This window comes from Edwardsiella piscicida, assembly GCF_021733145.1.
GTDB lineage: Bacteria > Pseudomonadota > Gammaproteobacteria > Enterobacterales > Enterobacteriaceae > Edwardsiella > Edwardsiella piscicida.
Map to the genome: position 1 here is coordinate 3,500,791 of NZ_CP090968.1, position 115,343 is coordinate 3,616,133.

Sequence of the window (115,343 nt, forward strand, 5' to 3'; positions counted from 1 at the left end):
GCCCGGCGCCGTCGATGGCCGCTGCCTCGATCAGCGAGCGCGGCACCGACTGTAATGCAGCCAGAAAAAACAGAAAGTTATAACTCACCTGCTTCCATACTGAGGCCAGCACCACCAGAAACATCGCCTGTCCGCTGTAGCGGGCGTGGTTCCAGTCATAGCCGATGCTCGCCAACGCATGGCTGATAAGCCCCATGCCAGGGCTGAACAAAAACATCCACAGCACCGCCGCAATGGTCGGGGCGACGGCGTAGGGCAGGATAAACAGGGTCTGGTAAATGCGGCGGCCGCGCAGGACCTGATTCACCAGTGCGGCAAAAAACAGCGAAATAACCAGGCCGCTGACGGTCACCAGCGCGCTAAACCACAGGGTGGTGCGCAGCGACGCCAGGTAGTAGGGGTCATCCAGCAGCTGGACAAAGTTCGCCAGCCCAACAAAGCGGCTGGACAGACCAAAGGGGTCCACCTGCTGCAGGGAGTACCACAGCGCCTCACCGGCGGGCCACAGAAAAAAGATCGCGGTGATCGCCAGCTGGGGCGCCATTAACGCATAGGGCAGCCAGCTGCGGCCATAAACGGGGATCGGGGAGTTCATCTTGCTTCAACCTACCTCATGCCATGACGCCGCACTCGGCGACGCCATGGCCAACGCACCATGGAACTAACGGGTACTCTGCTCAAAACGCGCCAGCAGCCGATCGCCGCGCATCACGGCGTTATCCAGCGCCTGCTGGGCACTCTGCTTGCCGGTCCAGACCCCCTCTAGCTCCTCGTCTACCACGGTGCGGATCTGCGGCATGTTGCCCAGACGTACGCCTTTAGTAAACGGTAGCGGCGCTTTATTCAGCATCTGGCGCGTCGCCGTATCGGCGCCGGGATTGCGATCGTAGAATCCCTGCTGTCGCGTCAGCTCATAGGCAGCGGTCGTCACCGGCAGATAGCCGGTCTTTTGATGCCACTCCGCCGCATTCTCCGGGCGGGTGAGAAAGCGGAGAAACTCGGCGACGCCGCGGTAAGTCTGCGGGCTCTTACCGTTCATGACCCACAGGCTGGCGCCACCGATAATGGCATTCTGCGGCGCGCTGCCGATACGCTCATCGTAGGGCATAAAGGCGACGCCATAGTCAAACTTGGCGTACTGGCGAATATTGGCCAGCGAACCGGAAGAGGCGGTGACCATCGCGCAGTCACCGTTATAGAATTTGGCGGTCGGCTCATCCTTACGCCCGAAGTAGCTAAAATCTCCCTGCTTCAGCATATCTGCCAGGCGCTGAATATGGGCCACCTGCGTCGGCTGGTTAAAGGTCAGGCGCGCGGACGGACCGCCGAAGCCGTTATTCTCCGAAGCAAAGGGCAGGCCGTTCCAGGCGCTGAAGTTTTCCAACTGCACCCAGCCCTGCCAACCGGTGGCATAGCCACAGCGCATGCCGCTCTGGCGCAGCGTGGCGGCGTACTGCGCCAGCTGTTGCCAGGTCTGCGGCGGCGCCTGCGGATCCAGCCCCGCCTTTCTGAAGGCCTCTTTATTGTAGTAGAGCACCGGCGTCGAGCTGTTGAACGGCTGAGACAGCAGATGCCCATTGTCGCCATCGGCATAGTACCCGGCGACCGTCGGCACAAACTGCCCTTCATCAAAGGCGATCCCTGCCTCCTGAAAAACCTGGTAAACCGGCTTCACCGCCTGACGCGCCTGCATCATCGTCGCCGTTCCGACCTCATACACCTGCAGGATCGCCGGTGCCTTACCGCTGCGGAAGGCCGCGATGCCGGCCGCCATGCTCTGCTCGTAGTCGCCCTTGTAGATCGGCACCACCCTGTAGTCACGCTGTGACTGGTTAAAGCGCGCCGCCAGGCTATCCACCTCTTTGCCCAGCTCGGCATCCATTGAATGCCAGAACGGGATCTCGGTGACCGCCCATCCCGGGCCGCTCAGCGTCAGGGTCATGGCCAGCGAGGCCAGCGTCAGTGTTACCTTGTTAACCATTCCATCTCTCCGTGGTGAAACGCTCATAGGCGCGCAACTAATTGAGTGATAAACAACATATTGCTTGCGCTGCGTACCATGCCACGTGCGTATGACAGAAAAATAACCGCGGGATGAAATAAAAATGACGTGACCGTGACACCCGGCGCCGCGCCGAGAGCGATCATCAGAACGAGAGGTCGCGCAGCGGGAGAGAGGGTGACGGCGGCATCACGCGCGCCCCCCTGCGCCCGCGCCGGGAATGCCGTACAATGAGCGGCACGCCGCCTGTGCTCCCCCATCACCTAATGGAAGGCCCATGAAACTTACCATTGAACGTCTGCATACCCTCAACGCCGCCGATCTGGGCGATCTGCAAAAAATCTGGCCGCAGCAAACGCCGCAGATGTGGCAGCGCGGGCTGGACAGCGGCGACGCGCTGTTTGTCGCCCGCTTTAACGATCGCCTGCTGGCCGCCGTGAAGGTGACGCAGGATAACGGTATCGCGACCCTGCGCGATCTGATGGTTCGCCAGGTCACCCGTCGGCGCGGCGTTGGCCTGTACCTGGTAGAGGATACGCTGCGCCAGCTGCCGAACATTCACGCCTGGCAGCTGCCGCTTGGCGATATTCCGCCAGCGCAGCACGCCGTCATGGACGGCTTTATGCGCGCCTGCGGCTTTAGCCGCCGGGCGGAGGGCTGGCGCCGTTAACCGCGCGCGGCGCGCCAAACCGCCGCAACGTTGCGGGCCGTAACGCGCAGATTATCGTGCGCCTGTGCCAGCGCCTCTTCCAGGGGGGAAACGCGGCACAGTACCGAAAAGACCGCGTCCAGCCCATGGGCATGCACCACGCCATAGTCGGGCGCCATCCCCCCGGCTAACGCGATGACCGGCACGCCGGCGGCCTTCGCCACCCGCGCTACGCCGATCGGCGTCTTGCCGTGTACGGTCTGGCTGTCGATACGCCCCTCGCCGGTGATCACCAGGCTGGCCCCCTGTACCGCCTGCGCCAGATCCAGCGCCTCGGTGACGATCTCAATACCGGGACGCAAACGAGCATTCAGCAGGCCGCACAGCGCTGCGCCCATGCCACCGGCCGCGCCGCTTCCCGCCACCGTCAGCACCGCGCGACCGCTGACCTGCTCCAGCAGCGTGCCATAGCGATGTAGGGCCGCATCCAGCCGGTGTACCTGCGCCGGCGTAGCCCCTTTCTGCGGGCCGAATACCGCCGATGCCCCCTGCGGGCCGCACAGCGGATTATCGACATCGCAGGCCACCAGAATATCGGTTTGCGCCAGACGGGCATCGACCCCCGTCAGATCGATCTGCGCCAGCTCACCCAGGGCGCCGCCGCCGTAGGCCAGCGCCCGCCCCTGCGCATCGCTGAGCCTGGCACCCAGCGCCTGCATCATCCCCGCGCCGCCGTCGTTGGTCGCACTGCCACCGATCCCCAGGATCAATCGGCGCGCGCCGCGATCGAGCGCCGCCAGGATCAGTTCGCCGGTACCATAAGAGGTGGTCACACAGGGATCGCGCTGCCCGGGCGGCACCAGATGTAAACCGGAGGCGGCCGCCATCTCGATCACCGCGGTTTCGCCGTCGCCCAGCCAGCCAAAAAAGGCCGCCACCGGCTGCCCAAGCGGGCCAGTCACCGTCTGCGCAATGCGCCGTCCACCGGTCGCCGCGACCATGGCATCGACGGTGCCCTCGCCGCCGTCCGCCATCGGCAACAGCAGGTAGTCGGCATCGGGATAGATCTCACGAAACCCCTGCTCAATCGCCTGTGCCACCTGCATCGCGCTCAGGCTCTCTTTAAACGAATCGGGGGCGATCACAACTTTCATACTCTGTCTTCTCCGTTAACCCGCCAGGTGGAATACGCCGAACATCAGCGTGGAAATCAGCGCGATCATCAGACCGACCGCAGTTTCATAAGGGATAAGCTTCAGGCGCTCATGCACCTGCATATTGACGCTGCCGCCGGTGGCATGAAAGAAGCTACCGTGCGGCATGTGATCAAACACGGTCGCACCGGCATGGATCATCGCCGCTCCGGCCAGCGCCGTGATCCCCATCTCCAGCAGGGTCGCGCTAAAGACGGCGGAAGCCACGGCGGTGCCCGCCGTCGTCGACGCTGTGGCCATCGACATCAGCGCACCGGAGACCGGCGCCAACAGATAAGAGGGCAAACCGGATGCCCCCAGACCGTCGATCAGCACCGTTTTCAATCCGGAGTTGGCGATGATCCCGGCCAGCGTACCGGTGCCCAGCAGCATGATCGCGACCGGCGCCATGCGCGACAGTCCGGAGACCATGTAGCGGTTGGCGTGACGCCACTGCCCCATGGCCAGCAGTCCGATCAGCCCCCCCAGCGGCAGGGCCAGCAGGGGGTCAATGGCGATGCCCGCGATGGGGCGCAGGGCCAGCAGCACAATGGCCACCAGCGGCGCGGTCAGCGCGGCCATGAAGCTGGGCTGACTGACGTGATCGGCGGCCACCAGTTCATGGGCCTGAACCTTACTGCCGTGCCCGCGCAGGCGCCGCGCCAGCAGGTAAGCCAGAGCCAGGCCGAACAGGCCGGGCACGATACCGGCCATCATCAGAGAGGTCAGCGGCACGTTGAACGCCTCCGCCGCGGCGATGGTATTGGGGTTGGGGGACATGACGTTTCCCGCCTTGCCGCCGCCGACCATCGCCAGCAGAATGGCCATTTTAGAGATGTCGGCTCGGTGAGCGATAGCCAGCGCAATCGGCGAAACGGTGATCACCGCCACATCGACAAAGACGCCGACGGCGGTCAGCAGCAGCGTGGCCACCGCCAGCGCCAGCAGCGCCCGTCCCTCGCCGACGCGGCGTACGATCGTCTCGGCGAGGGCGCTGGCGGCGCCGGACTCAATCAGTACCCCGGCCAGGATCCCCGCGCCGAGAATACGCAGCACTGCGCTGGTGATTCCCTGCGCCCCGCCGATCATCAGAGCGATGGTCTGCACCAGATCGGCCCCGCCGACCAATCCCCCGACCAACGCGCCGGCAATCATACCGTAGGCTGGCGGAACCTTGCGTAAAATCAAAACGATGGCAACGATTAGTGCGACAAGCGCCCCCGTTGCGGATACGGTCACCATAGAATGACTCCTCTTGTTATTTTTATCGGTATGGCCGCCGAGGGCGGCAAAGGGTACTCAGTGCTCTCCCGCCGGGCGGGATCGCATCGATGCCGAGCCATTATGAAAAATATGCGGGGAAAAGCTTGGGGGAAACGGACAGAAAACGCGCCGTGGGGCGGCGCTGTTTTTGTAGGAAACACCAAATTAGCCGTGGAGCTGCATACCGAGATAAAGCTGGATGATGCTCTGTAACTGATTGATATTTAAATTAGTAATATCAGATATCCGCTGCAGACGATAGCGCAGGGTATTGACGTGAATATGCAGCAGTTTTGAGGTTTGAGACAGCTCACAGTTCTGAGCAAAAAATGTCCTCAGGGTCCGACACAGCACCCCGCGACTATCCTGACGCTGTAGCCGCAGCCACGCCTGCCCCAGCTCATCCGCCTGCCAGCTGCCGGCCAGATGCTCCAGCAGCGTCGGCAGCACATGATCCTGATAATAAATCACCGTCCCGGCCAGGGCATGGCGACGCGCCAGCGCCTGAAGCGCCTGCGCGCTGCGGTAGGAACGACAGACGGCGCCGGCGCCGGAGAATGCTCCCCCGACATAGATATGCAGCGCGAAACGCGCCGCGATGCCGCGAGTCAGCTGGCGCACCGTCCGGCGCAGCGCCGGGCTCTCCACCGCGCCGTCGCCGCAGGGCAGCAGCATCACCAGCTGGCCAAAGCCCTGTACCCCGATCAGCGCCTCGCGGTACTGCGCCGTCAGGGCCTCCAGCAGAGCGCGCAGCGTCTCATGGTGGGCATCCTGCAGCGTAAACAGCAGCGCAATTCGCGGCTGAGCGACGTCAACGCCCAGATAGGCCGCCGTCGCCGCCAGCTGGACCTCATCGCGCTCGTCGGCGATCAGCTGCTGTACCAGGGTCTCGCGATAGCGTTTCTCCCACTGGCTCTGCTCCAGCAGCGCCGCCTGCTCCAGAATCAGCTCCGCCGCCATACGCACCAGCTCGCCATAGGCCCGCACCTCGCCCGGCGCACCGGAGATCCCCACCACGCCGACCAGACGGCGACGGAACGTGATTGGTAAATTGATCCCGGGGCGCACGCCGCGCAGCTGACGGGCCGCCGCCTCATCGATTTCGATAAGGCGATTTTCTGCCAGCGCCAGCACCGCCCCCTCATGACGCTGATGCAGGCGGGCCGTATCGCCAGAGGCGATGATCACCCCGTGGGCATCCATTACGTTGACCGAATGGCCGATAATCTCCATCGCCCGATGAACGATCTGTCGGGCCACGGCTTCGCTGAGATCGCTGCCGTCCATACATCCTCCATCCGTACGCCCGGCGCGGCGACGCCGACGTGCGGACACAAAAAAGGCGATGCCATCGCATCGCCCTTTATCCTGCCGTTACCGCGCTCAGGCTTCTATCGCCGCACGCAGCTTCTTCATGGCATTTTTTTCCAGCTGACGCACGCGCTCTGCGGAAACGCCATAGCGATCGGCCAACTCTTGCAGAGTGGCCTTATTGTCGCTGTCCAGCCAACGGGCGCGAATGATGTGCTGACTACGCTCGTCCAGCCCTTCCAGGGCGACGCTCAGCTTATCTGCGGCGTGGCTTTCCCAGTTGTCATCCTCGATCTCATTGGCAAAGTCGGAGGACTTATCCTGCAGGAACAGCACCGGCGCCGTCGGCGCGCCCTCCTGCTCGTCATCACCGGGCAGGTCGAACGCCATGTCCTGAGCGGCCATGCGCGACTCCATTTCCAGCACGTCTTTCTCGCTCACGCCCAGCTCTCGGGCTACCAGCTCGACCTCGTCCTGATTAAACCAGCCCAGACGCTGCTTGGTTTTACGCAGGTTAAAGAACAGCTTACGCTGAGCTTTCGTGGTCGCGACCTTAACGATACGCCAGTTGCGCAGCACATATTCATGGATCTCGGCTTTGATCCAGTGCACGGCAAAGGATACCAGGCGCACCCCCATCTCGGGGTTAAAGCGGCGCACGGCCTTCATCAGGCCGATATTACCTTCCTGGATCAGGTCTGCCTGCGGCAGTCCGTAGCCGGCGTAGTTACGGGCGACATGAACCACAAAGCGCAGGTGTGACAGGATCAGCTGTTTGGCGGCATCCAGGTCTCCCTTGTAATGCAGCCGTTCCCCCAGCGCCCGCTCTTCCTCTGCCGTCAGCATCGGATAGGCGTTGGCAGCCCGCACGTAGGCCTCCAGACTGCCCTGGGGAACCAAGGTTAAAGTTTGCATTTCTTTGGTCATCAAACCCTCTCAATACGATAACAGTCCGTGCACTACAGCTTCCGGCCGGGCAAAAGGGCCAAACAACGAAAGTTAGCACGATTCTGCATAATTTGACCGTGAGTCATCCCACAAGTTCACTATTATAGCGGATATTATTGCACAAATCTGCAACAGTGACTTCACAGAAGCATACGCCGCTTCGGCGCACCGAGGGAGGAATAAAACCATATCAGGCGGGAAACCAAGTTTGGGTCAGGCCGCTGGCTCTCCCCCCGTCTCGGACTCAACGGGGAGAGAGTATAGCATAAGGCGATATGACGTCGTGTTACTGCGGCGTAAAACGGCGTAAATGCTGAACAGTCGCCAGCCAGGCAGCGATCCAGCCGATCATGGTCGCGACCAGCAGCAGCAGCAGACACTCATCCCAGCTGAGACCGTGCAGGGTAAAGGTGGTGCCAAATACCGAGGCCACCCGCGCGACCGCGCTGTCCAGCTGCCAGACCATAGTCTGGGACAGGATCAGCGACAGCAGGGCGCCGCAGAACCCCAGCAGCGCGCCGCCGTTGAGAAACGGCCGCAGAATAAAGCCATCGGTCGCGCCGATAAGCTTCATCACATTGATGGTATCGCGGCGGCTAAAAATATTCAGACGGACGCTGTTGCCGATCACCAGGAATACGGCGACCACCATCAGCACCCCGATCATTCCGGCCACCTGGCCGACCAGCCCAGTCAGCGCCGCCAGGCGGGCAAACCAGCTGTCATCCATGCGCACCTCATCCACCCCTTTCACCGCCGCTACGCGATCGCGCAGGGTGTTCAGGGTTGCGCTGCTCTCAAAGCTCAGCTTCGGCGTAATGATCGCCACCGCCGGCAGAGGGTTCTCCTCCAGCATATCCAGCGCGCCGCCGAAGCCAGACCAGTTGCGGAACTCGCCCAGCGCCTCTTCACGCGACAGGTAGTTGACCTTGGCCACGCCGTCCTGCTGCTTGAGGGTCGCGATCACCTGACTGGCGGCGTCGTCATCCAGCGCCTTGTCCAGATACACCGTTAGCTGCGGCGTGGGATACCACTGGGTCGCGGCCTCACTGACGTTCTTATAGACCAGGTAGCACACGCTCGGCAGGGTCAGCGAGATCGCGATCACCATCACCGTCAGCAGCGTCGCCAGCGGCTGACGCAGCATATCTGCCAGGGTATTGACCCAGGCATAGCGCCACTGTTCACGCCAGCCGCCGCGCAGGGCCTTGCTCTTGTCCGGGCGGCGCGTCCGGGCATTGGGTTTATTGCTCATGCTGCACCCCTCCAGCCATGCGCCCCTGACTGAGCGTCAGGATACGGTAGCGACGCCGAGCGATCAGCGTCATATCATGGGTCGCCATCAACACCGTGACCCCGACGCGGTTAAACTCTTCAAACAGGCGCAGAATGCCTTCGGACAGCGCCTCATCCAGGTTACCGGTCGGCTCGTCAGCCAGCAGCACCGCCGGCTTGTTCACCACCGCGCGGGCAATCCCGACGCGCTGCTGCTCACCGCCGGACAGCTGGATGGGGAAGTTCTTCGCTTTATCCAGCAGGCCGACCTTGTCCAGCGCCGCCGACACCCGACGACGAATGTCTTCGCTGCTGGCGCCGGCGATGATCAGTGGCATCGCTACGTTGTCATACACGGTGCGATCGAGCAGGAGGTGATGATCCTGGAAGATCATCCCGATCTGGCGGCGTAAAAACGGCACTTCGCGGCTCTTCAACCGACTGATATCGTGACCGCCAAACCAGATATGCCCGGCGCTCGGGCGCTCAATACCGCAAATCAGCTTTAGCAGGGTACTCTTCCCCGCCCCGGAGTGGCCGGTCAAAAACGCCATTTCGCCCTGCCGCAGGTGAAAATCCACCCCCTGCAGGGCCTGACGCCCGCCCAGATACGCTTTACTGACCTGTTCGAAGCGAATCATCCGTTTTAATCCTCTCGGGCAAAAAGTGCCTCAATAAAATCATCAGCCTTAAAGGGACGCAAATCCTCAATGCCTTCCCCGACGCCGATATAGCGAATCGGGATACCAAACTGATCGGCGACGGAGAAGATCACCCCGCCCTTGGCGGTGCCGTCCAGCTTGGTCAGGGTAATACCGGTCAGCCCTACGGCCTCGTTGAACAGGCGTGCCTGGCTGACGGCGTTCTGTCCGGTGCTGGCGTCAATGGTCAGCATCACCTCGTGGGGCGCCTGCTCATCCAGTTTCTTCATCACCCGCACGATTTTCTTCAGCTCTTCCATCAGGTGCGATTTATTCTGCAGACGCCCGGCCGTATCGGCGATCAGAACGTCCACTTTACGCGCCTTCGCCGCCTGGATCGCGTCGAAAATCACCGAGGCCGAATCGGCGCCGGTGTGCTGGGCAATCACCGGAATATGGTTACGTTCGCCCCAGACCTGCAGCTGCTCCACCGCCGCCGCGCGGAAGGTGTCGCCCGCCGCCAGCATCACCGATTTCCCCTGCGCCTGGAACTGACGAGCCAGCTTGCCGATGGTGGTCGTTTTACCCACGCCGTTAACGCCAACCATTAAAATAACGAAGGGCTGATGCCCGCTGATATCCAGCGGCGCATCCACCTTCTGCAGGATTTCGCCCATCTCTTCTTTCAGCTTACCGTACAGCGCTTCGGCATCTTTCAGCTCTTTGCGGCTGGCGTGAGCGGTCAGCGAGTCGATGATCTTGCGCGTGGTCTCCACGCCGACGTCGGCCACGATAAGCTGCTCTTCCAGCTCATCGAACAGATCGTCATCGATTTTTTTGCCGCGGAATAGGCCAAAGAAGCCGGATCCCAGATTTTGACGCGTCTTGACCAGGCTACGCTTCAGGCGGGCAAAGAAGCCCTCCTTCACCGGCTTCTCCTGTTCACGCACGCTGACCGGCGCGGGCGATGCCTCTTCTTCCGCATCGATATCCTGCAGGTCGGCGGTCTCCTGCGAACGCGCGACCTCGGCCAGATCCACGATAGGCGCCGCCGGCGTCGCTACCGCCGTCTCCTCGGCGGGTTCCAGGGAGACATCCAGCGCCGCGGTCGCCATGGCGGCCGCGCGGGCGACGATGATCTCCTGCGCCATCTGCTCTGCCTGCTCTGCCTGCTCTGCCTGCTCTGCCTGCTCTGCCTGCTCTGCCTGCTCTGCCTGCTCTGCCTGCTCTGCCTGCTCTGCCTGCTCTGCCTGCTCTGCCTGCTCTGCCTGCTCTGCCTGCTCTGCCTGCTCTGCCTGCTCTGCCTGCTCTGCCTGCTCTGCCTGCTCTGCCTGCTCTGCCTGCTCTGCCTGCTCTGCCTGCTCTGCCTGCTCTGCCTGCTCTGCCTGCTCTGCCTGCTCTGCCTGCTCTGCCTGCTCTGCCTGCTCTGCCTGCTCTGCCTGCTCTGCCTGCTCTGCCTGCTCTGCCTGCTCTGCCTGCTCTGCCTGCTCTGCCTGCTCTGCCTGCTCTGCCTGCTCTGCCTGCTCTGCCTGCTCTGCCTGCTCTGCCTGCTCTGCCTGCTCTGCCTGCTCTGCCTGCTCTGCCTGCTCTGCCTGCTCTGCCTGCTCTGCCTGCTCTGCCTGCTCTGCCTGCTCTGCCTGCTCTGCAGCAAGCGTCGTCACGGCGGGCGCAATGTCAAGCGCCGGCGTTTCGACGGGGGCTATCTCTGCGCAAGGTTCGGGAACTGACGCGGGATCGGCGGCCGGCTCGGGCGCGTGCTCCTGCGACTGCGCCGGGGAGTGCTCTTGGGGCTGATCTTCCTGCTGTCGGCCAAATCCCAGCCAGGAGAAAAATCCACGTTTCTTATCTTTTGCCATCTTACGACTCTACTCCCGCCTCAAATCAAGGCTATAAGCGAACTCCCGCCGTTAGCTGGCGCGGGCAAAGCCGCGCGACGAGAGACATCAATTCGGTTTAAAAAATATCAAGGATTGAGTTTATCACTTAACCATCGCTCGCAACATGGATGTAACCGGGTTTCGGGTGGCATTTCAATCAATAAAGGATTAGGCTGTGTTTCGCCTGCGCCCAAGAGCGCCGCAGGCGGCATCTTTGGCCAGCGCGCCTAGCGAAAGCGGCGAAGCGGACCATTAAACAGTATGGCACGGCCTGCGCCGCGCACGCATCCGCTCTGCCGCCGGCTCCGATGGCGGGCGAGCCGTAGGACGGACATCCGTCTGACGCCGCTCACTGTTTCCCCAACGACACTAACAGATTACATGGCAAAAAAACCTCACGCACAACCCTGCGGCCAGATCCGCATCATCGCCGGACAGTGGCGCGGCCGCAAACTGCCGGTGCCGGACAGCCCGGGACTCCGCCCCACCACCGACCGGGTTCGGGAAACCCTGTTCAACTGGCTAGCGCCGATCCTGCACGATACCCAGTGTCTGGATGCCTTCGCCGGCAGCGGCGCCTTGGGGTTTGAGGCCGTCTCGCGCTACGCGGCGCGCGCGACCCTGCTGGAGTCCGATCGGCAGGTCGCGGCGGGACTGCGTAAAAACGCGGCCCTGCTCAACTGTCCCCAGATTGAGGTGATCCACACCGATACGCTGCGCTTTCTGGCGCAGCCGGGAACGCCGTATCAGGTGGTGTTTCTCGATCCCCCCTTCCGCCAGGGGCTGCTGAACGACACGCTGACGCTGCTGGAGCAGAACGGCTGGCTGGCGGCGGACGCCTGGATTTATGTCGAGAGTGAGGTCGACGGCCCTGCCCTGCCCATTCCAGCCAGCTGGGCGCTACAGCGTGAAAAGGTCGCCGGACAGGTCGCCTATCGGCTGTACCGACGCCAGGCGACGGCGCAACACGAGGGAGACAACCATGTGGATTAATATTGGCCGCCTGCTGATGCTGGGCGTGTGGGGATTCATGCTGGCCAACCTACTGCACGCGTTTCCGCGCCCGCTGAATATCTTCGTCAACGTGGCGATGGTCTTTATGGTGCTGATGCACGGCCTGCAGGTCACCATGCTGAAGAGCACCCTACCGCTGGAGCAGCGCAAGCTCGGCTTTTGGCTGGAGCTGCGCATCTTTCTGTTCGGCGTATTTGAGCTGCTCGCCTGGCAAAAGAAGCAGCCGCCGCGCCCGAAGAAATAAGGGCGGTGTCCCGAGACTCTGCGGGACACACGCCGGCGCGTCACTTAAGCCGCATCCGGGGAGAAAGCGACGAAACGGGTGCCCTGCACACGCAGCGTCCCCCGCATCCCAGGCGTCAGCGTCGCACAGTCACGCTCAGGCAGGGTAAAACGCCGCGGCTCCCCTCCCCCCAGCGGCGTAAACTGGAGCGAATAACGTACCGTTTCAGCGACGATCTCCTCCCGCTGGCGCGAACGCAGCGGCGACGGCAGCGCGCGCTTCTCCGTCAGCGTCGCCCGCAGGCTCTGCGGCGGCGCGGCATCGTTAGCGGCATGCTGGCGCCGCTGCTGAACAAAGCGCTGGGTCGCCAGCAACGCGATCGCGACCACCACGATGATAAAAAACAGCGGCGGGCGACTCATCAGGGCTTCTTCCCGTTAAACAGCGGAAATACCGCCACGTTATCCGCCAGATCGGAGATACGGGCGCTGCCGCGCTCGGTCACGGCGTCGATACGGATCACCGCCTGAATCGGGATGTAGCTGCGCGTCACCCCGGCGAACTCGCTTTTCAGCTTCTCTTCGCTCGGATCGACCAGCAGCGAGCCGTGGCTGTCAAAGACGAAATCCGCGATCTCAATAAAGCCAAACAGCGGACTCTGTATGATTTCCCGCACGTACAGCTGATAATTTTTTCCGTTATTCATGAACTGGATACGGTATAGCGGCTGACTGGACATGGTGCTGCGTCGACTCCTCCGTTAAGACATTTAACACGATCGCCCGACGGGCGCGCCCACAGCCTAACATAGGGACCCTCGCCTTTACATCGGCAGCGGGAAACCATTGTCGCTCCCGACGCCATCCCCTACACTCAGACCATGGACTCTTCGGCGCGCGGCGCCGATCCCCACACCCTGAGTAGGAGGCTGCATGAGTTGGGCATTTCTGGCGGTTCTATTTTCCGGCTGGCTGTACGTCGACGCCAGTTACCGTGGTCCGAGCTGGCAGCGCTGGCTATTTAAGCCCCTGACCCTGCTGCTGTTGCTGATGCTGGGCTGGAACGCGCCGCATCTGGGGCCCGGCGGCTATTTCATTCTGCTAGGCCTGCTGGCGACCCTGGCGGCGGATGCCCTGCTGCTGCTGCCGCGTGAACGGATGCTGTATGCCATCGGCGCGCTGTTTCTCTCCCAGCTGCTGTATACCATCAGCTTTGCCAGCGCCATGACCCTGGCTCTGTACTGGCCGCCGCTGCTGATCCTGCTGGCCATCGGCGTGGTGCTGCTGGCCATCATCTGGGGCCCCCTGGAGACCCTGCGCTGGCCCGTGGTCACCTATGTGGCGATGATGCTGGTGATGGTGTGGATCGCCGGGGCCCAGTACTTCGCCCGCGGTGACGATCAGGGATTTTCTCTGCTGCTCGGCGCCTGGCTGCTGCTGCTGGCCAACACCGTCTGGCTTATCGACCGCTTCCGCACCCACTTCCGCGCCGCCGGCGCGCTCATCGCCTTCGGCTACTTCGTCGGACACTTTCTGATCGTCCGCTCCCTGTATCTCTGACTCCGCCGCCGGCCCGCCTTGCGCGGGACCGGCGCTACCCCCGCCCGTACAAACGCCGGTTCATCTCTTCAATACGCCCGTGCAGTAGGCGATTCTGCAATGTCTTGCACCAGCTGGCGGAAAGCCCGGCGCAGGCCAGCAAGCGGCGGTACTCCGCTTCATCGAACGGCATGTGGAAAACAATGGCGATACACTGCGCCACGCTGATATCACCGTTGCGCGACACCAGCTCCAGCGGGCAGCGATCGCCGACGCGCCCCTCCGCCACGACCCGGTACAGCCAGCCGCAGCGGCCACTTTGCTGCATGTGCAGGGAGAGATCGCCTATCTCCATCATCTGATTCAGCTTGTAGCAGGGAGAACGCGGCTGAGTCACCTGAATCAGCGCCTCGCCCCAGCGATAAATATCGCCGATAAAGACCGACGCCTCATCCATCCCGAGAGTCGACAGGTTTTCACCGAAGACCGCGGCCTCAAAACGCTCCGCCTGCTGCGGATACGCCTGACGCCAGTAGTCATAGTGCTCGCACGGATAGTGGCACAGCGCCCGATCGGCGCCGCCGTGTATCCGCGACTCCGCCTGTTCATCCCCCGCTAGCCCCAGATGCAGCAGCGTCAGGGCATCGGTCATCTGACGTTTAACGATGGCGCTGCTTTTACCGCCGATAAAAGGTGCACAGCGACCAACGTAGACTTCGGGATAGCGCATGACGATAGCTCCAGATGAGGGGAAAAGGATTTGCCGCCCACCACTATAGCGGGCAACGGCAGCGGAGAAAACCGCCGCATGCGGCGGCACAGACGGGCGTAACTCACACGGCGAGCAGGCGCTGAGGATGGGTAAAAATCGTCCCCTTCCCGGGACGGCAGAACCCCACCAGCGTCAGGTTGCAGCGCTCAGCCACCTCAATGGCCAGGGTGGTGGCCGCGGAGACGGCGAACAGGATCTCCACCCCGCACATCGCCGCCTTCTGTACCATTTCATAGCTGGCGCGGCTGGATACCAGCGCCGCACCGGCCTGCCACCCGGGCTGGCGGGCACGCAGGCCCAGCAGCTTATCCAACGCCACATGACGCCCGACGTCCTCGCAGCCTCCCTGCAGCACCCCCTCGCCGTCAAGCCACGCGGCGGCGTGGGTACAGCCGGTCAGGTTACCGATCGTCTGCACCTCGCGCAGGCGCGCCAGCGCGCCGTCCAGCGTCGCCAGATCGAAACGCTGGCTAAACGGCAACGGCGCCAGCGGACGCAGCGCATCGCCAATCTGTTCAACCCCGCACACGCCGCACCCGGTGCGACCGGCCAGCGAGCGACGGCGCGCCTTCAGCGCCATAAAACAGCGACTGGAAAGCTCGATCTGAACCTCCAGCCCATGACAGGCCGTCTGAACCTCCATGCCGTAGATGTCCTGCGGCGAACGGATGATCCCCTCTGACAGGGAGAAACCCAGGGCAAACGCCTCTAGCTCTTTCGGCGACGCCATCATCACTACGTGGGAAATACCGTTATAGACCAGGGCGACCGGAACCTCGTTGGCGACCCAGTCAGGCCGCGGCTCGCTCGGTTCGGTGCGTGGCCAGACCGGAACGGTCGTCGCGCCGCACACGCGCTGCGGCAGTAGAGACGCTCTCTTATTCACGTGCTATTCCCATCAAATTGACCGGTAAGGGAAAAACCCATCGCCTCTCACCGGCCGCTATATCCATGACGATCAATTTTCACCGACATGACCGCCGCGTAGCGCAGTTCGACCGAAAGGGCAACTCAGTAATTTGAATCACATAACAAAAATGGAAAAAAGAAGCTAAAAACAGCGCATTTCCCTATCAAAAGGCACCCTGTTTTAAAACCTCTCATTAACATTTTAATATACTTTCATGGTACACTGCGAGTAGGGAAATAATACCCAAAAAAGCGACACGCAATAACAAACAATGAAAAGGAAACACACCGGCAGCATCGGGCCCGCCGGGGTATTTCAACAAACAATGTGGCTATTTGAGGAGCAATCCATGCAAGTCAGCAGAAGACAATTCTTCAGGATCTGCGCTGGCGGTATGGCAGGAACAACGGCAGCGGTGCTGGGCTTCGCCCCGTCGCTGGCTTTGGCGCAAACCCGGCAGTACAAGCTACTGCGCGCGAAAGAAACCCGTAACACCTGTACATACTGTTCCGTTGGCTGTGGGCTGTTGATGTACAGCCTGGGGGATGGTGCCAAAAACGCAAAGGAGAGTATTTTTCATATCGAAGGGGACCCGGATCATCCGGTAAACCGCGGCGCGCTGTGTCCGAAGGGCGCCGGTCTCATCGATTTTATCCACAGCGAATCCCGACTGCAGTACCCAGAATACCGCGCGCCGGGCTCCAACGTCTGGCAGCGCCTCAGCTGGGATGAGGCCTTTACCCGCATCGCCCGCCTGATCAAGCAGGACCGCGATGCCAACTTCATCGCCACCAACGCCCAGGGCGTCACCGTCAACCGCTGGCTGAGCACCGGGATGCTATGCGCCTCGGCGTCCAGCAACGAAACCGGCTATCTGACCCAAAAGTTTAGCCGGGCGCTGGGGATGCTGGCAGTCGATAACCAAGCACGTGTCTGACACGGACCAACGGTAGCAAGTCTTGCTCCAACATTTGGTCGCGGTGCCATGACCAACCACTGGGTCGACATCAAGAACGCTAACCTGATCGTGGTGATGGGCGGTAACGCCGCCGAGGCCCACCCGGTCGGTTTCCGCTGGGCGATGGAGGCCAAAATCCATAACAACGCCAAGCTGATCGTGATCGATCCACGCTTTACCCGCACCGCCGCGGTGGCCGATTTCTATACCCCGATCCGCTCGGGCACCGATATCGCCTTCCTCTCCGGTGTGCTGCTGTACCTGATCGATAACAACCAGATCAACGCCGAATATGTGAAGAACTACACCAACGCCAGCCTGCTGGTGCGGGAGGACTTTACCTTTGAAGATGGCCTGTTCAGCGGCTACGACGCGGACAAACGCCGTTACGATAAGCGCAGTTGGAACTACCAGTTGGACGATCAGGGCTTTGCCAAACGCGACGATACCCTGCAGGATCCGCGCTGCGTATGGAATCTGCTGCGAACCCACGTATCACGCTATACCCCAGAGGTGGTCGAAAACCTGTGCGGCACCCCGCGCGCCGACTTCCTGAAGGTCTGTGAATACATCGCGGAGACCAGCGCGCCGGATAAGACCACCTCTTTCCTGTACGCCCTGGGCTGGACCCAGCATACGGTCGGCGCCCAGAACATCCGCACCATGGCGATGATCCAGCTGCTGCTGGGCAACATGGGGATGGCCGGCGGCGGCGTCAACGCGCTGCGCGGCCACTCTAACATCCAGGGGCTGACGGATCTGGGGCTGCTGTCGACCAGTCTGCCGGGCTATATGAGCCTGCCGTCAGAGCAGCAGACCGACCTGGCCAGCTACCTGGCCGCCACCACCCCGAAACCGACCCTGCCCGGCCAGGTCAACTATTGGGGCAATACGCCCAAGTTCTTCGTTAGCCTAATGAAGTCCTTCTATGGCGATAAGGCGCAGGCGCAAAACAGCTGGGGATTTGACTGGCTGCCCAAGTGGGACAAAGGCTACGACGTCCTGCAGTACTTTGAGATGATGTCGCAGGGGAAGGTCAACGGCTATATCTGTCAGGGCTTTAACCCGGTCGCCTCGTTCCCGAACAAGAACAAGGTGGTCGACTGTCTGTCCAAGCTGAAGTTCCTGGTGACCATCGATCCGCTGAATACGGAAACCGCCTGCTTCTGGCAGAACCACGGCGAGCTGAACGCGGTCGATCCGACCACGATCCAGACCGAGGTCTTCCGCCTGCCCTCCACCTGCTTCGCCGAAGAGAACGGCTCCATCGTCAACTCCGGACGCTGGCTGCAGTGGCACTGGAAAGGCGCCGATGCGCCGGGGATCGCCCGTAACGACGGCGAGATCCTCTCCGGGATCTTCCTGCGTCTGCGCGAGATGTACGCCAAAGAGGGCGGCGCGCTGCCGGAGGCGGTGCTCAACATGTCCTGGGACTACCTGACGCCGGAAAACCCGCATCCGGAAGAGGTGGCCCGCGAGAACAATGGCCGGGCGTTGGCCGATCTGACCGATCCGGTCAGCGGCGCCGTGATCGTCAAGAAGGGACAGCAGCTCAGCTCCTTCGCTCAGCTGCGCGACGACGGCAGCACCGCCAGCGGCTGCTGGATCTTCGCCGGTAGCTGGACCGAAGAGGGCAACCAGATGGCGCGCCGCGACAACAGCGACCCCTCCGGCCTGGGCAATACCCTGGGCTGGGCCTGGGCCTGGCCGCTGAACCGCCGCATCCTGTATAACCGCGCGTCGGCGGATCCGTCAGGGAAACCCTGGGATCCCAAGCGCGAACTGCTGCACTGGGACGGCGCCAAGTGGGTCGGCATCGATATCCCGGACTACAGCAATGCCCCGCCCAACAGCGGCGTCGGGCCGTTCATCATGCAGCCAGAGGGAATGGGGCGCCTGTTCGCCATCGACAAGATGGCCGAAGGCCCGTTCCCGGAGCACTATGAGCCGTTCGAAACGCCGCTGGGCACCAACCCGCTGCACCCCAACGTGGTCTCCAACCCGGCGGCGCGCGTCTTTAAAGACGATCTGGCGCAGATGGGCAAGGCGGAGCAGTTCCCCTACGTCGGCACCACGTACCGTCTGACCGAACACTTCCACTACTGGACCAAGCATGCGCTGTTGAATGCGATCATCCAGCCGGAGCAGTTCGTCGAAATCGGTGAGCGGCTGGCCAACAGCAAGGGCATTGCCAACGGGGATACGGTGAAGGTCAGCTCCAACCGCGGCTATATCAAGGCCAAGGCGGTAGTGACCAAGCGCATCCGCACCCTGCAGGTCAACGGTAAGGCGGTCGATACCATCGGGATCCCGATCCACTGGGGTTACCTGGGCGTGGCGCGTCCCGGCTTCTTGGCCAACACGCTGACGCCGTTTGTCGGCGATGCCAATACGCAGACGCCGGAGTTCAAGGCGTTCCTGGTTAACGTGGAAAAGGTGTAACGGAGGCTAACCATGTCACTGCAATCCCAAGACATTATTAAGCGTTCGGCCACCAATTCCCTGACGCCGCCCCCCAACGGGCGCAATCACCAGGAGGAAGTGGCCAAGCTTATCGACGTAACCACCTGCGTCGGCTGTAAGGCCTGCCAGGTGGGCTGTTCAGAGTGGAACGATATCCGGGATGAGGTCGGACACTGCGTCGGGGTGTATGACAACCCCGCCGATCTGAGCGCCAAGTCCTGGACGGTGATGCGCTTCTCGGAGGTCGAAGAGAACGGCAAGCTGGAGTGGCTGATCCGTAAGGATGGCTGCATGCACTGCGCCGATCCGGGCTGCCTGAAGGCCTGCCCGTCGGCGGGCGCCATCATCCAGTACGCCAACGGTATCGTCGACTTTCAGTCCGAGCACTGCATCGGCTGCGGCTACTGCATCGCCGGCTGCCCGTTCAACGTGCCGCGCATGAACCCGGAAGACAAGCGGGTGTACAAGTGCACCCTGTGCGTCGACCGCGTCGCCGTCGGCCAGGAGCCGGCCTGCGTCAAAACCTGCCCGACCGGCGCCATCCACTTTGGCACCAAGGCGGCGATGAAGACGCTGGCGGCCGAGCGCATCAGCGAACTGCAGGGGCGCGGCTTTGCCGATGCCGGTCTGTACGATCCGCCGGGCGTCGGCGGCACCCACGTGATGTATGTGCTGCACCACGCCGACAGACCCGAGCTGTACCACGGGCTGCCGAAGGATCCGCATATCGATACCCCCATCACGCTGTGGAAGGATGTGCTCAAACCGGTCGCCTTTGCCGGTTTTATCGCTACCTTTATCGGGCTGCTGTACCACTACATCGCCGTCGGTCCCAATACGGAGGACGAAGACGATCACGACGATACGCCGCGGGGGAATGCTGGCGGGCAGGAGCATAGCCAGGCGCAAGGACATGCAGAGGAGAATCACCATGAGCAAAAATAATCTGATCCTGCGCACCCGGTTTATCGACCGGGCGTGTCACTGGACGGTGGTGATCTGCTTCTTCCTGGTCGCGCTATCCGGGATAGCGCTGTTCTTCCCCACGCTACAGTGGCTCACCGAAACCTTCGGGACACCGCAGATGGGGCGTATTCTGCACCCCTTCTTCGGCGTGCTGATCTTTGTTACCCTGCTGGTTATGTTCTTTCGCTTCGTCAGGCATAACCTGTTCGAACGCCAGGATATTCCCTGGTTTAAGGGGATCATTGAGGTGCTGAAGGGCAACGAGCACCTGGTGGCGCGCGTGGGTAAATATAACCCGGGGCAGAAAGCGATGTTCTGGAGCATCATGAGCCTGATCCTGGTGCTGCTGATCACCGGCATCATCATCTGGCGCCCCTACTTCGCCGATCGCTTTCCGATCCCGCTGGTGCGCTACTCGCTGCTGCTGCACGCCGTCGCCGCCATCGTGCTGATCCATGCCATCCTGATCCATATCTACATGGCGTTTTGGGTCAAAGGCTCGATCAAAGGGATGGTGGAAGGCAAGGTCAGCCGTCGCTGGGCCAGAAAACACCACCCGCGCTGGCTAGAGGAAGTGGAAGAAGAAGAAAAGGAGGCCCAGTCCGGTAAGAAGCCGAGCTGATCCCCCATTCTGTCGCGGACCCCTCCCGTCGCCCCCGGGGCGGCGGGAATCCGCGATGTATTCACAACACATCAGACGAAACCCTATGAGCATTCGAGTTCTTCCCCAGGAGCAGATCGACGCCGAACGCCGCTCAGGCGCGCTGGGCCCGATCGCTCCGCTGCTGCTGCCCAACCTGCAGCGACTGTACCGCCAGCGCGCAGAGCGTCTGCGCACGCTGGCAGACGAACACCCGCTGGCCGACTATCTGTGCTTTGCTGCCACGCTGGCCGACGCGCAGCAGCAGGCGCTGTTCGATAACCCGCTAACCCTGGATCTGGCGCCGGTCGTCGCCAACGCCGCCGCCAACGGCACCCCGCCGCTGGCGACGCAAACCTTCGCCCGGACGCCCCACTGGCAGCGGCTGCTGCTGGCCATCATCGCCGAGCTGCGTCCCCAGGCACCGGCGCACGTACTGCCGGTGCTGGAGGGATTGGAGAAGTGCGCCGCCGGTGAGCGCGAAGCGCTGGCCAGCGCCCTGCTGGCGGGCGATTACGCCGCCGTCGGCAGCGACAGGGCGCTGTTCCTGTGGGCCGCCCTCTCGCTTTACTGGGCCCAAATGGCCAGCCAGCTGCCCGGACGGGCGCAGGCGGAGTACGGCGAACAGCGCCACGTTTGCCCGGTGTGCGGCAGCATGCCGGTCAGCAGCGTCGTGCACATCGGCGGTAGCAACGGGCTGCGCTATCTGCACTGCAGTCTGTGCGAAAGCGAATGGCATATGGTGCGCGTGAAGTGCAGCAACTGCGAGGAGAGCCGCGATCTGAGCTATTGGTCGCTCGACAGCGAGCAGGCGGCGGTAAAAGCTGAAAGCTGCGGCGACTGCGGCAGCTATCTGAAAATCCTGTACCAGGAAAAAGACAGCGGCGTCGACGCCGTGGCCGACGATCTCGCCACGCTGCTGCTGGATGCCAAAATGGAAGAGGCGGGCTTCGCCCGCAGCAGTCTTAACCCCTTCCTGTTCCCCGGAGAGTAAGACTCAGCGCCGGGCGCAGCGCGCCCGGCCATCTCGATACCGCTTACAGGTACATCTTGCGCAGATAGTGCGGCACCGCATCGTCCGCGTTGCTGCCGATCACCTCCCTCTGCGGCAGCAGATCCTTCAGGCGCTGGTGCGCATCGGCCATGATGCACCCCTTGCCCGCCATGCTCAGCATCTCCATGTCATTCATGCCGTCGCCAAAGGCGATGCAGTCTTTCAGGCCATAGCCCAAACGGTGCGCCACAAACTCCAGCGCATGTCCCTTCGACACCCCGCCGGCCATCACCTCCAGACAGGTGGGCAGGGAGAAGCTGACGTTCACCCGATCGCCCCAGCGGGCATTGATCGCCTCCTCCAGCGGCAGCAGCCGATCGTGATCGGCGCAGGTGTAATAGACCTTACAGATGCCGTCCGTCGGCAGCATCGCCGGCTCAAACACATGGTAGTGAAACACCGACTCCTGGAAGAACGCCCGCTGGGCGGGGTCCTCTCTATTCATAAACCAGTCATCGTTGCGGTAAACGTTGGTCAGGATCTGCGGGTCATCGTGCACGATCGAGAAGAGATCGTGGGCGATATCGGGATCCACGTTGTGGCTGAAGATCGGCTCACCCAGCGGATCGTGCACCCGGGCACCGTTGGAGGTGATCATAAACGCCTTGATCCCCAGGCTGTCGCGCACCTGCGCGATATCGATATGGTGACGCCCGGTGGCGAAGACAAAGTGCACCCCTTTCTGGGTCAGCAGACGCAGGGTTTCTCGGGCAAAGGGTGTCAGGGTATGCGCGGGCGACAGCAGGGTGCCGTCCATATCCGAAGCTACGATATGATACATAGAGTACGTTCTAACCTCAGCAGGGGTTGGCGGCAATAGGTGCCGGCGATTCAGAAAATTGTTTAAAAAACCGCACGATAGCGGTTAGCGCTTCGGCACGCTGGCTGTCCCGTTCAAACAGGATCTCATGGCGTGCACCCTTGATAACCAGCGGCGCACCGCCCCAGGGGGCGTTGCCGGCGGCGGCGAGTGTCTGACAAAAACGCAGCTGTGACGCATTATCCACCACGCGATCCTCTGCGGCCTGCAGCAGCAGCAGCGGCGTGACAATCTCCGGCGCCACGCGCTGGATCCGTTCGGCGGCGGCCAGGCTTTCGGCGACCCACTGATAGGTCGGCCCGCCCACCTGCAGCTGTGGATAGTCAGAATAATAGCGCAAAAAACGACGATATCGCACCCGGCTGTGCGTGAGTTCGTTAACCATAAATGGCAGGGGACGCCAGTAGCCGGTGCCCAAGGCATAGCGGGTGCGGCGCGCGCGGCGGCGCGCGGCCCAGCTCAATATGCCATTCGCCAGCCAGCGCGGCAGCGGCAGGCGGATCCCGGTCATCGGCGCACACAGCGCCGCGGCGGTCAGCCCCGCGGGGCGGCGGGCCAGAAACAGAGCGCTGATCGCGCCGCCCATCGAGTGCGCCAGTAAGAAACGCTGCCGATAGGGGCGCGCCAGCAGCTCGCGCTGCCACAGCTGCTGCAGATCATCCACGTAGTCGTCAAAGCGCTCCACGTGGCCGCGGTGCGAGTCGGCCAGCATCCGCTCGGAGGTTCCCTGGCCGCGGTGGTCGATGATCACTACATCATAGCCACTCACAAACAGATCGTAGGCCAGCTCCGGATATTTCATATAGCTTTCAATGCGCCCCGGGGCGATCAGTATCGCGCGGGTGTGCCGCGCATCGCAAAAGGCCACGTAGCGGATCGCTACGCCGTCAACGCCGCAGAATTCGCCCTCTCGGCGCCGCTGCCAAAAATCCAGCAGCGGGCCGGTCGTAAACGCAGCAAAGCCACGCTCACGCGTCAGCCAGCCGTGGATCATGGAAGACATCGGTGTCATTGTCATGGTATCGCGCAGGAAAATAAGAGTAGCGCGGTGCGCCGTTACTGCGGGCTATTGTGGCATAAAAAGTGGCCTGCGGGGAGCTCTCCCCCTGCGGTGCGCGGCGCCGCGATTATTAGTCCCGCGCGCCGATCCCTCCGCTGCCATCGAATAAATTCACTTGCGCATCGCGGCACATCTTGTAAGTTTGAGGATTATCACACCGTTGCGCGTCGCGCCGGCGCGCGGCGGCCGATCCGCAACTCGTCACCATCCAAGGCAGGAGTGCATATGAAAAACGTTGGTTTTATCGGCTGGCGCGGCATGGTTGGCTCGGTGCTTATGCAACGCATGAGCGAAGAGCGCGACTTCGACGCTATCCGCCCGGTCTTTTTTTCAACCTCGCAGCACGGCCAGCCGGCGCCGACGTTCGGCGGCCACAGCGGCACGCTGCAGGATGCCTCCGATATCGACGCCCTCAAGGCGCTGGATATTATCATCACCTGTCAGGGCGGCGATTATACCCAGGCCATCTACCCGCGGCTGCGGGCGGCGGGCTGGCAGGGGTACTGGATCGATGCCGCCTCGGCGCTGCGGATGCAGGATGACGCCATCATTATCCTTGACCCGGTCAACCGCGCGGTGATCGATCGTGGCCTGGAGAGCGGAGTGAAAACCTTTGTCGGCGGCAACTGTACCGTCAGCCTGATGCTGATGTCCCTGGGCGGACTGTTCGCCGCCGATCTGGTGGAATGGGTCTCCGTCGCCACCTACCAGGCCGCCTCCGGCGGCGGCGCGCGCCATATGCGCGAGCTGCTGACCCAGATGGGGATGCTGCACGGCCAGGTCGCGCCGGCGCTGGAAAACCCGGCCAGCGCGATCCTGGATATCGAGCGCCGGGTCACCGATCTGATGCGCAGCGGCACGCTGCCGACGGATAACTTTGGCGTACCGCTGGCCGGCAGCCTGATCCCGTGGATCGATAAGGCGCTGGATAACGGTCAGAGCCGCGAGGAGTGGAAGGGGCAGGCCGAAACCAACAAGATCCTGGCGAGCGCTCAGGCGATTCCGATCGATGGTCTGTGCGTCCGGGTCGGCGCTCTGCGCTGCCATAGCCAGGCCTTTACCATCAAGCTGAAGCGCGATATCGCCATCCCAGAGGTGGAGCAGCTGCTGGCGCGCCATAACGAATGGGTGCGGGTGATCCCCAACGATCGCGAGCTGAGCATGCGTGAGCTGACGCCGGCCGCCGTCACCGGCACGCTGGCCACCCCGGTTGGCCGTCTGCGCAAGCTGAACATGGGGCCGCAGTATCTATCCGCCTTTACCGTGGGCGACCAGCTGCTGTGGGGCGCCGCCGAGCCGCTGCGCCGTATGCTGAGGCTGCTGCTCTAGTCCGCGCCCTGGTACGGCGCAGGCGCCGTCGACGGGGATAAGGCCTCCGTCGGCGGTGACCACGGCACGCACACCACCACCCGGGTCGAACGCTCCGGCACACAGTCGACCTGCACCCCATAGCGTTCGCCATAGCGCGCCTTGATCCGCCGATCGACCAGGTTCATTCCCAGCCCGTCGCCGCCCGGCGTCGGCCGATACAGCCCGGCGTTGTCCTCCACGCAAATAGAGACCCGCTCCCCCTCACGCCAGCTGCGGATCTCGACCCGTCCCACGCCGAACAGCTGCGCCGTACCGTGCTTAATCGCATTCTCAACGATCGGCTGCAGGGAGAACGCCGGCAGACGAACCTCCCGCAGCGCGGCGTCAGAGCACACCGCGACCACCAGATTCTCCGCGAAACGCGCCTTCTCGATCTCCAGGTAGGCGTTCACGTGCTCCAGCTCGTCCGCCAGCGTCACCTCATCGCCGTTGCGCTTGAGATTCTTGCGAAAGAACGTCGACAGCGACAGCACCAGGCGCCGCGCATGGTCCGGGTCTCGGCGGATCACCGCCGACAGGGTATTCAGGGCATTAAATAAGAAATGGGGATTCACCTGCGCGTGCAGCAGCTTAATCTGCGACTGGGCCAACAGCTGGGTTTGCTGCTCATACTTGCCCGCCAGGATCTGCGCCGACAGCAGGTGCGCAATCCCCTCCCCCAGCGTTCGGTTGATGCTGGAAAACAGGCGGTTCTTGGGCTCGTAGAGCTTGATCGTGCCCATGACCCGGTTATCCTCGCCGCGCAGCGGGATCACCAGCGACGACCCCAGCTTACAGTGCGGGGTGATGGAGCACTGGTAAGGCACCTCATTACCGTCGGCGTACACCACCTGGTTCTGCTCAATGGCCCGATGGGTGTGGTGCGAGGTGATCGGTGAGCCGACCAGATGGTGATCGGCCCCCATGCCGATAAAGGCCAGCAGGCGCTGGCGATCCGTCAGCGCCACCGCGCCGACGCCCAGCTCCTCATACAGGATCCGCGCCACCTTCATGCTGTTCTGGCGATCGAAGCCCTGACGCAGTATCCCCTCGGCGCGGGCGGCGATCTGCAGCGCCTTGGCGGAAAAGGCCGAGGTGTATTTGTCAAAGATGGCTCGCCGATCCAGCAGAATGCGCATAAACATCGCCGCGCCGACGGTATTAGTGATCATCATCGGCAGCGCGATATGCTCGACCAGCTCTTCGGCCTCCCAGAACGGGCGGGCGATCGCCAGGATAATCCCCATCTGCAGACACTCGGCCAACAAGGTGATCGCGCCGACCACCCAAGGCGTAAACAGCAGATCAAGGCGGTGGTGGCGCAGCATGTGGCGGTGCAGCATTCCCCCGACCAGCCCCTCGACCACGGTGGAGATCATGCAGGCCAGCGCCGTCATTCCCCCCATCGAATAGCGGTGCAGACCGCCGGTCAACCCCACCAGAAAGCCGACGCCCGGCCCGCCCAGCACCCCACCCAGCACCGCGCCGATGGCCCGGGTGTTGGCGATGGAGTCATCGATATGCAGGCCAAAGTAGGTCCCCATGATGCAGAACATCGAGAAGGTGAGGTAGCACACCAGCTTATGCGGCAGGCGAATAGTCACCTGCATCAGCGGAATAAACAGCGGCGTTTTACTCAGCAGATAGGCAATCACCAGATAGACACACATTTGCTGCAGCAGAGACAAAATTAAATCCATCTGGCTGACGCCCATACCCCCTCCTTCGCCACGATGCGTCGCCATTGTAGGCCGGTGCACGTTCCGCCGCTGCGCGGTCGTAGACAAAAAAAAAGCCAGCACCCGACGCTGGCTAAAAAATTGGAAGCAATGTGAGCAATGTCGTGCCTTCCCGGTGGAGGTGAAGCCACCACCCGAAAAACAAGTTAATGATAACCATTATCATGTAATGATGTAAAGCGCTTTTGTAAGAAAGTGCGAGCCGCGCAATACATCACGACCTATTGATACTTAATAAGTTTATCTATTTTCATCCCGATGGAAGGGTAGAAAGGATAACTTTGTTAACCATTGGTTTAACTCTGTACGGTTTACAGCTCTCGCGGGCAGAACTATAGTTAGCTCACTTTTTAGTTGGTGGAGATTCCCTCTTTGGACAGTCAGAGTCATCAGGACAACACGCACTTATCCTTGGCAAGCTGACCATCTTCACGATGTGCTGCTTGCCGAACCCAGGCGGGCAGCAACACTTCATCTCGAACTGCTGCATACCCTTAGTAATGACACGCGCGCTGCGCACCGCGCTCGCGTAAATGCGGACAGTTATCATGCTGTTTTATACCCAGGCACTGTTTCCTCCGGGCGAATAAGCTTCGCCGCGGCGCGCATTATGCCGTCGCTACCCTGAAACCCTGCGCATGACGGCGCAAGATGCGTCACGCCCAGCGTTTCCCTATGCCTCACACGTACAGACACCTTTTGCCGGGCGGCAGGGGTGTGCTTAAAAAACAGCACATGAGTAGCGCACCATGACTCAGATGATCGATCAAAACACCGCGGTTCTTAACGGCCGCCGGGAAAAACAGACAAAACGCCACGCGATTGCCGATGAAGCCCGCGTCAGCCTGGACGCCACCCTGGCCAACCTCTCCGCCAATACGCTGGGGCTGGAGGAGGACGACGCGCGCGAACGCCTGCAGCTGCACGGCCCTAACCAGGTCGCCCATGAAAAGGCGCCGCCGGCGCTGATTCAGTTCTTCATGGCGTTCAACAACCCCTTTATCTACGTACTGATCGCGCTGGCGCTGATCAGCTTCTTCACCGATTACTGGCTCCCACTGCGTCACGGTGAGCCAACCGATCTGACCGGGGTGATCATCATTCTGGTGATGGTCTCTCTCAGCGGGCTGCTGCGCTTCTGGCAGGAGTTTCGCACCAATAAGGCCGCCGAGGCGCTGAAGTCCATGGTCCGCACCACGGCAACCGTACTGCGGCGCGCCCACCCGTTTGCCCAGAGCGAATGCCACGAGATACCGATGCAGCAGCTGGTGCCGGGCGACATCATTCTGCTCTCCGCTGGCGATATGGTACCGGCCGACGTGAAGCTGATTGAGTCGCGCGACCTGTTTATCAGCCAGGCCGTGCTGACCGGCGAGTCCCTGCCGATCGAAAAATATGACGTGACCGCCAGCGTGCGTGAGAAGTCCAGCGACCCCTGCAGCGCCGAAGGCAGCCTGCTGGAGCTGGCCAACGTTTGCCTGATGGGCACCAACGTCTCCAGCGGGACGGCCCGGGCGGTCGTGGTCGCCACCGGTAACCGCACCTACTTCGGCTCGCTGGCCAAGTCCATCGTCGGCACCCGCTCGCAGACCGCGTTCGACCGCGGCGTCAACAGCGTCAGCTGGCTGCTGATCCGCTTTATGCTGGTCATGGTGCCGATCGTGCTGCTGATCAACGGCGTTACCAAAGGCGACTGGACCGATGCCGCGCTGTTCGCCCTGGCCGTCGCCGTCGGGCTGACGCCGGAGATGCTGCCGATGATCGTCAGCTCTAACCTGGCCAAAGGCGCCATCGCCATGTCGCGGCGTAAGGTGGTCGTGAAGCGCCTCAACGCCATCCAGAACTTTGGCGCCATGGATGTGCTGTGCACCGATAAGACCGGCACCCTGACCCAGGATCGCATTATTCTTGAGCACTATCTGGATACCCAGGGCGTCGAAAACCCTCGCGTTCTGCAGCTGGCCTGGCTGAACAGCTATCACCAGAGCGGCATGAAGAACCTGATGGACAAAGCGGTGATCCGCTGCGGCCAGGATAAACCGGCCATTGAGGCGATGGCTGGCTACAGCAAAATCGACGAGCTGCCGTTTGACTTCAGCCGGCGCCGCCTCTCTATCGTGGTCAGCGATGAGCAGCAACACCATACGCTGATCTGTAAGGGCGCCGTCGAAGAGATGCTGGCCATCGCCAGCCACATTGAAGAGCACGGCCAGGTACAGCCGCTGGATGAGGCGCGCCGCGCCGCGCTGCAGTCGCTGGCGGAGGGGTATAACCGCCAGGGATTCCGCGTGCTGATGCTCGGCACCCGCGATCTCGGCCACGATGGCTGCGCGTTTCCCCTGAGCATTGCCGACGAGCGCGACCTGACCCTGTGCGGCCTGCTGACCTTTCTGGATCCGCCGAAAGAGTCCGCCGCTACCGCCCTTGACGCGCTGCGCGAAAACGGCGTCGTGGTCAAAGTGCTGACCGGCGATAACCCGACCGTCACGGGCAAGATCTGCCAAGAGGTGGGGCTGACGCCGGGCGAGATCCTGCTGGGCAGCGATATCGACCGCATGGACGACCAACAGCTGGCGCAGGAAGCGGAGCAGCGTACCGTCTTCGCCAAGCTGAGCCCGCTGCAAAAATCCCGGGTACTCAAAGCGCTGCAGAATAATGGCCACACCGTCGGGTTTCTCGGCGATGGGATCAACGACGCCCCGGCGCTGCGCGACGCCGACGTCGGCATCTCCGTCGATACCGGAACGGATATCGCCAAAGAGTCGGCGGATATCATTCTGCTGGAGAAGGATCTGATGGTGCTGGAGCAGGGGGTGATCACCGGGCGTGAGACCTTCGGCAATATCATCAAGTACCTGAATATGACCGCCAGCTCTAACTTCGGCAACGTGTTCTCCGTGCTGGTCGCCAGCGCCTTTATCCCGTTTCTGCCGATGCTGGCCATTCAGCTGCTGCTGCAGAACCTGCTGTACGATCTGTCGCAGATGAGCCTGCCGTGGGACCGGATGGACAAGGAGTTTCTGCGTAAACCGCGTAAATGGGACGCCAAAAACATCGGCCGCTTCATGCTGTGGATCGGGCCGACCTCATCCCTGTTTGATATCGCCACCTACGCCCTGATGTGGTACGTGTTCTCCGCCAACAGCATTGCCCATGAGTCGCTGTTCCAGTCCGGCTGGTTTATCGAGGGACTGCTGTCGCAGACGCTGGTCGTGCATATGCTGCGCACCCAGAAGATCCCGTTCATTCAGAGCTGCGCCGCGCTGCCGGTGATGCTGACCACCGGGATCATCATCGCGCTCGGGATCTATATTCCCTTCTCACCGCTGGGACACTTTATCGGCCTGCAGCCGCTGCCGCTGGCCTACTTCCCGTGGCTGGTCGCCATCCTGCTGAGCTACTGCGTTCTGACGCAGCTGATGAAGCGTTTCTATATTCACCGCTTCGGTCAGTGGTTCTAACCCCCTGCGGCGCGCTGTCATATCACGCAGCGCGCCGCGTCGTTCGGGTAAAAATACGTCGGGATCGTGCTGATAAACAAGGAAATGCCATAGAAAAACCCATCACCTTATAAAATATTTTTAGCAGCATAATTCTTATAACTTTATGAAATACTAAGAGTAGTCTTAACTTCCCGCCCACTTTTGCCGCCGACAAATCAAAAAAACGTCATATTTTACTTTTCCCCACCCAGCCTTCTCGCCGATAATGCGCCGCGTTCATGTCCACAAACTGGCGTAACGCATATGCTACATCTCTTTGCAGGGCTAGATTTCCATACTGGCCTAATGTTAGTTCTCGCGCTGCTCTTTGTGCTGTTCTACGAAGCCATCAACGGCTTCCACGATACGGCCAACGCGGTCGCAACCGTGATTTACACCCGTGCCCTGCGCTCGCAGATCGCCGTGGTAATGTCCGGTATTTTTAACTTCCTCGGCGTCATGCTGGGCGGCCTGAGCGTGGCCTATGCCATCGTTCACCTGCTGCCGACCGACCTGCTGCTGAACGTGGGCTCCGCCCATGGACTGGCCATGATGTTCTCCCTGCTGCTGGCGGCGATCATCTGGAACCTGGGAACCTGGTATTTCGGCCTGCCGGCCTCCAGCTCCCACACCCTGATCGGGGCCATCATCGGCATCGCGCTGACCAACGCGCTCATGACCCATACCTCCGTGGTGGATGCGCTGAACATCCCGAAGATGATTGAGATCTTCCTCTCACTGATCATCTCGCCGATCGTCGGCCTGCTGCTGGCCGGACTGATCGTCTGGATGCTGCGCCGCTACTGGAGCGGAACCAAAAAACGTCGCCGTATTCATATGACGCCGGCCGAGCGTGAAAAGATCGATGGCAAACGCAAGCCGCCGTTCTGGACCCGTATCGCCCTGATCGTATCGGCTATTGGCGTCAGCTTTTCCCATGGTGCAAACGATGGACAGAAAGGGATCGGTCTGCTGATGCTGGTGCTGATCGGCGTCGCCCCGGCCGGTTTCGTGATGAACATGGACGCGACGGGGTACGATATTGCCCGCACGCGCGATGCCATTACCCACCTGGACCAGTACTATCGTCAGCATCAGGCTGAGCTGAGCCACGTCATCAGCGCGGAGCCGGAAGTCCCGGCCAGCGAAGATGTCAACGGCAGCAAGATCTTCCACTGCGACCCCGCCCGGGCCCAGGTCGCCATCGCCAGCGCGCAGAGTATGCTGACCGATCTGCAAAGCTACGATCAGCTGAGCGTCGATCAGCGCAGCCATATGCGCCGCCTGCTGATGTGCGTCGCCGACACGGCCGGTAAGGTAGCCAAGCTGCCGGAAACCAACGAAACCAATAAGCGCTTCCTGACCGATCTGCGCAAAGATCTGCTGGCAACGGTGGAATATGCTCCGATGTGGATCATCGTCGCCGTTGCCCTCGCCCTGTCGCTGGGCACCATGGTCGGCTGGCGTCGCGTCGCCACCACCATCGGCGAAAAGATCGGGAAGAAAGGGATGACCTACGCGCAGGGGGTCTCCGCGCAAATGACCGCCGCGGTCTCCATCGGCGTGGCCAGCTACACCGGGATGCCGGTCTCCACCACCCATGTACTCTCCTCTGCGGTCACCGGCACCATGCTGGTCGACGGCGGCGGCGTACAGGGCAAAACGGTGAAGAACATCCTGCTGGCCTGGGTGCTGACGCTGCCCATGGCGATCATCATCTCCAGCCTGCTGTACTGGCTGGCGCTCACCTTCGTGGTCTAACGGCCCGCTAAGCGATAAAAAAGCCCGCGAATGCGGGCTTTTTTTTGGCCGATAGGCGCTGGGCCGCGTGCGTCCCCCGCGCCTTACATCACGCCATGCAGCAGAATAACCCCAATGCACAGCGGCGCGGCGTAGCGCCAGGTAAAGCGCAGGGCGCGTCGCCAGTGCGTCGGCAGCGTCTCCGGCAGCAGCGCCTCCAGTCGTGACGACCAGCCAAACAGCAAACAGATCGCGATGGCGAACAGCGGCATCATCAGGTTAGAGGTCATAAAGTCCAGCCAATCGAACAGCGTACGCCCGCCCAGGGTGTAGTGAGCCAGCGGCCCAAACGAGAGGGTCACCGGGATCCCCGCCGTCATGATGCCGGCGCTGACCAGCAGGGTGGCGTTACGCCGCGACCACCCCCAGCGTCCACAGGCAAATGCCACGATATGCTCCAGCAGGGAGATCGACGAGGAGAGCGCCGCCAGCAGCAGCAGCACAAAGAACGCCAGCGCCCACAGGCTGCCAAACGGCAGATGGGAAAAGAACACCGGCATCGTCATAAAGGTCAGCCCCGGCCCGGCGCTGGGGTCCAGCCCGGCCGCGCTCAGCGCGGGAAAAATCATCAGCCCGGCCAACACGCACACCAGACAGGAGAGCGCCACCACCCACAGACTGGAGCGGGCCACGCCGCGGCTGTCCGGCAGATAGGCGCCGTAGGTGGTGTGGATCCCCAACCCCACCGACAGGGAGAAAAAGGCCAGACCCAGCGCATCCAGCACGCTTTTCCCGCTCAGATGGCTAAAGTCGGGCTGCAGGAACATCCGCAGGCCGGCGCTGGCGCCCGGCAGCGTCACGCCGATCGCGATCAGCGCCACCATGATCAGCAGCAGCAGCGGCATCATGACCTTCACCGCCTTCTCGACGCCGCGCTGTACGCCGCCCAGCACCACATAGCCGGTCAGCGCGGCAAACAGCAGGTGGGTCAATACCGGCCAATAGGGATCGCTGATGTAGCGGCTAAACAGCGCCTGGAGCGCGGAGGCATCGCCGCTCTGCAGGCGACCGGCGCCGGCCAGCAGCGTATAGCCGACGGTCCAGCCACCGACCACGCTGTAAAAACTGTAGATACACCCGCTGGTAACGATACCCAAGATGCCCACCCATCCCCAGCGGCGGCCGCACATCTGACTGAACGCCTTCACCACGCTCTGGCGGCTGTGGCTGCCCAGCAGCGTTTCTGCCATGAACACCGCCAGCCCCAGAGTAAAGCTAAACAGCAGAAACAGCAGCAGAAACGCGCCACCGCCGTTGGTGGCCGTCACATAGGGGAATTTCCAGATGGCGCCGATACCGATCGCCGATCCGGCGGCGGCCAGGATATGTCCCACCCGCGATGACCACTGGGGACCGCGGGCGGCCGTCTGGCCGCTGGCTAACATTTGACTCATAACATCGCTCCGGTTGAATTACGGGTCGCCGGAGTTCGTCTTGAGGGTATCTGCAACAAGGCCGCCATCCGGCGGCCTTGAAAGAATAAATGGTGTGCGCAGGCCGCCCTAGGTGCTAAGGAGAAGAAGTAGGTTTAGCAGGCGACGCTGGGTTGACATGGTCATCGAATCCATCATAAGAAGTTCGTCTCCACCCTATAACAATCCTGGGCGTTAGGCAACGCCCGTTTACCCTCAGTGCCAGAGCGTCAGCGCAATCAACGCGACCACCACCAGCCCGCACAGGGCGCTGGTCAGCATAAACTGACGGCGCAGACGCTCGCAGCGACGGATAAACTCCCCGTCATGGTGATCGTAGTAACGGCGCTCGTAGATATAGCGCACCAGGCGCAGCTGTTTGCTGGGCTGACCGTGGCTGGTAAAGAAACCGCCGCCGTCCACGTACTGGTACAGCAGCGGATCGCAGCCGCGCAGCACCACCAGCAGGGCGCGCAGGGAAGAGTAATAACGCAGCATGTTGACCACGCACACAATAAACAACGCCCAAAATAACGCGACGGTATTAATCATGGTTTCCCCTCCCGGCATCCTCACGGCGTAACCTCCCTGCCGTGGACGCCCTATCCAGACAGACAACGCCGGCGCAGCTGACTCGCCCCGGCCCACGGTGTTGTTATGAAGAGACGGCGAGCCCCGGCGTGCGGGGTCTCCAGTTCTTAGTGTAGGAAATCTGGCGGCAACCCGTACAGAGATCACAAAAATTATTTATATATCGCGTGGCGCGCCGGAGTTCTCTACGCTATAGGTTATAGATTTCATTATATATTCACGAAATCAGCCACAAAAATAGCACCATGGGTATGGGGATTCCGGGGATAAATCAACTTTTCCACGTAATAGGGAAACAGTGCTTGATTTACCCTGCGGCGATCCTTATAAAAAATGGGTTAATTATGTTACCTGGCGCGGTCCTGCAGTCACGGGGCGCCGTTTACAACTGACTCCGGTCACGGTCTTCTCTGGGATGGTCATACAAAAAACTACCCTGTGAGCCGCACGACACATCTCGCTGTCCGGACAGTGCTAACATACAGGCATCGCCAGCGCGCCCACCGGAGCGGACGAAACCTGTAATCACCGTTAATCGGCTTTAGGAAGGAGCTCTCTTATGGCTTATAAACACATCCTGGTTGCTGTAGACCTTTCCCCGGAAAGTAACATACTGGTTGAAAAAGCCGTGTCCATGGCACGCCCCTACGATGCCAAGGTTTCGCTGATCCACGTAGACGTCAACTATTCCGACCTGTATACCGGCCTGATCGACGTTAACCTGGGCGATATGCAAAAACGTATCTCCGATGAAACGCACCATGCGCTGACCGAACTGTCGCAAAACGCGGGCTATCCGATTACCGAAACCCTGAGCGGCAGCGGCGATCTCGGTCAGGTGCTGGTGGATGCCATCAAGAAATACGATATGGACTTAGTCCTGTGCGGCCACCATCAGGACTTCTGGAGCAAGCTGATGTCCTCCGCCCGCCAGCTGATTAATACCGTTCATATCGACATGCTGATCGTTCCGCTGAAGGATGAAGAGGACGACTAACGTCACGTCGCTCGTTCCACGCTTTCTTTACCACGCTGGCGCGTCTCTACGCGCCGGCGTTTTTTATTTTGGCCGCGGCGTATCTCCCGCCCCCATCAGGATAGTGTGATCCGCCACCACATTCGCGTCATTTCAAAACAATAAACTATAAAATAGCCGCACATACCGCATTTAATGCAGCTCATCTGCTTATAAAATGGCATTCTATTTCATGGTGTCGTGGCGTGACAGGCCACGCCGACCCTTTTCACGACATAACAATAATCCGAGATCAACCACAATGAACAACACCGCGCCCGGTTTACTCCACCAACCCAAGCCCTTCTTCATGATCTTCTTCGTTGAGCTGTGGGAGCGCTTCGGTTATTACGGCGTACAGGGCATTCTGGCCGTCTTTTTCGTCAAACAGCTGGGCTTCTCACAGGAGCAGGCCTTCATCACCTTCGGCGCCTTTGCCGCGCTGGTCTACGGCCTGATCTCTATCGGCGGCTACGTCGGCGACCATCTGCTGGGCACCAAGCGCACCATGGTGCTCGGCGCCATCGTGCTGGCGCTGGGCTACTTTATGACCGGCATGTCGCTGCTGAAGCCAGAGATGATCTTCATCGCCCTGGGTACCATCGCCGTCGGCAATGGCCTGTTCAAGGCGAACCCGGCGAGTCTGCTCTCCAAATGCTACCCGCCGAAGGATCCGCGCCTGGATGGCGCCTTCACCCTGTTTTACATGTCCATCAACATCGGCTCACTGCTCTCTCTCTCCCTGGCGCCGATCATCGCCGAACGCTTCGGCTATGCGGTGACCTATAACCTGTGCGGCCTGGGACTGATCATCGCCCTGCTGGTCTACTTCGCCTGCCGCGGCATGGTGCGCAGCATCGGCTCAGCGCCGGATCATCAGCCGCTGAACTATGGCAAGCTGCTGCTGGTACTGGCCGGGGCCGTCGTCATGATCTTCCTCTGCGCCTGGCTGATGCATAACGTCGGCGTCGCCAACATCGTGCTGATCGCGGTCTCCGCGGTGGTGCTGTATTTCTTCTTCCGCGAGGCGTTTAAGCAGGATAAAACCGGGCGTAATCGGATGTTCGTCGCGTTCATCCTGATGATCGAAGCCGTCCTGTTCTACATTCTCTATGCGCAGATGCCGACCTCGCTTAACTTCTTCGCCATCAATAACGTCCGCCACGAGCTGCTCGGCTTTGCCATTAACCCGGTCAGCTTCCAGGCGCTCAACCCGTTCTGGGTCGTGGTGGCCAGCCCGATTCTGGCCTCGATCTACACCCGTCTGGGCAGCCGCGGCCGTGACATGACCATGCCGACCAAGTTTACTCTGGGAATGCTGCTGTGCTCTCTGGGCTTTCTCACCGCCGCCGCCGCGGGCATGTGGTTTGCCGACGCCCAGGGGTTAACCTCGCCCTGGTTTGTGGTGCTGGTCTATCTGTTCCAGAGCCTCGGGGAGCTGATGATCAGCGCGCTGGGACTGGCGATGGTCGCCGCGCTGGTGCCGCAGTATCTGATGGGCTTTATTCTGGGGATGTGGTTCCTGACCCAGGCCGCCGCCTTCCTGCTCGGCGGCTACGTCGCGACCTTCACCGCGGTTCCGGCGGGGATCCACGATCCGCTGCAGACTCTGCCCATCTATACCGGCGTCTTCGGTAAGATCGGTATCGCCACGCTGATCGTCACGCTGGTGATGGCGGCGATGGTGCCCTGGCTTAACCGGATGATGAACACCCCGGCCGACGGCCAAAAAGCCTAATTATTCACTTCTCGACAACGCCCTGATAGCACAGGGCGTTGTTCTTTTTTTCTCCCGATAAAACTCCTTGCGCTGCCCGCGTGGCGCGATGCTATAGTCCCAGACAGCCTATTTTTTAGGCTGCCGACAGGCATCTGCGACACAACGAATGCAATCCTATAATAACAAGGAGTTTTTATGGCTCACCTCGCATCAGTCGATCAATTCATGCAGCACGTCCAGCTGCGCGATCCCCATCAGCCGGAGTTTGCACAGGCCGTCCGTGAAGTCATGACCACCCTGTGGCCCTTTCTGCAGCAGCACCCACACTACCGCGATAGCGCCCTGCTGGAGCGGCTGATCGAGCCGGAGCGAGTGATCCAATTTCGCGTCAGCTGGGTGGACGACCGTAACCAGGTGCAGGTAAATCGGGCCTGGCGCGTGCAGTTCAGCTCGGCCATTGGGCCATTCAAGGGCGGAATGCGCTTTCATCCCTCGGTCAATCTGTCGATCCTCAAGTTTCTCGGCTTTGAGCAGACCTTTAAAAATGCGCTCACCACGCTGCCGATGGGCGGGGGAAAAGGCGGCAGCGATTTTAATCCTAAAGGGAAAAGCGACGGTGAGATCATGCGCTTCTGCCAGGCGCTGATGACCGAGCTGTATCGCCATCTCGGCGCCGATACCGACGTGCCGGCGGGCGACATCGGCGTCGGCGGGCGTGAGGTCGGCTATATGGCGGGGATGATGAAAAAGCTCGCCAACAACACCGCCTGCGTGTTTACCGGCAAGGGGCTCTCCTTCGGCGGCAGCCTGATGCGCCCAGAGGCCACCGGCTATGGGCTGGTCTATTTTACCGATGCCATGCTCCGGCGCCACGCCATGGGGCTGGAGGGCATGCGCATCGCCGTTTCCGGCTCCGGTAACGTGGCGCAGTACGCCATCGAGAAGGCGATGGCGCTGGGGGCCAGGGTCGTTACCGCATCGGACTCCAACGGCTGCGTGGTCGATGAGGCGGGATTTACCCCGGAGAAGCTGGCCCGCCTGTGCGCGATAAAGGCGACGCCGGATGGCCGGATCGCCGATTACGCCCGCGAGTTTGGTCTGATCTATCAGGAGGGACGCCAGCCTTGGCACGTGCCGGTCGATATCGCGCTGCCCTGCGCCACCCAGAATGAGCTGGATGCCGACGCCGCACAGGCCCTGATCGCCAACGGCGTTCGCGCCGTGGCCGAAGGGGCCAACATGCCCACCACCATTGAAGCGACCGATCGGTTCTTAGCGGCCGGCGTCCTGTTTGCCCCCGGCAAGGCGGCCAACGCCGGCGGGGTCGCGACCTCGGGACTGGAAATGGCGCAGAACGCCGCGCGCCTCGGCTGGCGCGCAGAGGAGGTCGATCGCCGTCTGCAGCAGATCATGCTGGATATCCATCAGGCCTGCGTCGACCACAGCGGCGGTCAAAGCGGGCCGGTGCACTACGTGCGCGGCGCCAACATCGCGGGCTTCGTGAAGGTCGCCGACGCCATGCTGGCGCAGGGCGTGCTGTAGCCCATCATCCTACAGCGGCAGCGATAGGCGGAAACAGGCGCCCTGTCGCTGTCGCGCGATCAGGGCGATATCCCCGCCGTGCAGCTCCAGCATCCGTTTTACGATCAGCAGCCCCAGCCCGCCGGTGCCGTAACGCGTCCCGCTGGATGACAGCGGCCGCTGGAACAACGCGCTGCGCAGCCCATCGGGGACGCCGGGGCCGCTGTCGCACAGCTCGACCCACAGCCGCCGCTCCTCCTGCCATAGGCGCACGACGATGCGCCCCTCCTGCGGCGTATGGCGTATGGCGTTATCCAGCAGGTTGGTCAGTACCCGCTCCATCATATGGATATCCGCCGAGATCAGCGGTAAACCGGTCGCGACGTCGGCGCTCAGCGTCAGGCCGCGGGCCTCGGCCGCCAGCTCAAACTTCTGAAACACATCCTGCAGCAGCTCGCTAAAAGAGAAAGGCTCACGCTGCGGCTTCACCGCACCGTACTCCAGGCGCGCCAGCTCAAACAGCTGCTGCGCCAGACGCCCGACCTTCTGGCTTTGGGCCAGCGCCGTATCCAGGTAACGCCGTCGATCGGCGGCGCTCAGGGTATCCCGCTTCAGGCTCAGCGTCTCCAGATAGCCATGCAGCGACGTGAGGGGCGTGCGCAGATCGTGAGAGACGGTGGTGATAAACTCGCGCCGCTGGCGATCCTGATAGGCCAAACGCTGCCACTGCTCGGTGATCCGGCGCGCCATGCGGCCAAACGCCCGCTGCAGCTGGGCGACCTCATCCTCGCCACGGATCTGCTGCAGCGCGGTCAGCGTCGCCGGCTGCGCGGTCTCCAGCCCCTCGCGCTCCAGACGCCCCACCTGACGCGTCAGGGCGTGAACCGGGCGGGTGACCCAGCGGTAGACCAGCAGCCAGGCCAGCAGCCCACAGATCAGGATCAGGGCTATCGACCAGCCGGCCATGCGCCAGGCGGAGCCGAAGCGAACGTCGTCGCTCAGCCGGTTGTAGTTCTCTCCCAGCAGCACCACATACAGATAGCCGCGCGGATGGCCGTTCAGCGACAGCGGCGCGGCGCTAAACACCTTACGGGCATCCGGGCTGCGCGGGTCGTCGCCGTACAGCGGCAGCGGTTTTCCCGCCAGAAACGCCGCGATCGGCGCCAGACTGACCTGATGGCGCACGATGCGCCCCGGCGGCGCCGCATCGCCGATGATCCGCCCCTGCTCATCCAGCAGATAGACCTCCACGCTGGGATTCACCGCCATCAGCTGATCGAACAGGTTTTTTACCGACGCCGGATTCAGGCCGTCGGCCTGCAGCAGCGGGTTATGCTCGGCGATATGACGCGCCAGGTTCGCGGACAGGCGCTGGATCACCTGCTGGCTATACTGCGTATTACTGCGCAGCTGCAGCCAACCGGTTAGGGCGCTGCACACCAGCAGCAGCAGGGCAAACACCAGCGCCAGACGCTGCGACAGGCTCAGGCGGCTCATACCGCTCCCCCTGCGTCGGCGAACTTGTAGCCGGCGCCCCAGACGGTCAGGATCAGCGCCGGCTCGGCGGGATCGGCCTCGATCTTGGTGCGCAGGCGATTAATATGGGTATTGACCGTATGCTCGTAGCCGTCGTGCTGGTATCCCCACACCTTGTCCAATAGCTGCAGACGTGAAAATACCTGCCCGGGGTGACGGGCAAAGAAGTACAGCAGATCGAATTCGCGCGGCGTAAGCTCGATCGGCCGCTCTCCCACCCACACCACCCGCGCCATGGGATCGATGGTCAGCGGGCCATAGCTCAGGCGTCCCCCCTCCAGCATCAGGTTGCGGCCCATCGCCTCCTGGCGACGAAACAGCGCCTTTACCCGGGCGACCAACTCAATCATAGAAAACGGCTTGGCCAGATAATCGTCGGCCCCCAGCTCCAGCCCCAGCACTCGGTGAACCTCGCTGGAGCGGGCGCTGGTGATGATGATCGGGGTATAGCGGGTCATGGCGCGCACCCGGCGGCAGATATCCAGCCCATCCACGCCCGGCAGCATCAGATCGAGGATCAGCGCATCCCATCCACCCTGTTCAACCAGCGCCATCCCCCGATCGCCGTCGGCGGCATGGGTCACCTGGTATCCCTCATCGCACAGATGCAGCGTCAGCAGTTCGGCAATCAGCGTGTCATCCTCTACCACCAGAATTCGTTTCCCCGTCATCACCGACTCCCCCATCAACGTTTTTTCCAGTCTACATGGCCTGCCAAGGACGAGTTATCACATTTTGTTTATAACCCCTCCATCCCGGCGATATGGTGTTTACTTTCAGTCAAAGCAACGGAAAACGCCCCCCTTGATAGAAGCGCGCGCCGCGGGTGAGGTGATAGACATCGTTCGCAGCAGCAATAAATTTCATGAATTTAAATTGCATTATCGTTTCATCTCACAAATATAAATATTCACCGATTATCGCCCATCCAATGCATACTTTTTGCGTACCACTGCTAAGCCGTATGCTAATAAATAGATAATAAAATGATCCAATAAACATGATATTTAACACCTTGAAGGTAATAAAATTACGGCAATCATTAATAGACACCTTTTTTTAACCATTATTTTTCCATTATTTTACAATAATGGACATAGATCACGTTTTATCACCCATGGGCAGCCAATCGTTTCCATTCTTCATTACCCTTTCCGTCATGAATTTTCCCGGGCTCTTACAACAACAAAGGTTCAGCCATGAAATTCAAACTCGCCTTGCTCACTACCGCCCTAGCCTCTGCGTGCATGTTTTCGGCCCCGACGTTTGCCGCAGAAAAAGCAGAAAAGCATGACATTGCCGTGGTCGCTAAAGTCACCGGTATCCCGTGGTTCAACCGTATGGAAACCGGGGTAAACCAAGCGGCGCAGCAGTTAGACGTCAACGCCTACCAGACCGGACCCGCCACGCCGGACCCGGCTCAGCAGGTCAAGGTTATCGAGGATCTGATCGCCAAAAATGTGGATGCCATCATCGTGGTGCCCAACGATGCCAAGGTGCTGGAGCCGGTGCTGAAGAAGGCGCGGGACAAGGGGATCGTGGTACTGACCCATGAGTCACCGGATCAGCAGATCGGCCAATGGGATATCGAAACCATCGATAGCCAGAAATACGCGCAGGCCAACGTCGATGCACTGGCCAAGGCGATGGGTGGCAAAGGGGGCTACGCCATCTACGTCGGCTCCCTGACCGTGCCGCTGCACAACGCCTGGGCTGACTACGCCGTGAAGTACCAGAAAGAGAAGTATCCGGATATGTTCGAAGTCACCTCGCGTCTGCCGGTGGCCGAAAGCATCGATAAATCCTACGCCACCACGCTGGATCTGATGAAGACCTACCCTCAGCTGAAGGGGATTATCGGCTTTGGCTCTCTCGGCCCCATCGGCGCAGGTCAGGCGGTCGCCAAGAAACGCGCCAAGGATAAGGTGGCCGTGGTCGGGATCGCCATGCCATCCCAGGCGGCGCCGTATCTGATCCGCGGCGATATCAAGCAGGTATTGCTGTGGGATCCGAAAGACGCAGGCTATGCGCTGGTGACCGTGGCCGATCGCCTGCTGCAGGGCCAGGAGGTCAAACCGGACCTGAGCATTGAAGGACTGGGCAAAGCGGATGTGGATACGAAAGATCACGTCATCCGCTTCAATAAAATATTAGAAGTGACCAAAGATAACGCCCAGTCACTCGGTTTCTGATTCCGGCTCACGGCCGCCATCACCAGGGAAACCCACACCGCCGGCCGCACGGGCCGGCGCTCAGGAATATTTTCTCCATCGTTATACGACGACGCCCCTCCGGGGGCGTCCGGCGGAGTATTGCCCATGAACAGCAGCGCATTCATCACGCTTGAAAACATCAGTAAACAGTTTCCCGGCGTGCTGGCTCTGGATCGGGTCAGCCTGACGCTGAATAAAGGCGAGGTACACTGCCTGGCCGGCCAGAACGGCTGTGGCAAAAGCACCATCATCAAAATCATCTCCGGCGTCTATCAGCCGGAAAAGGGGGCTCGCCTCCTGATCGATGGCAAACTGTTCCACCAGCTCACCCCCTCACTCTCCGCCCACTACGGCGTGCAGGTTATCTATCAAGATCTGTCGCTGTTTCCGAACTTCAGCGTGGCGGAAAACATCGCCATTCATCGCTACCAGCCGGGCGGCGATCTGTGGGTACGCCGCCGCGCCATGCGGCAGCAGGCGCTGGCGGCGATGCAGCGCATCGGCGTGACGCTCGATCCGGACAAGAAGGTGGAGAAGCTGTCGATCGCCGATCGTCAGCTGGTCGCCATCTGCCGCGCCATCGCCGCCGATGCCCGCCTGGTGATCATGGATGAGCCCACCGCCTCCCTGACCCGCCAAGAGGTCAACGGTCTGCTGCGCGTGGTCAATGAGCTAAAGAGCGCGGGCATTTGCGTGGTCTTCGTCAGCCACCGTCTGGATGAGGTGATGGAGGTGGCCGATCGCATCAGCGTGATGCGCGACGGCAAGCTGGTCGGCACCTGGCCCGCCAGCGAGCTGGACAGCCACGAGCTGGCCTTCCTGATGACCGGCCAACGCTTCCACTATACGCCGCTGCCGGCCTATGACGCCTCAACGGCGGCGCCGCGCCTGGCGCTGCGCAACCTGACCCGACGCGGCAAATATCACGATATCAGCCTGACGCTGCACCAGGGCGAAATCGTCTCTATCGTCGGCCTGCTGGGCGCCGGACGCACCGAGCTGTGCCTGAGCCTGTTCGGCATGACCCGCCCCGACAGCGGCGAGATCTGCATCGACGGCCAGGCGGTCACCCTGAGCAGCAACCGCGACGCCATCCGCCACGGCATCGGCTACGTCTCGGAAGATCGCCTGACCCAGGGGCTGATCATGGATCAGTCCATCTATGACAACACCATCGTGACCGTCTTCGACCAGCTGCACACCAAGGCCGGACTGCTCGATCATCAGCGCGCCAATGCGCTGGTTCAGCGGCTGATCCGTGAGCTGAATATCAAGGTGGCCGACAGCGCGCTGCCGGTCAAGACCCTCTCCGGCGGCAATGCGCAGCGCATCGCCATCGCCAAGTGGGTCGCGACCCGCCCCCGCATTCTGATCCTCGATTCGCCGACCGTCGGCGTCGATATCGCCAACAAAGAAGGGATCTACCAGATCGCCCGCGATCTGGCCCAGCAGGGCATGGCGGTGCTGATGATCTGCGATGAGATCCCGGAGGCCTACTACAACAGCCACCGCATCCTGGTGATGCGCCGAGGCGCCCTGGTGGCTGAATTTTTACCGCAGCGCTGCTGCGAACAGGATATTGCCGAGGTGGTCAATGCATAACGCCTTCCTTTCCCGCCTGGCGGGGCGACACGAAGCCTATCTCGGGCTGCTGGTCATCGCCCTGGCGCTGGGGCTCTCGCTGGCAACCGATGAGTTCTTCTCGCTGGGTAACCTGACGGACGTCGCCACCAGCTACGCCATTCTCGGGATCCTGGCCTGCGGCCTGTTCGTGGTGCTGATCGCCGGCGGGATCGATATCTCTTTCCCGGCGATGACCGCCATCGCCCAGTACGTGATGGCCAGCTGGATCATCACCCACGGCGGCAGCTTTCCGCTGGCCTTCGCCATGGCCATCGCCGTGGGGCTGCTGCTGGGGCTATGTAACGGTTTCTTGGTCTACTGGCTGCGAGTACCGGCGATCATCATTACCATCGCGACCCTGAATCTCTACTATGGGCTGCTGGTCTACCTGACCAAGGGCACCTGGCTGTACGGCTTTCCCGACTGGTTTATGGAGGGGGTCAACTACCTCTCCTTTACCGGCGCCGACGGCTATGACTATGGTCTGACGCTGCCGCTGCTGTGCCTGGGCGGCACCGTCGCGCTGACCGCCGTGCTGATGAACCACACCCGCCTCGGGCGTCAGATCTATGCCATGGGCGGCAACCGCGACGCCGCCTCTCGTCTGGGCATGAACCTGCTGCGTCTGCACTTCTATGTCTACGGCTATATGGGGATCCTGGCCGGCGTGGCGGCGGTGGTTCAGGCACAGATCACCCAGTCGGTGGCGCCTAACTCGCTGCTCGGCTTTGAGCTGACGGTGCTGGCGGCGGTGGTGCTCGGCGGCACCAGCATGGCCGGCGGGCGCGGTACCCTGACCGGCACCCTGCTGGGGGTCATTCTGCTGGCCTTTTTGCAGAACGGCCTAACGCTGCTCGGCGTCTCCTCCTACTGGCATACGGTACTCAGCGGACTGATCATCCTGATCAGCATCAGCAGCACCGCCTGGAACGAAAAACGCAAACTGGCCAAGGAGCTATAACATGAACGCCTTTGCGCGCCTGCTGCCCGGCGATCGCATCATTCGCCTGCAGTGCCTGATTATCGTTGTCGTCGCGCTGCTGTTTTCCGCGCTGCTCGGCAGCCGCTTCTTCAGCGTAGCCAACTTTCAATCCATCGCTTCCCAGCTGCCGATCCTGGGCATGCTGGCGCTCGGCATGGGCGTGACCATGCTGACCGGCGGCATTAACCTGTCGATCATCGCCGGCGCCAACGCCTGCTCGCTGGTGATGGCCGCCATTATCGTCAGCCACCCCGACCAGCCGGCCTTCCTGGTGCTGGCGCTGCTGGCGGGTCTACTGGTGGCCGTCGCGATCGGCGCCCTCAACGGCGCCCTGATCGCCTGGGTCGGCGTGTCGCCGATTCTGGCGACGCTGGGCACCATGACGCTGCTCACCGGACTCAATATCCTGCTCTCCAACGGCGCGGTGATCGCCGGCTTCCCGTCGCTGATCCAGCAGCTCGGCAGCGCCTCCCTGCTGGGGATCCCCCTGGCCATGCTGCTGTTCCTGGCCGTCGCCGCCGCGCTGTGGCTCCTGCTGGAGCACACCACCTTAGGGCGCAGCCTGTATCTGGTCGGCTCCAACCAACAGGCGACCCGCTTCAGCGGAGTGGACACCGCCCGCGTACAGATCGCCGTCTATATCATTTCGGCCCTGCTCGGCTGGGCCGCGGCGCTGCTGATGATGGCCAAGTTCAACTCGGCCAAGGCCGGCTACGGGGAGTCCTACCTGCTGGTCACGATTCTGGCCTCCGTGCTCGGCGGGATTAACCCGGACGGCGGATTTGGCCGTATTCTGGGGCTGGTGCTGGCGCTGATCGTGCTGCAGATGCTGGAGAGCGGACTCAATTTGCTGGGCGTCAGCAGCTACCTGACCATGGCCCTGTGGGGCGGTGTGCTGATCCTATTTATTGCATTACAGAATCGAACAGCCTGATTTCAGGAGAAAATTCATGGCAAGCTACTTTATTGGCGTAGATGTGGGAACCGGCAGCGCGCGCGCCGGTGTCTTTGACCTCAGCGGACGAATGGTCGGTCAGGCAACGCGTGAAATCGACCTCTACCGCCCCCAGGCCGACTTTGTCGAACAGTCGTCCGACAACATCTGGCAGGCGGTGTGTAACGCGGTGCGCGACGCCGTGAGCCAGGCCGACATTAACCCAATTCAAATCAAAGGAATGGGATTCGATGCCACCTGTTCGCTGGTGGTGCTGGACAGCGAAGGCAAACCGCTGACCATCAGCCCCTCCGGGCGCAGCGAACAGAACATCATCGTCTGGATGGATCACCGCGCCATCGCCCAGGCGGAGCGCATCAACACCACCCACCACCGGGTGCTGGACTTCGTCGGCGGCATTATCTCGCCGGAGATGCAGACGCCCAAGCTGCTGTGGCTAAAACAGCATATGCCGACCACCTGGGCCAACGCCGGCTACTTCTTTGACCTGCCGGACTTTTTGACCTGGCGCGCCACCCAGGATGACACCCGCTCCCTCTGCTCCACCGTCTGTAAATGGACCTATCTGGGGCACGAAAACCGCTGGGATGAGAGCTACTTCCGCGAGATAGGGCTAGAGGATCTGCTGGCGCACGATGCCGCCAAGATCGGCCGCGAAGTCAAAACCATGGGAGAGCCGTTGGGCTACGGCCTGACCGAACGCGCGGCGCGCGAGATGGGCCTGATCCCCGGCACCGCGGTCAGCGTCTCGATCATCGATGCCCACGCTGGCACGCTGGGAACCCTGGGCGCCAGCGGCGTCAGCGGTGACGTGGCCGACTTCGATCGCCGCATCGCCCTGATCGGCGGCACCTCCACCGGCCATATGGCCATGTCGCCCACCGCGCGCTTTATCGGCGGCGTATGGGGACCTTACTATTCGGCGATCCTGCCGGGCTACTGGCTGAACGAGGGGGGACAGTCCGCGACCGGCGCCCTGATCGATCACGTCATCCAGTCCCATCCCTGCTACGCCCCGCTGCTGGCGCAGGCCAAGGCCAACGGGCAGACCATCTATGAAGTGCTCAACGCCCTGCTGCGTAAAATGGCGGGAGAGCCGGAAAATATCGCTTTCCTGACCCGCGATATCCACGTCCTGCCCTATTTTCACGGTAACCGCTCGCCGCGCGCCAACCCGACCCTGAGCGGCGTCATGAGCGGCCTGAAGCTGTCGCGAACCCCGGAGGATCTGGCGCTACAGTATCTGGCGACCATCCAGGCGATCGCTTTGGGCACCCGCCATATCATCGAAACCATGAACCAGAGCGGCTACCGCATCGACACCATCATGGCCAGCGGCGGCGGCACCAAGAACCCGATCTTTGTTCAGGAGCACGCCAACGCCACCGGCTGCGCCATGCTGCTGCCCGTCGAAGGCGAGGCGATGCTGCTGGGCGGCGCCATGATGGGCACCGTCGCGGCCGGCGTCTTTGACACCCTGCCGGAGGCGATGGGCGCCATGAGCCGCATCGGCAAGACCGTCACGCCGCAGACCAACAGCATCAAGCGCTACTACGATCGCAAATACCGGGTGTTCCATGAAATGTATCAGGACCATATGAAGTATCGCCAGCTGATGCAGGAGGCGGAATGACGGCGGAATGGCATCAGGCGCAGACGGCCTGGCAAATCTATAGCGCCGAGCTGACACAGCTGGCGCAGCGGCTGGACGCCGAGCAGTGGCAGCAGCTGCTGGATCGGCTATCCGGGTGCCGGGGCAAGATCATGGTCAGCGGCGTCGGCACCTCGGGGATCGCCGCGCGTAAAGTCGCGCACATGCTGGCCTGCGTAGAGCGTCCAGCCATCTATCTCAACGCCACCGACGCGGCCCATGGCGACCTTGGCTTTCTGCGCGGCGACGATCTGGTGATCCTCATCTCGCGCGGCGGCAACTCGGAGGAGCTGACCCGCCTGCTGCCGGCGCTACAGGCGAAGGGGGTTCCCCTGATCGCCGTAACGGAAAATCCACGCTCGGCCATCGCCCGCGCGGCGCAGCTGACGCTGGCGACCGGGGTACAGCGCGAGATAGACCCGCTCAACATGCTGGCCACCACCTCCATCATCTTGGTGTTGGCCCTGTTCGATGCCGCCTGCGCCTGTCTGATGCAGCGCAGCGGCTACGATCGCCAGACGCTGCTGAGCGTGCATCCCGGCGGCGACGTGGGGCTAAGCCTACGCCGCAGCACGGACGATCAGGCCAGCGGTGCGTAGATATCGAAGCGGTGGCTTTTGGTCAGGGTGGCGTTAGGGGTCGCGACGTCGGCCAGCGGCGGCGCATAGTCTGGCCGCTTAACCACCACCCGCTTGGTGGCCAAACGGCGCGCCGGCGCCAGCAGGGCGTCGGCGTCGTCATCGGCGCCGACCAGCGCCTGAAACACCCGCATCTCTTTCTTCACCAGCGCGCTTTTCTGCCGGTGGGGGAACATCGGATCCAGATAAACCACCTCTGGACGCGGACTCAGCGTGGCCAGCGCCTCGATGCTGGAGGCGTGCAGCAGGGTCAGCCGCTCGCGCAGCCACGGACCGATCTCCGCATCGGCATAGCCGCGCTGTAGACCGTCATCCAGCAACGCCGCCACCACCGGGTGGCGCTCCAGCATCCGTACGCAGCATCCCAGCGACGCCAGTACAAACGCATCGCGGCCTAGCCCGGCGGTGGCGTCCACCACCGCCGGCAGGTAGCCGCCCTTAATGCCGACCGCCTTGGCCACCGCCTCGCCGCGGCCGCCGCCAAAGCGGCGACGGTGCGCCAGCGTCCCGCCGACGAAATCGACGAAAATAGCCCCCAGCTTTGGCTCATCTAGCTTGCGCAGCTCCAGGCGCTGCGGCGTCAGCACCAGCGCCAGTACGGCGTCGGCGTCGTGACACAGCCCCCAGCGCTGCGCCAGCGCGCTCAGCGCCGTCGCATCGGCACCCTCTTCCACCAGCAGCTGAACCGCCGCCATCAGCCCTTAATCCCGTAATGACGCAGCATGGCATCGATCTGCGGCTCACGCCCGCGGAACGCTTTAAACAGAGTCATCGGCTCATCGGAGCCCCCCTGCGACAGCACGTTATCCAAGAAGGCGCGCCCGGTATCAACGTTAAAGATCCCCTCCTCCTCAAAGCGGGAGAAGGCATCCGCCGACAGCAGCTCAGCCCACAGATAGCTGTAGTAGCCGGCCGCATAGCCGCCGGCGAAGATGTGGCTGAACGCATGCGGAAAACGTCCCCACTCCGGCGACGGCACGACCGCCACCAGCGCCTTGACCTGGCGCAGGGTCTCCATGATCTGCGCGCCCTGCGACGGGTCGAACTCGGTGTGCAGACGGAAATCAAACAGTCCGAACTCCAGCTGGCGCAGGATAAACAGCGCCGACTGATAGTTCTTCGCCGCCAGCATCCGATCCAGCATCGCCTGCGGCAGCGGCTCGCCGCTCTGATAGTGACCGGAGATAAAGGCCAACGCCTCCGGCTCCCAGCACCAGTTCTCCATAAACTGGCTCGGCAGCTCGACCGCATCCCACGGTACCCCGTTGATCCCGGACACTCCCGGGGTGTCGATACGGGTCAGCATATGGTGTAAGCCGTGGCCAAACTCGTGGAACAGGGTAGTCACTTCGCCGTGGGTAAACAGCGCCGGGCTATCGCCCAGCGGACGGTTGAAGTTACAGGTCAGGTAGGCCACCGGCTTCTGCAGGCTGCCGTCGGCGCGGCGCAGACGCCCGGCGCAGTCGTCCATCCAGGCGCCGCCGCGCTTGTGTTCACGCGCGTACAGATCCAGGTAGAAGCTACCGCACAGCTCACCGTCGCTGCCGTACAGCTCAAAGAAACGCACCTCCGGATGCCAGACATCCACGTCGTGACGCTCTTTGGCCGTAATGCCATAGATGCGATGCACCACCTCAAACAGCCCGCTCAGCACCGTCGGCTCGGGGAAGTAGGGGCGCAGCTCCTCGTCGCTGATGGCGTAGAGATGCTGCTTCTGTTTTTCGCTGTAGTAGGTGATGTCCCAGGGCGCCAGCTCGCTGACGCCATAGTGACGCAGGGCAAAGGCACTGAGCTGCTCCAGTTCCGCCGCCCCCTGTTTTTGGGCGCGCTGCGCCAGATCGTTGAGGAACCCCAGCACCTGCTGCGGGTTTTCAGCCATCTTGGTCGCCAGCGACTTGTCGGCGTAGCTGGCAAAGCCCAGCAGCTGGGCCAGCTCGTGGCGCAGCGCCAGCGTTTCGTTCATGATGGCGCCGTTGTCCCACTCACCGGCGTTCGGCCCCTGATCGGAGGCGCGCGTCGTGAAGGCGCGGTACATCTCATAGCGCAGTTCGCGGTTGTCGGCATAGGTCATCACCGGCAGGTAGCTCGGCATATCCAGCGTCAGCAGCCACCCCTGCTGACCACGTGACGACGCCAGCGCCTGGGCCGCCGCCAGCGCACTCTCCGGCAGGCCAGCCAGCGCCGCCTTCTCCGTCACCAGCTTGCTCCAACCCATGGTCGCATCCAGCACATTATTGCTAAAGGCGGAGCCCAGCTCAGACAGGCGCATGACGATTTCGCCGTAGCGCTTCTGCGCCTCCGGCGGCAGGCCGATACCGGACAGCTCAAAGTCGCGCAGCGCATTATCCACCGCCCGCTTCTGGGCCTTGTCCAGCGCCATGTAGCCCTCTCCCGCCTTCAGCTGGCGGTAGGCCTGATACAGCCCCTGATGCTGGCCGACCCAGGTGCCGTACTCCGACAGCAGCGGCAGGCACTGCTCATAGGCTGCCCGCAGCTCCGGGCTGTTTTTTACCGCGTTGAGATGGCTGACCGGCGAAAAAATACGCCCTAAACGATCGTCGGCCTCGGCCAGCGGCTGGACCAGGTTCTCCCAGGTAAAGGGGCCGGTCTGCGCCACCACGCGCTCTACCGCGGCGCGGCAGTCGGCCAGCGCGGCGCTCACCGCCGGAACCACGTCCTGCGGCGTAATGCGAGAAAAGGGCGGAAGCACAAAGGGAGTCAGCAAAGGATTGGTCATCGGCAAGTGTCCTATGGTCGGCAGGGCTGACGCAGCAGCCCTGAAATCGGGATATCCGCCGCGTGACGCCGCGGATAAAATAAGGCGTATTGAAACTAGGATGGGGACTGCGGCGCAGAAAATCAATCTCTGCGCGCACGGTCTAGGGGGTCGCGGCGGCGGCAACGCACCGAATATGCTGTGCCAGCTCGGCCAGTCGTGCGTCATCGGCGCGCGGGGCATCGTGGGAGGAGAGGTAGCCTTCATAGCGGGTAAAGAAGCGCTGGCTGCGCGTCTCTATCGGCCGCCACTCGTCCATATTGGCGGTGCCGTGCATCGGGAACAGCTTGCTGTGAACGTGATCCACGCCAAACCCCTCAAAAAACATGCCGCAGCGGCCCACGTCCTCAAAGGCGGCATCGAGCAGCCGAGCCACCGTCTTGGTCGCCAGCATCAGGCGCGTCAGCGCGTCATCAGGCATATCGAACGCATAGCTAGGGTAATGGCGCTTGGGGATCACCACGCTGAACCCGTCCGTATTGGGATAGATAGACAGGAAAGCCAGATGCGCGTCATCTTCCCAGATCTTATGGCACGGCGCCTCGCCGCGTACTATTTGACAAAAAATACAGCACATCACCTTCGCCTCTTCTCAACGGCGGCGCGCGGGTTTATCACGCCTCGGCTCATGAAATGGGGTATACTTTATCCAATATCGCGCCGCGCCGGTTTCTGCCTGCCGCGGCCGCATCAATCAGGCTTCATTTTTAACCCGAACGACTCACCAGAAGCAAACCACCCTATGTTAAGTTACCGTCACAGTTTTCATGCCGGCAACCACGCCGACGTTCTCAAGCACACCGTCCAAAGCCTGATCATCGCGGCGCTTAAGGAAAAGGACAAACCGTTCCTGTACCTCGATACCCACGCCGGCGCCGGGCGCTATCTGCTCAGCGGCGAACATGCCGAGAAGACCGGCGAATACCTGGAGGGGATCGCCCGCTTATGGCAGCGCGACGATCTGCCGGAGGCGCTGACGCCGTATATGGACGCCGTGCGCCACTTCAACCGCGCCGGCCAGCTGCGCTATTACCCGGGCTCTCCGCTGATCGCCCGTCAGCTGCTGCGCGAGCAGGATCGTCTGCACCTGAGCGAGCTGCATCCCAGCGACTTTCCGCTGCTGCGCGCCGAATTCCAGAAAGACGAGCGCGCCCGGGTCGTCCGTGAAAATGGCTACCAGCAGCTCAAGTCTCAGCTGCCGCCGGCGACACGGCGCGGCCTGATCCTGATCGATCCGCCCTATGAGCTGAAGAGCGACTATCAGGATGTGGTGAAAGGGATCCAGGAGGGGCACAAACGCTTTGCCACCGGTACCTATGCACTGTGGTACCCGGTGGTGCTGCGTCAGAACATCAGGCGCATGGTCCATGCCCTGGAGGAGACCGGCATCCGCCGTATCCTGCAGATTGAGCTGGCGGTACGCCCGGACAGCGATCAGCGCGGGATGACCGCCTCCGGGATGATCGTCATCAATCCGCCGTGGAAGCTGGAAGAGCAGATGCGCAGCCTGCTGCCTTGGCTGCACCAAGCGCTGGTTCCGCAGGGAACCGGCCACGCCAGCGTCAGCTGGATCGTCCCAGAGTAATTCCACGCGCTTCATACGGAATTTGTGCCCTGCCGACGGCAAGATTTTGCCGTCGGCCCACCGCAGCGTTACACTCCAAAGCAAACCTGCAAATAGCGGCGGTATCTCGCCATCCTGTCTCCGGCAGAGGGACTTTGCGGGGCAAATCCGATTTGTTGATAACGCTGAGACATCCCTATGACTAAACATTATGACTATCTCGCCATCGGCGGCGGCAGCGGCGGTATCGCCTCCATCAATCGGGCGGCGATGTACGGCCGCACGTGTGCGCTGATCGAAGCCAACGCGCTGGGCGGCACCTGTGTCAACGTGGGCTGCGTACCGAAGAAGGTGATGTGGCACGCCGCGCAGATCGCTGAGGCCATCAAGCTGTATGGCCCGGACTACGGCTTTGACACCACGCTCAACCGCTTCGACTGGCAGCGCCTGATCGACAGCCGCAGCGCCTATATCGAGCGGATTCATCAGTCCTATCAGCGCGGTCTGGGAAATAATAAAGTCGACGTTATCCAAGGATTTGCCACCTTTATTGACGCCCACACGGTCGAGGTCAACGGCGAGCGCATCAGCGCCGACCATATTCTCATCGCCACCGGGGGACGGCCGGCGCACCCGGATATCCCGGGCGCAGAATATGGTATCGACTCCGACGGCTTCTTTGCCCTTGACGCACTGCCGCAGCGCGTCGCCATCGTTGGCGCGGGCTACATCGCGGTCGAGATCGCCGGGGTGCTCAACGCGCTGGGCGCCGAAACCCACCTGTTTGTCCGTAAGCATGCGCCGCTGCGCAGCTTCGACAGTCTGATCGTCGATACCCTGCTGGAGGTGATGCACAGCGAAGGGCCTCAGCTGCATACCCACAGCGTACCGCAGTCGGTGGTTAAGAACGCGGACGGCAGCCTGACGCTGACGCTGGAAAACGGCCATCGCCAGACCGTCGATTGCCTGATCTGGGCCATCGGCCGCGATCCGAATACCGACCGCCTCAACCTGGGCGCCGCCGGGGTCGCCACCGACGCCAACGGCTATATTCCGGTGGATGCGTTCCAGAATACCAACGTTCCCGGCATCTACGCCGTCGGGGACAATACCGGCGCCGTCGAGCTGACGCCGGTCGCCGTCGCCGCCGGGCGGCGCCTCTCTGAGCGTCTGTTCAACAACAAGCCGCAGGAGCATCTGGACTACAGCAATATTCCCACCGTGGTCTTCAGCCACCCGCCGATCGGTACCGTGGGGCTGACCGAAGCGCAGGCGCGCGCGCAGTACGGCGATGAACAGATTAAGGTCTACACCTCCTCATTTACCGCCATGTACAGCGCAGTCACCCAGCACCGTCAGCCGTGCCGCATGAAGCTGGTGTGCCAGGGGGCAGATGAACGGATCGTCGGGATCCACGGGATCGGCTTCGGTATGGATGAAATGCTGCAGGGCTTCGCCGTGGCGCTGAAGATGGGGGCGACCAAACGGGACTTCGACAATACCGTGGCCATCCATCCGACGGCCTCGGAGGAGTTTGTCACCATGCGTTAAGCGTGGGGGACGCCATCAACGGGCCGGCCGATGCCGGCCCGTTCTGTTTTAAGGACGAGCGTTAGGCCGTGGTAGCTCTGGCATCGCTGCCGGTGCTGTCCCCCGGCAGGGTAAAGAGAGCCACCGCCTGGGACAGGCCGCAGGCCCGCTCCTCCAGCGATGTGGCGGACGCGGCGGACTGCTGCACCAGCGCGGCGTTCTGCTGGGTGACCTGCTCCATCTCGCTTACCGCCTGACTCACCTGCGCGATCCCCAGGCTCTGTTCGTCAGAAGCCGCCGCGATCTCGGCAATAATCCCGGTGACCCGCTGAGCGGCCCCGACCACCGACTGCATCGTCTCTCCCGCCTGCGTCGCCTGCTGGGAGCCGGTATCGATGCGCCGAACCGAATCCTCGATCAGCGTGCGGATCTCACGCGCCGCCTGGGCGCTACGCTGAGCCAGGCTACGTACCTCGCCGGCCACCACGGCAAAGCCGCGCCCCTGCTCTCCGGCGCGCGCCGCCTCTACCGCCGCATTGAGCGCCAGAATATTGGTCTGGAAGGCAATGGAGTCAATCACCCCGGTAATGCTGGCGATTTTACGTGAGCTGTCGGCGATTTCGCCCATCGTCGTAACGACCTGGCCGACCTCTGTCCCGCCCTGATCCGCCGTCGCGGAGGCGCTGCTGGCCAGCTGGCTAGCCTGGCGAGCGTTATCGGCATTCTGACGCACCGTGGCCGTTAACTGCTCCATACTGGCGGCCGTCTCCTCTAGCGCCGCCGCCTGCTGCTCGGTGCGCGACGACAGATCCGCATTGCCGACGGTAATGTCACCGCTGCCGTGCAGCAGGGCATCGGCACCGCCGCGCACCTGGCCGACGATCGAAATCAATGCCTGCTGCATTTCGCTGATGCTGCGCGCCAGGCTCCCCAGCTCGTTGCGCCCGCCCGCCAGCGTCGCCGACAGATCGCCGGCGGTCAGGCGGCGCAAATGCGCGTGCAGCTGGGCCAGCGGCCGCAGCAGGATCCCGCGCGCCGCCGCCCCGGCCAGGATGATTAACAGCACGACCGCCAGCGCGATCCCGGCCAATGTCCACACCATGCGCTCAAAGCTGCGCTGGTTGGCGTCGATCCCCTGCTGCAGCAGGCCATGATTCTGGGCGCGCCACTGCGCATAAATCTCCGCCATGGCATCCTGCGCCGCCTGGGTTTCCAGATTGCCGTAGGCCGGATAGTCGCCGGCGCGCAGATAGCGCGAGGAATCGCGCAGCAGGCTATACAGCGCCGTGAAACGACGCTCAACCTCCGCCGCGAGGGCGGCGTCCTGCCCGGGCAGCCGCGGCGCGGCGCGGTAGTTTTTGAAGTAGCCTTCGGCGCTGTCCAGCGAAGCGTTCGCCGCATCCAGCAACGGGCCGATTTCAGCCTGCGCCACCCCGGCATTTTGCTGCTTCAGGTAGCGGATCGCGACCCGGTTAATGGTCACTCGCGTCATCACCAGCGTCTGCCAGCCATCGGCCAGCTGCTCCTGCTGATAGCTCAGCGCTCGCGACTGCGAGAAGTTGTCCCGATCCTGCGCAATCGCCGTATAGAACAGACGCCCGGAAAGTCCCTGTAGCAGGGTAAATATAGCCAATAAGACGATAATCCCCGTAATAACCCTGACGTTTTTAAACATGCCGTTTCCTAAGTCCTTTAATGGTATGTATCTGACAAGGATATATCGGCAGGGGCGGGAGAAAATTCGCGATATTAGTCACATAAACACATATTCAGCGTTTATTTTTTTAGTTTTAAAAGCAGGGAAATATATATTTTTTGTTAAAAAATCATTCAGTTACAGAACACCCTTGGCACAGCCTCACCGCGGGCGGATACGTCATCATGCTTATTGATTCAAATACAATGAGTTATGACAAAACATATAATTTTAATCAGATTAATCAATTAAGTTTAATTAAATTTATTAAAACCATCACTCATCGCTCAACGCATCCGCCGGCATCGGGCACCCCGCCGGCGCAGCGAGAGAGACGGTGCGCAGACGCGTCACCCGGATCACCCGATCGTAGTCGGCCGGGAAGCCTTCGCTGCCTTTCCCCTCATCCACTCCGTCGAACTCAACATACACGCGGGGATAGGGCTGGTTGAACTGGTTGCGCTGGCGAGCTATCAGGCTCTCTGCCGCACGCAGCTGGCCATCGTTGGCATACAGCCAGGCATCGGGCCCGCCGCCGCAGGGCGTGAACCCACTCACCTCAAAGCCCTCGCTGTACATCCCGCGAAACGTGGGCTCCAGCGTCGTATCGCTGCACCCCGCCAGCAGCATCGCCAATCCCAGCATACATCCCGATCGTCTCATATCCCGCTCCTGCTTCGCACTCTATCAATAGACCCAGCATATGCCATCGCAGGTTAACCGCGTATCAATCTCAGCGCACTCCGCACCGTTCCAGACATATCTTAGGGCGCACCCGCCGGTAAAATGCGCCAATTTGCACGGGTAGCGGCGACAAAGGGTTGGCGTTTACCCGGTTCAGCGATATGGTAAAACCTATTTTATTTTTGGTGAGTTATACGGGTTGGGTAATGGCAAAAATTCGCGTTGGCATTGTGTTCGGCGGTCAATCCTGCGAGCACGAGGTTTCTCTTCAATCAGCAAAAAATATTGTTGAAGCGATCGATCAATCACGTTTTGACGTAACGCTTATCGGCATTGATAAGCAGGGATACTGGCATCTGTGCGGCGGGCAGGACTACCTGAACCACGCCCAGGACCCACAGCACATCGCCCTGAACCATTCAGAACGTCGTCTGGCGGTGATCCCCGGCGCGACCCAGGGACAGCTGATCGATAGCGCCAGCGGCGAACCTCTGCCCTCGCTGGACGTTATTTTTCCCATCGTACACGGCACCCAGGGCGAGGACGGCTGCCTGCAGGGCATGCTGAAAATGCTGAATCTGCCCTTCGTCGGCTCCGACGTCATCGGCTCCGCCGCCTGCATGGATAAAGAGGTGTGCAAACGCCTGCTGCGCGATGCGGGCCTGCCGATCACCCCCTTCGTCACGCTGACCCGCGCCACGCAGGCCAACTACGACTATGAAACGCTGCGCAGCCAGCTGGGCGAGACGCTGTTTGTCAAACCGGCCAATCAGGGCTCCTCCGTCGGCGTCAGTAAGGTTCGTAACGCAGATGAATATCACCGCGCGATTGCCGACGCGCTGCGCTTCGACCATAAGGTGATCGTCGAACGCGGCGTGGTTGGGCGTGAGATTGAATGTGCCATCCTCGGTAACGAAGCAGCGCAGGCCAGCGTCTGTGGAGAGATCGTCCTGCACAGCGACTTCTACTCCTATGACAGCAAGTACATCAGCGCACAGGGCGCTCAGGTGGTCGTGCCGGCGGCGATGGCGCCCGAAGCCAGCGAACGCGTCCGTCATACCGCCCTGCGCGCGTTTCAGGCGCTGGAGTGCCGCGGCCTGGCGCGCGTCGATGTCTTCCTGACTGAAGATAATGAAGTCATTATCAATGAGATCAACACGCTGCCTGGATTCACCAATATCAGCATGTATCCCAAGCTGTGGCAGGCCAGCGGCATCGGCTATCAGGCGCTGATCACCCGACTGATCGAGCTGGCGCTAGAGCGCCACCGCCTGGACAGCCAGCTGTGCCGGGCGACGGGCAGCTGCTAATCCTGTGGTTCAGAGCCTGCGTTGCAGGCTCTTTTTTTTTACGAAATATCGTGAATAAAGCTTAAGAAGTCGCTCTTACGCAGCAGCGATAGCTTCTCCCGGAACTGGCGCAGTTTGCTGTAGACCGATTTATCGGCCGTATGCATCTTGGCCGCAATGCACTTCACTCGGACTCCGCTCATCACATTATCCAGAATGGTGAACGTCTCCTCCGTCACCCGTCCCGGTCCATTCGACGACATAAATGTCTGTCTCACCTGCGGAGTAATGAAACGCTGCCCGCTCAGGATCTGACGCAGGGCCCCCTCGATAGCGCTCAGGGGCGCCTTTTTATGGATAAAGCTGGCGTTATCGATCAGCCGCAGAAAATTAAGGGTATGCGCGGGCTGCCGGGCGGTCCAAAACACCACCCGATAGGCCTGATAGCCGGACTGCGCCGCTAAATTACGCACCAGCTGAAACAGAGAGTGGCTCAGGCTGTTCAGATCGATAAACAGCATCCTTTCACGTCGATCGTCCAGCACGGCGCCCTGTCCTCCCGGCGCAATGTGCGATAGCAGCGCGCGAACGCCGGAAATAAACATATCATCGCCGGAGAGAATGTGAATCGCCGCGCGATCGGTGTTAATCATTACTGCTTCAGATAAACACGTTGATAATGAATGCATAATCTTATCCCTGTCGATACCAAAATGGCGAGTTACCCTTATGGGCCGCTGATAAAACCGCCAAAGCGCATCAGCGTCATAAACTGACCAAAATGGTGAAGCTTGACTAACGGGTATATAGGGATCGCACCAATTGCTATCCTCTATCGACGCATCCCTATTACTTTACCCGCGATATCAAATACCGTTTAACTGCATATTATTATGCTATTTAAAATCAGCCGTACGTGACACAACAACACTCCCTTTCGAAAATACACTTTGCACAAATCGAAAAGTGATTGAGTTAATCGCATAAAACCCTACGCAGAACAGTCAATAATGAGCATCGCGCGGGCTTCATATTGATAGCTATAATTAACATTAAGTGTCTAATAATGTTTCCTACCTCTACTACTCCGATAATAAATCATACAAATAAGAATAATCATCGCCATGACGGGTTACGCCAGGCGATGGATAAATTAAAAGATGGGGATCATCTAGAAATGAAAAAACAGGCTATCGCCTGTTTTTTCATTGCGTATGGACGCTACTCACCGGCGCGGGTGCGTAGAATATCTATCAATTCGATAATGCAGGGATCGGTCGTCCGGCTTTTATGATAGTGCGCATATATGGTTCCCATAGAGCGTCCCTGGGGGTGATCCAATACCTGAATCTCAACCAGGCGCGCAAACTCTTGGGCAAACCGCTTGCCACACAGCAGGATATAATCGCTGGAGGCCACCATCATCATCAGATTCAGCAGCGATGAACTGGAGTAGATCGGCGCCTTGCGATGGGGATTCAGCACCTCGTCATCCTCAAACAGCGATGGCCACATCGTCAGGCTCAGATAGTCCTCCTGCGCCAGCTGATCCAGCGTAAACCCCGGGCCGATACGGGGATGCCCCACCCGACACAGCACCGCGGGCTGTACATCGAATACGGGCACATTGGTAATCATCCAGTCTGCATATTTCTGCGGCGTAAAGCTGATATCGATTTTCCGCGAACGCAGTCGACTGATATCCCGGGTTAGATCACCATCATGGGTTTCCGTCATCAGCGCCACGCTATCAAAGGGGTAATGGTAATGCTGCAGTAAGCGGGTCAGATAAAACTCCAGCAGCGGAGACATGCTGAGCTTTAATCGGGTCTGACGACGATCGCCCTGATGAATACCGTTGGTTAGATTCGCGGCGTTCTGAATATTATTTAATGCCTGTGCCAGATTAGGCGTAATATTGTACGCTAACGCCGTTGGCTCTAACCCTTGCTTAGTCCGGATAAACAGCGGATCGTTAAATGCGTCACGCATTTTTTTCAACGCGCGGCTAATCGACGCCGTAGAGCTGTCCAACAACTCTGCAGCCAATGTCACACTACGCGTATCCATCACGGTCAGAAAAGTCCGGATAACACTCACATCAACATCGAGCATATTTTTACCTTTGGTCGGCCACCGTAGCAGGATCCGCATATTGAAACGGTCATTGTAAATTCATGCTATTTTTTATGCAATTATCCTATGCTGGCGACAGAGTTCATCGTTAAAATACGCCGTCATCAATCTGATACAGCGGATAAATAGAATCTTTATCCGCACCATAAATTAAGACGCCGAGGTCTGGCGCCAAGCGGCTCTCATAGGGCAAGCGTCCCTCATTTTACACCGCTGTAAACAGGTAACATCATGCAGATCCGTCACCGCTACACATATGGCCTTGCGGCAACGCTGCTGCTGCTGACCGCCGCCGTCGCGCTGCTGCTGTATCATCCGCAGAGCGATGCGCTGTGGCGCATTGTCAGCCAGCAGTGTCTCCCCCACCAGCAGGCGAGCGGCGATCCCGCCCCCTGTGCCTATCTGGACCGCCGTCAGGGCTACGCCCTGCTCAAGGATCGCCGAGGCGCGCTGCAGTACCTGCTGCTGCCCACCGTCCGCAGCAGCGGCATCGACGATCCGCACCTGCTCAACCCGACGACGCCCAACTATATGGCGCTGGCGTGGTACAGCCGCCCGCTGTTAAGCCAGCGTTACGGTCAACCGATAGCCGATAGTCGGCTTTCGCTGACCATCAACTCGCGCGCGGGACGTACCCAAGATCAGCTGCATATTCATCTCTCCTGCACCCGTCAGGCGGTCGTCTCCCAGCTGTGGAAAATCTATCCCACGCTCGGCACGCAGTGGCAGGCGGTCAGCAATGGGATCAATGGTCATCCCTACTGGGCAAGGCGATTGAGCAATGAAACCCTGGCGCGGGAGAGCCCTTTTATTCTGCTCTCTCGCTTAAGCGGGGCGCGTGCGAATATGGCGGCCTATGGCCTGGCGCTGCTGCCGGCGCCGGATGGTCAGCTGATCCTGCTGGCAACCCGCCGGGCGCTGTGGCGCGGCAGTCTGGCCTCGATTGAGGAGATTCAGGACCATCGCTGCCCGCAGCTGTATCCCTCGCCGCCGCACACCGACTAGCCGGCGAAGCGCTGAGGCAATAGGGGAAGACGTTCAAACTGGAGCGGTCGTGACAGGTAGTAGCCCTGGGCCGCACAGGCGTCCGAGCGCTGCACCAGCTGCCAGGCCTGAGCCGTCTCCACCCCTTCTACAATCACTCCGCGCGAATACTGACGCATCATCGCCACCAGCGCCATAAAGAGCTCGGTTCCCTCCTGGGTCTGACACAGCAGGGCAAATACGGCGCGATCCAGCTTGACGAACTCATAGCGAACATCGATGAGCGAAGAGAAGTTCGCCAGGCCGCTGCCAAAGTCATCCAGCCACAGGCGATGCAGATCCGGCAGCCCGTGGATCGGCGCGCTGCCGTGTACGTGCTCCAGCACCTCAAAACGCAAAAACGGCAGTTCGTCGATCAGCGTCGCCGCCTCGGCCTTCTTCTGCAGCGCATGCAGCGCCTGGCCATCCACATTGATGGAGACAAACAGGTCGCGCTGCCCGAAAAAGGCGCGCCAGCGGTGTACCAGGCGCAGCTGTTCCAGCAGCACCTGTAAACGCAGCGACAGCGGAATATTGGCGAAGTAGTGCTCCGGCGAAAGCCGCCGCGTCGGCTGATCCGGGTGAACCACCTGGGTTAGCAGCTCGATGGCCAGCGGGCGACCGCAGGTAGAGTAAATCGGCTGAAAAGTGTATTCCCGTTCACAGGCCTGCCAGTAGGCGCTGCCCAAGGTATCGCTGTGCAGCAACGGCACGGCTCCCGGGCCACCGGATACGATATTGCCAATGTTCATGCATTTCCCATCCGTTGATCTCTAAATAACGGCAGCCTCTGTGCCCCTGCGACGGGGAGCCCCGCAGTGGGGCATATCCTCCCGTACTGCTGTGTTTATCGGCATGTATGACAAAAGCTTTAACCCCGGGCGCAGCCGGCTCCTGGCCCCCGTTCTGCGGGAGGTTTTTAGATCCAAATCATATAAAAACAGAACGTTGTTTTATTTTTATTGACGAGGGTATTTCCCCTCGACACACTAGAGGCCATTTTCTCTGGTTACCACGGGCTGATTTCCCATGACGAGCGCGAAGATTGCCATTATTGGCGAATGCATGATTGAACTGTCACAGAAAGGCGCAGATCTGACGCGCGGATTCGGCGGCGATACCCTGAATACCGCCGTCTACCTGGCCCGTCAGGTGCCGGCCGATCGCCTATCGGTGCACTATGTCACCGCGCTGGGCTGCGACACCTTCAGCGGTGAAATGATCGATGCCTGGCAGCAAGAGGGGCTACAGACGGGTCTGGTTCAGCGCATGAGCGATAAACTGCCGGGGCTGTATGTGATCGAAACCGACGCGCACGGCGAGAGGACGTTCTACTACTGGCGTAATGATGCCGCCGCCCGCTACTGGCTGCAGAGCGTCGAAGCCGATGCTATCTGCGATCGCCTGGCGCAGTTTGACTATCTGTATCTCAGCGGCATCAGCCTGGCCATTCTGGATGACGCCAGCCGTGCGCGCCTGATGCTGCTGCTGCAGCGCTGTCGGGACAACGGCGGCAAGGTTATCTTTGATAATAACTACCGCCCGCGCCTGTGGCAGGGGGTCGAGCAGGCCCGCGGTGCCTATCGCGCCATGCTCGCCTGCACCGACATCGCGTTTCTGACGCTGGACGATGAAGATTTACTCTGGGGACAGCAGCCGCTGGATGCCGTGCTGGAGCGTACTCACGCCCTTGGCGTCAGCGAGGTCGTCATCAAGCGCGGCGCCGATGCCTGCCTGGTCTCCATCGGCGCCCAGCGCGATGAGATCCCGGCGCTCAGACTGGCCAAAGAGCAGGTCATTGACACCACCGCGGCCGGAGACTCCTTCAGCGCGGGCTATCTGTCTGTCCGCCTGCTGGGCGGCGATGTGCAGACGGCGGCGGCCCGGGGACACCTGACGGCCAGCACGGTGATCCAGCACCGCGGTGCCATCATTCCCCGCGACGTCATGCCCGCCTAACCATCCACGGTGGTCCACACAGAACAACGCCGGCTCACGCCGGCGTTGTTCTATCGCACCTACCGCTGCGCACTTACTGCGCCAGCGGCTGGGGCGGCGTAGTCTCGTGGGCCGGATTTTCCGCGGCGGTTGGCGGGGACGGCGGATCCACCGCCTCCGCGGCGACGGCCTCTTCGCCGCCGAGCCCCATCACCCGGTTATACTCCTCCAGCAGGCGGCCCACGTTCTCCTCGGCCTCACCGCGCGGCTGACGCAGCACCACGGCGGGCTCCCGCGACAGCATGATATGCAGCTCTTGGTTAATATCGTCCAGCGTCAGCGCGCTCAGGAACGTCTGGCGCAGCTTCTGATACGCCTCCGGAGCGATGTCCACCACGCCGCTTTGCTGTGAGCGCAGGCGTTGACTCATCAGGATGTCGGTATTGGTTCGCGCATAGGTGGCGAACAGGTGACTCAGCTGATCGTTCTTCTGCCCCAGCAGGGTGTCAAACTCCGGCTGGGTAATCCCATCATCGCGCAGCGCGGACATCTCATCGGCGATAAACGCCAGCGTCTTGCTCAATGACGCCTGAGCCGTCTCTAAATGGATCGCGCACTGCGAGCGCTGATACTGCACCTGGCAGTTAAAGCTCAGGTTCACGCTGCCCTTCAGCGCGCTGTTGGCCAGCACCTGCTGTAGATGCCAGAACAGCGCCTCGCGCGCCAAGTCGCTACGCCAATAGCGCAGCAGCATCTGAGAGTCACGGATCGGCTGCCACGGCGTATCCCAGACCAGCGACAGAATATCCTGCTTGGCGCCATCGGCGATCAGGCTCACCGGCGCCGCGGCCAGCGCCGGCAGCGCCGGCACCGTGGCCGGCGTCTCCCGCTTGCCGCTCAGGGGGCCGAAGGTCTGATTGATCTGTTCGCTCAGCGCCCGGGCATCCACGTTGCCGACCACGTACAGCGTTATCGCATCGGGGGTATACCACTGATGATAAAAGGCCTTCAGCTGCGCCGGCGCCAGCGGAACCGCCGCCGTTCGTCCAGGCTCATGGCCCAGCAGGTTGGAGCCCTTCAGACGGTAGCGCCACCAGGGATCGCCGGCTTCGCCGGGCAGCGCCATCACGCGGCTGTCGCTGCCTTTCAGCGCCTCACCGACCGTCTCGGCATTCACCTGCAGATCGCCGGCGGTATTGGCCAGCCAGCGCAGGGCATCCTTCATCAGATCGGGGCGGTTATTGGGCAGGCTCAGGTTATAGCTGGTGTAATCATACGAGGTGATCGCCGCCGGCATCGGACGCACGGGATCGATTGCCTGCTGCCAAAACGACTGCAGGGCGGTCGCGTCAAGCCCCTTGCCCTGCGCCAGAGCCAGGCGCGGCAGCAGGTGGGCATACCCCACCTGCTGAGGAGACTCCGACAGCGAGCCGGTGTTGACGATCATACGTAGCTCAATACGATCGGATGGACGCTGCGGCGTCGCCAGGATCTGCCAAGAAAAACCGTTCGGCAGCTTGCCCTCCTGCCAGGCCGGATCGGGCTGTAGCGTTTCAGAATGCACGCTGGTACCGACCATGGCCAGCGCCAGCCCACCAACCATCAGACGCAATTTGGTGTATTGCATGTGAACCCCTACTCAAATCGGACAAAAGCGTAGCCCACGCATATAGGCGTTGTTCCGTTAGACCACGGAAAACGGCCAAAGTCGCAAACGCTTAAAAAAAATTCCGCGTAACACGACGCGGTGGGAAATGGATGGGCTCATTATAAAGGCACCCCCGACAGCATCAAGCCGCAGGGGGCGGACATTCACCCCCGGTAACAAAAAGCCGGGGGCGATGGCGGAATGGGGAGGAAACGCGGCGGCGCACATCCGCTGCCGCGCTGGAGAGGCGCTACGCGATGGGATCCCTCAGCGCGCTGTCGCGACCGCCGAGTACGGCTCGCATCTGTTTTTCGTCCAGCTGACGGCAGCGCTTGGCGACCACGATCGTCGCGACGCCGTTGCCGATCAGGTTGGTCAGGGCGCGGGCCTCCGACATGAAGCGATCGATGCCCAGGATCAGCGCCAGCCCGGCCACCGGAAGATGCCCTACCGCCGACAGGGTCGCGGCCAAGACGATGAAGCCGCTGCCGGTCACGCCGGCGGCGCCCTTCGAGGAGAGCAGCAGCACCACCAGCAGCGTCACCTGGTGCCAGATATCCATGTGGGCATTGGTAGCCTGGGCGATAAATACCGCCGCCATAGTCAGGTAGATAGAGGTTCCGTCCAGGTTAAAGGAGTAGCCGGTCGGGATCACCAGCCCCACCACCGACTTCTGACAGCCCACCTTCTCCATCTTATCCAGCATCCGCGGCAGCGCCGACTCCGAGGAGGAGGTACCCAGTACGATCAGCAGCTCTTCCTTAATGTATGCGATAAAGCGGAATATGCTGAACCCCGTCGCCTTAGCGATGCTGCCCAGCACCAGCACCACAAACAGGATGCAGGTGATATAGAAGCACAGGATCAGCTGTCCCAGCTGTACCAGCGTCCCCACCCCATACTTACCGATGGTGAACGCCATGGCACCGAAGGCGCCGATGGGAGCCAGCTTCATAATCATGTTAATCACGCCAAAAATCACTTTGGCAAAGCTGTCGATCACGTTGAAGATCAGCTGCCCCTTTTCACCCAGATGGTGCAGCGCGAAGCCAAACATCACCGCAAACAGCAGCACCTGCAGGATGTTACCGCTGGCAAAGGCGCCGATAACGCTGCTGGGGATCACGTCGAGCAGGAAAGCCACAATACCCTGCTGCGCCGCCTGATCGGCATAGACCGCGACCGCCTTGGCGTCCAGCGCGTTCGGGTCGACGTTCATGCCTGCGCCCGGCTGCAGCACGTTCACCACCACCAGGCCGATGATCAGCGCAATGGTGCTGACGATCTCAAAATAGAGCAGCGCAATGGCGCCGGTGCGCCCCACCGCTTTCATGCTCTCCATACCGGCGATGCCGGTCACCACGGTACAAAAGATCACCGGCGCGATGATCATCTTAATCAGTTTGACAAAGCCATCGCCCAACGGCTTCATTTGGGCACCCAGCTCGGGGTAGAAATGGCCGAGCAAAATACCAATAGTGATAGCCACCAACACCTGTAGATAGAGGCTCGTGAAGATGCTTTTTTTCATGATTTGTATTCCTGGTCGGGTACGAACGCGCAGCTTCTGCATCCCGAATGGCGGGTATTGCATATGACTGAAAGTAACATCAAGTTAACAATATGGAAACGCAGTATTTCAATTATAAAAGTTATTTAATCAATTCTATGAGCTGAAACGCATAAGACCCTGCAAGAGTTATCCATATTGCTAGCAGGGATATCGTCTGCGCTAAACGGAGGGGGCCGCCGCCGCGGCTACGGGGTACTTCGCCAGAAAATCGCGCTGGGACAGCGCCGGCGAGAAGAAGTATCCCTGAGCATAGTGAATGCCGTTGGCCAGTAGCCAGTCACACTGTCCCTGCGTCTCCACCCCTTCCGCAACCACGTCCAGGGAGAGCACCTCGGCAATCGAGCCGACAATGCGCACCAGCGCACCGTCCAACGGGATCTGATCGATAAAGCTTTTATCAATTTTCAGAATATCGACGGGTAAATGACGCAGGTAATTCAGCCCGGCATACCCCATGCCGAAGTCATCCAGCGCCACGCGCACCCCTTGGTTACGCAGACGGTCCAGCGTATCGGCCGCCCTGCGGATATCGCTGATGTAGGCGGTTTCGGTAATCTCTAAATGCAGACGCTGCGCTGAGATCGCGTGCTGCTGCAGCAGGGTCTCTAGGCGTTGGCCAAAGCGGGCGTCGACCAGCTGCAGCGCCGAAACATTCAGCGACAGCGGTATCGTCAGCCCCCGGCGCTGCCAGTCGACCAAGATCCGCACCGCCTCTTTCAGCACCCACTCGCCCAGCGCCACAATGCCGCCCTGCTCCTCGGCCAGCGGAATAAACTGAGATGGCTCGCTGCAGCCGCCGTCCTGGCGATGCCAGCGGATCAGCGCCTCCGCCCCCGCCAGCCGCTGGCTGCGCAGATCGATCTGCGGCTGCAGGTACAGCTCAAAATCGCCCTGACGCAGCGCGTTCAGAATCTCATTCTCCTGGGTGAGGCGCGCCTTAACGCGCTCGGCCAGCTGTGGCTCAAAAAACAGCACCCGATTCTTGCCGTCCGTCAGCGCCATATTCAGCGCCGAGCGAGCCTGCGTCAGCAGCCGCTCCGTCGGGCTAAGCTCACACTCCGCCTCAGACGTCTCCAGCGACGGCCGGCGCATCGCGATCCCGATCGCCGCCGTTGGCCGCAGCGCCAGATTGTCCAGGGTCACCGGCTGCGTTAGCAGGCTCATCAAACGCTGCGCCTGCTGCATCGCGTCGCTCGGGCGCGCCGCATCGCGCGCCAGGATCAAAAAGCCGTCCTGGCTCGCCTGCGCCAGCAGGCTGGCCGGCGAAGTCCCCTCATGCAGGCGCTCCACCAGCGTCATCAGCAGCATATCGCGCTGCCCGCCGTCCAACACGCCCATCGCCTCCTGCAGGGTCGGGATGCTGACCATCATCACGCACTGCCCCTCACGCTCCGCCTGACACTGTTGCTCCAGCAGCGACACAAACAGCGCCTGACCGGGAAGGTTCGTCTGGGGATAGCGCGTCGACAGCTGGCTCATGGTCTGGCGCGTCTTCTCCAGCGCCTGCTGATTACGGTTATAGGTCCGTACCAAGAGCCCCAGCTCATCATCGCTGTGGTGAGGCGGCAGGGGGAGCTGATGGTAGTGCGGCGCCTCCAGCGGCATGCTGCGCAGCTCGCGCGCCAGCGCCCGCAGCGGATGTACCAGCAGTCGGTTCATGCACCAGCTGACGGCCACCGTCAGGATCAGCGCCAGCAGCAGGTAGGTCGACACCATGGTCGCGAAGGTCGTGAGAATAAAACGGTACAGGCGGAACGAGTCCACCTGCAGGATCAGATAGCCCAGCGGATGATCCGGCGTCGCGCGGCCGCGATCCACGCCATACAGCGGGGTGGAGAGCTGCAGCGGCAGGTGGAAGAGCCGCCCCGCCCAGCGCGGCACGGGGCGTGCCGCGGGAAAGTGACCGCGCAGCACCTGTACCTCATGATGGGGCAATACGATATCGGCCCGCGCCAGGATCCCGCTCGCGCGCAGGCCGTCCAGGATCTGCTGGGCCTTGGCGACATCCATGTTCAGCATGGCGTCGGCCAGCGGCAGGCGCACCGACTGGGCAATACTCTGCATCTGCTGGCCATAGTCATCCTTACGCTGCTGCACAAAGTGAAACAGCTGAATCACCGTGAAGATACAGACGATCACCAGCGCCACCGAGGAGACCAGCGCCATCTGTTTTATGGTTAAGGAACGACTGACTCGCAAACTCTCTCTCCGCACACAAAATTTGCTGACGGCCCGCCGCCGCGTCGGCGGCGCCCGCAGGCCTCAAACCGGCCGAGTATACTGGATTAGCCAACGTTATTAACTATACCAAAAGATCGTTTCGCGCCTTTCCCATTCCATCCCTAGGATAAATGGGCGTCATTAGGTTCCATATCCACATAATATTACGTAAAAAAAACGCCGCGCAGCGGCCTATTCGCCCGCGCGCGGCGTATCTGACTCCGCTCTAGAAATCGGCATAGGGCCGCAGAGGCTGCGGCGGCAGATCCATATCGCCCTGCCACCCCTGCATAGAGTAGCGCACATAGATAAGCGCATGGCTGGGGGTATAGTCCTTCGCCTGCTGAATATCGACTCCGGCGCCGACGAACCAGTGGCTGCTCAGCCGCCGCTCCACGATCGCCCGTAGGGTATAGCCGAATCCGTTGCTGCTGCCGCCGTCGTCCGATGCGGCATAGTCCGGTACCGTCGTACTGTCGACCAGGTTCTGCAGCGGGTAGCGCGCCTGCCGCGACGTGTTGGCGTAGGACCAGGAGACCGATCCGCCCAGCTCCCACGACCAGTTCTCCGTGCGCTGGCGATAGTTAACGGGTATCCCGAACGACACATACTGCTGCGGACTGTAGTAGCCGCCCTGTCCCAGGGTATAGCCGCTGAGATCCTTGTCGTAATGCCAGAGCATATTGCTGAGCCCAACGCTGACTCGACGGTTATCTTCATTGATCAGCTTGTAGTAGTAGCCCCCCATCCAGCGCATGCTGCTGTTGTTCTCGACGTTCTTGCCCTCCAGGTAGTCGGCGCTCAGCGAGCCCCACAGGCCGTGCGGCCCGCCGCGATCGTAGCTGCCGCTCAGCGCGACGCCGTTGCGCCGGACGCCGCCCCATACCGTACCGGTATGGGGATCACGCTGCCCCCCCATCGACAGCAGGGAGCTGGAGACCGGGCGACGATGGGCTTCCAGCGTCCAGCCGATATGATCCCAGCTACCGCTGTAGGCTATACCGCCAACCCAGTCCACCACCTTCATGCCAATGGGAGTGGTGCCGATATCCATCTGCCAGGCGCTATTCTGCCAGCCAACGGCCAGGCTGGTTCCGGCGCCGCGCTGCCCCTCACCGGCCGGACATCCCGTGACATAGCAGCTGCCAAACTTGTCCTGGTAGGCGCCGCCCGACAGGCGGCCTGCATCCATATTGACCAGATCGCCGCGGAGGAAAAGGCGGCCATCGTACAGCGGCATATCGGCCTGCAGCATCGTCGTATGGGCCTTGAGATCGGAATAGCCTCCGCTGCCGCTAGAGCCCCAGTAGTCATGCTCAAGGGTAAAGCGAACCTCCTGCTGGCGATAGAGATCGGCGCCGTCAGCGCGAACGCTGCGTTTTAGCCAGTCATCCTGCGGCGCAGTGCGCGTCAGGCGGGTAAACGCATCATTATCCTGCGGCGGCGTCTCACTGATGCCCGTGGCGACCATGGCCGACCGCAGATCGTTTTGCGCCCGCTCGGTCTGACGCGACTGCACCGCCAGACGCGCATCGTCACGTAGCACCAGCGCCCCCGCCATACCCGGCGTTCGGCGCGCGGTCGGCAAGAGCGAGTCAAAGATACGCCGGGCCTGCTGCGGATCTCCGCAGGCGGCCCAGGCATTGGCGATCCGCCGCTGTACGTTGAGATCGTCAGCCGCCGCCTGCGGCGGCTGACGCCGCAGCGCCGCCTCGGCCGCGCGGCGATCGCCCTGCGCCACCCGCGTTTCAATCACCCCTAAACGGGCATCGCTGTTCTGTGGATCGCGCGTCAGGACGCCCTGATATCCCTTCAGGGCATCCGCATAGTCATCTCGGGCCAGCGCCCAGTCGGCCAGTGTCAGATCAATCGCCGTGGTGGCGGGCTGGCGCTGTAAGTAAGCGATCGCTTGCTGTTCATGGCCGCCGTCGCGCAGGCCGTTGGCGTGGTCTACGATATGCTGAGCCTGCAGGCGCAGATCCAGCGCGCGCATGCCGTCGCTCCACTGTGCCGCGGGGATCCGTCGCAGCACCGCCTGAGCCTGATCGGGCTGACCACGGGAGGAGAGATACAGCGCGCGGGCGTACACTTGGTCACCGCGGTGAGAGAAGCGCTGATCCATGCGCTGCATCAGCGCATCGGCCCGCTCAGGCTGCCCGGCGCTGACCAGCGTACCGGCAAGCCGGTAGTTCAGCCAGACGTCGTCCGGCGTCAGACGCTGCGCCTCATTCAGTTTTTCCAGCGCGGGTCCCCAGGCCTGACGCCCCGCCAGGGCCGCCGCCTGCTGCTGCAGCGCGTCGCTTTGCAGCTCGCTATACGACGACTGCATGGCCCGGCGCTGCGCCGCCGGCAGCTGCTGCAGATAAGCCAGCGCCTTATCCGGCGACTGCTGCTGGTAAAGACTTACTAACTTTCTCAGCGCACTGCCATTAAGCGGATCGCGCCGTAGCGCCAGGCGGTATGACTGCTCCGCCTGCGCCAAATCCCCCTGCGCCGCGGCCACATCCCCCAGGCCGATCGGTCCGTAGGCATTCTCACCATCCAGCGCCTGAGCCTGACGATATTTCTGCTGCGCCAGGGCGTATTGATGCGCCGCCAGCGCCTCATCCCCCTGTTTAATCAGCAGCCAGTAGCGGTTCGTCTTCAGCAGGCTTTGCCATTTGCTCAGCTGATCGCTGTGTGGATCGGCCGCGATAGCGCGTTCAAACAGGGCGATAGCCCGCGGACGATCGCCCTGCTGGGAATACGTCTGCGCCAGCGCGCCCAGCGTCTCCGCATCGTTAGGATGCTGACGCAGCGTTTGCTGCAGCAGCGGCTGGGCCTGACTGTCATTCCCGGCGGCAGCCTGCGCCAACCCCGTACTGCGCGCCCGATACTGCGGATCCGCCAGCTGGGCTTGCTGCGTCTGCAGCAGCGCTTGCGCGTCGGCTACCGCCTGCGGCGCATCGTGAAACACCTGAATATAACGCTGCAGGGCCGCCACGCTCTGCTCACCCAGCGGCATACGCTGGATCTGCGTCATCCACAGAGAGGCGGCGCTATCGCGGGTTGCACCGTCAGCCGCCATCTGCGTCAGCAATGCGTAGGCCTGTGCCTCTTTTCCATCAGAAAACAACAGACTAATGAGTGTCGTTTGCAGCGCAGCGCTGTTGGGATAGCGCTGGTTGACGGCCTGCAGCGCCGTTATCGCCCGCGATACCTGCCCCGGCAGACGCGCGACCGTGCGCCAATACTCCGGCGCAAACTCCAGCGGCGGCGACATGCCGTGCCACAGCTTGTCATAGGCGGCGACGGCCGCCGCATACTGTCCTCCGGACGCCAGCAGACGCGCCTGCTGCAGACCCTGATGTCCCTCCGGCGTATTCAGCGCCACCTGCATTCGCGCCGTTTGGCATACCGCGGCATCCGGCGCCGGACGGCACGATTTATCGACAAGCTGATTGGCGGCAGCCATATCCCCCTGGCGCAGCAGCATGCGAATACGCGCCAGGATCACCTCGGGATCATCGGGCGCTATCATCATCAGACGGTCGAGCGACTGCGTTACCAGATCGTAACGCTGCGACGATTCGCCTATACGGACCTGCTGCAGCAGCCAGTCCGTCGCATTTACTTCGCTGGCGCACACCGGCGCGCTCAGCGCCAGCGTCACCGGTAGGGCGGTCAGACTCAGTCGGAAACATCGCATACGGCACCCCAGTTTGGCACCAGTTCGCCCTGTAGATTAAAACGGTAACGCCGCTGATCCCATCCCAGGCCAAACAGCGTCAGGACTGAACTGTAGTAGTTATTATTCCCCGGCGGGTTATCTTTTACCCGCTGGCGCTGCGCCGCCAATAGCGGGCTGTTGCTGGCGTCCAGAAACGGTAGCATGGCGGCAGAGAACCCGACGTTGCCTTCGCCCTGGGGCTGCGCGCCCAGCACGCTGACCTTTTCAGGGATATATCCCAGACGCTCACTCAGCGCCACCATCGGCTGCCAGTGCTTCACCAGCGCGCTTTTGGCCGGCGCGCCGTCGGCCAGCATTCCCGCCCACAGATAGGCCCGGATAGCATCATAGCCGCTGATATAGGCCCGCCCCGGCGTCGGCAGCCAGCCCTTATTCCGCTGCCAGTTGGTCCAATCCGGCACGATACCCTGCGGCGACGACGCCTCTAACATACGCAGCGCGCTGTACTGCAGGCGATTCCACGGCCCATGCAACGGCGCAATCCGGGCCAGGATCTGCGGTGGTAGATAGCTTGGATTTACCGTCCACAGGGCGCCGGAGCGGAACCCCTGGCGACCCGGCAGCAGCATCATGCCAAACCCCGGCAGCGAGACCACCTCCTCCCGGGCAATCCGCGCCAGCAGCTGAATGCCCAAATGTTGGTAATCGGCATCCTGCCACAGGCGTCCGGCCTCCAGCAGCGCATAGGCTATCCACAGGTCGGCATCCGCGGCGGAGTTGTTATCCAATATGCGCCAGCGCCCGTCATCATGGCGCCCCCACTTCCAGGCCGGCAAATGCTGGCGCAGGCTGCCCTGCGCCAGGTTATTCTGCGTCCAGGCCAATAGATTAGCGAACAACGGGCGATCGTTATTGACCAGGGCAAAGAACAGCGCATAGCTTTGCCCCTCCGAGGTGGTTATCTGGCGAGGAGAGCTGGGATCGATAACTCGCCCGTCAGGGCTGATATAGCCCTGACGAAACTGTTCCCACTCATGCCATTCACAGGGCGCGCCTACGGTGGCGACGCTGACACACAGCAATGCGGCAGCCATCAATGTACGGCAGACCGACTCCTTCATGCGCTTATCTCCTATCGTCGGGATCCAGACGGCGGCGGCGCAGCATACGCGGCACCCGCCACAGCACCAGGCTCACCAGCACAATCGCCAGCAGCGCCAAGGCCGCCAGAATGAACGGATGAGAGGAGAAGATATACCATAGGCGCTCCCACCAAGGCAGGTGGCCAACGTAGTAAATGTCGCCCACCCGCACACTATTGACGCCGGAGGTCCGAATAATGGAGACCGAACCGTACATCGCCTCGGTTTTACCGCTGTCAATCAAGGCGTTATTAAGCAATGTATAGCCCTGCTGATCGTCCGCCAGCAGCGCGACCACGCTACGCTGCGCATTGAATGGCGACTGAAAACCGACGATGGCGGCCAGCGGCGCCGTCGCGCTGAGGGTCGTTTTTGCGGCGGCGCGCGTCGCGCTGGGATCCGGAATCGTGTTGTCCGTCGTCGTATTCATCGGACTCTCCAGCCAGCTCTGCGTCGCGCTCACCAGCGCCGCAACCCGATCCGCGTCGCGCAGCGTCGGCGGAATACGCCCGATCAGTAGAATATCGCGATCCTTATCCTGCGCCTGCGCAACGTCGTCACTCAGGGTCACCGCCAGCGCCGGATAGCCGGTCTGGGCGCCGATATTCCCCAGCGCCGACAGCAGGGTACTCACCTGTATCGCCGAGGGTTTAGGCGCCACCACCACCAGGGTTTGCGACAGATCGGCCAAGCGGCTAAAGGGGAAACCGGCGTTGGCGAAACTCCGCAGATCCGGCATCGCGATAAAGTGACGGAAGCCGGAGAAGTCAAGGGTCGAGGCGTTACCGATCGCCACGGTATTCGGCAACGGTTGATAAGAGACGCACTCGCCGTTGGAGGGCGTCAGATAGGGCACCACATAGTCAAAATCGAAGCGTAGATGGTTCTGAATCCCCAGTTTTACCGCGGGGATAGTGACGGCATCCATTTTATCAAACAAGCCCTGAATCAAAGGGATATGCAATAGTGCACGCTCTTGATCTTCCGAGGGCAGTAGAGGGAAAGCCTGTAAAAATTGATTATTGATATTCACGGTCATACGCGAACCGTCATTAAACGGCGGCTGGGTATAGCGGTACTTCAGATTCATATCCACATAGGCGTTGTGGAGCAAAAACAGATCCGGCGGCAGATTCAGGGTTAAGGATATCGGTGCCGGCCGCACCCCGCTCGACTGTAGCTGATCGCTATAGCTTTGCAGCTCGCCAAAGGTTACTGGCCGGTCGGTCGGCACCCAGTTGGGCGCATCATAGGGCTGCCGCTGAGCGAGCGTCTCGACCCGATCGACGCGGGCGCTATCGCCGCGCAGCAGGATATCGCCCTGGGCAATCCCCCGCACCGCCGTCATTAGGTCGCGATCGTCACGCCCCATAATCAACAGCATCTTGATATAAGGATTATCCGGCCGGGAGATCATCGCCACCGTCGGCCCGTCAACCGCCGGGTAGTCAGCTAAAAAGTCCGGGCGCTGCGCATTGGTGGCAAACACCACCCCATGCCGATCCGGCAGCTGATTATACAGCACTGGGAAACGCTGACCGCGCCACTGCGCCTGCGCCCCGAACCAGGATGCCAGCACCGCCGCGGCCTGCTGCTGCGCCAGATTCGGCTGGGCGGCGAACACCACCGGCAGCGTCAGCGGCGCCTTGCTGGCGCTGTCAAAGAAGGGTCGGGGGAATAGGGATAAGTCGTTTTGCAGTAACAGGGACTGGGTCGTCAGCGTCAGGCTACTGCCCTGCCCAACGGCCAGCCACAGGGTCGGATGCCACTCGTTGTCGCACTGGCGATAAGACTGATAGCGACCGACGAACTCCAGGCGAATGCGATTAAAATCGGTAATATAGTGTGCATCTAGCGGCACCTGGACCTGATTGGCATGCCCTAACTGACTTTTATCGACCGCCACGGCGCCGACCAGATCATCGTTGAGGAATACCTTAACCTGGGATACCAGCGGCACCAGCGACGGCGATGGGGTAAACACCAGGTTAAGCATCGCATTGGTCACCAGCTGGTCGCGCGGCACCCCGAACTCCATATAGGCGTTGGGGTTATCGCCGCGCAGTACCGTCGGCCCGGAGGCCAACCGAGTCAAATCCAGCGTCTGCGTCGAGACGGGCGCAGCCGAAGCGCTGCTCTCCGTTGCCAGTGCCGCTGCGCTACCCGCCGCCGGCGCGCTATCTGACGCCACTGGAAACGGAGACTGTGCCTGCGCCATCATGCTGGAGCCCAGCGCGATGGCAGCCCACAACAGGTGTATCATCTTCATCATGGGTATCTCCGTTGCTCCATAATAAGTTAGTGCCCACATACTGCATATCGAGGGATACACACTACGCGGTCTGGCGTCCCACTATCGGACGCGGTACAAAGGAAACCAGCCAAGCGCCCAAACGCACCGCCACCATAATCGGCATGCGCCACGGTGCCGGGGCATACTCGGCCAAGCTACGGTAACCGCGCCCCACCAGGCGTAAAATACCGACAAAACCACCGCCCAGATGATCCTCTGGGATGGCCTGCTGCCACAGCGCCCAGGTATCGGCGCGGGCAAAGGTGCACTGGATAAACGCAATATGCTGTGCGACGCTCAGTCCATCCAAACGCAGCCCGGCTCGGCGCCCCACGACTCGCGTTACCGCAATCGGAAACACAAAGCTCTCTTCCCCTTTCTGCAGCAGCAGAGAGATCGACTCGCCTTCCCGTAGGCACAGACGCTCATCCGCCAGTTCGATCCCCACGCCACCATCGGAATAGTCGCGCAGAGTGCAGGGATAAAGATGTCCATCGTGGCGCATCAGGATTGCCGGCATCGCGATGTCGACCCGGTGCGCCTGACGGATCTGGCGCACCTCAACGGCGACCGCCGCCGCGCCGCCCAGAATAACGAGGTTATAGATCACCCATCCGACGGTCAGCAACACGGTAAGTTGCTCATTTTGCGGCCCAAAAATCAGACGCCAGACCCCAAATAACAGCCCCAGCACGCTCAATAACACCAGCGACAGATAGGGCGACGAGATAACCCAATCCATATGATTATGCGAGACCAATCCCCCTTTCTGCGTCACATTGAAACGCCCTTTCTTCGGATTGATCAGCGCCACCAGCGTCGGGCGAGCGATATACCAGGCCAATACCGTTTCATAGATCTCATTCCAATAAGAGTGACGATGGCGCCCCTGTAGGCGAATACGCGCCAAGCTGGAGTGATACATATGCGGAATCACATACAGCACGATCGCCATCGCCGGCGCAAAAATAACGTAGGTGTGAAACAACAGAAACGCCAACGGTGCGACCAGAAAAATCAGCCGGGGAATGCCGGAGAGAAAATGCATCATGGCGTTGGCGTAGCACAAACGCTGTCCCAGCGTTAACCCTTTACCCAAAAAGGGATTATCCAGGCGGAAAATCTGAGTCATGCCGCGCGCCCAGCGCATACGCTGGCCGATATGTGCCGACAGGCTCTCCGTCGCCAGCCCGGCGGACAGCGGAATGCGAATATAGGCAGATGTCCAGCCTTTACGGTGCAGGCGCAGCGAGGTGTGCGCATCCTCGGTCACCGTCTCAACGGCGATACCGCCGACCTCATCCAGCGCCGTTCTGCGCAGCACCGCACAGGAGCCACAGAAGAAGGTGGCGTTCCACATATCGTTGCCATCCTGCAGCAGGCCATAAAACAGCTGGCCCTCATTCGGCGTGCGCCGAAAATTCCCCAGGTTGCGCTCAAACGGATCCGGCGAGAAAAAATGGTGCGGCGTTTGTAATATCGCCAGCCGCGCATCGTGTAAAAACCAGCCCATGGTCAGCTGCAGAAACGTACGGGTGGGGACGTGATCGCAGTCAAACACCGCCACAAACTCACCGTTGATCCGCTTCAGCGCGTAGTTTAGGTTACCGGCCTTGGCATGCTCATGGGTTGGGCGCGCAATATAGTGAACGCCAACCTCCTCGGCAAACTGGCGAAAGCTGTCACGGCCGCCGTCATCCAGCAGATAGATGTTGATCCGATCCCGAGGCCAGTCGATCCCCAGCGCAGCATAGATGGTGGGTTTAACCACCCGAAGATCTTCGTTATAGGTGGGGATCAGAATATCGACTATCGGCCATTGATCCATCGCCTTGGGCAAGGCCACCGGCGGGCGATTTAGCGGCCATACCGATTGAAAATACCCCAGCAGCAGCACGACCCAGGCATAGGTTTCCGCGGCTAACAGCAGCAGGCCACAGATCAGGCTAAACGGATCGTCCCAATTCAACGTTGAGGTATAGCGCCACCAGATGTAACGACAGGAAATCGTAATTGACAGCAGCACTAGCAGCAGCGTGGTGAAGCGCCCGGGAATATGACGGATCACCATCGCGCATCCCCACAGCAGCAGCACAAAGATACACTGCGACAGCAGGTCAAACGGCTGAGAGATACACAGTAACGCGAGTGCGGACCCCAGCAGCGCCGACAGCGTCAATACAACCCGGCGCACGGTATTGGGTAACGCATCTAACCAGACCGATTCGCCTTTCTGCTGTCCCCATCGCGCCGGTAACCCCGCCAGCCACTGCAGGCTGCGCCGGCTGATGCGGCGTAGGGCACCCAGTAACGTTTCGGAATGCGGCCAGCGGGTCAACGCGAGCCATATCGCCTGCAGCCCATATCGCACGGGATCGAGGGGACGAGGCCGCAGCGGATCGAGATGAGGAAACAACGCGGCCTGCTGCTGATGGATAGCCCGCCACGCCGGTGACTCCCAATGCAGAAACAGCCACGCGACGGTAAGCCAAAAACAACCGCTGATAGCGTCCAGCGGCGTCGCACCGTGTGCGCGGCACTCCCGATAGCGCTGCGTCCATGCCCGCCTCGCCGGTGCCGCCAGCAACACATCCCACGCATGCCTCATGTCGCCTCCGCGCTCTCAGGATGCTTATGCAATAGGCACCACGCCGCCAGGTTGGTGGCCTCCTGCGCCGCCTGAGAATAGGGCGCATACTCACCGAGAGGCTGTTTACCGGCGGCTGCCTCGGCGACGGCCTCATCACGGTGCATCACCAACGGCACCAATCTAGGCAGGGTTTGCTTCCACAGCAGGTAGAGATCCTCTTGCAATACGCTGCCGGGTAACAGCTGCGTGATAAGCAGGTGCGCATCATCAGGCAGCGCCTGACGGTGCAAGCGCAAATGGCAGTTGGCATCCGGCATAATCAACAGCAGCAGCAGCTCGCCGAACGCCGCCATTTGCCGGGATATCGGCGTATGCCCACTGCCAATATCCAGGATTATCCAGTCGTAGACCGCGCTTTGCGACGCAAAGGACGCCCTCCACTCAGCCTGGCTTACGCAGGTCTCCAGCGCAGGCAGCTGCGCTGATTCCACCGCGCCAAAAGGCAGAAAATCCAGCCCTTCGGTATAGCGCCAGGCCCTCTCCTGCCATGCGCTGCCCTCCAACAGCGCCGTCGCCCAGCCCGCGCGATCGGCGAGCGGCAGGTTAAAATGCATCCCCAGCTGATCGCCGGGACTGGCATCGACCACCAGCACTCGCTGTCCCAGGCCATTGAGCGCCCAACCCAGCGCCGCGGCGGTACTGGTAGTGCCGACACCGCCGCGAATTCCCTGTAGCGCTACCGTTACCATATGGATGAGTCCCGTCGTTCTGCCAGCTGGCGACACTCTGCCAACAGCGGCCAGCGTTCCAATGCCTTGTTTACATGCTCTATCCGCACGATATTGACGTAATCAATATCCATAATCCCGTAGATGCGCTGTAACACGGCAAGATCTTCCGACGATGACGGCGTCGGCGCCGTTCGATACTTTGTTTGTTCGCTCATTCTGCTAACCATAAAAATTCAGCTATGGTTTAAGTGAGTATAGCAAGGTAGGAAAATGGCGCTGCCATAATGCAAAATAGGGATGATTACCCACATTACTATCTCATAATCATTTGATAGTTAATGTTATTTTGCCTATGTCGGCATGGTGAAGCACTCTACTCTCACAAAGTCGATATACCATGGCGCAATCATTTACGCTCGGTATCCCACACCTGTGGGATGAGCTACAGACAGTGCAAACGCACGGCCTTTATTGGTTGAATATCGATCGCACACAGGATGTGCCCAGCCTGTGTCGCCAAACGATTTTTGCCCAGCAGGCGGACAGCCACGTCACGCTTATCGACGCGGGTCACGATAGACAGATGACGTCCGCGTTGGAGGAGACGTATTCGCAAGGTCCTGCGTCTCTGCCGGTTTATCGCCTGACGCCGACGCCAGCGGCGCTGATGGCGCTGCCGGATGAGTTAGCTCACCTAATGGGCTCAACATCTCCGTTGTTTATCCTACTGATCCCGGCGGCCGACCTGACCACGCTCTCCGCCGAGGGGCTAAACCGGTGGATAAACCTCACCCATCGTTGGCTACAGCGCTGCAGCGCGACGCTGCTCGTCATCTGTCACGGGGCAGGAACCGATGTCCTACGTAATCAGCTAGTTCCATTGAATCGACTCGTCTCAGGGGTGGCTAGCCTACGCTGGCAGCTGGACCGCTGGCTCTATGATGTCGCCTTTTGGTGTAATGAGCGTGGCGTTTCGGCTCAGCAGAATATCCCGTTAGCCCAAACGCCGCAGGGCTGGCAGGCCACGGTAGAAACCCCTTTGCCACCGCCACAGCCCCATAATGATGAAGATAGCTATCTGGCGCACGCCGCGATTCTGGAGGGCGCCCCCCCGCTCTCTGAGCACTGGCATCTGTTTACGTCTAACTATGAGCTGTTTACCGCCGCGCTGACGGCGCAGGCGGCAACCCTGATCTTTTCACTGACGCAAAGCGATCAGGTGGACGATCTGGCGCGCCAAATCCACACGCTGCGCCGCCAGCGCGGCAATGCGCTGAAAATAGCGGTACGAGAGCAGGCGGTTGTGCAGCGCAGCAGCGACGAACGCCTGCTGCTGGCCTGCGGCGCCAACGTGGTTATCCCGCTACACGCCACCCTATCCAATGCGCTGGTGAGTCTGGAGGGGCTTCAGGGACACACATTTTTGCGCCATGTGCCGGCCAATATCACCACGCTGCTCGACGCCCTGCAGCCGCTCAAACTGCGCGGCTACCGGCCCAAAGCGCAGTTCTGCACGCTATTGCTCGACCTACTGGATAACCCGCTGATACCGCACGACGGGCGTGGCACGCTGGTCTCCTTACGGCCGGTTTCCGGAATCGATGCCGAACAGGTGCTAAAACTCTGCAACCTGCGCCGCGACGGCGATTTAGTCACGCTGGACGGGCAATCGCTGGTGCTGTTTCTGGCCTACTGCCGCCCCCATGAGCTGGACACCGCACTGCGCTTTATCTTCCCACTGCCCGTCGAAGAGCTATTTATCCACCGCCGTCTATGGCACCAGGATACAGAGCTGATGCTGGAGCTGACGCGTATGCGCAATGAGACCCCCACGCAAGGGCTGCCACCCGAACCGCTTCCTTCACCGCAGGTCAGGGCGCCAACGGAGACCGCCATACCGCATCCACGACGCATCCCCCGGCAACTGACCCTCGGGATGACGCCACGGGAGCCCTCATCATGATGACGATTACGGATATTCTACAGATCCTCGTTCTGTGCGCGCTGGTCATGCTGCCCGGCGGTTTTTACCTGCACAAGTATTATCCCCATCCTCTGCGAACGCTGCGGAGGACGATTTTTCCGACCCGTTATCTTCAACGGGTGACGGTACTGCACCGCCGCCCACTCTCCGCTAGGGTAGATAAGCATGGCAAAACACACTGAGCAGCAGAGCGTTTTCTCTGAACGAGGCTACCGCTGGCGCGGGCTGGGCGGCTGGAATCTCTACTTTTTACTGAAACTGGCGTTACTGTGGTACGGCTATCTTAATTTTCACCCTTTCGCCAACGTCATCTTTTTAGCCTTTCTGCTGTTTCCCCTGCCCTCGGCGCATCTGCACCGTTGGCGTAACTGGCTGGCTATCCCCATCGGAGTGGCGCTGTTTTACCACGACACCTGGCTACCGGGGCTGAACAGCATCGTGCAACAGCGCGATCAGTGGAGCCACTTCAGCGCCGCCTATGCGCTGGACTTAGCTCAACGCTTCGTTAACTGGACCATGATCGGTGCGGCGCTGGTGATCACCGTCGCCTACCTGTTTCTCGCCCAGTGGATTCGGATTACCACGTTCACCATTCTGGCCCTGGTATGGGTCAATCTGGGCAGCCTAGGCGTTCCGCAGCTCAGCCTGCAGCAGGGTGCTGCCACGGTCGATACTTCGGTGAGCAGCCAGTCCACGCCAGACAATACATCGATATCAACCGCCAGCGCTGCTGAGATCCCGGCGCAGAGCGCCGCGCCCAACAACAGCAATCTCAACGACTGGCTGGATCGCTTTTACGCCAGCGAACAACAGCGGCAAACCCACTTCCCCGCGGCTCTGCCGGCCGATGCCCAGCCCTTCGACCTGCTGATTATCAATATTTGCTCCCTCTCCTGGAGCGATCTCAGCGCCGTCGGCCTGCAGGATCATCCGCTGTGGAAACGGATGGATATTCTGTTCAATAACTTTAACTCCGCCACCGCCTACAGCGGCCCGGCCTCTATCCGCCTGCTACGCGCCAGCTGCGGCCAGCCTTCGCACAAGGCGCTGTATACCCCGGCAAGCCAGCAGTGCGATCTAATGGAAAACCTAGGCCGCCTGGGGTTCCAGCAACAGCTCACCATGGATCACTCCGGGAAATTCGGTGACTACCTCAATGAACTGCGCCAGTATGCCGCGCTGCAGCCGCCGCTGGCGTCACAGGCGAATATTGACCATGAACTGACGGCGTTCGACGGCGAGCCTATCTTCAACGATCTGGAGACGCTGCAGCGCTGGCTGGGCAATACGGAAAAACTGGGCGACGTGCGTACGGCCAACTTCGTCAACCTGATCGCCCTGCACGACGGCAACCGCTTTATCAATAGCGACCGGGGGGCCGACTTTAAACCGCGGGCGCAAAATCTGCTCGACCAGCTCAACAGTTTTCTGGACGATCTGGAGAGATCCGGGCGTCATGTGATGGTGGTGATCGTACCGGAACACGGTGCGGCGGTGGTCGGTGACAAAATGCAGATGGCCGGACTGCGCGATATCCCCAGCATGCCCATTACTCACGTGCCGGTCGGCGTCATCTTTAGCGGAATGAAGGCGCCGGCGCCGGCCTCGCCGGTATTGGTCGATCGGCCGAGCAGCTATCTGGCCCTCTCCGAGCTGGTCGTCCGCAGCCTGGATGGCAAGATCTTCACCCAGCCCAGCGTCAACTGGCAGGCGTTGGTCAGTAACCTGCCCCAAAGCGCCGCCGTATCGGAAAACGATAACGCCATCGTCATGATGTATCAGGGGAAACCCTATGTACGCCTCAACGGCGGGGACTGGGTGCCCTACCCGCAGTAGCCGCGGCGACGCCACCATAAAAAAGAGCCGACTCGCGGCTCTTTTTTTATTGCACTGGAGCAACTATGCCCCCGCCTCCTGTTCCACGGCAAAACAGGCGATCATCTGATCGCCATAGCGACGCAGCGGCGGCTGCAGCTGGCGACAGGTGTCAAAGGCGCAGCGGCAGCGGGCGTTAAAGGCGCAGCCGGGCGGTGGATTGAGCGGACTGGGCAGCTCCCCGCTCAGCTTGATCCGCTCGCGGCGCATCTGCGGATTCAGCCGCGGCGTCGCCGACAGCAGCGCCTGGGTATAGGGGTGACGCGGATTGCCGAACACCGCCGCCTTACTGCCCTTCTCAACGCAGCGTCCCAGGTACATAACCATCACCTCATCGGCGATATGCTCTACCACCGACAGATCGTGTGAGATAAAGACATAGGAAAGCCCCAGCTCCCGCTGCAGATCCATCATCAGATTGAGTACCTGCGCTCGCACCGACACGTCGAGTGCCGACACCGGCTCATCGGCGATCACCACGTCCGGATTTAACATCAGGCCGCGGGCAATGGCGATACGCTGACGCTGGCCGCCGGAAAACATATGGGGATAGCGATCGTAGTGCTCGGTCTTTAGACCGACCCGCGCCATCATCGCCAGCGCCCGCTCGCGCCGCTGGTCGCGCGACAGCGACGTATTGATCCGCAGCGGCTCCTCAAGGATCGCGCCGATCTTCTTGCGGGGGTTCAGCGAGGCGTAGGGGTTCTGGAACACGATCTGGATCTTCTGGCGGCGCAGCTTTTGCGCCTGCGCATCGGGCTGCAGCAGATCCTGGCCCTGATAATAGAGCTCGCCGGCGCTCGGCGTTTCGATCATCGTCAGCAGACGTCCCAGCGTCGACTTACCGCAGCCGGACTCCCCGACTACCGCCAGGGTTTTTCCCCGTTCCAGGCTGAACGAGACACCGTCCAGCGCCTTGACCAGCCTTTCTGGGGAAAACAGCCCGCTCTTGACCGGATAATGCTTTTTCAGGTCCACCGCCTGCAGTAACGGCGCCTGTAATATGGCTTCACTCATGCTGTCGGCCTCCCGGCGTCGTCCAATGGGGTATGGCACTTCACCGCCCGCCCGTGCAGGTGGCGCAGCGACGGCTCCTCGCGCCGACACTGCTCGGTCGCATAGGGGCAGCGCGGATTGAGCAGGCAGCCCGTCGGGCGATCGTACTTACCCGGCACCACCCCCGGCAGCGACACCAAACGCTCGCCGTCCACCGCGAACTCGGGCAGCGCCCGCAGCAGCGCCTGGGTGTAGGGGTGGCGCGGCGTGTGGAAAATCTCGCCGGCCAGCCCAGACTCCACCACCTGCCCGGCGTACATCACGATGATCTTATGCGCCGCCTCTGCCACCAGCGCCAGGTCGTGGGTGATCAGCACCAGCGCCATATCTTCCCGCTGCTGCAGCGCCAGCAGCAGTTCGATAATCTGCGCCTGAATGGTCACATCCAGCGCGGTGGTCGGCTCATCGGCAATCAGCAGCTTGGGACGGCAGGCGATCGCCATGGCGATCATTACGCGCTGACTCATACCGCCGGAAAGCTGATGCGGATAGACCGACAGGCGCGACGCCGGATCGGGAATACCGACCTGGGTGAGCAGGTCGATGGCGCGCTGACGCCGGGTGCGCCGGTTGCCCCCCTGATGCACCTTCAGCGCCTCCATAATCTGAAATCCCACCGTGTAGCAGGGATTCAGGCTGGTCATCGGGTCTTGGAATATCATCGCCACCTCGGCCCCCACCAGCTGGCGTCGCTCCCGCTCGGAGATACGCTGCAGATCGGCGCCGTTAAAGCTCAGCCGCTGTGCCGTCACCCGCCCGGGAAAATCGATCAGCCCCATAATGGCCAGCGAGCTGACCGATTTGCCGGAGCCGGACTCACCGACAATCCCCACCACCTCTCCCTGCTCAACCTGATAGCTGATGCGGTCAACCGCACGGAAAGGGGCGCTATCGTCGCCGAAATGCACCGATAGCTGATCTACATCCAGTAATGCCATGTCCCTCTCCTTACTGCTTCAGCTTCGGATCCAGCGCATCGCGCAGGCCGTCGCCCATCAGGTTAAACGCCAGTACCGTCAACAGAATGGCCAGCCCGGGGAAGGTCACCACCCACCAGGCGCTCTGGGCGAACTGCAGCACATCGGACAGCATGGTTCCCCACTCCGGCGTTGGCGGCTGGGCACCCATGCCCAGGAACCCCAGCGCGGCCATGTCGAGGATCGCATTAGAAAACCCCAGCGACGCCTGCACGATCAGCGGCGCCAGGCAGTTGGGCAGGATATTGACGAACATCTGACGCAGCGCACCGGCGCCGGCCACCCCGGAGGCGGTCACATAGTCGCGATGCACCTCCGCCAATACCGCGGCGCGCGTCAGGCGGACATAGTGCGGCAGCGCCACAAAAGTCAGCGCCAGCGACGCATTCACGATCGAGGGGCCGAACATGGCCACCAGCACCAGCGCCAGCAGCAGGCTCGGCAGCGCCAGCATGATATCGACTACCCGCATGATCAGCGCATCGACCGCGCCGCCGAAGTAGCCCGCCAGCAGCCCCAGCACCACCCCGAGGATCAGCGACAGCGCGACCACCAGACAGCCCACCAGCAGCGACAGACGGGCGCCGTAAATCAGCCGCGACAGCACATCGCGCCCCACGTCATCGGTGCCCAGAATAAAGCGCCAGCTGCCGTCGGCCTCCCAGACCGGCGGACGTAGCAGCGCATCGCGGAACTGCTCCTGCGGCAGGTGCGGCGCAATGACATTGGCCCCCAGCGCCACCACCACCACGATCGCCACGTAGATAAGCCCAGCGACAGCGCCTTTATTGCGGCGAAAATAGTGCCAGAACTCCTGCAGCGGCGTCATCGGCCGCGGGGCCGCGACGCCGGATGCGGTGGCCGCCGTCGCGGCCGTTGTTGGTTCAGACATCAGCGGCCTCCTAGTGTTTATGGCGGATACGCGGGTTAACGATGCCGTACAGCACGTCAACCAGCAGGTTAACCAGAATGATCATACTGGCGACCAGCAGAACGCCGCCCTGCACCACCGGATAGTCGCGGCGCTGCAGACCGTCGATCAGCCAACGCCCCAGCCCCGGCCAAGAGAAGATGGTCTCCGTCAGGATGGCCCCGGCCAGCAGCGTACCGACCTGCAGGCCGATCACCGTCACCACCGGCAGCAGCGCGTTGCGCAGGGCATGCACCACGATCACCCGCAGACGGCTCAGCCCCTTAGCGCGGGCGGTGCGGATATAGTCCTCGCTCAGCACCTCCAGCATCGCCGAGCGGGTCATGCGCACGATCACCGCCAGTGGAATGGTCCCCAGCACGATAGAGGGCAGGATCAGGTGCATCACCGCATCCTTAAAGTCCCCCGGCTCCCCCCACAGCAGGGTGTCGATCAGCATAAAGCCGGTCAACGGGTGGCTATCGTCCAGAAATACCGTGTCGCTGATACGCCCGGAAACCGGCGTCAAATCCAGATTTACCGAGACCAGCATGATCAGCATCATGCCCCACCAGAAAATCGGCATGGAGTAGCCGGTCAGCGCCACGCCGACCGCCGTATGGTCAAAGATCGACCCCCGCTTGACGGCCGCCAGCACCCCGATAGGGATCCCCAGCAGCACCGCGAACAGCATGGCGCAGATCCCCAGCTCCAGCGTCGCCTGAAAGCGCGGCACAAACTCCTGCCACACCGGAGTCCGGCTCTTCAGGGACTGACCGAGGTTGCCGTGCAGCACGTCGTCGATATAGATAAAGTATTGTTGATATAGCGGCTTATCCAGCCCCATCTCAGCCATGATCTGAGCATGACGTTCCGCGGAGATCCCGCGCTCGCCCGCCATGATCATCACCGGATCGCCGGGGATCATGTGCACAAACGCGAATGTCAGCAACGTAATGCCGATAAACGTTGGGATGACCAGCCCCAAACGCCGGAGAATAAACTGCAGCATAACCCGAACTCTCTGTAGTTGGCCGGCACCCACTCGCCGGCCCGCTGCGCTGCGCAAGAGTACGCAGCGCCTGATACCGGAGACCGCCTAGCCTCACGGCCATGCGGCGGTACGGTTCACGAAGCCCCTCACCCTTGAGGGGCGGCAGGATTACTCCAGGGAGACCTGATTGAAGTGATGCTTGCCCAGCGGATCCACGACGTAGCCCTTCACCTCTTTACGCACCGGCTCATAGACGGTGGAGTGGGCGATGATCAGCGCCGGTGCCTGGTCATGCATAATCACCTGCGCCTGGCGATACAGCTCGGCGCGCTTGGCCTGATCCGCCTCGGCGCGCGCTGGCTGAATCACCGCCTCAAACGGCTGATAGCACCAGCGAGAGTAGTTGGAGCCCTGCTTGGCCGCATCGCAGCTGAACAGCGTGGCGAAGAAGTTGTCCGGATCGCCGTTATCGCCGGTCCAGCCCATCATCACCGTCTGGTGTTCGCCGTCTTTCGCGCGCTTGAGGTACTCCCCCCACTCATAGGTCACAATCTTGGCTTTTACGCCGATCTTGTCCCAGTCCGCCTGGATCATCTCGGCCATGCGGCGCGCGTTGGGGTTATAGGGACGCTGCACCGGCATCGCCCACAGGTCGATGCTGAATCCCTCTGCCAAGCCGGCCTCTTTCAGCAGCGCTTTGGCCTTCTCCGGATCGTACGGGTAATCCTTAATCTCGTCGTTATAGCCCCACATGGTCGGCGGTATCAGGTTTTTCGCCGGCTGCCCGGCCTTCTGATAGACGGCCTCAATGATGGCCGGTTTGTTGACCGCCATGGTCAGCGCCTGACGCACCTTGACGTTGTCCAGCGGCTTTTTATCGACGTTAAACGACAGGTAGCCCACGTTGAGCCCCGGCTGCTCCAGCAGGGTAATGTTCTTATCCTGCTTCATGCGCGCCAGATCCGCCGGGTTCGGGTACGGCATCACCTGACACTCATTCTTCTGCAGCTTAGCGTAGCGTACCGAGGCATCCGGCGTAATGGAGAACACCAGGCGGTCAATCTTCGGCTGCGGGCCCCAGTAGTCTTTGTTGGCCTTATAGAGGATCTTCGAATCCTTCTGGTACTGCACCAGCTGGAAGGGACCGGTGCCCAGCGGCTCCAGATCGATCTTCTCCGGGGTGCCCGCCTTCATCATGGCATCGGCATATTCAGCAGACAGGATCGACGCGAAATCCATCGCCAGATCCGCCAGGAACGGCGACTCCGGGTGATTCAGTTCGATGCGCACCGTGCTATCGTTCACCTTTTCGACCTTGGCGATCAGCTCCGGCAGCCCCATCCCCTGAAAGTACTCATAGCTGCCGCCGGAGACCTTGTGGTACGGGTGGTTCGGATCGCGCTGGCGTTCGAAGGAGAACACCACATCATCGGCGTTGAAGTCGCGGGTCGGCTTAAACAGCTTACTGCCCTGCCACTTCACCCCCTTGCGCAGATGGAAGGTATAGGTCTTGCCATCGGGGCTTACCTCCCAGCTCTCCGCCAGCCCGGGCTCGATCTCCGTGCTCCCGTTCTTAAACTCAATCAGGCGGTTATAGATGGGGACCGCGCTGGCGTCATAGGTGGTACCGGAGGTAAACAGCTGCGGGTTAAACCCCTCAGGCGATCCCTCAGAACAGTACACCAGGGTTTTTGCCTGCAAACTGCCGGCGATCGCCAACGCGACCAGGCCGACGCCCCATTTCAGCGCGACGGCGCCTGCGCCACGCCCCGTAGATACGTGATGATTGGAAGACATAACATTGAACTCCATACTGTGATGTTGTGTGACCGGCGGATCTCTGTTTTTTTCTGTACGATCCGTCCGGCGGCGGCCTGAGCGGCCAAGGTGGGTAGACGATATCCCGGCGAGGAACGACTCATCGGGCAGTCCATCAGCGAATAGATGCACAATCCTGAAGCGCTGTTTTCACCTTATACATCCCAATCTCTCAAGTGTTCCGGTTAACGTCAATATGACAAAATACAATTTATCGCCTAATAAATAAGCAATATTTTTGTATAAAAAAGGACAAATAAACCTCACAGATAGGTCGAAATCTGCCCACGGTGAAATTACACCGTGCATTCCACCATGTAACAAAATTTTACCAGTCGATCTCCCTGTCGCCGCCGGCGAAAAAATTTATCTCAAATGTCGAATATATACACAGTTAACCCGGGAAAGTGCCATTAATACAGGGGAAAATTCTGCTGAAAACGGGTGCGCGCGCGCCACAGCGGCCGTTTTTGCGGAAACGGCCTCAGGCGCAGCCGCGCCTTCGCGTTATGATCACAGGCATCATCATCAATGGGAGAAATACGGTGTCACAGGCAACATTTGAACAGCTGCAGCGGCTGCTGGATAGCCAAGGCGCGCGCTATCGCGTCGTTGAACACCCCAGCGCGGGGAAATCAGAAGAGGTGGCCAAAATTCGCGGCACCCAGCTTGGCCAGGGCGCCAAGGCGCTGGTCTGCCACGTCAAGGGGAATGGGATAAAGCAGCATGTGCTGGCGGTGCTGCCCGCCGATCAGCAGGCCGATCTCAGCGCGCTGGCGCGGGGCATCGGCGGCACTCGCGCCTCGTTGGCCAGCCCGGCAGAGGTCAGCGCGCTGACCGACTGCCTCTTTGGCGCGATCCCCCCTTTCAGCCTGCATCCCGACCTGCTGCTGGTCGCCGATCCGCTGCTGTTTACCCGCTTTGAGGAGCTGGCCTTTAACGCCGGCACGCTGGAGCGCTCGCTGATCCTAAACTGCGCCGACTACCGGCGCATCGCCGCGCCGCGCTGCGTCGACTTTATTCGCCGCCAGGAGAGCTAAGGCGCCCCGCGCTCACCCCGGCCACAATGCAAAAAGCCCAGCCATAAAGGCTGGGCTTTTCAGGAATTTGGTCGGCGAGAGAGGATTCGAACCTCCGACCCACACGTCCCGAACGTGTTGCGCTACCAGGCTGCGCTACTCGCCGAATGCGGAGCGCATGTTACTGCTAGCGCTACCCGTCGTCAACACCTTAACGCCCACCGGGGCTCGGCTTTTTTGCGTTTGACTGTAAAGCCCTCGTAACGCAAAAAACCCAGCCGTAAGGGCTGGGTTTCTCAGGAATTTGGTCGGCGAGAGAGGATTCGAACCTCCGACCCACACGTCCCGAACGTGTTGCGCTACCAGGCTGCGCTACTCGCCGAATGCGGAGCGCATGTTACTGCTAGCCTCCCCCGCCGTCAACCCCCTTTTTGCATTACGGCCGCCGTTTGTTGAGAAAACCGACCATCCGACGCTAAATCCATCCCGTTGTCTGCATTTTAGCCACAGTTCCCCGCCTTCAGATAGCAAAAAGCATGGCCGAAGCCATGCCTTTTTTATCGCGTCAAAGCGAACTCAGGCGTTAGCCTGCACCGCCGGCGGCGCTTTGCTATCGGCCTTCTGCGCACGCAGGAACGGCAGCAGAAACAGCGCAGACAGACAGGCGGCCACGGAAATCACGACGAAAAAGCCGTTCCAGTGCCACACTTCCATCACCCGCGCGATCGGATAACCGGAAAGCGCCGCCCCCAGATAGGCGAACAGGCCGACAAAGCCGGTCGCTGCGCCGGCCGCATCCTTATGGGAACACTCGGCGGCGGCCATCCCGATCAGCATCTGCGGGCCAAAGATGAAGAAGCCGATGGAGAAGAAACAGGCGGCCTGCAGCGCATAGCTGCCGCCCGGCATCAGCCACAGCGCGGCCACGGAGAGGAAGATCCCGATAGCGAAGATCAGGTTCATGGGACCACGGTTGCCGCGGAACAGCCTATCGGAACCCCAGCCGGCGACCAGGGAACCGATAAAGCCCCCCACCTCAAACAGCGACAGCGCCGAGTTGGCGGTCATCAGCGAGTAGCCCTTGGTCTGGGTCAGGTACAGGTTACCCCAGTCATTGATCGCGGTACGTACGATATATACCAGTACATAAGAGACGGCCAGCAGCCAGATGTACTTATTTGTCAGCACATAGCGCTTGATGATCTCTTTATTGGAGAGCCCTTTGCCTTCGGACTCCTGCACCAGCTCCAGGGCGTCATTACGCCATTTGCCGACGCTCGGCAGCCCCATCGTGACCGGCTTGTCGCGCAGGCGCCAGCACATCAGCAGCCCCAGAACGATGCCGATAATCCCGGGGATGATCATGCCATAGCGCCAGCTGAAGTGCAGAGAGATAAAGCCGACCAGCAGCGGGATCAGCGCGCCGCCGACGTTATGAGAGGTATTCCAGATGGCCCACCAGCTGCCGCGTTCGGCGCGTGAATACCAGCTGGTCAGGATCTTCGAGCACGGCGGCCAGCCCCAGCCCTGGAAGAAGGCGTTAACCATCCACAGCGCTCCCAGCACCAGCAGCGACGAACTCATCCCGAAGACGATATTGATAATACCGGTCATGATCAGCCCCAGCCCCATAAAATAGCGCGGGTTAGAGCGATCGCTGATCATCCCGGAGATGAACTTGGAGCAGCCATAGGTGATATAGAACAGCGTACCCATGATGCCGATATCGGACATGCTCAGCCCCAGATCGCTGATCATTTCCGGCATGATGAAGTTGAAGCTTTTGCGGGTAAAGTAAAAGGCGGCGTAGCCAACATACATGACCCACATCAGCTGGATGCGCCAGTATTTATAGGCTGCATCAACCTTGGCGCTATCCTGGATCTCGGGCGCGTCGGTGCGGCTTTTCAGAAAAGACCACATGGGGAAATACCTCGTGCGTGAAAACTCATCGTTGTAGCCGCTATGGTGCGTCGCGCGCGCGCGGGATAACTAATACAAATCCCCCGCCGCCGCTAAGAAAATCTCCTAGTTTTCCGCCTCACCGGATAAAACTGCGGGCAGGATCACAGCCAGTCGGGTCCCCTGATGGCTCTCCAGGCGCAGCTCCCCGCCCATGGCGCAGATCCGCTCACGCAGGCCGCGCAGGCCATACCCCGGCGTCAGGCTGAGCGTATCCACCCCGCAGCCGTCATCGCAGATGTTCACGTGCAGCAGGCCACCGTCGTCCTGCCAGCCCTCTACCTCGATATGGCGGGCCCGCGCGTGGCGACAGGCGTTCGTCACCCCCTCCTGACACAGGCGGTACAGCGTAATTTTCAGGGTGTCGTCCAACGCGGCGTCGTCGATATGCCAGCGTAGCTGCGCCGTGGTGCCCTGCTCCGGCGGCGCCAGATCGCGCAGCAGCGCCGAAAGCGCCGCCGACAGCGGCAGATTGCTCAGCGATGCCGGCCACAGCTGCGCCAGCAGATCGTGTACGCCGTCATATACCCGCAGGGCGTGGTTTTCGATGGCCTCGGCGCTGGTCAGCAGACGCGGCTCATCGCTCAGCCGTCGAATGATGCCCGCCTGGGTGCGGATCACCGTAATCGTCTGTCCGACCTCATCGTGCAGCTCACGGGCGATCTCCCGCCGGGTCATCTCCTGCGCCATGACCAGCGAACGGGCCAATGAACGGTTCTCCGCCAGACGCTGCGTCAGCTGACGGTTCAGATCGCGCTGCCGCTCAATCCCGGCGCCCAGCAGCATCCCGGTCAGACTCTGCGCCAGCAGCGACAGCAGCAGATCGCGGTGCGGGGCATCGCCCTGCGGCTCCGTCGCGATCAGCACCACGCCGTTCAGCAGCGTGGCCAACAGCGCCCCCTGCCAGCCATAGCGATACGACATGAAGACGATGGGGATCGCCAGACAGAAAGGGACAAAGCGGCGCAGGTCGGCGTGCTGCGCCAGGTGCTGTAGCCAGAGGCTCAGCGCGAACAGCAGCAGATAGCCGCCGATATGGCGCAGGCGCAGGTTGACCGGGCGATGCAGAATCCCCGGCGTCAGCGGCAGCCAAATCTGCTGCGCCAAATAGTGCCAAATCAGCAGGCAGGTCGGCGCCACCGTCAACCCGCCGCACAGCCCCAGCAGCAGCGCCGGCCCCGGCATGGCGCCGGTCGCCAGCGACCAGGACAGCGCCTGGATCAGCGCCGCCAGCGCCACCAGCGCCCCCTGCTGCAGCGGCCAGCGCCATTCAACCTCTTGCCGCTGCTGGCGCCGCAGCCAGTCTCCCGACGCCCAGGCGAGGGTCATGCACAGCAGCAGTCCCCCCAGGGTTCCCCACAGCCAGCTGCCGCCGCCCAGCTGATGGCTCAAAAACAGCTGCACGGCCACGTCGCCGGCCAGGATACCGGGCCAGTAGCGGCGCGGCGTCTGCAGCAGAATGCCCATCCGCAGACCGAAGGGAAACAGCAGCAGCGCGTCGACGGGCGCCGTCACCAGCGCCGCGCCGATAGCCCACAGGCAAAATCCGGCGATGGTATAGCAGAAGAAGATGGCGATGCTGGAGATCAGACGCTGCATCACTGCCCCAACAGGCGGTGCGCCAGCTCAACGTTGTTGTTTACCCCTAGCTTAACAAACAGGTTGGCGCGGTGGACGTGTACGGTTTTCGGCGACAGGCCGAGGCGTTCGGCCACCTCTCGCACCTCTAGCCCCTGGGCCAGCATCATCGCCACCTCACGCTCGCGGCGAGTCAGGGGATCGATGCGGGTACGCGCCAGCTGCTGGGCAATCTCCGGCATCAGATAGACGCCGCCCTGCGCGACGGTGCGTACCGCGCTGACCAGATCCTCGGGACGGCAGCGTTTAGACAGAAAGCCGCGCGCGCCGCGATCCAGCGCCAGCTCAACCAGCGCCGCGCTGTCGTGCATCGACAGCATGATCACCGCCAGCCCGGAGGGCAGATCGGCCAGCAGATCCAGCCCACTTTCATCAGGCATCGAGATATCACAGATACAGACCTGCACATCCAGCCCCGGCAGGCCGGCCCGCGCCTCTGCCGCCGAGCTGAACTCGCCGACGACCGCCATATCCTCCTCCAGCGCCAGCAGCTGCACGAAGCCGGACCGCACGATATAGTGGTCATCGATAAAGGCAATGCGGTAGGTCATGGCGGGCTCCGGCGGATAACGATAGCGCTCGGATTATACACATACTCGGAGGGGTCCCGTAACGGCGTAGCGCCAGAAACCCATCATCAAGGCGGGAAATGCGGGCCGCTGCGGGCCAGAGGTCAGACACCGTCCGGGTAACGCCAGCGCACGCCCCACAGAGCTGGCAACCAACCCTGCGGCGCGTACCGCGCTAAGGCGGCGATCGTAGGCGGTGAGGCGCACACCTGCCGCCTCACCGCCCTGCAGATTAGGCGAGCTTAAAGCTCTCCATGCTCTGCATCAGCTGCTCGCTTTGAGCCTCCAGCGACGCCGTGGCCGCGGTGGACTCCTCTACCAGCGCCGCGTTTTGCTGCGCCACCTGATCCATCTGGGCGATGGCCTGGTTTACCTGCTCGATACCGCGGGTCTGCTCCTGAGAGGCTCCGGAGATCTCCGACATCAGCGCCGTCACGCGTACCACCTCGGCGGAGATCTTCGCCATGGTTTCCGCCGCCGCGCTGACGCGTCGCTCGCCATCGCTCACCTGCCGCACCGAATCTTCGATCAGCAGCTTAATCTCTTTCGCCGACTGGGCGCTACGCTGTGCCAGGTTGCGCACTTCGCCGGCCACCACGGCAAAGCCGCGCCCCTGCTCACCGGCGCGCGCCGCCTCTACCGCCGCATTGAGCGCCAGGATATTGGTTTGGAAGGCAATACCATCGCTTACGCTGATAATATCGGCGATCTTCTGTGAACTATGGGAGATGCTGCGCATGCCGACGATCGCCTCATTGACGATGCCCGCGCCCTGATTCGCGCTGTCGGAGACGCCGCTCGCCAGCAGATTGGCCTGCTCCGCATTGGCCGCGTTCTGACGCACCGTCGCCGTCAGCTGCTCCATGCTGGCCGCCGTCTCCTCCAGCGATGCCGCCAGCTCTTCGGTACGCTGCGACAGATCGCGGTTACCGGCGCGCAGCTCACGGGCGCCGACGTCAACCTGCTCGCTGGCATCGCGTACCCGGCGTACCGTTCCAGCCAGCGCCTGCTGCATCTGTGTCAGCTGTCGACCCAGCTGGGCTATCTCCGAGCGACCGCTCAGCGCCAGCTGGCGGGCCAAATCCCCGGCGGCGATATGCTCCACCTGCTCATCCAGCTGCGCCAACGGCCGCAGAATGATGCCGCGCAGGGCATACCAGCAGAAGCCACCAACCGCCAACAGCAGTACGCAGGCGGAGATGATCAGGGTCATGGCACGCTGATAATCCCGCTGTGCCTTTTCCAGCGCCTGGCGTCCCAGCGTATCGGCAAACTGCCGAAACTCGCGCAGATCGCGGTCGTACTCCGTGGAATGGCTGCTGACCTGATTCTCCAGCAGGGCGTAGTAAGTATCCAGATTACGCGCCGCCAGGGCCTGAACCATCGGCTGCAGGCCATCCTGGATATAGGCGTTATAGCTCTGCTCAAGGCGAGCGCTCAGACGCTGCCCCTCCACGGTGACTTTTTTCAACGCGGAAAACTGCGCCATGATGTCGTTAGACTCAGTCAGCAGGGCCTCTACCGTCCGGCGACTGCTGTCGGCGTCCGCAATATGCTCCAGCGTCAGCTGACGCGCCGCCACGGCGGCGGCGGAGCGGGCGCGCAGGGTGGCGCTAAAGCCGGTCGACAACGGACCCAGCTCATCGGCCTGCAGCTGATTGACCACCGCCAGAGAGTGATTGCTCTGGCGTAAGAAATAAATTCCCATGCTACTGATAAAGAAAAGCAATAAGGTATAGGTAACGATGATGACAAGCAGTCCGCCACGAACTGTAATTCGTTGATTCATTAATTATTCCCTGTAAATAATACTGCGCCATGATGGGATCATCCCTTGGCCAGGTTTACTGTTAAGTCAGCGTTCGATTTATCGGCCACAGGGACAAAAACTTGAGCCAGATCACACAATAAAACAAATCAGCGGCGTATAGGCAGGGGAAAGGGGATATGCGGCGCTGCCGCAGCGGGGCAGCGCCAGAGAAGTCACGCCGCTCAGCGGCGACTCATCGCCTCCGACTTCGCGATACAGCGGGAGATGGCCTCGATCACCGACGCACGCATGCCGTTCTCCTCCAGCGCGGCCACCGCCTCAATGGTCGTGCCGCCCGGCGAACACACCATATCCTTCAGCTCCGCCGGATGCGTACCGGTTTCCAACACCATTTTTGCCGCGCCCATCACCGCCTGGGCCGCAAACTGATAGGCCTGTGCCCGCGGCATCCCGGCACGAACCGCCGCATCGGCCATCGCCTCAATAAACATGAACACATAGGCCGGTGACGATCCGCTCACCCCGACCACGGCGTGGATCAGCGACTCCGGCACGACCTCCGCCCGCCCAAAGCTGCGGAACAGGGCGACGATCCGAGCGCACTCTTCGGCGCTGACTCGCCCGTTCGGGGTGATGGATGACATGCCGGCATTGACCAGCGAGGGCGTGTTGGGCATGACCCGAATCACCTTCTGCTGCGCCGGTAGACCTTCCTGGAGCGTCTCGAGCGTCACGCCGGCCGCAATAGAGACGACGATAGTCTCGGCCCGCAGACGCCCTTTAATCTCCTCCAGCAGCGCCCGCATCCCATTGGGCTTGACGCCCAGCACCACAATATCCACCGCGGCGGCCAACGCCGCTGCTCCGTCGGCCGCGCCGACGCCATATTCATCGACAATCGCCCTGACGCTGTCAGCGGTTCGGTTATACACCAGAATATCCTGCGGCCGCGCAAACTGACTGGCCAACAGCCCCCCCAGGATGGCCCGGCCCATGTTGCCGCAGCCAATAAATCCGATTTTCTGCTCCACATAACCTCCAGCCCAGTATGCATCATTAAGATGGGAGCGCCTGATACAGCAGGCACCCGGGTTTCAGCCTACCACCAAGCGCCGTGGAAAAATATGCCAGCCGATCTCCCTCGCACGCATATCGCGCGCGCATAAATACTGGAAAATACGCCGCCTAGCGTAGGCTAAAAATAATATTGTCAAATAATACGGCGATACATATCTTCATCCCAGGCTATGCAAATATAGCGCTGCTCATTTTTTAACGGGCTAAGGCTGTATTGGGAATAATAGGATGCGCGCGGGTACGCTTATAGCAGCGCGGAATACCCATCGGGACGAGAAGAGAAACTATCCTCCATTGAATCTCTGTGTCGCCATCCAGGGTGCAGCATAGCAAGCGCAGAATGCAGAATAATGAAGGGGACGCCCCCGAGGGGACGATATGGTATGAATAGCTTTATCGTCCTGCCGGAGGAGAACCGGCGCTACGGCGGATCCGCGCGTCGTGGTCAGTGCGCCAGCCGGTGGCTCCGTACCTCGGCCTTGCCTCGGCATTAGCGGTACTGTCAGGATAATTCGTAACCTGACGCCCTCTTTCTGCCAAAGGCCGAGCGATCCAATAAGGGCAGCGGTATTGCTCCCCCGCCCACCGCGAAGGCTCAGCGCGGATGCGCCGCAACATGCTGTAAAACCGGCGTCAGGCATGCCCGGAACCACGGCGTATAGTAGTCTGGCTGCTGCGCCATATGCCGTAGGATTGCCGTCGGCTCACGAAACGCAAAGGCGTCCGCCTCAGCCAAATTCAGCTGGGGCATCCCATCACTCTGACCGATAAAAACGTGGGTTAGCTCATGCTCCGTCAATCCCTGCCCGACATCAACTCGGTAGCGCAGCGTCAATCCTGGGGTCAGATCGCACTGCATCCCCATCTCCTCCTGCAGTCGGCGCCCCGCCGCGCGCTCGACCGATTCACCCGGCAGCGGATGGCTGCAGCAGGTATTGCTCCACTGCCCACCGGCATGGTACTTATCGGCGGCGCGACGCTGCAGCAGCAGCTCGCCGCGCGCATTGAAGATATAGACAGACAGCGCGCGGTGCAGACACCCCTGACGGTGCGCCGCCAGCTTTTCCATATGCCCTTGCACGACGTCATGCTCATCGACCAGAACAACCTCAATCACCCCATTCTCTCCCAAACACGCCCTAGAAACCGGACGACACGCCAAGCCCGCGTGAGCGCTCGCCGTCCGAGCATGGCTACCATACCCGATCGCGTCCAGGCTTTTTAGCCCCCGAAAACACTTTAGCCATAAAAATCTGATTTACAGCGGTCACTATGCGCGCTCGCATCGCCCCACGCAGGCTGAAGAGGATAAAAGCAAAGGAGACGGCGGATAAGCGGGAGAAAGGGACGACATCCTTGTCGGCGGCGTCGTGCTAAAGGGATAGCGCGACAGGACAGCTATGACAGCATCGTGCCATCCCGGTAACGGTGTACATAGTTCAGCGGGGTCACGCCATAATACTCTTTGAATACGGAAATAAAGTAAGAGGTACTGCTATAGCCGCACAGCGTCGAGACCTGAGAAATATTCTTATTAAAAACCAACAGCTGCTCCACTGCATAGCGCATACGGCAATCGGTCACGATTTTACTGTAGCTGGTCTGCTCATTTTTTAATTTTTTCTTCAAAGAGCTTGGACTCAGACACAGGCAGCTGGCGACCGTCGTCAAGCTCCATGTCTTATGAATATCACTCTGAATGATATTGTATACATTCGCGCTAATGTTATTGCGAACCATCCGCATTAAAAATGGAATGAAGCTTCTATTATTAAGAAAAATGGATAGAGCGGCAAACGTCAGCGAACGCTTACGCTCAAACTCGATTTCATCCGCCTCCCGCATTACCGAGTGGCAGGCAGCCTCACGAAATACATAGGGCGTACGGCAAGGCTCTATCATATAAGGCGGAAACCCACGCGACACCGGCGTATAGTGGGTAAGGTCTTTTTTTAAAAAATGCAGATAGTCTTTTATTAGATCGCGGGAAATATAGAGAATAAGAGAGGAGTCAAGCGTAGAAAAATCAATTGAGTCATTTTCAATGGAGACTAGCATCAGATTATTTGCAGTAAACTTGACGATATCTCCTTCGCAAAATCTAACGTCTGTATCTTTCTCTGTTAAAACTATCGCACAACACTCATCACAGCAAAGTTTCATAGCAGAACATCCTACATAAATGTAAAAATGCCTTATCAAAGCCAAATCCTAACGATTGAATAAGGCATAAACAGAGGTCTAAATCTGACATCCAATGCCGAAACAAAATACCGAATCATGCCGCGATTTCAATACGGCGCGCACAATATCAATGTATCATTATCTTTACGCTATTATATAAATAGAGACATTTCTATCGAAAAATGAACTTTTTCCGCTAAAAAGCCTATTTTTTAAGAACGATTATTTATATAGAAATGAAAAAAGCGCGGAGATAACCCCGCGCAATCATTACTTTGCTATTATAGTGCTACGATGTCTTTGCTACATTATCGTCAGCGAAATACCGACAATAATCCTTTATTACGCAGGAACAACGGTAAACGTCCGTCATCTGCCGATGATCATCGCGATGCCGCACGTCGGACGATGATCATGGCTCCCGCGCGAAAATGGCATGGCATAATATTATTCATCGATAACTCATATCAGAAAAAAAAGTGACGTGACGAAACCATATTATGTGTTACTTCTTTTATTATCATTCAGGCACAGCGCTAATGCAATGCCATGCCTCAGCGCATGCTCAGTAGAAGATGAGATATATCAATGCATTATGCGGAAAAGATGGCTAATTAACGATTAGATTTACTCTCAATGGCTATTTTTTTAGCTGATCATGCTATTTTACCCGCACCGTCAGCGCCCTCCGACGCATCGCGTTATCCCCGTCATCGCACCGGTAAGACACCGTATCACCCACGGTGACACGGTGTCTTAAGCGCATACGTAACGCGCCGCTCAGCGGATCACGAGCACATTGGTCTTCGCGTGACGCACAATCGCCGCCGCATTAGAGCCCAGTAGATAGGTCTTTACGCTGGGACGATGCGAGCCAACCACGATCAGATCGGCCCCCATCTCTTCTGCCTGCTGCAGCGCCTCATCGCGCGGCGTACCAAAGCGGATAGTGTATGACAGGCGCTCACGCGGCAGATCGATACTATCGATCAGCGTCAGCAGCTTCTCCTCCGCATTCGCGACGGCCTTGTTCTCAAACTCTTTAATACCAAATGAGTAGGCGGTGACAAACGCTTGAGCATCCGGCAGCACATACAGGAAATGCACTTCGGCATCCGTCAGCTTTGCCATATAAATCACATGCTCCAACGCGTTCTGCGTCAGTACATCCTCTTCAATATCGACAGGTACCAAAATATTCTTATACATCGTAACCCCCTCCTGGCTCACTCTCAAAGCGCGTCATGTCCCGCACCGATCCCCGGGTCACGCTCACCGACGCCTGCCGGTCACGCCCCCGGTGCTATGGCACCCCACTCCACGGTGAAGCATACTGCCAGATAAGAATAGACAGAATTGATTCACCGCGCTTTTGTGAGATACCACAGAGTCTGGCGAACGTTTTCATCTGGGCACCGTCGCACCGGGTGGTCCCCCGACGGTACGCCTATGCCAGCGGCAGAGGATATTACCCAACCCACAGAGCGCGCAGCGGAATAACCGCCCCATGGTGTAATGATGAATCGCCTCTGCTCAGAGCATTACCCAAACATCCCCCAAATAGGGTGAAACCCATTTACTTTCACTTTACGAATAATCCAGCGAGATGGTCTTCCAACGACAAATAATAAAAACAAAATGAAAGTGAAATCGTTTTACTCTTTCTCCTTTATTTCTCCATTTTTCATTATAAGAAGCGCCTTTATGAATAAATTATGGAGCACTAAAACACAGAACGCCTTTTTATTTTTATTGCACCCTCTTTGCATATCGTCTTAACATTTTGTGCCGCACGTTACGTTAAAGTAGAGGGGAGACAGCACAAAAAACACACGCTATAATCGACAGTAAATAATATAGGGAATTTAAATGCTCATGATGAGCAGGGCATTTTACGCTAGAAATACCTAATGGGTTAATAGGAGTCCACCATGAAATATATCATCTTATTGCTTGCCACACTGATATTAAGCGGCTGCGCACATACCCCGGCGGTGCAGAATCATAACGTCGGCAACCTGGCCGACTGCGGCATGTGTACCTACAACGACACATTCTACACCGATTTTGATGAGTAATGTCCGCAGGTCAACGATGGTCGGCTTCCCCGACGATCCGGCGCTATCCTGCATGAGCGCCGTCGCGCCTCAGGGTAAACACGCCGAGCATCCGCGCAACGGGTCTTCTACGGCTCCGGTTTCGCAGCGACGACGCTAGCTCACCGTCTGTTCAGCCGGTGCGGCGGCGATGCGCCATTCCCGCCAGCATCACCCACAGTGCGACGCTTACCGGGATCAGCGATCCCCACAGTACGGCATGCCAGCCGGCGCTATTCAACAGCACCCCGGACAAGAAAGAGCCGACGATCATCAGGCTAAAAATAATAAAGTCATTCAGCGACTGCACCCGTATCCGCTCCTCCGGACGATGATAGTTGAGCAGGTTGGCCGAGGCGCCGGTAAATCCAAGGCTCCAGCCTAGCCCCAACAGGATCAGCGACAGCCAATAGTGCATGACCTCCTGACCTGAAAATCCCGTCAGGATGGCCAACAGCGTAATCGCCAACCCTGCCGTACTAATAGACTCTGCGCCAAAGCGGTTGATCAGCCTGCCGGTAATAAATCCGGGGGCATACATTGCGATTACATGCCACTGAATACCGAGCGTCGATGCGTGCAGGGAAAGCCCGTGCATATGCATAGAGAGCGGCGCGGCCGTCATCAAAAAATTCATTACCGTATAGGAGACTGCGGCACAAAATACCGTACGCATGAGTCCGGGCTGACGGGCAATACTGCGCAGCGATCGGCGCATCGCTGGCGCCTGCTCGCTGACGGGGGGAACCGACACACGACGCAATACCAGCGCCGCCGCAGCGGCCGCCAGCGCCTGAGCGATAAAGGCGGCAACCAGTGGATACGCTGGCCACAGCGCGAGGGATCCACCGATCAGGCTAGGCCCGATAACCCCCGCCGCCACGCCGCCCGCCATGACCAGCGACAGCGCCAGCGCGCGTCGCTCCGGCCCAACGCCATCGGCGGCAGCAAAACGAAACGAAAGGCTCACCGCGGCATAGGCTCCCCCCATCAGCGCCGCCAGGCAAAACAATTCAAAAGAGGCGATGAATACGGCCAGCGCCGCCGTCAACCCCGCCAGCGTTCCCAACGCCGTGCCCGCCATAAACGCCGCTTTGCGCCCATATTGCTTAGCCAAATAGCCAAAGGGCAAGATACAGGCCGCCATACCGGTCACAAACAGCGTGATCGGCAGCGTCGACAGCGTGTCATAGGGCGCCAGGCGATGACCGACAATCGCCCCGATCGCATAAAACACCACCGAATTCGCCCCGGCCAGCGCCTGCGCCGCCGCAAGGCAGAGGATATTTTTATTCTGCTGCCGCAGCGAGAGCGTCACGCCAATAGGATTATCCATCACCCGACACCTATAAAATTAAATGCAGTGAATATTTATGGCATAAATTATAAATATGCCCTCCTCTCTTCCCGCAAATAGAGATAATAGACGAGGTGATATAACAATAGGTGACAGAGGATGCGCTGAAGCCGGTAGGTCACACCGATATCGCATATGAAGCACTAAATTGAAGAGCGGTGTTAAATATTGCGTTAGTAATATAACGACTATTTATACCTTCGCCGCCGCCGCGCGGTAAAATGGGCTCTGCGCCGGAGACACGATGCTAATCCAACGCACGATCAATCGACCAGCGAGGTCGCAGCCAATGCCTTAACAAAATCACGCTTAATCAGAATATCCGAGATAAAGATCACTCGGACCTCCTCTCCCCGCTGAACGTACGCCGCGCGAAAACTCTGCGGTTTCAGCGCCACCTTATACTCCAGGATAGTAAGCCCTTGATGCTTCAATCCCCAGGCGGCCTTAATCTTATGAGGACGCCGCTGGATAATCTGCGGTAGCTCACGGTAAATATTGTCCCTAATCTCCGGATCCACTCTAGAGAACTTCTTAAAAAACGCGTGAATAGCGCTATTATCGTCCAGCGTTATCTTCATCTCTGGCTCAAAGAGATCGTGACTCATCTGTTTGCCTCCACTCTACGGACTGCTGCCGCGCCGATTGATCGGCGCCACTGTCAAAGAGAGTAGCGCGCCGCCCCCCAGGAATACATCGCTTTTCTCAGCGCATCGCCAAAGGGAGACACCCGCTAAAACCGGTGAGTAAGCGAGCGGCAGTGGATCAGCCTCCTCGGCCACGCAATGACCCCGTCGAGAGACACAGATGCGTCCTCTCTATAGCGAAAATGTTAGCGCCTATTTTCCAACGCTGACGGAAACAGAGGCATCAGCTCCGCATTGGCACACACCGCGTCAAAGTGACGTATCGCCGTTTCCGCCTCTTTCTTCGGTGTCTTACGGGTTTTCTTCAGGAAGGCATGTAACACCACCAGATCGTTATGGGCATCCAGCATCAACAGGATCCGCGCCGACTCAGCGCCGCAGTCAATCCGCAGTTTATAAATCGTGCCTTTATAACCCCAGATCTTGGGATTTAAAATCTTTAGGCTACGCACACTGGGAATGGTATCCAATGCGCTAAACGCCGTCAGCTTCCTCTGGATTGCGCCCGCCAGCTTCTCTGATACATGGCCAAGAAAATACAAAATATGCGCGCTATCCACGGTACCTTTTGCCGCAAGGCAGAGAATATTCACTCTACTTAATGTCCTATACTAATGGTAGCCAAGTACAGCCTTACTTTATTCTGCCATAAACGCTATGCGGTTGATATCCATACGCTACAAATCCACTCATCCCCACAGGATCTATTGCTATCAAGACATGTGAAAATATAACCGACTTGAGCGTGATAGCCGCAACGAGCTAACTTAAGTGATAAGTACCCGAACGGTTTCAGACAGACAATGGTAGTGAATTTATATCTAAAACACTGGCTCACTGGGCATATAAAAACGGTATAGCAATGGACTTCTCACGGCCTGGAAAACCGATGAATAATGCGCTGATCGAGTCATTTAACGGTAGTTTTCGAGATGAGTATCTGAACGTTAATTGGTTACTATCACTGGACGATACGCAGGAAAAGATCGAGCAATGATGACAGGAATATAACCGAAGCAGACCCCATTCATCGTTAAATAACCAGACTCCAGAGGAATTTATCCAAAGTCTACAAAAAAGCCCGGCACTCTGATTTAGCCAGGCCTAATATTGGGGAATTGTCATTTAAACCCTTTGTTATACATTACATTTTTACCATTATTGGGGTGCTGGCATTTTAAGGGTGAAATAACACCCCCTAATACACCCCAAAAAGCGCTTGATGCCGGTTGAAGTCAGTTGACCTTAGGAAACAAAGAAAGCCTGATATATAAGGGGTTAGAAGAGGTTTTTTTGACGTGGGGAGAGTTCAGGAGAGCTTAATTGGCGGAGATCACAGGAGTGCAAAATGACGCACAACACAATGAAATATAATGATATTACTAAAACTCTACAGTGAGGATATACACATTCATATACACCTTCAAAGCGCCAACCAGTTTCACTTATTGCGACTAATAATTAAACAGCAAAAAAACTTTTTTTAGGAAAAACCGTTCACACTGTTCACTGTGCATTTTTATCGTTTAAATTCATTGTATTACACCGTGAATGGTTGGTGAACAGTGAACACTTTACTGTTCATTTTTACGGGTTTTCAGGCAAAAAAAGACCGGCGGCGGCTGGTCTGGATACAGATACAGGCGCCGCTGACGCGAGATGATGTTGACATGATCAACATACACCCCCATCCGACTCCGGCAGCGCTTCATTGGAGTTCTGGTGTGACTGGAGCAGCGCGCGGGCACTCATCGGATCACTGAGCTGCTGCACCACCAGAATATAAGCATGTCATCCACAGAAAAAACTTTTTTTAGGGAAAACCGTACACACTGTTCACTGTGTTATTTTATCGTTTAAATTCATTGTATTACACCGTGAACGGTTGGTGAATAGTGAACACTTTACTGTTCATTTTTGCGGGTTTTCAGGCAAAAAGAGACCGGCGGCTGCCGGTCTGGTTCGGTGCTCTTACTCTGGCGCGTCACACTTTGGTAGCCAATCGGCGTTACTCTCCTCCCTCAACGCAAGATTGGTTTGTATACCCTGATTTTTGCGGCGCTTTTCATAATTCACCCCGTACTCTTTCAGCATCGCGGGCAACCCCTTGCCGAACATGGTGAGGCTGAGCGTGTTCTTGTAGCCGTGCGCCTCCATATATGCCAGATAGGCATGATACAGATACAGGCGCGGCTGACGCGGGATGATGTTGGCATTGCCAATATACATGCCATCCGGCTCTGGCAGCGCCTCAAGGTAGCCACAAAAATCAAATGCCGGATCGGCATCGCGCTTGATGCAGAGTGCCTCATCGGAGTTCTGCTGTGCCTGGAGCAGTGTACGGGCCGTCATCGGGTCGCTGAACTGCTGCATCAACTGGCGCACAATCACCGCCAACTCGCAGGCGATTTTATCCTTAAGCTGTGGGTCGCGCTCCTCCGGGGCAATCTGCTCCGGGAAATGCAGAATTACCCGGCGGCGGGAAACGCCGCCGCTGCGATCGGTAAAGCGCATCGGGTTATTGTTCACCGCCAGGATCACCGCCGGAATATGGGTGGAGTACGGGTTCTGGTATTTCGGATCAACGGAGACGGCATCGCCGCCGGTAATGGCCTTAAGTCCCGCGCCGTCACCGCTCCACTTCTCCTGATCAGGTAGACGTATCAGCGAGAAACCAATCAGGGATGCGCGCTTGCGCGGATCTTCCAATGTGTCGATGTCAGCCGAGGTGGCGTTATCCGCCCCGGCTAGCAGAGTGGCGATTTCGGCCAGAATGCTTTTTCCGCTGCCGCCCGGCCCGGTCACTTCAAGAAAAAGCTGCCAGTCGTAACGGTTCGCCAGCACCATAAACAGGGCGGCCAGGATCACATCGCGTTTATCGGCACGGCCACCGGCGGCACGGTCAAGCCAGCGCCAAAAATTCGGCGCATGGGTTTCCAACGTTTCACCCGCCACGGGTGGGGTGAAATCCACGTCACACAGCGTGCGCAACCAGTGTGATTTACAGTGTGGGCTAAAGATCCCGGTGCTGGTATCGAGTACCCCGTTACGAAAACCAATCAGACGACGTGCCGGTATATCCTGCTGCGGAATAATCAGTTTCAGGGTATCAATGACCGAGGCAATTTTCCCCGACGAGAACGGTGCGCGCAGGCGCTGAAACAGCCCGGCCACATCACGGGCAAAATCGGATGACGGAATGATTTTCCATATCCCGGCCTCATAGCGTGACAGGAGCTGGCCGTTAGCATCGACGGCCAGCGCTTCGCCGTAATGCTCATGCACCCGCATCGCCTTTTCACTGGTACTCATGGCGGTAAACTCCGCCTCGCTCATGGTGTTAAACGGGCTCTCCGCTATGGGGCGGATCGCGTCATAAATCGCTTTCCGCGTGGCCTCCTCGCCTTTCTGCATAAAGGCATCATTCCAGTCACCGAACACCGGCGGCAGGGCAACCATGCCCTCACAGGCTTCTGCGGCCGCGGCGGCTTTGGTCTGGCCGTCGCCGTTGAGATCACGATCGGCCGCCAGGACAATCTGACAGGCCGGATATTTCTGACGAGCAAGGCTAGCCAGAGAAAGGAGGTTCACGGACGACAGCGCCACCATCACCGTTTCATCAGTCAGATGATGTACGGTGAGGGCCGTGGCATAGCCCTCCGCAATCCACAGGCGTTTCCCGGCCTGTTTCTGGCCATCAATGGTATGGCAGGTACCTTTTACCTGTCCGCCTTTCAGCGTGCGTTTCAGGCCGTCTGTGTTGATAAGCTGGAGATTCACCAGCGATCCGCCCTCGTCATACAGCGGCACCACTAGATCCCCGGCCCGATAAATGACCCCGCCGGTTTTGTGCGTGGCTGTCAGTACTACGGACGCATGAGCGGGGAACCCCTTGCGGGTCAGGTAGGCATTTGCGGAGGCCGTGCGGGTTTTGGCCATCAGTTTTACGGCCAGCGCGGCTGCCGCTTTCCGATCTGCATCGGTTTCAGCCTCTGCGGCCGCAATCACCTCCGGGGCAACCGGCGGCAGGTTGCCGATCACCGCGTTCACCTTATCGGCCGCGACTGATGCCGTAACACCCAATACCTTTTCGACCAGCGTCAACCCATCCCCGGCACCGCACTGGTTACAGAGCCAGGTGCCTCGCCCCTCCTTGTCATCAAAGCGAAAGCGATCTGTACCGCCGCATACCGGGCAGGGCTGATGGCGGTTTTTCACTATCTTCATCCCCAGCGCCGATAAAACAGGTAACCAGTGGCCGCGCGCCAGATTAACGGTGTCCGTGACGTTCATGTTCATTGTTATTTTCTCCCTCAGTGCAATACCGGCGCGTTAATGTGACGGGCACAGAGTTCATCCATCACGACAATGCCGAGAAAGGACAGTGACGGGGCGGTCTTGAGTGGTCCGGCTTCCATTAAATCTTCCAGTAACGCACAGGCAATCTGGCGGCCCTTCTCCTCACCGTGCTGGCGCAGGTAAAAGCCCTCCAGCTCGGTGGCAATGGCATTTTCCAGCGTATCAAGGGTGAGTGCCGGATAGCGGTGCTGACGTACGCACAGGGTCAGCCAAGCGCAGGCAACGGCACGGCGGTACAACGCGGCACGCAGGACAGGCGGTAATGGCGTAGTCATACATTGTCCTCCCCGGCAAGCCAACGCTGGTTACAGCGCTCGACCACGCCATCGAGCTGGGTAGTCATTAGGTAAATCAGGGAGGTAAGCTGGAGCTTTTGATCCGGGTTACGTTGAACGGTGACACACGCCTGTTCCTGCATCAGTTCACCGACCAGTTGACCAACATTGCGTAGGTGATCGAGGCATTCGAGGTCTTGCAAGGCGATAGCGGTATGTTTCATGCGCATACCCCCGCCATCGGCAGACGACCGGCAAAGGACAGGACATACTCACGGGCAAGGGAACGACGGGCGCTGTACTCGTTATCGGCCACGATGCGCAGCATACAGATATGGGAATGACGGTCGGCGCGGCGGACAGCGGCGAAGACAAAGACAAACTGCGGGTGTGACGGGGTGAGGATCGTAGCCATGATGGCAACCTCCATTGAGTAGCGGTTAACGCTACCACCGGAGTTCTCACGCTCTGGTGGTAGCCCAGACGGGGGTGAGAAACCGGCCTCAATGGATACCGGCCAGCCCGAAGGCTGCCCCGCCTGAGCCACCATTACGCGGATACCACAACGATCTAACAGCCGCTGCGTAAATAACAGGTGTTCGTAGGCATAGACACAAAAAAAGACGCCTGGCGCGTCTGGTGTCGCCACTGAGTAACTCGGGTTCTCACGCCCGGCTGCCGATTTTGCGACAGCGTAAAAACTATACCCAGAAACGGCCCACAGAAGCAAGCCAGAAAAAGGGATGTTTTGCGGTGCGGGGATCATCATGCGTCGTAGCCCCGGTTACGGTCGGCGATACGATCGGCCATCCATGCGGTGATTTCCGACTGTACCCAGGCCACATTTTTACCACCGAGTGAGATTTGTTTCGGGAAGACCTCACGGCTGATGAGATCGTAGATGGTCGAACGTGATAACCCACAAAGGTGGATCACTTCGGGCAGGCGGATAAAGCGTTCCTGAACCGCATCAGAAGGCGGCATCATCGGGGCAGCAGGGGCTGAAGATGGGGAAGAAAAAGCAGTGTGCATAGGGCTACCTCATAAAATCCATACAAGTCCGGTCGTGTCCGTCCGGCTTCGGGTAGCTCTCTATTTTGTGAATATTTTCCCTCAGGGCAACAAGTCATTTTGTAGTGCTCCACCATACAACAGAGCGATTTTTATACAGTGGCAAACGTTGGCCGTTTTTTGGTAAACGTTGGCAAACCGGTGGCCCATTCATGATTACTTTTATTTCTATATTTTATTTTTTTAATCGTTAAAAAATCTAAATAACAGGCAGACTGAAAAAACAGAGAGTGAACAGTAGTGAACAGTCGGTGAATAGTTTTATCTCAACTGTTCACCATTTATCTTACTGTATTACTTATCTTTTTATTTCAAGTGAACAGTAGTGAATAGTTATTTATAGAAAAACAAACAGAGAGAGACGTTTACCCGCCTCTTTCTCTGGCTAGCCCCCCCTGATTGCCGTTCTGCCCGATTCTGTTTGTGCCATCCCTGCGACAACCGTGATCGCTCGAGTGGTTGTGTGGTGCGTTGCAGAATGATTTCACCTTGATAACGCAGCAGGAGAACACCATGAAACCGACCACTCACCCCCAGCAAGAGACGGCGATCCCCGCCGTGCTGGATAACGCATTCCAAGCGCTAGAGAACGCCAAAACTCATCATCTGAATAACGTGCACCGGATGGATGAAATCCAGCATGCCATCGAGCAGGCCAAACAGCAGAAAACCCGTCTGGAACAAACGGGCCTCGATGATACGCAAGCCTGGCGCGAGCAATTCCTGCGCAATGGCGCCGTGCTCACCGATGCGCTCAAGCAACAGCATATGGAGCGTGTCGCCCGCCGGGAGCTGATGCAGGTGTCAACGACGGGTAAAAAGTGATCCACTTACATCTCCACCGACGGTCTAATATTGATCCACCGTTTTACTCAGGATTAGCTTCAGCGATAACCCCGGCCTTTCGTTTCTGTTTCAGTCGATAACTCTCTCCTTTTATTTGAACAACGTGTGAGTGGTGTAAGATCCGGTCCAGCATCGCGGATGTTAGCGCCGCATCACCGGCGAACGTCTGATCCCACTGCCCGAACGGCAGGTTGGAGGTCAGGATCATCGCGCTCTTTTCATAACGTTTGGCGATGACCTGGAAGAACAGCTTGGCTTCTTCCTGGCTGAACGGCAGGTAGCCTATTTCATCGATGATGAGCAGCTTTGGTGCCATCACGCCACGGTGAAGCGTTGTTTTATAGCGCCCCTGGCGTTGTGCCGTGGACAGCTGAAGCAAGAGATCCGCCGCCGTAGTGAAGCGAACCTTGATACCCGCCCGTACCGCTTCGTAGCCCATTGCTATTGCCAGATGCGTTTTCCCCACGCCGGATGGCCCCAGCAACACGATGTTTTCGTTGCGCTCTATGAAGCTCAGTGAACGCAGCGACTGGATCTGCTTCTGCGGCGCACCGGTGGCGAAGGTAAAGTCGTATTCTTCGAACGTTTTCACTGCCGGGAAGGCCGCCATCCGGGTATACATTGCCTGTTTACGCTGATGTCGGGCCAGTTTCTCTTCGTGAAGCAGATGCTCCAGGAAGTCCATGTAACTCCATTCCTGCTCCACTGCCTGCTGTGACAGGGCTGGCGCTGCGCTGATCAGACTGTCCAGTTGCAGCTGTTCGGCAAGCACCATCAGCCGTTGATGTTGCAGTTCCACCATCATGCGGCTCCTCTGCAGAACGTGTCATAGATGGATAGCGGGTGGTGCAGTGGCTGCCTGTCGAAGGTCACCAGGCTTTCGTCTACCTGCACGTCATACTGTTTTTTCTCCGTCGGTAGAGCCAGCATGGACTGCTGCTCTTCGATCCAGCGATCGCAGGGACGGGTCTGTATTGTTTCGTGCCTGCGCTGGTTAGCGACATCGTGCAACCAGCGCAGGCCGTAGCGGTTGGCTGTTTCAACATCGACGGTGATCCCCAACGGACGCAGGCGAGTCATTAGCGGGATGTAGAAGCTGTTGCGGGTGTACTGCACCATCCGCTCCACCTTGCCTTTAGTCTGTGCTCTGAAGGGGCGGCACAGCCGTGGAGAGAAGCCCATCTCTTTGCCGAACTGCCACAGTGAAGGGTTGAACCGGTGTTGCCCGGCCCGATAAGCATCGCGCTGTAGCACTACCGTTTTCATGTTGTCGTAGAGCACTTCACGCGGTACGCCACCGAAGAAGCTGAACGCATTACGGTGGCATTCTTCCAGGGTGTCGTAGCGCATATTGTCAGTGAACTCGATATACAGCATTCTGCTGAACCCCAGAACGGCAACGAACACATGAAGTGGTGATTTGCCATTACGCATGGTGCCCCAGTCAACCTGCATCTGTCGTCCTGGCTCTGTTTCGAAGCGCACGACAGGCTCCTGTTCCTGAGGAATGGCAAGTGAACGTATGAACTCTCTCAGGATGGTCATGCCACCACGATAACCCTGCTCCGTGATCTCGCGGGCGATGACCGTTGCAGGGATTTTATAAGGATGAGCATCGGCGATGCGTTGCCGAATATAGTCCCGGTATTCATCCAGGAGTGAAGCGGTTGCGGGACGCGGCGTATATTTTGGCGGCTCAGACTGCGCACGCAGATAACGCTTTACGGTGTTACGGGAGATACCCAGTTCCCTGGCGATCGCCCGACTGCTCATACCCTGCTTATGCAGGATTTTAATTTCCATAACTGTCTCAAAAGTGACCATAAGCTCTCCCGAATCAGGAGAGCAGATTAACCCCTGGATCTAATTTCAGGCGTCGGATATGGATCACTTTCGCACCGTTGGTAACAGCAGGAGTGTGAGAACGCTACCGAGGTATTGGCTTATGAACTTGAGCAGGGAAAGGGCACATGTTGCAGCTCGGCAAAAGCCTACCGTGATGCACACTCTTCGCTGTTGAACGACTACGTGCAGCGCGAGTTTGAGACCACCCTGTCACAGGGAGTCCCTGCGCTCATCCGGGCAATCAAGCTCAAAATTTTCACCCTGCAACAACAACGCTATCGCGCTGGCCATCATGATATTGAATCGACCGAACAAGAGGTTCTGGCAGAAATTAGTCGCTGGCTGAAAGCGCAAGTAGACCAATATGAGATCCGTTTAAACGATGAGCCGGTACTGTACAAAATAGGGTTATCGCCCAGCCCGCTCCCCCATATGGACTATGATCTCGCCGCAACACCGGCACAGAGCATGCGTTTTTACGAAGAAATGCAGCAGCGTAAAGCCCAGCTTCAGGCGCGGGGGCTGATCGCATGATGCATTGTCCTTTTTGCGGTAAATCCGCCCACACCCGCAGCAGCCGATACTTATCGGATAACGTCAAGCAACGCTATCACCAGTGCACCAATGTTCACTGCTCGGCGACGTTCCGCACGCTGGAATCCATCGATGAAATTATCCATCAACCAGCCAAGCCGGTAACGGCAGAACGGCCAACACCACAGGCGGAGCCGCGCCGGGTATCCGGTTGCTATCGCTCTCCCTTTTCACATTAACCGAGAACACCAACATGACGACAACCCCATTACAAAAAGCGGCAATGGCGTGCCAAGCGGCCAAAACACGTTGGCAGGATAGCCGTCAGGCATGGACCAAGGCGACGCTGGATATGGCTAGCCTACAGGCCGATAGCAGCGGCAAGTCTGGCGATCGCCTGGCCTATCTGCGTGAATTGATCGCCGTGAAACAGTGGGAGATGAATCAACACGCTGATCGATACCTACATGCCCATGATGAACTGTTGCGTGTCAGTGTGCGTACGGAGCTGCGCAGCTTCATGCAGCGTCACGGCACCGAGCTGCTCAGTGCCCTGGCCCCGGAGTTAATGGGGCTGAATCATCAACCGGAGCTGTTACGTACACGGGCCGCCGATCGGGCACTGGAATACCTGCGGGAAGCGCTGGCCGTCAGTATGGCCATCAGCCCGGCCATTGAGTACGCAGAGGCCAGTCGGGATATTTTAAACAGTGCGGGACTACGGCCAGAAACAGCCGCCCGGCAGGATGCCATCAGCCGCACGACGCCTGCCGAAAACCTGAAATTTATGCACCGAAAAATCGCACTGGAACAGCAGCGCCCGGCATAAAAAAATCGCCCTCAATCCCCGCATTTTTTCTCTAAAAAGCCATGCATGCATAGTGTGCATGGTTTTGCATGCGCCTTACGATATTTTCTAACCCTCGCCGCGCCAGTCCTGGCGCGCTCTGCGCCGTCTCATGCATCTGCATTAAAAGCGCCCCATGAAGCGGGCAGGCGAGGCGGGGAAAGCATTGCGCGCAGGCCTTACATCTAACAACTTTGTGGTAAATTAAGTCATAGGGTCAATAAAGGCTTTGTGATACACAGATATGCTATGATTACTACCATTGTGAGTTAATCAATCGGGACTATCACCACATCCTGTTGTAATATAAAAATCTCGGTAGAGTTATTCTAAAAACACGCGAGGCAAATAATTACAACTTTATTCTTAGGAGGATATATTTTGTTTATTCCTGATAACTTAGACGAGGATGTTTATACAGATTGCGGCTGGAGATATATATGGCACAATGATTATTTGAAGCCTAACATATATTTGCAAGATGCAATTGATGATTTGAGCTCAGGAAGTGAGCGCAGAAATCTGAATAATGCAGTACGAAATGCAAAATCAGCATTGCATATGAGAGTGGATATTCTTTGTCGATCTTTTTGTGGCGACGAATACTTCCAGAAAAATCTAAGAAACTTCCCCCAAAAAATGGATTTTCTGGAAAAAATTGGGATAGTAAGACCTAGAATAATAGACAAAATAAACAAAATAAGAAATGAAATTGAGCACGAGTATAGAGATGCAACCCTTGAGGAGGCAGAAGATTTCATAGATATAGTTTTATTATTCATGGAAGCAACCAGATATCTTAACACAAGATTTCCATGTGATGCTGACTTCCATATATTGGAGATTTCTGATGAGATTTATTTAAGAAAGATAGAATGTAATTGGAAAAATGGAGAGTTGATTTTTTACTATTCAAAGCAAAAGTCACTCAGACTTGATAACATGGAAACCTATTCGATAAAAGTAGGTGATCATAGATACGCGCAGTGGGTAAAGTTCATTCTAGAACATTGCGATTGATATACTATTTACCCTAACTCACTATCGTTATGACGCCAAATAAACATCATAATAAAAACGTCACTAATGATGAATTAATATTTAGACCGAGCTGAACGAGGCCTCGGTCTAAATATCATTATTTTGCCAACATAGCAACTGATTGAGCTAACCCATTAAAATTATTTTCGAACTCTTTCCTATTCTCTTTCATTGTATCCAGTATTACTCCACTTTGCTCTATTTGTGCATCTGAGAGGGCAAACACTGGGGTGCTATGTTTCTGAGATTGAGCAATAAGCGAGTTAAAATCTGAAATATTCGCCAAATTAAAAGGCTCTTTTGACGGGCAACCACTTTCAAAATCAGCAGTTGATATTGACATATTGATAGGATTTAAAGCTGGTATTAATGTATTAATAACCTCATCCTTGATTATATCAATCCACCTTTGAAAAGATTTCACTGGTAAATTGTTTCTTGGGCGATACTTCTGAGATATAAACCCGATAAATTTCGGCGGGTTAATAGGAAATGGATATAATATTTTATCATCTCTAAAACTATTTATCTCGCTGTTCCATCTAGGAAGAACCTTCGCGAGTGACTTTATTGCTTGAGCACAGAAAAAATCCGGTGATGTAGGAACTATAAAGTAGTCACTGCACATTAAGAGACATTCATTTAATGCACCAACGCTGGGGCTCATATCAACAAGGACATAATCAAATTTATGTTTCCGTGCTGTCTCACGCAAAAAAGCACCAATACTACCGGGGATATTTCTAATTGCGGGAATAGCTGCGCTGGTTGTCAGCGCAACTCCGATCTGTGTTTCAATTTCTGATAAATAGATACTACCACATAATAAACTTAAATTCGGATTTGTTGTAGCTAATGGGTCGGATGGTATAACTTTTCCTAAAGAACCATCTACAACGGGTTTGATGCAACTATAAATATCACAATTTGGATTGCTTTTATAGATTTTATCAAAGTCATCAGTGGTTGAGTAGCCCAAAGCTAAGGCTGTCAAATTACATTGTGGATCAGCATCGACTATTAAAACTTTATACCCAAGATTAGCTAGCATCCACCCCATGTTAAAAGTGGTAGTTGTCTTACTTACACCACCTTTATGATTAAATAAAGATATTATTTTCATTCAGAATCCTTAATTAAAATTATTAATTTAAAAGATAGTTGCTATACCACTGAAGCATTTCCCTTCTTTTTTCAAGATATTGAGCATGATTATATGTCCCTCGAATGCTATTTTTATCCACATGCGCAAGTTGTATTTCAATCCACGCACTATCAAATCCCTGCTCATGTAGGATAGTCGACATTGTGTGTCTAAAACCGTGACCGGTAGCTCGCCCTTTATATCCCAGCAACTCAATTACCTGATTGATACTTTCCTTACTTATAGGCTTCCTGCGGTTGTTGCGTCCAATAAAAATATAAGGATAGTGACCAGTGATTGGCTGTAGCTGTTTGAACAGCTCCATAGCCTGCGTTGATAACGGCACGATATGGGGACGGCGCATTTTCATTCGTTCTGCGGGTATCTCCCAAATCCTCTTATCAAAATCAACCTCATCCCACGTAGCAAAGCGCATTTCCTGCGTCCTCACACCAGTCAACATGACTATCTTAGTCGCATTTTTAGTGATGATGCTGCCGGTATAGGCTTCAAGATCTCTGATAAAATGAGGCAATTCTTCGGCAGATAAAAAAGGATGATGCTTTTGCTTCGGCACGGCCAATGCGATAGCTAAATCAGGGGCAGGGTTGTATTCAGCTCGGCCAGTTATGATCGCGTAGCGAAAAACCTCTCCGCACCGCTGGCGTACCTTGCGTGTTTTCTCCAGTGCTCCACGTTTCTCTATTCGTCGCAGCACCTCAAGCAATTCTAAAGGTTTGATCTCACCGATAGGACGTTTGCCGATGAACGGGAAAACATCTTGTTCGAAGGTCTTAATGATTTCGTCTCGGTATGCCACTGTCCAGCGGTCGGCTTTGTTTGCATGCCATTCGCGACTTATGGCTTCGAATGAGTTTTCTGTTGAAAGCTGCTGTGCCAGTTTTTGCGCCTTCCGTTCCTCAACCGGGTCGATTCCATTAGCAACTTGCTTACGGGCGACCTCGCGCTTTTCACGGGCTTCTGCAAGGCTCACCAAATCGTAGCTACCAAATGACATTAACCGCGCTTTCCCGGCAAAGCGGAAACGGAAACGCCATCCTTTCGAACCATCCGGTTTGATGAGTATTGATAGCCCTTGCCCGTCGTTCAGTGTGTAGGGTTTGTCTTGTGGTTTTGCG

The 115,343-nt window shown here is 59.5% G+C and carries 97 protein-coding genes, 2 tRNA genes and 1 pseudogene (2 of these 100 only partly in view); 36 read left to right on the forward strand and 64 right to left on the reverse strand.

Annotation, left to right across the window (positions count from 1 at the left end; all coding sequences use genetic code 11):
- Both ugpA and ugpB read right to left on the reverse strand, forming a co-directional pair.
- On the reverse strand, window positions 1–595 hold the 5' portion of the coding sequence (ugpA, locus tag L1P05_RS15965) for a sn-glycerol-3-phosphate ABC transporter permease UgpA (protein ID WP_012850117.1). Its footprint begins 290 nt before the window's first position; only the first 595 of its 885 coding nucleotides appear in the window; it begins with the start codon at window positions 593–595; the stop codon falls past the left edge of the window.
- A gap of 66 nt (window positions 596–661) precedes the next feature.
- Entirely contained in the window at window positions 662–1,942 is a 1,281-nt protein-coding gene (gene ugpB, locus L1P05_RS15970; RefSeq protein ID WP_417926540.1) for a sn-glycerol-3-phosphate ABC transporter substrate-binding protein UgpB, read from the reverse strand.
- A gap of 337 nt (window positions 1,943–2,279) precedes the next feature.
- On the opposite strand from ugpB, the gene panM reads away from it, so the two are divergent.
- Window positions 2,280–2,672, forward strand: coding sequence for an aspartate 1-decarboxylase autocleavage activator PanM (panM, locus tag L1P05_RS15975; protein ID WP_012850119.1), 393 nt, complete (start codon window positions 2,280–2,282; stop codon window positions 2,670–2,672).
- On the opposite strand, the gene L1P05_RS15980 is transcribed toward panM, so the two are convergent.
- From L1P05_RS15980 to ftsY, 7 genes are all read right to left on the reverse strand, one after another.
- A complete protein-coding gene (locus L1P05_RS15980; RefSeq protein WP_012850120.1) occupies window positions 2,669–3,805 on the reverse strand; it encodes a glycerate kinase in 1,137 nt (378 codons plus the stop codon). The two genes, panM and L1P05_RS15980, sit on opposite strands and share 4 nt — an antisense overlap.
- A 15-nt stretch (window positions 3,806–3,820) precedes the next feature.
- Window positions 3,821–5,086, reverse strand: coding sequence for a GntP family permease (locus L1P05_RS15985; protein WP_012850121.1), 1,266 nt, complete (start codon window positions 5,084–5,086; stop codon window positions 3,821–3,823).
- A gap of 186 nt (window positions 5,087–5,272) precedes the next feature.
- Complete coding sequence (locus L1P05_RS15990) at window positions 5,273–6,394, reverse strand: sugar diacid recognition domain-containing protein (RefSeq protein ID WP_012850122.1); 1,122 nt, start codon at window positions 6,392–6,394, stop codon at window positions 5,273–5,275.
- A 96-nt stretch (window positions 6,395–6,490) separates the two neighbouring features.
- Window positions 6,491–7,345, reverse strand: coding sequence for an RNA polymerase sigma factor RpoH (rpoH, locus tag L1P05_RS15995; RefSeq protein ID WP_012850123.1), 855 nt, complete (start codon window positions 7,343–7,345; stop codon window positions 6,491–6,493).
- 307 nt (window positions 7,346–7,652) lie between these two features.
- Complete coding sequence (ftsX, locus tag L1P05_RS16000) at window positions 7,653–8,621, reverse strand: permease-like cell division protein FtsX (RefSeq protein WP_012850124.1); 969 nt, start codon at window positions 8,619–8,621, stop codon at window positions 7,653–7,655.
- Window positions 8,611–9,282, reverse strand: a complete 672-nt coding sequence (gene ftsE / locus L1P05_RS16005) for a cell division ATP-binding protein FtsE (protein ID WP_012850125.1) — start codon at window positions 9,280–9,282, stop codon at window positions 8,611–8,613. The genes ftsX and ftsE overlap by 11 nt, the downstream gene beginning before the upstream one ends.
- A 5-nt stretch (window positions 9,283–9,287) precedes the next feature.
- Window positions 9,288–11,138: a signal recognition particle-docking protein FtsY gene (gene ftsY, locus L1P05_RS16010; protein WP_236888275.1), complete on the reverse strand. Its 1,851-nt coding sequence runs from the start codon at window positions 11,136–11,138 to the stop codon at window positions 9,288–9,290.
- A 402-nt stretch (window positions 11,139–11,540) separates the two neighbouring features.
- Here ftsY and rsmD point away from each other — a divergent pair, with 402 nt between their 5' ends.
- Window positions 11,541–12,152 (forward strand): 16S rRNA (guanine(966)-N(2))-methyltransferase, encoded by a 612-nt coding sequence (gene rsmD / locus L1P05_RS16015; RefSeq protein ID WP_012850127.1) that lies wholly within the window; start codon window positions 11,541–11,543, stop codon window positions 12,150–12,152.
- Window positions 12,142–12,417: a DUF1145 family protein gene (locus L1P05_RS16020; protein ID WP_012850128.1), complete on the forward strand. Its 276-nt coding sequence runs from the start codon at window positions 12,142–12,144 to the stop codon at window positions 12,415–12,417. Before rsmD ends, L1P05_RS16020 begins: the two co-directional genes overlap by 11 nt.
- Window positions 12,418–12,461: 44 nt before the next feature.
- Here the strand turns inward: L1P05_RS16020 and L1P05_RS16025 are convergent, their stop codons facing one another.
- Both L1P05_RS16025 and L1P05_RS16030 read right to left on the reverse strand, forming a co-directional pair.
- On the reverse strand, window positions 12,462–12,818 hold the full coding sequence (locus tag L1P05_RS16025; protein WP_012850129.1) for a DUF2500 domain-containing protein: 357 nt from the start codon (window positions 12,816–12,818) through the stop codon (window positions 12,462–12,464).
- On the reverse strand, window positions 12,818–13,135 hold the full coding sequence (locus tag L1P05_RS16030; protein ID WP_012850130.1) for a DUF1820 family protein: 318 nt from the start codon (window positions 13,133–13,135) through the stop codon (window positions 12,818–12,820). The genes L1P05_RS16025 and L1P05_RS16030 overlap by 1 nt, the downstream gene beginning before the upstream one ends.
- Before the next feature lie 193 nt (window positions 13,136–13,328).
- On the opposite strand from L1P05_RS16030, the gene L1P05_RS16035 reads away from it, so the two are divergent.
- Window positions 13,329–13,955, forward strand: coding sequence for a lysoplasmalogenase (locus tag L1P05_RS16035; protein WP_012850131.1), 627 nt, complete (start codon window positions 13,329–13,331; stop codon window positions 13,953–13,955).
- Window positions 13,956–13,989: 34 nt separating this feature from the next.
- On the opposite strand, the gene yiiM is transcribed toward L1P05_RS16035, so the two are convergent.
- Window positions 13,990–14,664, reverse strand: a complete 675-nt coding sequence (gene yiiM / locus L1P05_RS16040) for a 6-hydroxyaminopurine reductase (RefSeq protein WP_012850132.1) — start codon at window positions 14,662–14,664, stop codon at window positions 13,990–13,992.
- A gap of 103 nt (window positions 14,665–14,767) precedes the next feature.
- Window positions 14,768–15,592: a formate dehydrogenase accessory sulfurtransferase FdhD gene (gene fdhD / locus L1P05_RS16045; protein WP_012850133.1), complete on the reverse strand. Its 825-nt coding sequence runs from the start codon at window positions 15,590–15,592 to the stop codon at window positions 14,768–14,770.
- A gap of 373 nt (window positions 15,593–15,965) precedes the next feature.
- Between fdhD and fdnG the strand changes: the two genes are divergently transcribed.
- From fdnG to fdhE, 4 genes are all read left to right on the forward strand, one after another.
- A complete protein-coding gene (gene fdnG / locus L1P05_RS16050; protein WP_109579853.1) occupies window positions 15,966–19,016 on the forward strand; it encodes a formate dehydrogenase-N subunit alpha in 3,051 nt (1,016 codons plus the stop codon).
- 12 nt (window positions 19,017–19,028) lie between these two features.
- Window positions 19,029–19,982 (forward strand): formate dehydrogenase subunit beta, encoded by a 954-nt coding sequence (fdxH, locus tag L1P05_RS16055; RefSeq protein ID WP_012850136.1) that lies wholly within the window; start codon window positions 19,029–19,031, stop codon window positions 19,980–19,982.
- Window positions 19,969–20,625 (forward strand): formate dehydrogenase-N subunit gamma, encoded by a 657-nt coding sequence (fdnI, locus tag L1P05_RS16060; RefSeq protein ID WP_012850137.1) that lies wholly within the window; start codon window positions 19,969–19,971, stop codon window positions 20,623–20,625. Before fdxH ends, fdnI begins: the two co-directional genes overlap by 14 nt.
- Before the next feature lie 85 nt (window positions 20,626–20,710).
- Window positions 20,711–21,637, forward strand: coding sequence for a formate dehydrogenase accessory protein FdhE (gene fdhE / locus L1P05_RS16065; protein ID WP_012850138.1), 927 nt, complete (start codon window positions 20,711–20,713; stop codon window positions 21,635–21,637).
- A gap of 43 nt (window positions 21,638–21,680) precedes the next feature.
- Here the strand turns inward: fdhE and yigL are convergent, their stop codons facing one another.
- Window positions 21,681–22,478 carry a sugar/pyridoxal phosphate phosphatase YigL gene (gene yigL, locus L1P05_RS16070; protein WP_012850139.1) on the reverse strand — a complete coding sequence of 266 codons (798 nt, stop codon included), beginning with the start codon at window positions 22,476–22,478 and terminating at the stop codon, window positions 21,681–21,683.
- 16 nt (window positions 22,479–22,494) lie between these two features.
- Window positions 22,495–23,529 carry a lysophospholipase L2 gene (gene pldB / locus L1P05_RS16075; protein WP_071818557.1) on the reverse strand — a complete coding sequence of 345 codons (1,035 nt, stop codon included), beginning with the start codon at window positions 23,527–23,529 and terminating at the stop codon, window positions 22,495–22,497.
- Window positions 23,530–23,802: 273 nt separating this feature from the next.
- Between pldB and asd the strand changes: the two genes are divergently transcribed.
- On the forward strand, window positions 23,803–24,906 hold the full coding sequence (gene asd, locus L1P05_RS16080; protein ID WP_012850141.1) for an aspartate-semialdehyde dehydrogenase: 1,104 nt from the start codon (window positions 23,803–23,805) through the stop codon (window positions 24,904–24,906).
- Here asd and L1P05_RS16085 read toward each other — a convergent pair.
- Window positions 24,903–26,642 carry a sensor histidine kinase gene (locus L1P05_RS16085; RefSeq protein ID WP_012850142.1) on the reverse strand — a complete coding sequence of 580 codons (1,740 nt, stop codon included), beginning with the start codon at window positions 26,640–26,642 and terminating at the stop codon, window positions 24,903–24,905. The two genes, asd and L1P05_RS16085, sit on opposite strands and share 4 nt — an antisense overlap.
- Before the next feature lie 773 nt (window positions 26,643–27,415).
- Here L1P05_RS16085 and mgtA point away from each other — a divergent pair.
- Window positions 27,416–30,127 (forward strand): magnesium-translocating P-type ATPase, encoded by a 2,712-nt coding sequence (gene mgtA, locus L1P05_RS16090; protein WP_012850143.1) that lies wholly within the window; start codon window positions 27,416–27,418, stop codon window positions 30,125–30,127.
- 285 nt (window positions 30,128–30,412) lie between these two features.
- Complete coding sequence (gene pitA, locus L1P05_RS16095; protein ID WP_041692562.1) at window positions 30,413–31,909, forward strand: inorganic phosphate transporter PitA; 1,497 nt, start codon at window positions 30,413–30,415, stop codon at window positions 31,907–31,909.
- A gap of 83 nt (window positions 31,910–31,992) precedes the next feature.
- Here the strand turns inward: pitA and L1P05_RS16100 are convergent, their stop codons facing one another.
- Both L1P05_RS16100 and uspB read right to left on the reverse strand, forming a co-directional pair.
- Window positions 31,993–33,342, reverse strand: a complete 1,350-nt coding sequence (locus L1P05_RS16100) for a sodium-dependent transporter (RefSeq protein WP_012850145.1) — start codon at window positions 33,340–33,342, stop codon at window positions 31,993–31,995.
- 234 nt (window positions 33,343–33,576) lie between these two features.
- Window positions 33,577–33,912 carry a universal stress protein UspB gene (gene uspB, locus L1P05_RS16105; RefSeq protein ID WP_012850146.1) on the reverse strand — a complete coding sequence of 112 codons (336 nt, stop codon included), beginning with the start codon at window positions 33,910–33,912 and terminating at the stop codon, window positions 33,577–33,579.
- Between the two features lie 598 nt (window positions 33,913–34,510).
- Between uspB and uspA the strand changes: the two genes are divergently transcribed.
- The 3 genes from uspA to gdhA all read left to right on the forward strand — a co-directional run bounded on the left by uspA (window position 34,511) and on the right by gdhA (window position 38,228).
- Window positions 34,511–34,948: a universal stress protein UspA gene (uspA, locus tag L1P05_RS16110; protein ID WP_012850148.1), complete on the forward strand. Its 438-nt coding sequence runs from the start codon at window positions 34,511–34,513 to the stop codon at window positions 34,946–34,948.
- Window positions 34,949–35,228: 280 nt separating this feature from the next.
- Window positions 35,229–36,704: a dipeptide/tripeptide permease DtpB gene (gene dtpB, locus L1P05_RS16115; RefSeq protein ID WP_012850149.1), complete on the forward strand. Its 1,476-nt coding sequence runs from the start codon at window positions 35,229–35,231 to the stop codon at window positions 36,702–36,704.
- Window positions 36,705–36,881: 177 nt separating this feature from the next.
- Window positions 36,882–38,228, forward strand: coding sequence for an NADP-specific glutamate dehydrogenase (gene gdhA / locus L1P05_RS16120; protein WP_012850150.1), 1,347 nt, complete (start codon window positions 36,882–36,884; stop codon window positions 38,226–38,228).
- A gap of 9 nt (window positions 38,229–38,237) precedes the next feature.
- Here the strand turns inward: gdhA and L1P05_RS16125 are convergent, their stop codons facing one another.
- Window positions 38,238–39,704 (reverse strand): sensor histidine kinase, encoded by a 1,467-nt coding sequence (locus tag L1P05_RS16125; RefSeq protein WP_012850151.1) that lies wholly within the window; start codon window positions 39,702–39,704, stop codon window positions 38,238–38,240.
- Window positions 39,701–40,414, reverse strand: coding sequence for a response regulator transcription factor (locus tag L1P05_RS16130; RefSeq protein ID WP_069579683.1), 714 nt, complete (start codon window positions 40,412–40,414; stop codon window positions 39,701–39,703). The genes L1P05_RS16125 and L1P05_RS16130 overlap by 4 nt, the downstream gene beginning before the upstream one ends.
- Window positions 40,415–40,942: 528 nt before the next feature.
- On the opposite strand from L1P05_RS16130, the gene L1P05_RS16135 reads away from it, so the two are divergent.
- The 6 genes from L1P05_RS16135 (at window position 40,943) to L1P05_RS16160 (ending at window position 47,766) form a co-directional block, all read left to right on the forward strand.
- Window positions 40,943–41,935 (forward strand): autoinducer 2 ABC transporter substrate-binding protein, encoded by a 993-nt coding sequence (locus L1P05_RS16135; RefSeq protein ID WP_034168504.1) that lies wholly within the window; start codon window positions 40,943–40,945, stop codon window positions 41,933–41,935.
- 126 nt (window positions 41,936–42,061) lie between these two features.
- Window positions 42,062–43,558 carry a sugar ABC transporter ATP-binding protein gene (locus L1P05_RS16140; RefSeq protein ID WP_012850155.1) on the forward strand — a complete coding sequence of 499 codons (1,497 nt, stop codon included), beginning with the start codon at window positions 42,062–42,064 and terminating at the stop codon, window positions 43,556–43,558.
- Window positions 43,551–44,540, forward strand: coding sequence for an ABC transporter permease (locus L1P05_RS16145; RefSeq protein WP_012850156.1), 990 nt, complete (start codon window positions 43,551–43,553; stop codon window positions 44,538–44,540). Before L1P05_RS16140 ends, L1P05_RS16145 begins: the two co-directional genes overlap by 8 nt.
- Before the next feature lies 1 nt (window position 44,541).
- Entirely contained in the window at window positions 44,542–45,495 is a 954-nt protein-coding gene (locus L1P05_RS16150; RefSeq protein ID WP_012850157.1) for an ABC transporter permease, read from the forward strand.
- A 16-nt stretch (window positions 45,496–45,511) separates the two neighbouring features.
- Window positions 45,512–47,149: an FGGY-family carbohydrate kinase gene (locus tag L1P05_RS16155; RefSeq protein WP_012850158.1), complete on the forward strand. Its 1,638-nt coding sequence runs from the start codon at window positions 45,512–45,514 to the stop codon at window positions 47,147–47,149.
- Window positions 47,146–47,766 (forward strand): KpsF/GutQ family sugar-phosphate isomerase, encoded by a 621-nt coding sequence (locus tag L1P05_RS16160; RefSeq protein ID WP_012850159.1) that lies wholly within the window; start codon window positions 47,146–47,148, stop codon window positions 47,764–47,766. Before L1P05_RS16155 ends, L1P05_RS16160 begins: the two co-directional genes overlap by 4 nt.
- Here L1P05_RS16160 and rsmJ read toward each other — a convergent pair.
- The 3 genes from rsmJ to L1P05_RS16175 form a co-directional block, all read right to left on the reverse strand.
- Window positions 47,748–48,500, reverse strand: coding sequence for a 16S rRNA (guanine(1516)-N(2))-methyltransferase RsmJ (gene rsmJ / locus L1P05_RS16165; RefSeq protein WP_012850160.1), 753 nt, complete (start codon window positions 48,498–48,500; stop codon window positions 47,748–47,750). The two genes, L1P05_RS16160 and rsmJ, sit on opposite strands and share 19 nt — an antisense overlap.
- Window positions 48,500–50,542: an oligopeptidase A gene (prlC, locus tag L1P05_RS16170; RefSeq protein WP_012850161.1), complete on the reverse strand. Its 2,043-nt coding sequence runs from the start codon at window positions 50,540–50,542 to the stop codon at window positions 48,500–48,502. Before prlC ends, rsmJ begins: the two co-directional genes overlap by 1 nt.
- A gap of 142 nt (window positions 50,543–50,684) precedes the next feature.
- Entirely contained in the window at window positions 50,685–51,158 is a 474-nt protein-coding gene (locus tag L1P05_RS16175; protein WP_015462484.1) for an HIT family protein, read from the reverse strand.
- Between the two features lie 165 nt (window positions 51,159–51,323).
- Here L1P05_RS16175 and L1P05_RS16180 point away from each other — a divergent pair, with 165 nt between their 5' ends.
- Together L1P05_RS16180 and gorA are read left to right on the forward strand one after the other, a co-directional pair.
- On the forward strand, window positions 51,324–52,166 hold the full coding sequence (locus tag L1P05_RS16180; protein ID WP_012850163.1) for a 23S rRNA (adenine(2030)-N(6))-methyltransferase RlmJ: 843 nt from the start codon (window positions 51,324–51,326) through the stop codon (window positions 52,164–52,166).
- A gap of 177 nt (window positions 52,167–52,343) precedes the next feature.
- On the forward strand, window positions 52,344–53,696 hold the full coding sequence (gene gorA, locus L1P05_RS16185; RefSeq protein ID WP_012850164.1) for a glutathione-disulfide reductase: 1,353 nt from the start codon (window positions 52,344–52,346) through the stop codon (window positions 53,694–53,696).
- Window positions 53,697–53,757: 61 nt separating this feature from the next.
- On the opposite strand, the gene L1P05_RS16190 is transcribed toward gorA, so the two are convergent.
- Window positions 53,758–55,350 (reverse strand): methyl-accepting chemotaxis protein, encoded by a 1,593-nt coding sequence (locus L1P05_RS16190; protein WP_012850165.1) that lies wholly within the window; start codon window positions 55,348–55,350, stop codon window positions 53,758–53,760.
- A 297-nt stretch (window positions 55,351–55,647) separates the two neighbouring features.
- Complete coding sequence (locus L1P05_RS16195; RefSeq protein ID WP_225857399.1) at window positions 55,648–56,034, reverse strand: short-chain dehydrogenase; 387 nt, start codon at window positions 56,032–56,034, stop codon at window positions 55,648–55,650.
- Window positions 56,035–56,261: 227 nt separating this feature from the next.
- Here L1P05_RS16195 and ddlA point away from each other — a divergent pair, with 227 nt between their 5' ends.
- The gene (gene ddlA, locus L1P05_RS16200) at window positions 56,262–57,365 is read left to right on the forward strand and encodes a D-alanine--D-alanine ligase (RefSeq protein ID WP_015683503.1); all 1,104 of its coding nucleotides are present in this window, start codon (window positions 56,262–56,264) and stop codon (window positions 57,363–57,365) included.
- 38 nt (window positions 57,366–57,403) lie between these two features.
- Here ddlA and L1P05_RS16205 read toward each other — a convergent pair whose 3' ends face one another.
- Together L1P05_RS16205 and L1P05_RS16210 are read right to left on the reverse strand one after the other, a co-directional pair.
- Window positions 57,404–57,997 carry a response regulator transcription factor gene (locus L1P05_RS16205; RefSeq protein ID WP_012850169.1) on the reverse strand — a complete coding sequence of 198 codons (594 nt, stop codon included), beginning with the start codon at window positions 57,995–57,997 and terminating at the stop codon, window positions 57,404–57,406.
- A 568-nt stretch (window positions 57,998–58,565) separates the two neighbouring features.
- Window positions 58,566–59,459, reverse strand: a complete 894-nt coding sequence (locus tag L1P05_RS16210) for a LysR family transcriptional regulator (protein ID WP_034168641.1) — start codon at window positions 59,457–59,459, stop codon at window positions 58,566–58,568.
- Window positions 59,460–59,711: 252 nt separating this feature from the next.
- On the opposite strand from L1P05_RS16210, the gene L1P05_RS16215 reads away from it, so the two are divergent.
- Window positions 59,712–60,485, forward strand: a complete 774-nt coding sequence (locus tag L1P05_RS16215; protein WP_012850171.1) for a CDP-diacylglycerol diphosphatase — start codon at window positions 59,712–59,714, stop codon at window positions 60,483–60,485.
- Here L1P05_RS16215 and pdeH read toward each other — a convergent pair.
- Window positions 60,482–61,255 (reverse strand): cyclic-guanylate-specific phosphodiesterase, encoded by a 774-nt coding sequence (gene pdeH, locus L1P05_RS16220; protein WP_012850172.1) that lies wholly within the window; start codon window positions 61,253–61,255, stop codon window positions 60,482–60,484. The two genes, L1P05_RS16215 and pdeH, sit on opposite strands and share 4 nt — an antisense overlap.
- A 277-nt stretch (window positions 61,256–61,532) precedes the next feature.
- Here pdeH and kdgK point away from each other — a divergent pair, with 277 nt between their 5' ends.
- Window positions 61,533–62,462 (forward strand): 2-dehydro-3-deoxygluconokinase, encoded by a 930-nt coding sequence (gene kdgK, locus L1P05_RS16225; RefSeq protein ID WP_012850174.1) that lies wholly within the window; start codon window positions 61,533–61,535, stop codon window positions 62,460–62,462.
- Window positions 62,463–62,535: 73 nt separating this feature from the next.
- Here kdgK and L1P05_RS16230 read toward each other — a convergent pair whose 3' ends face one another.
- From L1P05_RS16230 to bcsR, 9 genes are all read right to left on the reverse strand, one after another.
- Entirely contained in the window at window positions 62,536–64,068 is a 1,533-nt protein-coding gene (locus tag L1P05_RS16230; protein WP_012850175.1) for a M16 family metallopeptidase, read from the reverse strand.
- Between the two features lie 271 nt (window positions 64,069–64,339).
- Entirely contained in the window at window positions 64,340–65,620 is a 1,281-nt protein-coding gene (locus L1P05_RS16235; RefSeq protein WP_012850176.1) for a dicarboxylate/amino acid:cation symporter, read from the reverse strand.
- A gap of 201 nt (window positions 65,621–65,821) precedes the next feature.
- Window positions 65,822–67,861: a biofilm formation regulator HmsP gene (hmsP, locus tag L1P05_RS16240; protein ID WP_080514657.1), complete on the reverse strand. Its 2,040-nt coding sequence runs from the start codon at window positions 67,859–67,861 to the stop codon at window positions 65,822–65,824.
- 247 nt (window positions 67,862–68,108) lie between these two features.
- Window positions 68,109–71,570 (reverse strand): cellulose synthase complex outer membrane protein BcsC, encoded by a 3,462-nt coding sequence (bcsC, locus tag L1P05_RS16245; RefSeq protein WP_012850178.1) that lies wholly within the window; start codon window positions 71,568–71,570, stop codon window positions 68,109–68,111.
- Window positions 71,552–72,673 carry a cellulose synthase complex periplasmic endoglucanase BcsZ gene (gene bcsZ / locus L1P05_RS16250; RefSeq protein WP_012850179.1) on the reverse strand — a complete coding sequence of 374 codons (1,122 nt, stop codon included), beginning with the start codon at window positions 72,671–72,673 and terminating at the stop codon, window positions 71,552–71,554. The genes bcsC and bcsZ overlap by 19 nt, the downstream gene beginning before the upstream one ends.
- Before the next feature lie 4 nt (window positions 72,674–72,677).
- A complete protein-coding gene (gene bcsB / locus L1P05_RS16255; protein ID WP_015462493.1) occupies window positions 72,678–74,966 on the reverse strand; it encodes a cellulose biosynthesis cyclic di-GMP-binding regulatory protein BcsB in 2,289 nt (762 codons plus the stop codon).
- 61 nt (window positions 74,967–75,027) lie between these two features.
- On the reverse strand, window positions 75,028–77,595 hold the full coding sequence (bcsA, locus tag L1P05_RS16260; protein ID WP_015683505.1) for a UDP-forming cellulose synthase catalytic subunit: 2,568 nt from the start codon (window positions 77,593–77,595) through the stop codon (window positions 75,028–75,030).
- The gene (gene bcsQ / locus L1P05_RS16265) at window positions 77,592–78,326 is read right to left on the reverse strand and encodes a cellulose biosynthesis protein BcsQ (protein ID WP_012850182.1); all 735 of its coding nucleotides are present in this window, start codon (window positions 78,324–78,326) and stop codon (window positions 77,592–77,594) included. Before bcsQ ends, bcsA begins: the two co-directional genes overlap by 4 nt.
- Window positions 78,320–78,523, reverse strand: a complete 204-nt coding sequence (gene bcsR, locus L1P05_RS16270) for a cellulose biosynthesis protein BcsR (protein WP_012850183.1) — start codon at window positions 78,521–78,523, stop codon at window positions 78,320–78,322. Before bcsR ends, bcsQ begins: the two co-directional genes overlap by 7 nt.
- A 182-nt stretch (window positions 78,524–78,705) precedes the next feature.
- Between bcsR and bcsE the strand changes: the two genes are divergently transcribed.
- From bcsE to bcsG, 3 genes are read left to right on the forward strand one after another with little or no spacing between them, the layout of a single operon-like run.
- On the forward strand, window positions 78,706–80,271 hold the full coding sequence (gene bcsE, locus L1P05_RS16275; protein ID WP_012850184.1) for a cellulose biosynthesis protein BcsE: 1,566 nt from the start codon (window positions 78,706–78,708) through the stop codon (window positions 80,269–80,271).
- Window positions 80,268–80,474 (forward strand): cellulose biosynthesis protein BcsF, encoded by a 207-nt coding sequence (gene bcsF / locus L1P05_RS16280; RefSeq protein WP_012850185.1) that lies wholly within the window; start codon window positions 80,268–80,270, stop codon window positions 80,472–80,474. The genes bcsE and bcsF overlap by 4 nt, the downstream gene beginning before the upstream one ends.
- The gene (gene bcsG, locus L1P05_RS16285; RefSeq protein WP_012850186.1) at window positions 80,458–82,128 is read left to right on the forward strand and encodes a cellulose biosynthesis protein BcsG; all 1,671 of its coding nucleotides are present in this window, start codon (window positions 80,458–80,460) and stop codon (window positions 82,126–82,128) included. The genes bcsF and bcsG overlap by 17 nt, the downstream gene beginning before the upstream one ends.
- 63 nt (window positions 82,129–82,191) lie before the next feature.
- Here the strand turns inward: bcsG and dppF are convergent, their stop codons facing one another.
- The 5 genes from dppF to dppA all read right to left on the reverse strand — a co-directional run bounded on the left by dppF (window position 82,192) and on the right by dppA (window position 87,901).
- A complete protein-coding gene (gene dppF, locus L1P05_RS16290) occupies window positions 82,192–83,184 on the reverse strand; it encodes a dipeptide ABC transporter ATP-binding subunit DppF (protein ID WP_012850187.1) in 993 nt (330 codons plus the stop codon).
- A complete protein-coding gene (gene dppD / locus L1P05_RS16295) occupies window positions 83,181–84,161 on the reverse strand; it encodes a dipeptide ABC transporter ATP-binding protein (RefSeq protein ID WP_012850188.1) in 981 nt (326 codons plus the stop codon). Before dppD ends, dppF begins: the two co-directional genes overlap by 4 nt.
- Window positions 84,162–84,171: 10 nt before the next feature.
- Window positions 84,172–85,092: a dipeptide ABC transporter permease DppC gene (gene dppC / locus L1P05_RS16300; protein ID WP_012850189.1), complete on the reverse strand. Its 921-nt coding sequence runs from the start codon at window positions 85,090–85,092 to the stop codon at window positions 84,172–84,174.
- Window positions 85,093–85,102: 10 nt separating this feature from the next.
- Window positions 85,103–86,122: a dipeptide ABC transporter permease DppB gene (gene dppB / locus L1P05_RS16305; RefSeq protein WP_012850190.1), complete on the reverse strand. Its 1,020-nt coding sequence runs from the start codon at window positions 86,120–86,122 to the stop codon at window positions 85,103–85,105.
- Between the two features lie 150 nt (window positions 86,123–86,272).
- Window positions 86,273–87,901, reverse strand: a complete 1,629-nt coding sequence (gene dppA / locus L1P05_RS16310; protein ID WP_012850191.1) for a dipeptide ABC transporter periplasmic-binding protein DppA — start codon at window positions 87,899–87,901, stop codon at window positions 86,273–86,275.
- A gap of 566 nt (window positions 87,902–88,467) precedes the next feature.
- Here dppA and L1P05_RS16315 point away from each other — a divergent pair.
- The gene (locus tag L1P05_RS16315; protein ID WP_015462499.1) at window positions 88,468–88,962 is read left to right on the forward strand and encodes a YbaK/prolyl-tRNA synthetase associated domain-containing protein; all 495 of its coding nucleotides are present in this window, start codon (window positions 88,468–88,470) and stop codon (window positions 88,960–88,962) included.
- Between the two features lie 68 nt (window positions 88,963–89,030).
- Here L1P05_RS16315 and L1P05_RS16320 read toward each other — a convergent pair.
- From L1P05_RS16320 to L1P05_RS16365, 10 genes are all read right to left on the reverse strand, one after another.
- A tRNA-Pro gene (locus L1P05_RS16320) sits at window positions 89,031–89,107 on the reverse strand.
- A 139-nt stretch (window positions 89,108–89,246) separates the two neighbouring features.
- Window positions 89,247–89,323, reverse strand: a tRNA-Pro gene (locus tag L1P05_RS16325).
- Between the two features lie 194 nt (window positions 89,324–89,517).
- Window positions 89,518–90,864, reverse strand: a complete 1,347-nt coding sequence (gene uhpC / locus L1P05_RS16330) for an MFS transporter (RefSeq protein ID WP_012850193.1) — start codon at window positions 90,862–90,864, stop codon at window positions 89,518–89,520.
- A 105-nt stretch (window positions 90,865–90,969) separates the two neighbouring features.
- Window positions 90,970–92,502, reverse strand: coding sequence for a signal transduction histidine-protein kinase/phosphatase UhpB (uhpB, locus tag L1P05_RS16335; RefSeq protein WP_012850194.1), 1,533 nt, complete (start codon window positions 92,500–92,502; stop codon window positions 90,970–90,972).
- Window positions 92,502–93,092: a response regulator transcription factor UhpA gene (gene uhpA, locus L1P05_RS16340; protein ID WP_012850195.1), complete on the reverse strand. Its 591-nt coding sequence runs from the start codon at window positions 93,090–93,092 to the stop codon at window positions 92,502–92,504. The genes uhpB and uhpA overlap by 1 nt, the downstream gene beginning before the upstream one ends.
- Window positions 93,093–93,342: 250 nt before the next feature.
- Window positions 93,343–94,899: a methyl-accepting chemotaxis protein gene (locus tag L1P05_RS16345; RefSeq protein ID WP_012850196.1), complete on the reverse strand. Its 1,557-nt coding sequence runs from the start codon at window positions 94,897–94,899 to the stop codon at window positions 93,343–93,345.
- Window positions 94,900–95,102: 203 nt separating this feature from the next.
- On the reverse strand, window positions 95,103–95,912 hold the full coding sequence (gene proC / locus L1P05_RS16350; RefSeq protein WP_012850197.1) for a pyrroline-5-carboxylate reductase: 810 nt from the start codon (window positions 95,910–95,912) through the stop codon (window positions 95,103–95,105).
- 641 nt (window positions 95,913–96,553) lie between these two features.
- The gene (idi, locus tag L1P05_RS16355; protein ID WP_012850198.1) at window positions 96,554–97,075 is read right to left on the reverse strand and encodes an isopentenyl-diphosphate Delta-isomerase; all 522 of its coding nucleotides are present in this window, start codon (window positions 97,073–97,075) and stop codon (window positions 96,554–96,556) included.
- A gap of 281 nt (window positions 97,076–97,356) precedes the next feature.
- Entirely contained in the window at window positions 97,357–98,121 is a 765-nt protein-coding gene (locus L1P05_RS16360) for an AraC family transcriptional regulator (RefSeq protein WP_012850199.1), read from the reverse strand.
- An 801-nt stretch (window positions 98,122–98,922) separates the two neighbouring features.
- A complete protein-coding gene (locus tag L1P05_RS16365; RefSeq protein WP_012850200.1) occupies window positions 98,923–99,351 on the reverse strand; it encodes a universal stress protein in 429 nt (142 codons plus the stop codon).
- Between the two features lie 722 nt (window positions 99,352–100,073).
- Here L1P05_RS16365 and L1P05_RS16370 point away from each other — a divergent pair.
- Window positions 100,074–100,220 carry a hypothetical protein gene (locus L1P05_RS16370; RefSeq protein ID WP_012850202.1) on the forward strand — a complete coding sequence of 49 codons (147 nt, stop codon included), beginning with the start codon at window positions 100,074–100,076 and terminating at the stop codon, window positions 100,218–100,220.
- Window positions 100,221–100,371: 151 nt separating this feature from the next.
- On the opposite strand, the gene L1P05_RS16375 is transcribed toward L1P05_RS16370, so the two are convergent.
- From L1P05_RS16375 to L1P05_RS16385, 3 genes are all read right to left on the reverse strand, one after another.
- Window positions 100,372–101,574 (reverse strand): MFS transporter, encoded by a 1,203-nt coding sequence (locus L1P05_RS16375; RefSeq protein WP_012850204.1) that lies wholly within the window; start codon window positions 101,572–101,574, stop codon window positions 100,372–100,374.
- Between the two features lie 284 nt (window positions 101,575–101,858).
- A complete protein-coding gene (locus tag L1P05_RS16380) occupies window positions 101,859–102,203 on the reverse strand; it encodes a hypothetical protein (protein WP_012850205.1) in 345 nt (114 codons plus the stop codon).
- A 224-nt stretch (window positions 102,204–102,427) separates the two neighbouring features.
- Window positions 102,428–102,835 carry a type II toxin-antitoxin system RelE/ParE family toxin gene (locus tag L1P05_RS16385; RefSeq protein WP_012850206.1) on the reverse strand — a complete coding sequence of 136 codons (408 nt, stop codon included), beginning with the start codon at window positions 102,833–102,835 and terminating at the stop codon, window positions 102,428–102,430.
- Window positions 102,836–103,020: 185 nt separating this feature from the next.
- Here L1P05_RS16385 and L1P05_RS16390 point away from each other — a divergent pair.
- A pseudogene (locus L1P05_RS16390) lies at window positions 103,021–103,335 on the forward strand (integrase core domain-containing protein); the annotation flags it as partial.
- Window positions 103,336–104,213: 878 nt separating this feature from the next.
- Here the strand turns inward: L1P05_RS16390 and L1P05_RS16395 are convergent.
- Genes L1P05_RS16395 through L1P05_RS16415 form a run of 5 tightly spaced genes read right to left on the reverse strand, consistent with a single transcriptional unit; the run spans window position 104,214 to window position 107,908 of the window.
- Window positions 104,214–106,541: a primase-helicase zinc-binding domain-containing protein gene (locus tag L1P05_RS16395; protein WP_012850211.1), complete on the reverse strand. Its 2,328-nt coding sequence runs from the start codon at window positions 106,539–106,541 to the stop codon at window positions 104,214–104,216.
- Between the two features lie 14 nt (window positions 106,542–106,555).
- On the reverse strand, window positions 106,556–106,876 hold the full coding sequence (locus L1P05_RS16400) for a DUF5375 domain-containing protein (protein ID WP_012850212.1): 321 nt from the start codon (window positions 106,874–106,876) through the stop codon (window positions 106,556–106,558).
- On the reverse strand, window positions 106,873–107,100 hold the full coding sequence (locus L1P05_RS16405) for a hypothetical protein (RefSeq protein ID WP_041692610.1): 228 nt from the start codon (window positions 107,098–107,100) through the stop codon (window positions 106,873–106,875). Before L1P05_RS16405 ends, L1P05_RS16400 begins: the two co-directional genes overlap by 4 nt.
- On the reverse strand, window positions 107,097–107,645 hold the full coding sequence (locus L1P05_RS16410; RefSeq protein ID WP_041692564.1) for a host cell division inhibitor Icd-like protein: 549 nt from the start codon (window positions 107,643–107,645) through the stop codon (window positions 107,097–107,099). Before L1P05_RS16410 ends, L1P05_RS16405 begins: the two co-directional genes overlap by 4 nt.
- Entirely contained in the window at window positions 107,642–107,908 is a 267-nt protein-coding gene (locus L1P05_RS16415; RefSeq protein WP_041692565.1) for a helix-turn-helix transcriptional regulator, read from the reverse strand. Before L1P05_RS16415 ends, L1P05_RS16410 begins: the two co-directional genes overlap by 4 nt.
- A gap of 552 nt (window positions 107,909–108,460) precedes the next feature.
- Here L1P05_RS16415 and L1P05_RS16420 point away from each other — a divergent pair.
- Window positions 108,461–108,772: a hypothetical protein gene (locus L1P05_RS16420; RefSeq protein ID WP_012850217.1), complete on the forward strand. Its 312-nt coding sequence runs from the start codon at window positions 108,461–108,463 to the stop codon at window positions 108,770–108,772.
- 43 nt (window positions 108,773–108,815) lie between these two features.
- On the opposite strand, the gene istB is transcribed toward L1P05_RS16420, so the two are convergent.
- Together istB and istA are read right to left on the reverse strand one after the other, a co-directional pair.
- On the reverse strand, window positions 108,816–109,598 hold the full coding sequence (gene istB, locus L1P05_RS16425) for an IS21-like element ISSen3 family helper ATPase IstB (protein WP_012846920.1): 783 nt from the start codon (window positions 109,596–109,598) through the stop codon (window positions 108,816–108,818).
- The gene (istA, locus tag L1P05_RS16430) at window positions 109,595–110,617 is read right to left on the reverse strand and encodes an IS21 family transposase (RefSeq protein WP_012846921.1); all 1,023 of its coding nucleotides are present in this window, start codon (window positions 110,615–110,617) and stop codon (window positions 109,595–109,597) included. Before istA ends, istB begins: the two co-directional genes overlap by 4 nt.
- A 114-nt stretch (window positions 110,618–110,731) precedes the next feature.
- On the opposite strand from istA, the gene L1P05_RS16435 reads away from it, so the two are divergent.
- The 4 genes from L1P05_RS16435 to L1P05_RS16450 all read left to right on the forward strand — a co-directional run bounded on the left by L1P05_RS16435 (window position 110,732) and on the right by L1P05_RS16450 (window position 113,039).
- Complete coding sequence (locus L1P05_RS16435) at window positions 110,732–111,172, forward strand: hypothetical protein (RefSeq protein ID WP_049761411.1); 441 nt, start codon at window positions 110,732–110,734, stop codon at window positions 111,170–111,172.
- On the forward strand, window positions 111,169–111,411 hold the full coding sequence (locus tag L1P05_RS16440) for an ogr/Delta-like zinc finger family protein (RefSeq protein WP_071818543.1): 243 nt from the start codon (window positions 111,169–111,171) through the stop codon (window positions 111,409–111,411). Before L1P05_RS16435 ends, L1P05_RS16440 begins: the two co-directional genes overlap by 4 nt.
- 14 nt (window positions 111,412–111,425) lie before the next feature.
- Window positions 111,426–112,001 (forward strand): phage polarity suppression protein, encoded by a 576-nt coding sequence (locus L1P05_RS16445; protein WP_041692566.1) that lies wholly within the window; start codon window positions 111,426–111,428, stop codon window positions 111,999–112,001.
- A gap of 399 nt (window positions 112,002–112,400) precedes the next feature.
- Window positions 112,401–113,039 carry a hypothetical protein gene (locus tag L1P05_RS16450; RefSeq protein ID WP_012850221.1) on the forward strand — a complete coding sequence of 213 codons (639 nt, stop codon included), beginning with the start codon at window positions 112,401–112,403 and terminating at the stop codon, window positions 113,037–113,039.
- A gap of 118 nt (window positions 113,040–113,157) precedes the next feature.
- On the opposite strand, the gene L1P05_RS16455 is transcribed toward L1P05_RS16450, so the two are convergent.
- Both L1P05_RS16455 and L1P05_RS16460 read right to left on the reverse strand, forming a co-directional pair.
- A complete protein-coding gene (locus L1P05_RS16455) occupies window positions 113,158–114,183 on the reverse strand; it encodes a ParA family protein (protein WP_012850222.1) in 1,026 nt (341 codons plus the stop codon).
- Between the two features lie 22 nt (window positions 114,184–114,205).
- On the reverse strand, window positions 114,206–115,343 hold the 3' portion of the coding sequence (locus tag L1P05_RS16460; protein WP_012850223.1) for a tyrosine-type recombinase/integrase. The gene runs 29 nt beyond the window's last position; 1,138 of the gene's 1,167 nt are visible here — the last part of the coding sequence; its start codon lies off the right edge, out of view — the gene reads right to left on this strand; the stop codon is at window positions 114,206–114,208.

Excerpts from the sequence above, each read along its gene's own strand:
- ugpB (WP_417926540.1), bottom strand. The coding sequence starts at position 1,942 with ATGACCCTGACGCTGAGCGGCCCGGGATGGGCGGTCACCGAGATCCCG.
- panM (WP_012850119.1), top strand. The coding sequence starts at position 2,280 with ATGAAACTTACCATTGAACGTCTGCATACCCTCAACGCCGCCGATCTG.
- L1P05_RS15980 (WP_012850120.1), bottom strand. The coding sequence starts at position 3,805 with ATGAAAGTTGTGATCGCCCCCGATTCGTTTAAAGAGAGCCTGAGCGCG.
- L1P05_RS15985 (WP_012850121.1), bottom strand. The coding sequence starts at position 5,086 with ATGGTGACCGTATCCGCAACGGGGGCGCTTGTCGCACTAATCGTTGCC.
- L1P05_RS15990 (WP_012850122.1), bottom strand. The coding sequence starts at position 6,394 with ATGGACGGCAGCGATCTCAGCGAAGCCGTGGCCCGACAGATCGTTCAT.
- rpoH (WP_012850123.1), bottom strand. The coding sequence starts at position 7,345 with ATGACCAAAGAAATGCAAACTTTAACCTTGGTTCCCCAGGGCAGTCTG.
- ftsX (WP_012850124.1), bottom strand. The coding sequence starts at position 8,621 with ATGAGCAATAAACCCAATGCCCGGACGCGCCGCCCGGACAAGAGCAAG.
- ftsE (WP_012850125.1), bottom strand. The coding sequence starts at position 9,282 with ATGATTCGCTTCGAACAGGTCAGTAAAGCGTATCTGGGCGGGCGTCAG.
- ftsY (WP_236888275.1), bottom strand. The coding sequence starts at position 11,138 with ATGGCAAAAGATAAGAAACGTGGATTTTTCTCCTGGCTGGGATTTGGC.
- rsmD (WP_012850127.1), top strand. The coding sequence starts at position 11,541 with ATGGCAAAAAAACCTCACGCACAACCCTGCGGCCAGATCCGCATCATC.
- L1P05_RS16020 (WP_012850128.1), top strand. The coding sequence starts at position 12,142 with ATGTGGATTAATATTGGCCGCCTGCTGATGCTGGGCGTGTGGGGATTC.
- L1P05_RS16025 (WP_012850129.1), bottom strand. The coding sequence starts at position 12,818 with ATGAGTCGCCCGCCGCTGTTTTTTATCATCGTGGTGGTCGCGATCGCG.
- L1P05_RS16030 (WP_012850130.1), bottom strand. The coding sequence starts at position 13,135 with ATGTCCAGTCAGCCGCTATACCGTATCCAGTTCATGAATAACGGAAAA.
- L1P05_RS16035 (WP_012850131.1), top strand. The coding sequence starts at position 13,329 with ATGAGTTGGGCATTTCTGGCGGTTCTATTTTCCGGCTGGCTGTACGTC.
- yiiM (WP_012850132.1), bottom strand. The coding sequence starts at position 14,664 with ATGCGCTATCCCGAAGTCTACGTTGGTCGCTGTGCACCTTTTATCGGC.
- fdxH (WP_012850136.1), top strand. The coding sequence starts at position 19,029 with ATGTCACTGCAATCCCAAGACATTATTAAGCGTTCGGCCACCAATTCC.
- fdnI (WP_012850137.1), top strand. The coding sequence starts at position 19,969 with ATGAGCAAAAATAATCTGATCCTGCGCACCCGGTTTATCGACCGGGCG.
- fdhE (WP_012850138.1), top strand. The coding sequence starts at position 20,711 with ATGAGCATTCGAGTTCTTCCCCAGGAGCAGATCGACGCCGAACGCCGC.
- yigL (WP_012850139.1), bottom strand. The coding sequence starts at position 22,478 with ATGTATCATATCGTAGCTTCGGATATGGACGGCACCCTGCTGTCGCCC.
- pldB (WP_071818557.1), bottom strand. The coding sequence starts at position 23,529 with ATGACACCGATGTCTTCCATGATCCACGGCTGGCTGACGCGTGAGCGT.
- asd (WP_012850141.1), top strand. The coding sequence starts at position 23,803 with ATGAAAAACGTTGGTTTTATCGGCTGGCGCGGCATGGTTGGCTCGGTG.
- L1P05_RS16085 (WP_012850142.1), bottom strand. The coding sequence starts at position 26,642 with ATGGGCGTCAGCCAGATGGATTTAATTTTGTCTCTGCTGCAGCAAATG.
- mgtA (WP_012850143.1), top strand. The coding sequence starts at position 27,416 with ATGACTCAGATGATCGATCAAAACACCGCGGTTCTTAACGGCCGCCGG.
- pitA (WP_041692562.1), top strand. The coding sequence starts at position 30,413 with ATGCTACATCTCTTTGCAGGGCTAGATTTCCATACTGGCCTAATGTTA.
- L1P05_RS16100 (WP_012850145.1), bottom strand. The coding sequence starts at position 33,342 with ATGAGTCAAATGTTAGCCAGCGGCCAGACGGCCGCCCGCGGTCCCCAG.
- uspB (WP_012850146.1), bottom strand. The coding sequence starts at position 33,912 with ATGATTAATACCGTCGCGTTATTTTGGGCGTTGTTTATTGTGTGCGTG.
- uspA (WP_012850148.1), top strand. The coding sequence starts at position 34,511 with ATGGCTTATAAACACATCCTGGTTGCTGTAGACCTTTCCCCGGAAAGT.
- dtpB (WP_012850149.1), top strand. The coding sequence starts at position 35,229 with ATGAACAACACCGCGCCCGGTTTACTCCACCAACCCAAGCCCTTCTTC.
- gdhA (WP_012850150.1), top strand. The coding sequence starts at position 36,882 with ATGGCTCACCTCGCATCAGTCGATCAATTCATGCAGCACGTCCAGCTG.
- L1P05_RS16125 (WP_012850151.1), bottom strand. The coding sequence starts at position 39,704 with ATGAGCCGCCTGAGCCTGTCGCAGCGTCTGGCGCTGGTGTTTGCCCTG.
- L1P05_RS16130 (WP_069579683.1), bottom strand. The coding sequence starts at position 40,414 with ATGACGGGGAAACGAATTCTGGTGGTAGAGGATGACACGCTGATTGCC.
- L1P05_RS16135 (WP_034168504.1), top strand. The coding sequence starts at position 40,943 with ATGAAATTCAAACTCGCCTTGCTCACTACCGCCCTAGCCTCTGCGTGC.
- L1P05_RS16140 (WP_012850155.1), top strand. The coding sequence starts at position 42,062 with ATGAACAGCAGCGCATTCATCACGCTTGAAAACATCAGTAAACAGTTT.
- L1P05_RS16145 (WP_012850156.1), top strand. The coding sequence starts at position 43,551 with ATGCATAACGCCTTCCTTTCCCGCCTGGCGGGGCGACACGAAGCCTAT.
- L1P05_RS16150 (WP_012850157.1), top strand. The coding sequence starts at position 44,542 with ATGAACGCCTTTGCGCGCCTGCTGCCCGGCGATCGCATCATTCGCCTG.
- L1P05_RS16155 (WP_012850158.1), top strand. The coding sequence starts at position 45,512 with ATGGCAAGCTACTTTATTGGCGTAGATGTGGGAACCGGCAGCGCGCGC.
- L1P05_RS16160 (WP_012850159.1), top strand. The coding sequence starts at position 47,146 with ATGACGGCGGAATGGCATCAGGCGCAGACGGCCTGGCAAATCTATAGC.
- rsmJ (WP_012850160.1), bottom strand. The coding sequence starts at position 48,500 with ATGGCGGCGGTTCAGCTGCTGGTGGAAGAGGGTGCCGATGCGACGGCG.
- prlC (WP_012850161.1), bottom strand. The coding sequence starts at position 50,542 with ATGACCAATCCTTTGCTGACTCCCTTTGTGCTTCCGCCCTTTTCTCGC.
- L1P05_RS16175 (WP_015462484.1), bottom strand. The coding sequence starts at position 51,158 with ATGTGCTGTATTTTTTGTCAAATAGTACGCGGCGAGGCGCCGTGCCAT.
- L1P05_RS16180 (WP_012850163.1), top strand. The coding sequence starts at position 51,324 with ATGTTAAGTTACCGTCACAGTTTTCATGCCGGCAACCACGCCGACGTT.
- gorA (WP_012850164.1), top strand. The coding sequence starts at position 52,344 with ATGACTAAACATTATGACTATCTCGCCATCGGCGGCGGCAGCGGCGGT.
- L1P05_RS16190 (WP_012850165.1), bottom strand. The coding sequence starts at position 55,350 with ATGTTTAAAAACGTCAGGGTTATTACGGGGATTATCGTCTTATTGGCT.
- L1P05_RS16195 (WP_225857399.1), bottom strand. The coding sequence starts at position 56,034 with ATGAGACGATCGGGATGTATGCTGGGATTGGCGATGCTGCTGGCGGGG.
- ddlA (WP_015683503.1), top strand. The coding sequence starts at position 56,262 with ATGGCAAAAATTCGCGTTGGCATTGTGTTCGGCGGTCAATCCTGCGAG.
- L1P05_RS16205 (WP_012850169.1), bottom strand. The coding sequence starts at position 57,997 with ATGATTAACACCGATCGCGCGGCGATTCACATTCTCTCCGGCGATGAT.
- L1P05_RS16210 (WP_034168641.1), bottom strand. The coding sequence starts at position 59,459 with ATGCTCGATGTTGATGTGAGTGTTATCCGGACTTTTCTGACCGTGATG.
- L1P05_RS16215 (WP_012850171.1), top strand. The coding sequence starts at position 59,712 with ATGCAGATCCGTCACCGCTACACATATGGCCTTGCGGCAACGCTGCTG.
- pdeH (WP_012850172.1), bottom strand. The coding sequence starts at position 61,255 with ATGAACATTGGCAATATCGTATCCGGTGGCCCGGGAGCCGTGCCGTTG.
- kdgK (WP_012850174.1), top strand. The coding sequence starts at position 61,533 with ATGACGAGCGCGAAGATTGCCATTATTGGCGAATGCATGATTGAACTG.
- L1P05_RS16230 (WP_012850175.1), bottom strand. The coding sequence starts at position 64,068 with ATGCAATACACCAAATTGCGTCTGATGGTTGGTGGGCTGGCGCTGGCC.
- L1P05_RS16235 (WP_012850176.1), bottom strand. The coding sequence starts at position 65,620 with ATGAAAAAAAGCATCTTCACGAGCCTCTATCTACAGGTGTTGGTGGCT.
- bcsC (WP_012850178.1), bottom strand. The coding sequence starts at position 71,570 with ATGCGATGTTTCCGACTGAGTCTGACCGCCCTACCGGTGACGCTGGCG.
- bcsZ (WP_012850179.1), bottom strand. The coding sequence starts at position 72,673 with ATGAAGGAGTCGGTCTGCCGTACATTGATGGCTGCCGCATTGCTGTGT.
- bcsB (WP_015462493.1), bottom strand. The coding sequence starts at position 74,966 with ATGATGAAGATGATACACCTGTTGTGGGCTGCCATCGCGCTGGGCTCC.
- bcsA (WP_015683505.1), bottom strand. The coding sequence starts at position 77,595 with ATGAGGCATGCGTGGGATGTGTTGCTGGCGGCACCGGCGAGGCGGGCA.
- bcsQ (WP_012850182.1), bottom strand. The coding sequence starts at position 78,326 with ATGGTAACGGTAGCGCTACAGGGAATTCGCGGCGGTGTCGGCACTACC.
- bcsR (WP_012850183.1), bottom strand. The coding sequence starts at position 78,523 with ATGAGCGAACAAACAAAGTATCGAACGGCGCCGACGCCGTCATCGTCG.
- bcsE (WP_012850184.1), top strand. The coding sequence starts at position 78,706 with ATGGCGCAATCATTTACGCTCGGTATCCCACACCTGTGGGATGAGCTA.
- bcsF (WP_012850185.1), top strand. The coding sequence starts at position 80,268 with ATGATGACGATTACGGATATTCTACAGATCCTCGTTCTGTGCGCGCTG.
- bcsG (WP_012850186.1), top strand. The coding sequence starts at position 80,458 with ATGGCAAAACACACTGAGCAGCAGAGCGTTTTCTCTGAACGAGGCTAC.
- dppF (WP_012850187.1), bottom strand. The coding sequence starts at position 83,184 with ATGAGTGAAGCCATATTACAGGCGCCGTTACTGCAGGCGGTGGACCTG.
- dppD (WP_012850188.1), bottom strand. The coding sequence starts at position 84,161 with ATGGCATTACTGGATGTAGATCAGCTATCGGTGCATTTCGGCGACGAT.
- dppC (WP_012850189.1), bottom strand. The coding sequence starts at position 85,092 with ATGTCTGAACCAACAACGGCCGCGACGGCGGCCACCGCATCCGGCGTC.
- dppB (WP_012850190.1), bottom strand. The coding sequence starts at position 86,122 with ATGCTGCAGTTTATTCTCCGGCGTTTGGGGCTGGTCATCCCAACGTTT.
- dppA (WP_012850191.1), bottom strand. The coding sequence starts at position 87,901 with ATGTCTTCCAATCATCACGTATCTACGGGGCGTGGCGCAGGCGCCGTC.
- uhpC (WP_012850193.1), bottom strand. The coding sequence starts at position 90,864 with ATGTGGTCTTTTCTGAAAAGCCGCACCGACGCGCCCGAGATCCAGGAT.
- uhpB (WP_012850194.1), bottom strand. The coding sequence starts at position 92,502 with ATGCAGCGTCTGATCTCCAGCATCGCCATCTTCTTCTGCTATACCATC.
- uhpA (WP_012850195.1), bottom strand. The coding sequence starts at position 93,092 with ATGACCTACCGCATTGCCTTTATCGATGACCACTATATCGTGCGGTCC.
- L1P05_RS16345 (WP_012850196.1), bottom strand. The coding sequence starts at position 94,899 with ATGAATCAACGAATTACAGTTCGTGGCGGACTGCTTGTCATCATCGTT.
- L1P05_RS16360 (WP_012850199.1), bottom strand. The coding sequence starts at position 98,121 with ATGAAACTTTGCTGTGATGAGTGTTGTGCGATAGTTTTAACAGAGAAA.
- L1P05_RS16365 (WP_012850200.1), bottom strand. The coding sequence starts at position 99,351 with ATGTATAAGAATATTTTGGTACCTGTCGATATTGAAGAGGATGTACTG.
- L1P05_RS16370 (WP_012850202.1), top strand. The coding sequence starts at position 100,074 with ATGAAATATATCATCTTATTGCTTGCCACACTGATATTAAGCGGCTGC.
- L1P05_RS16375 (WP_012850204.1), bottom strand. The coding sequence starts at position 101,574 with ATGGATAATCCTATTGGCGTGACGCTCTCGCTGCGGCAGCAGAATAAA.
- L1P05_RS16380 (WP_012850205.1), bottom strand. The coding sequence starts at position 102,203 with ATGAGTCACGATCTCTTTGAGCCAGAGATGAAGATAACGCTGGACGAT.
- L1P05_RS16395 (WP_012850211.1), bottom strand. The coding sequence starts at position 106,541 with ATGAACATGAACGTCACGGACACCGTTAATCTGGCGCGCGGCCACTGG.
- L1P05_RS16400 (WP_012850212.1), bottom strand. The coding sequence starts at position 106,876 with ATGACTACGCCATTACCGCCTGTCCTGCGTGCCGCGTTGTACCGCCGT.
- L1P05_RS16405 (WP_041692610.1), bottom strand. The coding sequence starts at position 107,100 with ATGAAACATACCGCTATCGCCTTGCAAGACCTCGAATGCCTCGATCAC.
- L1P05_RS16410 (WP_041692564.1), bottom strand. The coding sequence starts at position 107,645 with ATGATGATCCCCGCACCGCAAAACATCCCTTTTTCTGGCTTGCTTCTG.
- L1P05_RS16415 (WP_041692565.1), bottom strand. The coding sequence starts at position 107,908 with ATGCACACTGCTTTTTCTTCCCCATCTTCAGCCCCTGCTGCCCCGATG.
- L1P05_RS16420 (WP_012850217.1), top strand. The coding sequence starts at position 108,461 with ATGAAACCGACCACTCACCCCCAGCAAGAGACGGCGATCCCCGCCGTG.
- istB (WP_012846920.1), bottom strand. The coding sequence starts at position 109,598 with ATGATGGTGGAACTGCAACATCAACGGCTGATGGTGCTTGCCGAACAG.
- istA (WP_012846921.1), bottom strand. The coding sequence starts at position 110,617 with ATGGTCACTTTTGAGACAGTTATGGAAATTAAAATCCTGCATAAGCAG.
- L1P05_RS16440 (WP_071818543.1), top strand. The coding sequence starts at position 111,169 with ATGATGCATTGTCCTTTTTGCGGTAAATCCGCCCACACCCGCAGCAGC.
- L1P05_RS16445 (WP_041692566.1), top strand. The coding sequence starts at position 111,426 with ATGACGACAACCCCATTACAAAAAGCGGCAATGGCGTGCCAAGCGGCC.
- L1P05_RS16455 (WP_012850222.1), bottom strand. The coding sequence starts at position 114,183 with ATGAAAATAATATCTTTATTTAATCATAAAGGTGGTGTAAGTAAGACA.